General features: G+C 72.0%; 104 protein-coding genes, 2 tRNA genes and 3 pseudogenes (2 of these 109 only partly in view). 62 read left to right on the top strand and 47 right to left on the bottom strand.

Annotated elements, in window-relative coordinates; all coding sequences use genetic code 11:
• Positions 1-130: the 3' portion of a GIY-YIG nuclease family protein gene (locus tag ACGFZL_RS03785; protein ID WP_393688941.1), read on the top strand. Its footprint begins 719 nt before the window's first position; the window shows 130 of its 849 coding nt (coding positions 720-849); its start codon lies off the left edge, out of view; its stop codon occupies positions 128-130.
• 158 nt (positions 131-288) lie between these two features.
• Here the strand turns inward: ACGFZL_RS03785 and ACGFZL_RS03780 are convergent, their stop codons facing one another.
• Entirely contained in the window at positions 289-1,461 is a 1,173-nt protein-coding gene (locus ACGFZL_RS03780) for a serine hydrolase domain-containing protein (RefSeq protein WP_393689584.1), read from the bottom strand.
• A 254-nt stretch (positions 1,462-1,715) separates the two neighbouring features.
• On the opposite strand from ACGFZL_RS03780, the gene ACGFZL_RS03775 reads away from it, so the two are divergent.
• The gene (locus tag ACGFZL_RS03775; protein ID WP_393688939.1) at positions 1,716-2,279 is read left to right on the top strand and encodes an HD domain-containing protein; all 564 of its coding nucleotides are present in this window, start codon (positions 1,716-1,718) and stop codon (positions 2,277-2,279) included.
• Here ACGFZL_RS03775 and ACGFZL_RS03770 read toward each other — a convergent pair.
• The gene (locus tag ACGFZL_RS03770) at positions 2,267-2,734 is read right to left on the bottom strand and encodes an NUDIX hydrolase (protein WP_142199944.1); all 468 of its coding nucleotides are present in this window, start codon (positions 2,732-2,734) and stop codon (positions 2,267-2,269) included. The two genes, ACGFZL_RS03775 and ACGFZL_RS03770, sit on opposite strands and share 13 nt — an antisense overlap.
• Positions 2,721-3,494 (bottom strand): helix-turn-helix domain-containing protein, encoded by a 774-nt coding sequence (locus ACGFZL_RS03765; RefSeq protein WP_393688937.1) that lies wholly within the window; start codon positions 3,492-3,494, stop codon positions 2,721-2,723. Before ACGFZL_RS03765 ends, ACGFZL_RS03770 begins: the two co-directional genes overlap by 14 nt.
• A gap of 98 nt (positions 3,495-3,592) precedes the next feature.
• Between ACGFZL_RS03765 and ACGFZL_RS03760 the strand changes: the two genes are divergently transcribed.
• The 6 genes from ACGFZL_RS03760 to ACGFZL_RS03735 all read left to right on the top strand — a co-directional run bounded on the left by ACGFZL_RS03760 (position 3,593) and on the right by ACGFZL_RS03735 (position 8,647).
• A complete protein-coding gene (locus ACGFZL_RS03760; protein WP_393688935.1) occupies positions 3,593-4,318 on the top strand; it encodes an HAD family hydrolase in 726 nt (241 codons plus the stop codon).
• 72 nt (positions 4,319-4,390) lie between these two features.
• Complete coding sequence (locus ACGFZL_RS03755; protein ID WP_393688933.1) at positions 4,391-5,293, top strand: radical SAM protein; 903 nt, start codon at positions 4,391-4,393, stop codon at positions 5,291-5,293.
• 61 nt (positions 5,294-5,354) lie between these two features.
• Positions 5,355-5,927, top strand: coding sequence for a hypothetical protein (locus tag ACGFZL_RS03750; RefSeq protein ID WP_393688931.1), 573 nt, complete (start codon positions 5,355-5,357; stop codon positions 5,925-5,927).
• Positions 5,845-6,507, top strand: coding sequence for a class I SAM-dependent methyltransferase (locus ACGFZL_RS03745; protein WP_393688929.1), 663 nt, complete (start codon positions 5,845-5,847; stop codon positions 6,505-6,507). Before ACGFZL_RS03750 ends, ACGFZL_RS03745 begins: the two co-directional genes overlap by 83 nt.
• A 12-nt stretch (positions 6,508-6,519) precedes the next feature.
• Positions 6,520-7,107 carry a class IV adenylate cyclase gene (locus tag ACGFZL_RS03740; RefSeq protein ID WP_393688927.1) on the top strand — a complete coding sequence of 196 codons (588 nt, stop codon included), beginning with the start codon at positions 6,520-6,522 and terminating at the stop codon, positions 7,105-7,107.
• A 586-nt stretch (positions 7,108-7,693) separates the two neighbouring features.
• Entirely contained in the window at positions 7,694-8,647 is a 954-nt protein-coding gene (locus ACGFZL_RS03735) for an FAD-dependent oxidoreductase (RefSeq protein ID WP_393688925.1), read from the top strand.
• Between the two features lie 48 nt (positions 8,648-8,695).
• Here the strand turns inward: ACGFZL_RS03735 and ACGFZL_RS03730 are convergent, their stop codons facing one another.
• A complete protein-coding gene (locus ACGFZL_RS03730; protein ID WP_393688923.1) occupies positions 8,696-9,400 on the bottom strand; it encodes a nucleotidyltransferase domain-containing protein in 705 nt (234 codons plus the stop codon).
• Positions 9,401-9,585: 185 nt separating this feature from the next.
• On the opposite strand from ACGFZL_RS03730, the pseudogene ACGFZL_RS03725 reads away from it, so the two are divergent.
• Positions 9,586-9,940: pseudogene (locus ACGFZL_RS03725) on the top strand (DUF317 domain-containing protein).
• A 165-nt stretch (positions 9,941-10,105) separates the two neighbouring features.
• Positions 10,106-10,927 (top strand): DUF317 domain-containing protein, encoded by an 822-nt coding sequence (locus ACGFZL_RS03720; protein WP_393688921.1) that lies wholly within the window; start codon positions 10,106-10,108, stop codon positions 10,925-10,927.
• Positions 10,928-11,017: 90 nt separating this feature from the next.
• Here ACGFZL_RS03720 and ACGFZL_RS03715 read toward each other — a convergent pair whose 3' ends face one another.
• From ACGFZL_RS03715 to ACGFZL_RS03690, 6 genes are all read right to left on the bottom strand, one after another.
• A complete protein-coding gene (locus ACGFZL_RS03715; RefSeq protein WP_393688919.1) occupies positions 11,018-11,407 on the bottom strand; it encodes a hypothetical protein in 390 nt (129 codons plus the stop codon).
• A gap of 214 nt (positions 11,408-11,621) precedes the next feature.
• On the bottom strand, positions 11,622-13,358 hold the full coding sequence (locus tag ACGFZL_RS03710) for a relaxase/mobilization nuclease domain-containing protein (RefSeq protein ID WP_393688917.1): 1,737 nt from the start codon (positions 13,356-13,358) through the stop codon (positions 11,622-11,624).
• Positions 13,355-13,834 (bottom strand): plasmid mobilization protein, encoded by a 480-nt coding sequence (locus tag ACGFZL_RS03705; protein WP_393688915.1) that lies wholly within the window; start codon positions 13,832-13,834, stop codon positions 13,355-13,357. Before ACGFZL_RS03705 ends, ACGFZL_RS03710 begins: the two co-directional genes overlap by 4 nt.
• Positions 13,835-14,017: 183 nt before the next feature.
• Positions 14,018-15,274: a hypothetical protein gene (locus ACGFZL_RS03700; RefSeq protein WP_393688913.1), complete on the bottom strand. Its 1,257-nt coding sequence runs from the start codon at positions 15,272-15,274 to the stop codon at positions 14,018-14,020.
• Between the two features lie 231 nt (positions 15,275-15,505).
• Entirely contained in the window at positions 15,506-16,207 is a 702-nt protein-coding gene (locus tag ACGFZL_RS03695) for an ATP-binding protein (RefSeq protein ID WP_393689582.1), read from the bottom strand.
• A complete protein-coding gene (locus ACGFZL_RS03690) occupies positions 16,204-17,136 on the bottom strand; it encodes a hypothetical protein (RefSeq protein WP_393688911.1) in 933 nt (310 codons plus the stop codon). The genes ACGFZL_RS03695 and ACGFZL_RS03690 overlap by 4 nt, the downstream gene beginning before the upstream one ends.
• A 510-nt stretch (positions 17,137-17,646) precedes the next feature.
• Here ACGFZL_RS03690 and ACGFZL_RS03685 point away from each other — a divergent pair.
• From ACGFZL_RS03685 to ACGFZL_RS03675, 3 genes are all read left to right on the top strand, one after another.
• Positions 17,647-17,904 (top strand): helix-turn-helix domain-containing protein, encoded by a 258-nt coding sequence (locus tag ACGFZL_RS03685; protein WP_393688909.1) that lies wholly within the window; start codon positions 17,647-17,649, stop codon positions 17,902-17,904.
• A gap of 72 nt (positions 17,905-17,976) precedes the next feature.
• The gene (locus ACGFZL_RS03680) at positions 17,977-18,333 is read left to right on the top strand and encodes a helix-turn-helix domain-containing protein (protein ID WP_393688907.1); all 357 of its coding nucleotides are present in this window, start codon (positions 17,977-17,979) and stop codon (positions 18,331-18,333) included.
• A gap of 51 nt (positions 18,334-18,384) precedes the next feature.
• Positions 18,385-19,899, top strand: a complete 1,515-nt coding sequence (locus tag ACGFZL_RS03675; protein WP_393688905.1) for a LacI family DNA-binding transcriptional regulator — start codon at positions 18,385-18,387, stop codon at positions 19,897-19,899.
• Between the two features lie 102 nt (positions 19,900-20,001).
• On the opposite strand, the gene ACGFZL_RS03670 is transcribed toward ACGFZL_RS03675, so the two are convergent.
• The 5 genes from ACGFZL_RS03670 to ACGFZL_RS03650 form a co-directional block, all read right to left on the bottom strand.
• Positions 20,002-22,068 carry a hypothetical protein gene (locus tag ACGFZL_RS03670; RefSeq protein ID WP_393688903.1) on the bottom strand — a complete coding sequence of 689 codons (2,067 nt, stop codon included), beginning with the start codon at positions 22,066-22,068 and terminating at the stop codon, positions 20,002-20,004.
• Positions 22,069-22,169: 101 nt separating this feature from the next.
• A complete protein-coding gene (locus tag ACGFZL_RS03665) occupies positions 22,170-22,643 on the bottom strand; it encodes a WhiB family transcriptional regulator (RefSeq protein WP_393688901.1) in 474 nt (157 codons plus the stop codon).
• A gap of 712 nt (positions 22,644-23,355) precedes the next feature.
• Positions 23,356-23,429: transfer RNA gene (locus ACGFZL_RS03660), tRNA-Pro, on the bottom strand.
• 33 nt (positions 23,430-23,462) lie between these two features.
• Complete coding sequence (locus tag ACGFZL_RS03655; protein ID WP_393688899.1) at positions 23,463-24,212, bottom strand: Pr6Pr family membrane protein; 750 nt, start codon at positions 24,210-24,212, stop codon at positions 23,463-23,465.
• Between the two features lie 70 nt (positions 24,213-24,282).
• The gene (locus ACGFZL_RS03650) at positions 24,283-25,221 is read right to left on the bottom strand and encodes a metallophosphoesterase (RefSeq protein ID WP_393688897.1); all 939 of its coding nucleotides are present in this window, start codon (positions 25,219-25,221) and stop codon (positions 24,283-24,285) included.
• Positions 25,222-25,307: 86 nt separating this feature from the next.
• On the opposite strand from ACGFZL_RS03650, the gene ACGFZL_RS03645 reads away from it, so the two are divergent.
• Positions 25,308-25,772, top strand: coding sequence for a GatB/YqeY domain-containing protein (locus tag ACGFZL_RS03645; RefSeq protein WP_393688895.1), 465 nt, complete (start codon positions 25,308-25,310; stop codon positions 25,770-25,772).
• A 168-nt stretch (positions 25,773-25,940) separates the two neighbouring features.
• On the opposite strand, the gene ACGFZL_RS03640 is transcribed toward ACGFZL_RS03645, so the two are convergent.
• On the bottom strand, positions 25,941-28,262 hold the full coding sequence (locus tag ACGFZL_RS03640; protein WP_393688893.1) for a transglycosylase domain-containing protein: 2,322 nt from the start codon (positions 28,260-28,262) through the stop codon (positions 25,941-25,943).
• 412 nt (positions 28,263-28,674) lie between these two features.
• Here ACGFZL_RS03640 and wblA point away from each other — a divergent pair, with 412 nt between their 5' ends.
• Entirely contained in the window at positions 28,675-29,010 is a 336-nt protein-coding gene (gene wblA, locus ACGFZL_RS03635; RefSeq protein ID WP_355174732.1) for a transcriptional regulator WblA, read from the top strand.
• A 21-nt stretch (positions 29,011-29,031) separates the two neighbouring features.
• Here the strand turns inward: wblA and ACGFZL_RS03630 are convergent, their stop codons facing one another.
• Both ACGFZL_RS03630 and ACGFZL_RS03625 read right to left on the bottom strand, forming a co-directional pair.
• Positions 29,032-30,432 carry an ArsA family ATPase gene (locus tag ACGFZL_RS03630; protein WP_393688890.1) on the bottom strand — a complete coding sequence of 467 codons (1,401 nt, stop codon included), beginning with the start codon at positions 30,430-30,432 and terminating at the stop codon, positions 29,032-29,034.
• Positions 30,429-31,406 carry an ArsA family ATPase gene (locus ACGFZL_RS03625; protein ID WP_393688888.1) on the bottom strand — a complete coding sequence of 326 codons (978 nt, stop codon included), beginning with the start codon at positions 31,404-31,406 and terminating at the stop codon, positions 30,429-30,431. Before ACGFZL_RS03625 ends, ACGFZL_RS03630 begins: the two co-directional genes overlap by 4 nt.
• A gap of 141 nt (positions 31,407-31,547) precedes the next feature.
• Here ACGFZL_RS03625 and ACGFZL_RS03620 point away from each other — a divergent pair, with 141 nt between their 5' ends.
• The 4 genes from ACGFZL_RS03620 to ACGFZL_RS03605 all read left to right on the top strand — a co-directional run bounded on the left by ACGFZL_RS03620 (position 31,548) and on the right by ACGFZL_RS03605 (position 34,039).
• Positions 31,548-31,709 carry a DUF4177 domain-containing protein gene (locus ACGFZL_RS03620; protein ID WP_003975360.1) on the top strand — a complete coding sequence of 54 codons (162 nt, stop codon included), beginning with the start codon at positions 31,548-31,550 and terminating at the stop codon, positions 31,707-31,709.
• Positions 31,706-32,182, top strand: coding sequence for a RidA family protein (locus ACGFZL_RS03615; RefSeq protein ID WP_355174726.1), 477 nt, complete (start codon positions 31,706-31,708; stop codon positions 32,180-32,182). Before ACGFZL_RS03620 ends, ACGFZL_RS03615 begins: the two co-directional genes overlap by 4 nt.
• A gap of 130 nt (positions 32,183-32,312) precedes the next feature.
• A complete protein-coding gene (locus tag ACGFZL_RS03610; protein ID WP_393688886.1) occupies positions 32,313-33,212 on the top strand; it encodes an NUDIX hydrolase in 900 nt (299 codons plus the stop codon).
• Entirely contained in the window at positions 33,209-34,039 is an 831-nt protein-coding gene (locus ACGFZL_RS03605; protein ID WP_393688884.1) for an MBL fold metallo-hydrolase, read from the top strand. Before ACGFZL_RS03610 ends, ACGFZL_RS03605 begins: the two co-directional genes overlap by 4 nt.
• Positions 34,040-34,092: 53 nt before the next feature.
• Here ACGFZL_RS03605 and ACGFZL_RS03600 read toward each other — a convergent pair whose 3' ends face one another.
• A complete protein-coding gene (locus ACGFZL_RS03600) occupies positions 34,093-34,767 on the bottom strand; it encodes a Crp/Fnr family transcriptional regulator (protein ID WP_355174720.1) in 675 nt (224 codons plus the stop codon).
• Between the two features lie 378 nt (positions 34,768-35,145).
• Between ACGFZL_RS03600 and nth the strand changes: the two genes are divergently transcribed.
• Genes nth through ACGFZL_RS03585 form a run of 3 tightly spaced genes read left to right on the top strand, consistent with a single transcriptional unit; the run spans position 35,146 to position 38,148 of the window.
• Entirely contained in the window at positions 35,146-36,171 is a 1,026-nt protein-coding gene (gene nth / locus ACGFZL_RS03595; protein WP_393688881.1) for an endonuclease III, read from the top strand.
• A 53-nt stretch (positions 36,172-36,224) separates the two neighbouring features.
• Positions 36,225-36,935 carry an NUDIX hydrolase gene (locus ACGFZL_RS03590; protein ID WP_393688879.1) on the top strand — a complete coding sequence of 237 codons (711 nt, stop codon included), beginning with the start codon at positions 36,225-36,227 and terminating at the stop codon, positions 36,933-36,935.
• 13 nt (positions 36,936-36,948) lie between these two features.
• Entirely contained in the window at positions 36,949-38,148 is a 1,200-nt protein-coding gene (locus tag ACGFZL_RS03585) for a MarP family serine protease (protein ID WP_393688877.1), read from the top strand.
• Positions 38,149-38,164: 16 nt separating this feature from the next.
• Here the strand turns inward: ACGFZL_RS03585 and ACGFZL_RS03580 are convergent, their stop codons facing one another.
• From ACGFZL_RS03580 to ACGFZL_RS03555, 6 genes are all read right to left on the bottom strand, one after another.
• The gene (locus ACGFZL_RS03580; protein WP_393688875.1) at positions 38,165-38,365 is read right to left on the bottom strand and encodes a hypothetical protein; all 201 of its coding nucleotides are present in this window, start codon (positions 38,363-38,365) and stop codon (positions 38,165-38,167) included.
• Positions 38,366-38,459: 94 nt separating this feature from the next.
• Complete coding sequence (locus tag ACGFZL_RS03575) at positions 38,460-39,437, bottom strand: alpha/beta hydrolase (RefSeq protein WP_355174710.1); 978 nt, start codon at positions 39,435-39,437, stop codon at positions 38,460-38,462.
• Positions 39,434-39,922: a phage holin family protein gene (locus ACGFZL_RS03570; protein ID WP_393688872.1), complete on the bottom strand. Its 489-nt coding sequence runs from the start codon at positions 39,920-39,922 to the stop codon at positions 39,434-39,436. Before ACGFZL_RS03570 ends, ACGFZL_RS03575 begins: the two co-directional genes overlap by 4 nt.
• Before the next feature lie 158 nt (positions 39,923-40,080).
• Positions 40,081-41,514: a Na+/H+ antiporter NhaA gene (nhaA, locus tag ACGFZL_RS03565; RefSeq protein ID WP_393688870.1), complete on the bottom strand. Its 1,434-nt coding sequence runs from the start codon at positions 41,512-41,514 to the stop codon at positions 40,081-40,083.
• 201 nt (positions 41,515-41,715) lie between these two features.
• Positions 41,716-43,671, bottom strand: coding sequence for an acetate--CoA ligase (acs, locus tag ACGFZL_RS03560; protein ID WP_393688868.1), 1,956 nt, complete (start codon positions 43,669-43,671; stop codon positions 41,716-41,718).
• A 234-nt stretch (positions 43,672-43,905) separates the two neighbouring features.
• Positions 43,906-46,404, bottom strand: coding sequence for a SulP family inorganic anion transporter (locus tag ACGFZL_RS03555; protein ID WP_393688866.1), 2,499 nt, complete (start codon positions 46,402-46,404; stop codon positions 43,906-43,908).
• 261 nt (positions 46,405-46,665) lie between these two features.
• Between ACGFZL_RS03555 and ACGFZL_RS03550 the strand changes: the two genes are divergently transcribed.
• Positions 46,666-47,949, top strand: coding sequence for a hypothetical protein (locus tag ACGFZL_RS03550; RefSeq protein ID WP_393688864.1), 1,284 nt, complete (start codon positions 46,666-46,668; stop codon positions 47,947-47,949).
• Between the two features lie 60 nt (positions 47,950-48,009).
• Here ACGFZL_RS03550 and ACGFZL_RS03545 read toward each other — a convergent pair whose 3' ends face one another.
• A complete protein-coding gene (locus ACGFZL_RS03545) occupies positions 48,010-48,990 on the bottom strand; it encodes an ATP-binding protein (RefSeq protein ID WP_393688862.1) in 981 nt (326 codons plus the stop codon).
• Positions 48,991-49,101: 111 nt separating this feature from the next.
• On the opposite strand from ACGFZL_RS03545, the gene ACGFZL_RS03540 reads away from it, so the two are divergent.
• Positions 49,102-49,926, top strand: a complete 825-nt coding sequence (locus tag ACGFZL_RS03540; RefSeq protein ID WP_393688860.1) for an oxidoreductase — start codon at positions 49,102-49,104, stop codon at positions 49,924-49,926.
• A 366-nt stretch (positions 49,927-50,292) separates the two neighbouring features.
• On the opposite strand, the gene ACGFZL_RS03535 is transcribed toward ACGFZL_RS03540, so the two are convergent.
• Positions 50,293-51,117: an HAD family hydrolase gene (locus ACGFZL_RS03535; protein WP_393688858.1), complete on the bottom strand. Its 825-nt coding sequence runs from the start codon at positions 51,115-51,117 to the stop codon at positions 50,293-50,295.
• Positions 51,118-51,693: 576 nt separating this feature from the next.
• Here ACGFZL_RS03535 and ssd point away from each other — a divergent pair.
• From ssd to ACGFZL_RS03500, 7 genes and pseudogenes are all read left to right on the top strand, one after another.
• On the top strand, positions 51,694-52,821 hold the full coding sequence (gene ssd, locus ACGFZL_RS03530; protein WP_393688856.1) for a septum site-determining protein Ssd: 1,128 nt from the start codon (positions 51,694-51,696) through the stop codon (positions 52,819-52,821).
• A 266-nt stretch (positions 52,822-53,087) separates the two neighbouring features.
• Positions 53,088-54,482, top strand: coding sequence for a TadA family conjugal transfer-associated ATPase (locus ACGFZL_RS03525; protein WP_393688854.1), 1,395 nt, complete (start codon positions 53,088-53,090; stop codon positions 54,480-54,482).
• Complete coding sequence (locus ACGFZL_RS03520) at positions 54,479-55,360, top strand: type II secretion system F family protein (protein WP_393688852.1); 882 nt, start codon at positions 54,479-54,481, stop codon at positions 55,358-55,360. Before ACGFZL_RS03525 ends, ACGFZL_RS03520 begins: the two co-directional genes overlap by 4 nt.
• Positions 55,357-56,154: a type II secretion system F family protein gene (locus ACGFZL_RS03515; RefSeq protein WP_393688850.1), complete on the top strand. Its 798-nt coding sequence runs from the start codon at positions 55,357-55,359 to the stop codon at positions 56,152-56,154. The genes ACGFZL_RS03520 and ACGFZL_RS03515 overlap by 4 nt, the downstream gene beginning before the upstream one ends.
• Positions 56,155-56,339: 185 nt before the next feature.
• Positions 56,340-56,573 (top strand): DUF4244 domain-containing protein, encoded by a 234-nt coding sequence (locus ACGFZL_RS03510; RefSeq protein ID WP_393688848.1) that lies wholly within the window; start codon positions 56,340-56,342, stop codon positions 56,571-56,573.
• Positions 56,560-56,961, top strand: a complete 402-nt coding sequence (locus ACGFZL_RS03505; protein ID WP_393688846.1) for a TadE family type IV pilus minor pilin — start codon at positions 56,560-56,562, stop codon at positions 56,959-56,961. The genes ACGFZL_RS03510 and ACGFZL_RS03505 overlap by 14 nt, the downstream gene beginning before the upstream one ends.
• Positions 56,958-57,338 (top strand): annotated as a pseudogene (locus tag ACGFZL_RS03500) (Rv3654c family TadE-like protein); the annotation flags it as partial. The gene ACGFZL_RS03505 and the pseudogene ACGFZL_RS03500, both read left to right, overlap by 4 nt.
• 131 nt (positions 57,339-57,469) lie before the next feature.
• On the opposite strand, the gene ACGFZL_RS03495 reads toward ACGFZL_RS03500, so the two are convergent.
• On the bottom strand, positions 57,470-59,992 hold the full coding sequence (locus ACGFZL_RS03495) for a DEAD/DEAH box helicase (RefSeq protein WP_393688844.1): 2,523 nt from the start codon (positions 59,990-59,992) through the stop codon (positions 57,470-57,472).
• A gap of 84 nt (positions 59,993-60,076) precedes the next feature.
• On the opposite strand from ACGFZL_RS03495, the gene bldG reads away from it, so the two are divergent.
• From bldG to ACGFZL_RS03440, 11 genes are all read left to right on the top strand, one after another.
• Complete coding sequence (gene bldG, locus ACGFZL_RS03490) at positions 60,077-60,418, top strand: anti-sigma factor antagonist BldG (protein WP_003975386.1); 342 nt, start codon at positions 60,077-60,079, stop codon at positions 60,416-60,418.
• Between the two features lie 96 nt (positions 60,419-60,514).
• Complete coding sequence (locus ACGFZL_RS03485; protein ID WP_355174678.1) at positions 60,515-60,946, top strand: ATP-binding protein; 432 nt, start codon at positions 60,515-60,517, stop codon at positions 60,944-60,946.
• A gap of 266 nt (positions 60,947-61,212) precedes the next feature.
• On the top strand, positions 61,213-63,621 hold the full coding sequence (locus ACGFZL_RS03480; protein WP_393688841.1) for a sodium-translocating pyrophosphatase: 2,409 nt from the start codon (positions 61,213-61,215) through the stop codon (positions 63,619-63,621).
• Between the two features lie 217 nt (positions 63,622-63,838).
• A complete protein-coding gene (locus ACGFZL_RS03475) occupies positions 63,839-64,435 on the top strand; it encodes a small secreted protein (RefSeq protein ID WP_393688839.1) in 597 nt (198 codons plus the stop codon).
• A gap of 71 nt (positions 64,436-64,506) precedes the next feature.
• Entirely contained in the window at positions 64,507-66,024 is a 1,518-nt protein-coding gene (locus ACGFZL_RS03470) for a methyltransferase (RefSeq protein ID WP_393688837.1), read from the top strand.
• A 124-nt stretch (positions 66,025-66,148) separates the two neighbouring features.
• Positions 66,149-66,346 carry a hypothetical protein gene (locus ACGFZL_RS03465; RefSeq protein WP_393688835.1) on the top strand — a complete coding sequence of 66 codons (198 nt, stop codon included), beginning with the start codon at positions 66,149-66,151 and terminating at the stop codon, positions 66,344-66,346.
• Positions 66,347-66,602: 256 nt separating this feature from the next.
• Positions 66,603-69,470, top strand: coding sequence for a type I DNA topoisomerase (gene topA, locus ACGFZL_RS03460; RefSeq protein ID WP_355174668.1), 2,868 nt, complete (start codon positions 66,603-66,605; stop codon positions 69,468-69,470).
• 145 nt (positions 69,471-69,615) lie between these two features.
• On the top strand, positions 69,616-73,074 hold the full coding sequence (tmk, locus tag ACGFZL_RS03455; protein ID WP_393688832.1) for a dTMP kinase: 3,459 nt from the start codon (positions 69,616-69,618) through the stop codon (positions 73,072-73,074).
• A 137-nt stretch (positions 73,075-73,211) separates the two neighbouring features.
• Positions 73,212-74,417, top strand: a complete 1,206-nt coding sequence (locus tag ACGFZL_RS03450; RefSeq protein WP_393688830.1) for a DNA polymerase III subunit delta' — start codon at positions 73,212-73,214, stop codon at positions 74,415-74,417.
• 139 nt (positions 74,418-74,556) lie between these two features.
• Positions 74,557-76,161: an alpha/beta hydrolase gene (locus ACGFZL_RS03445; protein WP_393688828.1), complete on the top strand. Its 1,605-nt coding sequence runs from the start codon at positions 74,557-74,559 to the stop codon at positions 76,159-76,161.
• Between the two features lie 109 nt (positions 76,162-76,270).
• Positions 76,271-76,347, top strand: a tRNA-Thr gene (locus ACGFZL_RS03440).
• Positions 76,348-77,092: 745 nt separating this feature from the next.
• Here the strand turns inward: ACGFZL_RS03440 and ACGFZL_RS03435 are convergent.
• From ACGFZL_RS03435 to ACGFZL_RS03425, 3 genes are read right to left on the bottom strand one after another with little or no spacing between them, the layout of a single operon-like run.
• Positions 77,093-77,311 carry a hypothetical protein gene (locus tag ACGFZL_RS03435; protein WP_393688826.1) on the bottom strand — a complete coding sequence of 73 codons (219 nt, stop codon included), beginning with the start codon at positions 77,309-77,311 and terminating at the stop codon, positions 77,093-77,095.
• The gene (locus ACGFZL_RS03430) at positions 77,308-77,901 is read right to left on the bottom strand and encodes a hypothetical protein (protein WP_393688824.1); all 594 of its coding nucleotides are present in this window, start codon (positions 77,899-77,901) and stop codon (positions 77,308-77,310) included. The genes ACGFZL_RS03435 and ACGFZL_RS03430 overlap by 4 nt, the downstream gene beginning before the upstream one ends.
• The gene (locus ACGFZL_RS03425) at positions 77,898-78,356 is read right to left on the bottom strand and encodes a hypothetical protein (RefSeq protein WP_393688822.1); all 459 of its coding nucleotides are present in this window, start codon (positions 78,354-78,356) and stop codon (positions 77,898-77,900) included. The genes ACGFZL_RS03430 and ACGFZL_RS03425 overlap by 4 nt, the downstream gene beginning before the upstream one ends.
• A 606-nt stretch (positions 78,357-78,962) precedes the next feature.
• On the opposite strand from ACGFZL_RS03425, the gene ACGFZL_RS03420 reads away from it, so the two are divergent.
• From ACGFZL_RS03420 to ACGFZL_RS03410, 3 genes are all read left to right on the top strand, one after another.
• The gene (locus ACGFZL_RS03420) at positions 78,963-79,286 is read left to right on the top strand and encodes a hypothetical protein (protein ID WP_393688820.1); all 324 of its coding nucleotides are present in this window, start codon (positions 78,963-78,965) and stop codon (positions 79,284-79,286) included.
• 11 nt (positions 79,287-79,297) lie between these two features.
• On the top strand, positions 79,298-79,954 hold the full coding sequence (locus ACGFZL_RS03415; protein WP_393688818.1) for a nucleotidyl transferase AbiEii/AbiGii toxin family protein: 657 nt from the start codon (positions 79,298-79,300) through the stop codon (positions 79,952-79,954).
• 556 nt (positions 79,955-80,510) lie between these two features.
• Positions 80,511-80,684 (top strand): hypothetical protein, encoded by a 174-nt coding sequence (locus ACGFZL_RS03410; RefSeq protein ID WP_393688816.1) that lies wholly within the window; start codon positions 80,511-80,513, stop codon positions 80,682-80,684.
• A gap of 242 nt (positions 80,685-80,926) precedes the next feature.
• Here the strand turns inward: ACGFZL_RS03410 and ACGFZL_RS03405 are convergent, their stop codons facing one another.
• Positions 80,927-82,099 (bottom strand): epoxide hydrolase family protein, encoded by a 1,173-nt coding sequence (locus ACGFZL_RS03405; protein ID WP_393688814.1) that lies wholly within the window; start codon positions 82,097-82,099, stop codon positions 80,927-80,929.
• Positions 82,100-82,181: 82 nt separating this feature from the next.
• Between ACGFZL_RS03405 and ACGFZL_RS03400 the strand changes: the two genes are divergently transcribed.
• Positions 82,182-82,757 carry a CGNR zinc finger domain-containing protein gene (locus tag ACGFZL_RS03400; RefSeq protein ID WP_393688812.1) on the top strand — a complete coding sequence of 192 codons (576 nt, stop codon included), beginning with the start codon at positions 82,182-82,184 and terminating at the stop codon, positions 82,755-82,757.
• Positions 82,758-83,059: 302 nt separating this feature from the next.
• Here the strand turns inward: ACGFZL_RS03400 and ACGFZL_RS03395 are convergent, their stop codons facing one another.
• The 4 genes and pseudogenes from ACGFZL_RS03395 to ACGFZL_RS03380 all read right to left on the bottom strand — a co-directional run bounded on the left by ACGFZL_RS03395 (position 83,060) and on the right by ACGFZL_RS03380 (position 87,202).
• Entirely contained in the window at positions 83,060-83,644 is a 585-nt protein-coding gene (locus tag ACGFZL_RS03395) for a hypothetical protein (RefSeq protein WP_393688809.1), read from the bottom strand.
• 195 nt (positions 83,645-83,839) lie between these two features.
• Positions 83,840-85,528: a bifunctional 3'-5' exonuclease/DNA polymerase gene (locus ACGFZL_RS03390; protein WP_393688807.1), complete on the bottom strand. Its 1,689-nt coding sequence runs from the start codon at positions 85,526-85,528 to the stop codon at positions 83,840-83,842.
• Between the two features lie 247 nt (positions 85,529-85,775).
• Positions 85,776-86,522, bottom strand: a pseudogene (locus tag ACGFZL_RS03385) (Clp protease N-terminal domain-containing protein); the annotation flags it as partial.
• Positions 86,523-86,572: 50 nt separating this feature from the next.
• The gene (locus ACGFZL_RS03380) at positions 86,573-87,202 is read right to left on the bottom strand and encodes a LysE family translocator (protein WP_393688805.1); all 630 of its coding nucleotides are present in this window, start codon (positions 87,200-87,202) and stop codon (positions 86,573-86,575) included.
• A gap of 86 nt (positions 87,203-87,288) precedes the next feature.
• On the opposite strand from ACGFZL_RS03380, the gene ACGFZL_RS03375 reads away from it, so the two are divergent.
• A complete protein-coding gene (locus tag ACGFZL_RS03375) occupies positions 87,289-88,455 on the top strand; it encodes a DUF2786 domain-containing protein (RefSeq protein WP_393688803.1) in 1,167 nt (388 codons plus the stop codon).
• 81 nt (positions 88,456-88,536) lie between these two features.
• Here the strand turns inward: ACGFZL_RS03375 and ACGFZL_RS03370 are convergent, their stop codons facing one another.
• Positions 88,537-89,079, bottom strand: coding sequence for a DUF4232 domain-containing protein (locus tag ACGFZL_RS03370; protein WP_393688801.1), 543 nt, complete (start codon positions 89,077-89,079; stop codon positions 88,537-88,539).
• A gap of 67 nt (positions 89,080-89,146) precedes the next feature.
• The gene (locus ACGFZL_RS03365; RefSeq protein ID WP_393688799.1) at positions 89,147-89,698 is read right to left on the bottom strand and encodes a hypothetical protein; all 552 of its coding nucleotides are present in this window, start codon (positions 89,696-89,698) and stop codon (positions 89,147-89,149) included.
• A 412-nt stretch (positions 89,699-90,110) separates the two neighbouring features.
• Here ACGFZL_RS03365 and ACGFZL_RS03360 point away from each other — a divergent pair, with 412 nt between their 5' ends.
• Positions 90,111-90,329 carry a DUF397 domain-containing protein gene (locus tag ACGFZL_RS03360; protein ID WP_355174861.1) on the top strand — a complete coding sequence of 73 codons (219 nt, stop codon included), beginning with the start codon at positions 90,111-90,113 and terminating at the stop codon, positions 90,327-90,329.
• 99 nt (positions 90,330-90,428) lie between these two features.
• On the opposite strand, the gene ACGFZL_RS03355 is transcribed toward ACGFZL_RS03360, so the two are convergent.
• A complete protein-coding gene (locus tag ACGFZL_RS03355; RefSeq protein WP_393688797.1) occupies positions 90,429-90,971 on the bottom strand; it encodes an ATP-binding protein in 543 nt (180 codons plus the stop codon).
• A 366-nt stretch (positions 90,972-91,337) separates the two neighbouring features.
• Here ACGFZL_RS03355 and ACGFZL_RS03350 point away from each other — a divergent pair, with 366 nt between their 5' ends.
• The 6 genes from ACGFZL_RS03350 to ACGFZL_RS03325 all read left to right on the top strand — a co-directional run bounded on the left by ACGFZL_RS03350 (position 91,338) and on the right by ACGFZL_RS03325 (position 96,821).
• The gene (locus ACGFZL_RS03350; RefSeq protein WP_393689580.1) at positions 91,338-92,162 is read left to right on the top strand and encodes a helix-turn-helix domain-containing protein; all 825 of its coding nucleotides are present in this window, start codon (positions 91,338-91,340) and stop codon (positions 92,160-92,162) included.
• A gap of 86 nt (positions 92,163-92,248) precedes the next feature.
• Entirely contained in the window at positions 92,249-93,709 is a 1,461-nt protein-coding gene (locus ACGFZL_RS03345) for an aldehyde dehydrogenase family protein (protein WP_393688795.1), read from the top strand.
• A 105-nt stretch (positions 93,710-93,814) separates the two neighbouring features.
• Positions 93,815-94,354 carry a DinB family protein gene (locus tag ACGFZL_RS03340; RefSeq protein WP_393688793.1) on the top strand — a complete coding sequence of 180 codons (540 nt, stop codon included), beginning with the start codon at positions 93,815-93,817 and terminating at the stop codon, positions 94,352-94,354.
• Between the two features lie 24 nt (positions 94,355-94,378).
• Complete coding sequence (locus ACGFZL_RS03335) at positions 94,379-95,020, top strand: PadR family transcriptional regulator (protein ID WP_393688791.1); 642 nt, start codon at positions 94,379-94,381, stop codon at positions 95,018-95,020.
• 80 nt (positions 95,021-95,100) lie between these two features.
• Complete coding sequence (locus ACGFZL_RS03330) at positions 95,101-96,042, top strand: ATP-binding cassette domain-containing protein (RefSeq protein ID WP_393689577.1); 942 nt, start codon at positions 95,101-95,103, stop codon at positions 96,040-96,042.
• Entirely contained in the window at positions 96,039-96,821 is a 783-nt protein-coding gene (locus tag ACGFZL_RS03325) for an ABC transporter permease (protein WP_393688789.1), read from the top strand. The genes ACGFZL_RS03330 and ACGFZL_RS03325 overlap by 4 nt, the downstream gene beginning before the upstream one ends.
• 19 nt (positions 96,822-96,840) lie before the next feature.
• Here ACGFZL_RS03325 and ACGFZL_RS03320 read toward each other — a convergent pair whose 3' ends face one another.
• Entirely contained in the window at positions 96,841-98,262 is a 1,422-nt protein-coding gene (locus ACGFZL_RS03320; protein WP_393688787.1) for a glutamate decarboxylase, read from the bottom strand.
• A 102-nt stretch (positions 98,263-98,364) separates the two neighbouring features.
• Here ACGFZL_RS03320 and ACGFZL_RS03315 point away from each other — a divergent pair, with 102 nt between their 5' ends.
• Positions 98,365-99,120 carry a MerR family transcriptional regulator gene (locus tag ACGFZL_RS03315; RefSeq protein ID WP_393688785.1) on the top strand — a complete coding sequence of 252 codons (756 nt, stop codon included), beginning with the start codon at positions 98,365-98,367 and terminating at the stop codon, positions 99,118-99,120.
• 4 nt (positions 99,121-99,124) lie between these two features.
• Here ACGFZL_RS03315 and ACGFZL_RS03310 read toward each other — a convergent pair whose 3' ends face one another.
• A complete protein-coding gene (locus tag ACGFZL_RS03310; RefSeq protein ID WP_355176104.1) occupies positions 99,125-99,490 on the bottom strand; it encodes a YbjQ family protein in 366 nt (121 codons plus the stop codon).
• Between the two features lie 101 nt (positions 99,491-99,591).
• Between ACGFZL_RS03310 and ACGFZL_RS03305 the strand changes: the two genes are divergently transcribed.
• Positions 99,592-100,365, top strand: coding sequence for a DedA family protein (locus tag ACGFZL_RS03305; protein WP_393688783.1), 774 nt, complete (start codon positions 99,592-99,594; stop codon positions 100,363-100,365).
• A 54-nt stretch (positions 100,366-100,419) separates the two neighbouring features.
• Here the strand turns inward: ACGFZL_RS03305 and ACGFZL_RS03300 are convergent, their stop codons facing one another.
• Positions 100,420-102,144: a threonine/serine exporter family protein gene (locus tag ACGFZL_RS03300; RefSeq protein ID WP_393688781.1), complete on the bottom strand. Its 1,725-nt coding sequence runs from the start codon at positions 102,142-102,144 to the stop codon at positions 100,420-100,422.
• Positions 102,145-102,256: 112 nt separating this feature from the next.
• The gene (locus ACGFZL_RS03295; protein ID WP_355176164.1) at positions 102,257-102,748 is read right to left on the bottom strand and encodes an inorganic diphosphatase; all 492 of its coding nucleotides are present in this window, start codon (positions 102,746-102,748) and stop codon (positions 102,257-102,259) included.
• Between the two features lie 79 nt (positions 102,749-102,827).
• Between ACGFZL_RS03295 and dacB the strand changes: the two genes are divergently transcribed.
• From dacB to folE, 6 genes are all read left to right on the top strand, one after another.
• A complete protein-coding gene (dacB, locus tag ACGFZL_RS03290; RefSeq protein WP_393688779.1) occupies positions 102,828-104,348 on the top strand; it encodes a D-alanyl-D-alanine carboxypeptidase/D-alanyl-D-alanine-endopeptidase in 1,521 nt (506 codons plus the stop codon).
• 173 nt (positions 104,349-104,521) lie between these two features.
• Positions 104,522-105,652: a zinc-dependent metalloprotease gene (locus tag ACGFZL_RS03285; protein ID WP_393688777.1), complete on the top strand. Its 1,131-nt coding sequence runs from the start codon at positions 104,522-104,524 to the stop codon at positions 105,650-105,652.
• A 154-nt stretch (positions 105,653-105,806) separates the two neighbouring features.
• Complete coding sequence (gene tilS, locus ACGFZL_RS03280; RefSeq protein WP_393688775.1) at positions 105,807-106,865, top strand: tRNA lysidine(34) synthetase TilS; 1,059 nt, start codon at positions 105,807-105,809, stop codon at positions 106,863-106,865.
• Positions 106,866-106,901: 36 nt separating this feature from the next.
• The gene (hpt, locus tag ACGFZL_RS03275; protein WP_355176109.1) at positions 106,902-107,462 is read left to right on the top strand and encodes a hypoxanthine phosphoribosyltransferase; all 561 of its coding nucleotides are present in this window, start codon (positions 106,902-106,904) and stop codon (positions 107,460-107,462) included.
• 183 nt (positions 107,463-107,645) lie between these two features.
• Entirely contained in the window at positions 107,646-109,679 is a 2,034-nt protein-coding gene (gene ftsH / locus ACGFZL_RS03270) for an ATP-dependent zinc metalloprotease FtsH (RefSeq protein WP_355176166.1), read from the top strand.
• Between the two features lie 99 nt (positions 109,680-109,778).
• Positions 109,779-110,384: a GTP cyclohydrolase I FolE gene (folE, locus tag ACGFZL_RS03265; protein WP_393688772.1), complete on the top strand. Its 606-nt coding sequence runs from the start codon at positions 109,779-109,781 to the stop codon at positions 110,382-110,384.
• Positions 110,385-110,396: 12 nt separating this feature from the next.
• Here the strand turns inward: folE and ACGFZL_RS03260 are convergent, their stop codons facing one another.
• From ACGFZL_RS03260 to ACGFZL_RS03245, 4 genes are all read right to left on the bottom strand, one after another.
• The gene (locus ACGFZL_RS03260; protein ID WP_355176111.1) at positions 110,397-110,885 is read right to left on the bottom strand and encodes a DUF3180 domain-containing protein; all 489 of its coding nucleotides are present in this window, start codon (positions 110,883-110,885) and stop codon (positions 110,397-110,399) included.
• A gap of 45 nt (positions 110,886-110,930) precedes the next feature.
• On the bottom strand, positions 110,931-111,542 hold the full coding sequence (folK, locus tag ACGFZL_RS03255; RefSeq protein WP_355176112.1) for a 2-amino-4-hydroxy-6-hydroxymethyldihydropteridine diphosphokinase: 612 nt from the start codon (positions 111,540-111,542) through the stop codon (positions 110,931-110,933).
• On the bottom strand, positions 111,539-111,898 hold the full coding sequence (folB, locus tag ACGFZL_RS03250; RefSeq protein WP_393688769.1) for a dihydroneopterin aldolase: 360 nt from the start codon (positions 111,896-111,898) through the stop codon (positions 111,539-111,541). The genes folK and folB overlap by 4 nt, the downstream gene beginning before the upstream one ends.
• A gap of 268 nt (positions 111,899-112,166) precedes the next feature.
• Positions 112,167-112,202, bottom strand: the 3' portion of a protein-coding gene (locus tag ACGFZL_RS03245; protein WP_393688767.1) for a nuclear transport factor 2 family protein. The gene runs 471 nt beyond the window's last position; 36 of the gene's 507 nt are visible here — the last part of the coding sequence; its start codon lies beyond the right edge, outside the window; the stop codon is at positions 112,167-112,169.

The following is a 112,202-nucleotide window of genomic DNA, read 5'->3' as shown; positions in this document are numbered from 1 at the left end:
AAACCCCACCGAGTACGCGAGCGCCTCGCGGTACTACCGGGGCGGAGAGGTAGTCCACGGAGTTCCGCGCTTCGCTAGCGAAGACGAGGGGACGGGGGACGACGGTTCGTCCACCCCGACCGGATCCTGAACGTGCCTGCGCAAGTTTCGCAGGCGCCGTTCTCGATGGCATCACGTCCGCTCCAGGAGGCGTCTACCTCGGCTGGGTAGCGGCGGTTGGTGGCGTAGCGGCCACGACCCTGCCTCAGGCGCTCTTGCTCGCCAGCGGATCCATCCCAAATCTTGCACTTACCCGAGCGACCTTCGCATCGCGTCGACCAGATATGCCGCACGGACGTCGCCAGTACCCCCGATGACGTTGTTCATCGCATACCCGAAGGCGACACCGTGCTCCGGATCGGCGAAGGCGAGCGACCCTCCTCGACCCGTGTGGCCGAATGAGCTTGACCCCAACATCGGGTTGCTCCCGGTGGGCAGCATGTACCCGGCGCTGAAGCGGCTGGGGATCAGCATGACCTGATCTTTCCCGCCGGCCTGCTCCTCGGCCGCCGACGCCAGGACGGCCGAGGAGAACAGGCGCACGCCGTCCACCTCACCGATCAGCGCGGCGTACATGCGGGCAAGCGCGCGGGCCGTACCGATGCCGTTGGAGGCCGGGAGCTCCGCGGCCTGTACCTCCGGTGAGTCGAAGTCGATCGCGGCTGGGTCGGTGACCGCGTAGGCCCGGTTGCTGAATGAGTTCGGGTCCCGCCAGGCGGCGACCTGTTCGTGGAGTTCTTCGGGGACCGACTCGGCGGGCACGGTGGTGAGGTCGACGTCTGGCCGCTGGTACGCCATGCGGCTGACTCGGTCGCGTTCGCCGGTGGGCAGGCCGATGAAGAAGTCCAAGCCCAGTGGAGCCGCGATCTCGTCGGCGAAGAAGCGTCCCGGCGAGCGGCCGGATACTCGTCGGATCACCTCGCCGACCAGCCAGCCCCAGGTCCGGCCGTGGTAGCCGTGCGCCGTACCCGGAGTCCAAAGGGGGCGTTGAGCGGCCAGTGCCTCCGCCATCGGGTGCCAGGCCAGCGCCTCCTTCAACGGCACCGGGTGATCGAGCGCGACGAGGCCGGCCCGGTGGGACAGGAGCCAGCGCACGGGGATGTCCGCCTTGCCGTTCGCGGCGAACTCCGGCCAGTACTTCGCGACGGGTGCGTCCAGGTCGAGCGCGCCGCGCTTGACCAGCATGTGCACGGCGGTGGCGGTCGTCCCCTTGGTCGCCGAATAGACCAGTTGCAGTGTGTCCCGCGTCCAGGGACGGCCGGTTTCGGCGTCGGCCACGCCTCCCCACAAGTCCACCACCGGGTGGCCGTTCCTGTACACGCACACCGCCGCGCCGAGGTCGCCGTGCCGGGTGAAGTTCTCCGCGAACGCCGCCCGTACCGTCTCGAATCCGGGTGCCACCTCGCCGCTGATCGTGGTCATGCTGGCCATCTTGGCAGTGTTGTGCTGCCCTTCTCCGGCCTCGGAGATGTGCGCACGCCCCCTTGCGTCAAGTCGCGAAGCGCGGCGGGCGTCGTCGGCGGCGCGGGTGCTCCGCAGCGCACCGATGCAGTAACCCTGTCCTGCGGAGAGCGAGTCGGCGTAGACCACCATCACGTCCGTGTAAACCCGTTCGTCGCTGGGCGTTGCGGCCCAGAAGGGAATGGGAGACGAGCCTGACGGGCATGAAGTCGCCAATGGACGAGGTAACGCTGGATTGGGCAGGGCGCATCGCGGAGGTGGAGCTCCGTGAGTTGCTGCCTCGACGATGGCTGCACAGCCAGGGAGTAGCTGGCAGAGCGGAGGAACTAGGGTGCCTCCTGCGTACGGACGCTGAACTGCTGACCGCGGCCGCCATTCTGCACGATGTGGGATACGCGCCTCGCTTGGCCCTCTCAGAGTTCCATCCGCTCGACGGAGCACGCTTCCTTCGGGACGAACACGGAGCCGATGAGCGGCTGACCCGCCTGGTGGCGAACCATTCGTTCGCGCTTCTGGAAGCCGAGGAACGCGGGTTGAGAGAAGTGCTGGCTACGGAGTTTCCTCTGCCGGACGATCCGCTGCTTGTTGACGCCCTCGTGTACTGCGACATGAAGACGACGCCCGACGGTGGCCGGACGACCGCGCGAGAGCGGGTTACGGAGATCGTCGGCCGCTACGGCGCGGACAGCGTGGTCGGTCGGTTCATCCGGCGGGCGGCGCCGGAGATCTTCTCCTCTGTCGAGAGGATCGAGGCCGCTCTGGCGGCTCAGCCGAGGTAGGGATAGGTGCCGGCGAGGTAGTCGCCGATTTGCTGGCGCATGCTCGGGTGGATGTCGTACTGGTCCAGGTCTGCGGGCTGGACGAAGCGGACGCCGTCGGCCTCGTCGTTGATTGTGGGCTCGCCGCCGACAGGGCGGCCGATGTAGGTGTTCTCGTACTGCTGGCGGATCTCGCCGTCGGTGTAGGCGACGATGTGGTTCGGGTTGGTGTAGACGCCGAGGAAGCCGGTGATCTCCGCGATGATGCCGGTCTCCTCCAGGCACTCGCGGACGGCGCACTGGGCCGCGGTCTCGCCGATGTCCTGGGCTCCGCCGGGGAGTGCCCACTGTCCGGTGTCGCGGCGGCGTTGGAGGAGGATGGCGCCGGTCTCGTCGGCGACGAGCAGGTTGCTGGCCGGGATGAGGGTGTTCGCTTTCGGCGCGGCCGGGTCGTTGTAGTACTCAGTCCTGCCCATGGTCGGCGGTCCTCTCCTGGTCGGGTGCCCACGGCCGTGCGGCGGCCCAGACGGCGTCGAAGCTCTGAGCGTAGTTGTCGAACCACCCCATGCCTTGGGCTCTCCTGAGGTGGAGGAGCGGGTTGGCGCTGGCCGGCTGCCCCCAGATGTGGGGATTGACGAGGAGGTCGTCGTCGTAGCGGAACATGGACGTGTAGAGCGTGGTGTCATGCAGACCCACCGCGCACCCGGCCTCGCCCAGCAGGGGGCGGTAGTACGTCAGCGAGGCGCGGATCTTGGCGGCGAGTGTGTCGCCGATTCCCTCTTCGCGGCCCCGGACGGCGACCGCCTGCCCGTCGGGGTCACCGAAGCACAGGCGAACCCGAACGCCCTCGGCGGCGCGTTCGGAGAGCATCTTGGCGACGTGCGGGTTGGACTGGGCGAAGAACGTGCCCGAGAAGACGAGGACGCTGATCTCCTGCCGGGCCTCCCGCAGCAGCGAGAGCCATACGTCCCGCGGCACGCTGGCTCGGTTCTGGTAGGCGCCGACCAGTTCGGTGCCTAATCCGTCGCGGGGTGGACCGGGCCGCTTGGAGGGCGTCGGCCAGAGGAAGGTCTCCTCGACGCGCAGATGACCGGCCACGCGAAAGCGATGCCGCGCGTGAGGAACCCGTCCTCCCAGCCACCGGCTCACTGTCTTGGGGTCGACCTCGCAGATCTCCGCGAGCGCATCGGGTGAGACCCCTCGTTGGGCGAGCACGGTATGCAGTCGGTCGTTCACAGAAACCATGCAAGCGGTGCAACGCGTGATCGCGCAAGGACGTTGTGGGACGTTGTCGCAGAATCATAGTGTCACCGGCTGCTGCTTACGCTGGCGTCATGGAGCTCATCGTCCTGTGGGACATCGACCACACCCTCATCGAGAACGCGGGGGTGAGTAAGGAGATCTACGCCGCCGCCTTCTCGGCGCTTTCGGGGCGCGAGCCGACGGGGCCGGCACGCACCGAGGGGCGTACGGACCGACTGATCATGCGCGACATGTTCGTTCGGGATGGGCTGCCCGTACCCGACTGGCCCGGCATTGAGGCCGCCCTCGAACGGGCAGGGAGTGAGCGCCGGGACGCTCTGCGGTCGCGCGGATGGGCCTTGCCAGGAGCCCATGAAGCATTGAAGGCCGCCTCGGCACGGAGCGGCTGGGTCTCCTCTGTCCTGACCGGCAACATCGCAGCCAACGCCCGTGTGAAGCTCTCAGCGTTCGGCCTCGACTCCTTGCTGGACCTGCCGGTGGGCGCCTACGGAGCGGACGCCGATCTCCGTTCCGATCTGGTCGCGGTCGCCCGCGAGCGAGTGCAGCGGCTTCATGGCGTCCGGGTCGACACGCCCATCGTCCTGGTCGGGGACACCCCTCGTGATGTGGAGGCTGCCCTGGCCACGGGGTGCGGGGTCATCGCCGTCGCCTCCGGTCTGCACGATCGCGCGGAACTCGCAGCGGCCGGCGCCCCAGAGGTCCTTCCGGACCTGGCAGACGCCAAGCGCCTTCTACGCGTCCTGGAGTCGCTCGCAGGTGACGGAAAACGTCCCAGGACGTCCTCGGGCCGTCCCTGAACGCGGTGACGAGGTCCCCGGGTAGACAGCCACGATCGGGTTCCCGAAAGGCAGCCAGCCGAAGGAGCCCAAGTGATCAGGGAAGTCACCGGGATCTGGAAGATCCGGATGCTGTACCTGCAGCTGCTCTACCGCTGCAACTTCACGTGCCTGCACTGCTTCCACGGCAAGCGTCTTCAGTACGCGGACGCCTTCACCGCCGACGAAGCCAGTCGCCTCCTCACCCTGATGCGAGACGAGTACGGCACGGAGGAAGTCACCCTGCTCGGCGGGGAGCCATTCGTTCACCGGGACCTCCCGCAGGTCGTTCGCCACGCCAAGGAAGAACTGGGCCAGCGCGTGGAGATCTGCACCAACGGGTACCGGATCGAGCGACGCCTGACGGAGATCGCGCCGCACCTGGACCTCCTCAGGGTGTCCCTGGAGGGCGTCGGATCGACCAACGACGGCATCCGCAGGCACGGCAGTTACCAGAGCGCCCTCAACGCACTGAGCCTGGCACGGGACCTCGGAGTGCCGACCGGTGCGACCATGACCGTGACCTCACGGAACATCGGTGAGGTACTCCCCCTCGCCAGCATCCTGGCCGGGATCGGGGTCCGGCAACTCAAGCTCCACCACCTGCGGCCCGTCGGTAACGCCGCCGACCACCCCGAACTGCTGATCACCAGCCCGGCCGCCTACGGTCGGCTCCGCGACGAGCTCTCGGCGGCCGACCTGCCCCTGGAGGTGATCGTCGACGAGGACCTCTCCGAGAACGGCGCCCCGCAGCTCTGCGCCCCGACGGGCGGACCCCGCGAGATCGAGCGGATTGAGGCCGACCCGCGTGGTGCTCTGACCATGTCCTGCAAGGCCGTGGGCAAGGACTCTCACGCCTTCTGGTACGAGAAGAGCGCCGGCCGCATCGTCCACCAGCCTTCGGCCAGCGACGAGCTCACGCTCGCGGTGCCGGACGTGGTGTACGCCCGTGCCTGACCAACCGCGATTCGAGAGCCTGGAGGGCTTACGGGGCACCGGGAAGTCGACCATCGCCCCGATGCTCGCCGCCGCCCGGCAAGCCGTCCTCGTCCCCACCGTGCCCGCCCTGTACCAGCCCCTCAGGGCGGCCGTGGACCAGCGGACCAACGTCGACGCGCGGATGTGCCTCTACCTCTCCGCGCTGTTCACCGCGGCCGAGGAAGTCCAGAGCCACCTCGACGCCGGCGTCCCCGTGGTCGTCGAGAGCTACTTCGCCCGGTGTCTCGCCACCCACCAGGCCATGGGGGCTCGGCTCGGCGTCACGCTGCCGCGTCGGCTCCCGACACCCGTCACGTACTACCTCGTCTGCGGTGACGACGAACGCCGCCGTCGTCTGGCCGCCCGGGACAAGCCAGCGACGCAGTGGGACGCACTGATCGAAACCGTCCCGGACCAGGTGACCGACGCCTACGCCTCGTTCCCAATGCGTCGCGTCGACACCACGGGGCGCAGCCCCGAAGAGGTCCTCCATGTGATCACAGAAACCGACAGGCAAGGAGCGAACTCCCATGCAGACCCAGAGCCTGTGGGAGCACACCCTCACCTTCTTCCCCCAGTTCCTCGGCACACTGCGCGAGCGAGTCGCCCCTGACGCCACCGTCGCGGTCGTCGGCGCGAGCGACGGCAAATTCGTCCTGCCGCTGGCCGCCGCCGGCTACCACGTGGTCGCCATCGAACGCGACGCGCTCGCCCTGCACGGAGGCGAGGTACGCCTTCCGGGTGACAGCGAGGCCCACGCGATGGGCCTGATCGACCGGCTGAAGCTCGAAGAACTCCATTCCCGTGTCCACGTGGTCGAGGACGACTTCCTCGAGGGCAAGCCCCTGGGCGTGCAGTGCGAGGCGATCTGGACGAGCTGCTCGTGGCACTACAGTGCCAACCACCACCGCCCGCTCGCCGAGTTCGTCGACCGCATGCAACGCCTGGTCCGTCCGGGCGGTGTGTTCGGTGCGGAGTTCATGATGCCCGTCGAAAGACGCCACCACATGACCGAGCACTACACCTCCCCCGAGCGCCTGCTCCCTCACTTCATCGGTGACTGGGAAATCCTGCTCACCCTGCGCACGAACGAGTTCACGGAACGAGCGCACGTCGGCCAGCCGAACGACCACACCCACCGCATGGGCCTGTTCATGGCAGCCCGAACGTCCCCCTTCACCGACGACTTCTGAGAGAAGGACCCCATGGATCACGAGTACGAGGCGAAGTTCCTGGCCGTCGACACCACTGACCTCCAGACCAAACTGACCGCCCTCGGAGCCATCCAGGCGTTCCCCCGCACCCTCCTCACCCGCAAGATCTTCGAGAACGACTCCCTCGACGGCGGGGCCTGGGTCCGCCTTCGGGACGAAGGCACCCGATCGACCCTCACGCTCAAGCAGGTCACCGACGCCACCACGATCGACGGCACCAAGGAGATCGAGACCGAGGTGTCCGACCTGCACGCCATGGCCGACATCCTGCGGCGGGTCGGCCTCACCGAGGTGCGCTACCAGGAGAACTACCGCGAGGAGTGGCGCCTGGGCGAGGTCGCCTTCGACTTCGACACCTGGCCCGACCTCCCCACCTTCCTGGAGATCGAGGGGCCCGACGAGGCATCGGTCCGGCAGGCCGCCGCGCTGCTGAACCTCGACTACTCCGAAGCCCGCTTCGGCAGCGTCGACGAGATCTACAAGAGCGAGGCCGGCCGCGACATCCTCGCCGAGCCCACCCTCCTGTTCTCCGACGCCGAGAAGCAGAAGGACGCTTCCTCCGCTGTCCGCAGCCACTGACCAAGGGGGGGGGCGGACACGCCATGCTCACGGAAGCCGCATTACTGCACAGGGTGATCCCGGGGATCGCCGAGTTTGCACGCGGCGGACTACCCGCACCGGCAGCCACCGATGACGGCAACGAGTGGGGCGACGGATCGTGCTGGCTCTACTGCGGGCAGCGGTGGACTCGCGTCCTGTGGATCGGTCCCGCGAGCGTCGCCGGAGCCCAGGCGCCCATGTACGCCTGCGGGCCCTGCATCCGAGCACTCCAGGAGCGGGTCTGGCAGTCTCTCCTCAGCCGGGACGAACCAACTCGTCGCGCTCGGCCGAGCGATGCCACCTCCCCCGCGTCGGCCTCAGCACGGCGGGCCGGCAGACATCGGGGCCGACGAGGATTCCTCCGCCGCGGTTAAGCCCCCGCCCTGGTCACGGAAGTGCCTACCGTCCCCCGCAGTATGAGTCCCGTGACCAGGGCGGGCCTGCGAGGTACTACATCCCGCTTGGAAGGTCCTCACGATGCCCCGTGGTCAATCCCGCGGCGCATGTGTTGGAGGACAACCTCGCCCACGCACCGCCGTCACGCGCAGGCCGTTACGGTCGTCTCATGACAGCAGGGGAGCGCGTTGTCGTTGTCGGGGCTGGGGTGGCTGGGCTCACCACAGCCGTGGTTCTCGCCGAGGCCGGGGCTGCGCTGCACGTGATCGCCGAGCAGGTGCCGGGGACCACGTCGCTGGCTGCCGGGGCGATGTGGGGGCCTTACCTGGTTGAGCCGAAGGAAAAGGTCGATCAGTGGGGACAACGGTCCTTGGAGATCTTCCGGGAGCTGGCCCAGGGTCCGGCGACGGGCGTCCGGCTCATCAGTGGCATCGAGGCATCCCGCACGACCGAAGCCGCGCCGGACTGGGCCACCACTTTGCCAGGTTTCCGACCGTGCGAGCGGGCCGAACTTCCGGCCGGGTTCATGGCGGGCTACCGGTTCACTGTGCCACTGATCGACATGCCCACCTACCTCGACTATCTCCTGTGCCGGCTCCGCGATGCCGGCGGTGTGGTCCAGCAGCGACGGCTGGCCTTGCTCTCGGACGCCGGTCCGGCTTCGGCGATCGTCAACTGCGTGGGCCTCGGGGCGCGCGACCTGGTTCCGGACCCTGACCTCCGGCCCATCCGCGGCCAGCACGTCGTCGTCACCAACCCCGGGCTGACCGAGTTCTTCTCCGAGGACACCGGCCTCTCCCCGGACCTCCTGTGCTTCTACCCTCACGGCGACACCGTCGTCCTGGGCGGCACAGCGATCGACGGCGAAGGCGATCTGGCCCCCGACGACAAGGCGGCGGCCGGCATCCTCGCCCGCTGTGTCGAGGTCGAGCCCCGCCTCGCCGAGGCCCGTGTCCTGGAGCACCGGGTCGGCGCTCGACCGACCCGCGCCACGGTCCGTGTGGAGGAAGATGTGGGGGCGGACGGCACCGTGGTCGTGCACAACTACGGCCACGGAGGCGCCGGCGTCACGCTGTCGTGGGGGTGCGCCGAGGAGGCTCGGGCGTTGCTCTCCGTCAAGTGATCTGCACGTGGAAGAACAGACGTTGCGACGTCCGCAGCGCGGGATCGCTCAGGGCGCCCCGACACGCTTGTAGCCGACCCACAACCGGCCACCGGTCTGCCCGAGCACCTCGTCCACGACGGCCACGAGTGTCTCGACTCTCCCGTCCAGTACCTCCTGTAGGCCGTGGTGGAGGCGTGCGCTGAGCCCTGGCGCAGTCGTCTTAAGACGGCGTGCCAGCCACTTCCCACCGCCACCCCACGAACCGCCAACGGCCAGTGCCAGCTCGCCGGTGCGTCGGACCAGTTCGGTCGCGATGAAGAGATGTTCGCTCGAGTTGTCGCTTCCTGCGAGGTCGTCCAGCAGGTCGGTGATCGCGTAGCGGCGGTCGTCGATCTCTTCCGACGACACCGGTGGTGGTCCGGCGGCGGTCAGCCTCCGGGCCTGCGCGGCGAGGCGGGCCCCGAGTCCGTCGGTGTCGAAGAGCAGCAGCCCGTCGGCACACATCCACAGCAGCGGTGACCGGCGCTTGCGCAGCTCCCGTGCGACGTAGGCGTGCCACGTCGCCTCGGTGTGCACGAACATCTCCACTGGCCAGCCGGTGTACTGGAGGCTTGCCCGGTAGGGGGCTGGGGCTCCGTGGAGCAGGACCACGACGTCGAGGTCCGACGTGGCCGTTCGGCGGCCCGTCACAACGCTGCCGCCCAGGAACGCGGCGCGCGCTTCGGGGTGCTGTTCATCTACGACGGCGCGTGCGGCCTCGATCGCATCCATGCGGCAACTATCAGCACTGCTCCCACCGGGCGCACGCCGTTTTCCGCGGCTGGACAGCGAGATCTCGCGCTCTGCGTGTCAGTTCGCCGGGGGCAGACAGCAAAGATCCACGAATGACTGGTCAGCGCCGCAAGGGCATGTGAACCTGGACGACATACTCGCAAAAACGCCAGGTCAAAGAGGTTATTGCCGTTACTGCGGCACCCCAGGGTCCCGGATTCTCCACCCGAGGCCCTGCGGCTGCGTGAGTGGCTGCTCGGCCCGGGCCAGGCCACGCTCGTGATGGATCAGTTCTCCACCGACGACTTCCACCTGGTCGTGGACGACCGCGCGGACGTGCACATCAATTCGAAGGATGGGCGCTTCTACCTTGGATGGTTTCCGCTCGGGCGTCCTGGTACCGACGGCGAGGGGTGGAAGATCGCCGTCACCGGTACGGCCAAGGTGCGCGGCTACCAGATGTCCTTCGACACCGAGACGCCAGCGGACGTCGTCGCTGCGGCAGTCGCGTGCGTGCTGGAGACCTCCCAGCGGGTGTGACAGCCAGAGGCTCGAGTCGGCGCCCTGGGGAAACCTGTCGTCTGCCTGGTGAGGGCGAGACGGGGTAGCCCCGCATCTGCCACCCGAGGTCGCCGGAAGGCCAGTCCGGCACCTCCATCCAGTTGCACGCACCGCTGGCGGCATCAAGCCCCAGCCCCCAGCCCCTTGGAGGCGCACCTGCATCCCGATTTCCCGATCGATCCACCCGCTCCGGCCTGCGTCCCGTCCGTGTACTGGGTCGGTCCCCGGCACCTGGCCGGTGACGATGGCCGCCTCTACGACACCGTCGCTGACACGCTCGCCAGCCTGGGCTGGGCGAGCCTGATGCTCGTCCGCGGGTGCCGGGAGCCGGATGAGGCGCCGGAGGACCGTCAGGTCCTGCGCAGCACCGTCCTGCACATCAGCCCCGACTCCCTGCGATGGGCACAGTGGGTCCTGCCGGACGAGCCGTTCCACCTGGGGAACCTGCCGATCGCCTGGCAAGTGTCCGCCCGTACGGACCTGCGCAGCCCGCTCGCCCAGTGGTCGGCCTACTTCACCCCCGACGTCCCAGGAGAGATCCTCGCTGGCTTCCTTACCGCGTTCGACGCTCGCGATGAGCCTGCTCTGCCGTGCGGTGGCCCCGAGCTGGTCCTCGACGCGGTAACGGCACACGGCTGGCTGCGCGACGTCGACCAGCCCGGCGTGGGAGCGGTGGATCCGACGTTCGCCTCCCACATCCACCTGGGTGAGGTGCCGCCCCTCATCCAGGATGGCGACCCGCTCGCGCTGGTGGCCGAGGCTGGCGAGGCGGCCCTGGCGGGGTGGCAGGCGTGGGCCGAGCCGGTGTTCGGTGCGGGCTATCTATGGGCGGCTTCGTTCAGCAGCAGCGTGCCGCACGACCTCGTCGCCTCGTTCGCCGACTCCCTCAGTTCCAGTGCGCCGGTGCTGCGCCGGGTGCTGCCGGAGAGTACACGCGATCGGCTCCTGCGCGCCCCGGCCTGCTGAGGGCCCGTCCAACGCACACGAATCCGGGCCTCCCGTCGGGGGCCCGGCTTCGGGTACCCGCAGAGCGGGCCGTCGTGGGTGTGCGGCCGGTCAGCTTCCTTCGTACAGGGCGCGGAATTCGAGGGTGTCTTCCGCGGTGGCGATCTCGGCCAGGTGTTCGAACCTCGCGTAGTCCTCGTCGGTCATGATGGCAACGGCGTCGCTGACCACGGATCCCTCGGGGAGCTTGGCGAAGTACTTCATGAGCAGGTCGACGAAGGCGTCCTTTATTTCGTCGAGTTCACGCTGCCATTCGTCTTCGAGCTCTATCTGCGCAATCGCGGCGGCCTTTTCTTCCGGGGTGAAGGTGATCAGCAGGTCGCGTTCGGCGAGGGTGAACGGGCGTCCGTCGCGGTGGTACGGGCGCTGCCGGGTGCCGGGGTGGTTGAGGTCCAACGTGGTGAGCAGGAGGACGACTTCGGGGCGAACGGAGGAGTGCATGGGTGGTTCCTTGTGTGGTGTCGTGCGAGAAGCAGGGTGCTCGCGGAAGGGTGGTTGCTGAGCGTGGGCCGGTGGCGGGGGTTCCGCGCGCTCGACTGCGGTGGGGACGGAGGTGCCAACCGAGGTTGTGGGGCCTCTGGGCACCGATGGTCCGGAGGATCGCCGGTTTGGCCAACCGGCGATCGTCGGCTATATTTCGCCCGGTTTTCGCTGGTCAGCGCCGTCGGCTGGGGTCGTTCACGGTGCTGGTGGCCGGTTGCGTGACGGGCGCGAGGGGTGCGCTGCGCCGAGTGCCCATCGTGGCCGTTCCGTCGGGGCTTGCGGGTAGGGCCAGCAGGTGTGCACTGCGGCGCAGGCGCCACACCAGGACATCACTGATGGAGTCGGCGGTGTCGAGGTCACGTCGTTGTGCGGCGTCGGCCAGCAGAACGGCCGGGTCGTGGCCGGCCTTCCGGACGTCGTCGAGGGTGGCGGCCAAGGCGGCCCAGCCGGCCTCAGCGCGGATCTGCTCGGCCAGCTCCGGCAGCAGTTGCTGGAGCAGGGCGGCGTGCCGTTGCCGAACACGCGGCGTTAGACGCTGGCCTCGCTGCCGCAGGACGTCCATCGGCTGGGCTGCTGCGGATCCGTAGGCGGCCCGAAGGTGTTCGGCTGCCTGCTGAGCTGCGGCGGCCTGCTGCGCGTGCTCCTTCTTCGCGTGCCAGTTCGCCGCGGCGATGGCGAGGAAGAAGGCCATGTCGATGAGCATGGCGGTGGTGGCGCCGTCTTCCCCGCGACCCAGGGTTGGTCCGCTGTGGACGAGGTCGCGGGCGGCCTGGCGCAGGGCGCGGTCGTGCCCGCGTACGGCCCTCACGTGGGAGCGGCTGGCCCGCTCGAACACGAAGGCCGCCTCGCGCAGCTCCTTGCGGGTGTGGGCGGCGGAGGTCTTGGCCAGTGCGTCCAGGACCTCACCCGCCGCTGCGATCTGGGCCGCTGCCGCGCCGTCATCACCGCGATCGATGATCAGGAGGGCCTGCCAGGTGGCTGCGGTGGCCCGGCGCCGCGCGAACGCGGGACCTGTCACGTCCGGCATGACCGGCTGTTCCCGCTCGGAGCCGTCCGCCGAGGCCACAGCCTCCACGGGCAGGGCCCAGCGTTCGCGGATGCGGGGCAGGGACAGATCTGGTGCGAGCGTGGAGCCCGCGTAGAACACCGGCTCCTTCTCACCGGTGCGGTCATCGGGCAGTGCGACCTTGTAGCCGAGCAGGTCACCGGAGGGCGCGACGCGCTTACGAATCAGAAGACCGGCGACGGCCAGCCGGTCGAAGAACTCCTCCTCGCTGCCGGCGCCGGCGACCGCGCGCCGTACGGTCTCCCGCAGCTCCTCCCGCGCGGGGCGCTCCCGTCCCGTGCGTTCGGCCGCGTGCCGCTCCGCGCTGGTGGCCCGCTTGGCGGCGGTGCCGTCCCCGGGCGCGACCTGGTGCAGGCCGAGTTCCTTTTCGATCAGGCGGCACTCGGCCTGGGCGCGTTTGCCCGAGCGGTGGTGGTCGGGGCGGCGGCCGTCCTCGCGGACGAGGGTGGCGATGATGTGGATGTGGTCGTCGGCGTGCCGGACGGCTGCCCAGCGGCAGCCGGCGCCGTCGCCGGGGTCGATACCGGTGGCGGCGACCATGCGGCGGGCGATGTCGCCCCACTGCTCGTCGGACAGAATCGGGTCGTCGGGCGCGGCGCGCACCGAGCAGTGCCAGACGTGCTTGTCGGGACGTTGGCCCTCGTCGAGCAGCGACAGGGGCTGGTCGAGGAGGTGCTGGAGGTCTTTCTTCGTGACCGAGGGGTCGCGGCCGGGGTCGGGGGCCATGCCGTCGAAGGAAGCGACCAGGTGCGGGTCGATGTGCTCCTCGTGGGTGCCCTTGCCGTACAGGTAGTGCAGGAGCCCCAGGGTGTTGCTGCCTTGCTGATGGATCCGGGGGATCAAGCCGCTTCGTCCTCCTGCCCGTTGGCGACCCTGTCGGCTGCCCGCTGGACGGCCTGCGCGGCACACTGCAGGTCGGCGAGGGCAGCGGCGAAGTGCGGTACGTCGGCATCAGAGTTGAGTGCCTTGGCGATCTGGTTGACGTTGCTGCCCGCCCAGCCGAGCTGACGGCGCACACCGAACAGGGCCGTCAGGATGTCCCGCTCGGTGGCGATGGCCGCCGCGGTGCGGGACTGGTCGCGGGCTGCGGCCAGGGCGGAGTGGGCCAGGAACCCGGCCACGCTCATGCCGACGTGGTCGGCGCCGGACTGGATGATGGCGAGTTCCTGGTCGTTGAGGCGGACGCTGTGCGCGGGGCGCTGCTTCTTGTCACGCTGACGCGACTTCCCCTTCCTGGCCCTGCCCTTGCCTGGCTGCGGTCCACCCTCGGTCGTACCCTTCCCGTCCGGCGCCCCCTGGTGCCGGACGGGACCCGCCACCCCCGGGGCGGGATCGGGTTCGGGCGCTCCCCCTGCGGGGGAGTGTCCGGACCTCCAACTTGCTCCGCCTGCGGCAGGGGTGGACGGCAGGGATTCCTCGGGGGCCATGGGGTCTTCGTGGAGCTGAGTCTGCATGGGGCCTTTCGGGTCGGGGTGTGGTGGGGAGTGCTGGTGCTGCGGGGATCAGCGGGGTGGATGGCCGGCTGCGGCTTTGAGCTGGTCCTTGAACTCGCGGACGACTCGTCCGACGCCGTCGCTGGAGACGGTGTAGCCGGCGGCGCGCAGGGCGTCCTCGACTCGGTCGCGGCCGACGCTGCCAGTCTCCTGGTAGATGCGGCGAGCGTGCTTGAGGATGACCTCGTCGGAGGCACGGGCTTTGGCGGCGTCGCGCTTCTTCCGGGCAGCCGGTTTCCGCTCGTGCCTGCCCGAGTTGTTGCCCGTGAGCGCCCGGCTGTCTTCAGTTTCTGCCCGTGCGGGCAGCCCGGGCTCCGGGCGGGCAGGCTGCGGGCGGGCAGCCGGAGGGACCGTGTCGTCACCTGGATCTGACGGGTGCGGGCGGGCAGGTTCCTCTGCTCGCGGCAGTTGTGCCGTGCGGCCGGAGCGCGGGTTACTGTGCCCGGAGGCCGGTACCTCCCAGCGCGGCGGCAGCGTGATGGAAGCGAGGCCGAGGGACTGCTTGCGGGTGGCGAGCTTGTGCAGCAGCAGCTTGTCCTGGAGCGGGTCGCCGTCGACATCGGCCCGCTCCAGGGCCTCGTGCAGGCGTTCTGCGAGGCGTCGTTGCCGCCGCTTGCTCCGCTGGCGGTCGGTCATCGATTCGGCGCGCAGGATGAGGGCGACGGCTTCGCTCAGCGCGCGGTCGCGGATGAGGCGGGCGGCATCGGCGTCCTGGTCGGCGATGCCGAGCCTGGCCAGGAGGCGTTCGCGTGCCTGGCGGACGAGGACGGCGGCCAGACCGCGTGAGGCGGCGTCGGGGGTGCGGTGGCGCAGCTCGATGCCCATGGCCAGGTGCCACAGCATCGCGGCCATGACCGGGCCGACGAAGGCTCGCACGGTGCCGCCGACCAGCCCGGACTCGGCGTAGGCGGGCAGGATCTGAACTGCGGTGGTGACCCAGGTGAGGGTGCCGGGCAGGCCGGGTGCCTGCTTCGGGCCGTTGAGGTTCTGCCGGGCCATCAGGGCAGTGGCGAACAGGGCCAGCTCTGCGGCGGCGAACATCGCGACGCGCTCGGCGGTGCCGCCCATGTCGAGGTAGTCGGCGGCGAACCGCCAGCTGGTGTCGGCGCTGTAGGCAGTGCAGCCGAGCGCGGCCACGGCCGCGACCGGCACCGCGGCGGTTCCACGCCAGCGGCTGGTGTGATGCCGCCGACGGCGCTGCTGGCGGAGAAGCCACCCGGCGAGGAGGCCGAGCAGCACGGGCGGTATGAGGAGCGCTGCGGTCATCACCGGGGAGGTGGCCCAGTCAGGGAGGAGCGTCGTGCCGCTGATTCGTATGGCGAGGAGGACGGGGCTGTGAGGAGGCAGGAGAGGGCTCCAAGGCGTCGAGGATTGAGGGCGAAGGGCGAATCGACGGAGCGCTGAGCAACGGCCTACGCGCGTGGCTGGCGCGGCAGGGCTCGTGTGGGCGCGGGAGATGCGGCGGGGCCGGCCAGGAGAGGGCGCTGAGGCTGCCGGTCAGGCTGCGGGCGCTGTGCGGCGTCGTCGGTCGGGGCCGTCGAGGATGACGCGCTCTGTCATCTCGGCGAGGCGAGAGGCGACGCGGTCACCGAGGGTGACGCGCAGATGCTCCATCGGAAGGTTGGTGGTGATGAGGGTGGGGAGCATGTGCTCGTACCGGTGATTGATGAGCCGGTAGGTCAGCTCCTCGGTCCATTCGCTGGTCTTGGCCGCGCCGAGGTCGTCCAGGAACAGCAGCGGGCAGCGCGCCAGAGTCTGCAGGTCACGTTCGGCGTCGTGGCCGGCTCGGGGGCGCAGGCGCGCGTGGAAGTCGGCGGTGGTGGTCGCTTCCCAGCGCAGACGGACCCCTCGGGCGAGCAGGGTGCGGATGGCGCCGTACGCCTGGTGGGTCTTGCCGGTGCCCGTGGGGCCGGCGATCAGCAGCGACGGGCCTTCGGCGATGCCCGGCCCGCCGGGGCCGGGGCGTCCGGCGTGGGCGATCGCGTCGGCCCAGGCGGTGACCTTCGGGTGGTCGGCCAGGGCTCGGCGGTAGCGAGCGGGGATCCTGGCGTCGGCGAGTTCCAGAGCGGTGACGGGCTCGGCGTGCCCGTCCTCGACTGCGGTGGTGGCGAGGTCGATGCCGCGACTGGCAAGGATGCCGTTGAGCCGGTCGGCGAGCGGGCCGACCCGGTGGGGCTCGCGGGTGAGGGTGGCGGTCAGAGGTCACCTCCGTAGGCGGCTTCGACCTCGGCGGGGTTTGTCCACGCCCTGTGGACAACCGGCACGGTGGGGGTCGCGTTCATGGCCTCGTGCACGAGGCTCGGTAGAGTGCTGGGGTGCAGGCCCTTGGCGCGGTGCCGTTCTAGGCCAGCCCGGATGTGGGCGGGGGTGATGTCCTCGCCGAGCAGCTTGCGCACCTCGCGAGCGAGATGGCCCAGGACGTCCTTGGGCGGACGGTGTGTGCAAGCGGCGGCGTACTCGGCGATGAGCTCGTTGGCCGAGACGGGGTGGGGTGCGGGGGCGCTCGCGCCCCCCGAAGGGGTATTTCCTAGATCCATGATCCTAGGTCCTAGATCCGGACGCTGAGGTGTCACCGCTCCCTCACTGAGTCCTCCCCGCTGCCTCACGGAGGATTCACTGAAGTCGCTCTGACCTGCTGCTTCGTCATCGGTGACCGGATTCACCGCAGGCTCGCGTATTCGCCCGGAGCCCTCACGGAGGGCTCCGTGAGGCTGGGGTGCGGGCTCCGTGACGCCGGTCCCCGCAGCCGGCGCGCCGACGCCGGGTGCGGTGCGAGCCGGCGTTTCGTGGTGCGGGCAGGCTGGAAGGCGGCTTGCGCTGGGGCGGTTGATCTTCTGATGCTGCCGCCAGGTGACGATGTGCAGGTAGCGCTTGTCGCCCGGGCCCTTGTAGCGGCATATCAGCCTGGCGTCGGCGAGCTGGGCGAGGTCCTGCTCGACAGCGCCAGGAGTGTGTTCCGGGCGCAGTACCCACAGCTGCCCGGCGATGATCGCGGCGTGGTCGCGGTGCCGGCCCTGGTCGTCAGCCTGGGTGAGCAGGCCGAAGAAGGTGCGCTCGGCGGTCAGAGAGACGGCGGCCAGGGACTCGGAGACGAAGGCTTCCGGCTTGATGGTGCGGATTCGTGCCAAGAGGGGCGGTCCTCACTCGGTGGCCGGTGGGCTGGGTGCCCACGGTTCACCGTCGGTAGGGGGCGTGTCGGGCGTGAAGGGACGTGGAATCTCTGGCCGTTGACGCGGCAGCGTTGATGGCCGCTCGCGCTTTCCGAGGTGTCGTCAACATAGCCACACCCGCAGCGCGCAAGTCCAGCCCTATCTGGCGCAATCTCTCACGGCAGAAATGCCGCTGGAAATCGAGTCGGCGAGGGCGGTGCGAAAACGGTAGGGCACGATCGGCGGTTGACCAAATAGTTGCCCTGCGTCCCGAGCCAGAAGCATCACATCGGCAAGCCGTTGACGTCCCGCGAGTGGCGAAGCTACAACACAACACCCCACGTCAGAGAGGTTCACGAAGGCTGGGACGTGTTCGAGATCCGGCCTTGCGCAGCACCCCGACCGCCTCGCTCACCGATTGAGCGCGGCGCAACATAGCCGACGATCGGCGGTTAACCAAACCGCCGAATGCACGCTACAACTGGAGCTATGGCAGCACGATCTCTGGAAATAGGACCCGCAGGATTGAGGATGGCTCGCACCATCGAAAACCTCCGCATCGAACGCGGCCTTGGGCAGCGCCAACTCGCGGCACGCTGTGCCGCCTTGGGTCGCCCTATGTCCAACATGATGCTGTCCCGCATCGAACTCGCCAAGCGGCGATGCGATATCGACGATCTCGTCGCCATCGCCGCAGCCCTGCAGGTGTCACCCGCCGCCCTCTTCCAGGGGCCGGGCGCCGCCTGAGCCGTCCACGCAGCCCCTCCCCGACCTCCCGACTAGGAGCCGCCCCCCTTGCACCGATCCACGCCCGCGCCCGTGCTCCACAGGCCGTCTGACGCCCATCCGCCCCGCCTCTACCGCCCCGAGGAGATCGCCGACACCCTCGGATGCTCGGCCTGGTGGGTCAAGGACCGCGCGCGACGGCGCTTGATACCGCACACCCGGGTTGGCCGCGCCTACCGCTTCACCGCCGAGCACCTCGCCGAGACCATCCGCCTCTACGAGCAGCGGCCGGCCCAGCCCGCGCAGACACCCGCACGGGCGACCGAGTCGCTCTCCGAGCCCGGTACGCAGACCGGCTCCGCGGAACCTCGCCGCCCTGTCGTTGCGCCGACGACCCGCCTACGGGCCCGCCCGCCGCGTCGACAGCAGCAGTACGGCACTGTCGCGTGACCCGATCCAATCTGCCGTAGCCGAGGAAGAGGAAGAGGGGGACAGCGGAACTTGGGTTTCGCGGAGAAGCGCGGAAACTACTGGCGCGGCCGGTACAAGGTCGCGCCCGGCAAGCACAACACGGTCGTCGAGAACAACGGCAAGGCGATCAGGTTCGCCACCAAGGGCGAGGCCCAACGGGCAGCAGCGGAGGCCGAGAACAAATACCGACGCGGCGAATGGCGCGACCCGACCCTCGGCCAGGAGACCTTCGGCGAGTACGCGAACCGCTGGTACGAGGCCCAGGACCTGGCTGCCTCCACCATGCAGAACTACAAGCGCCACATCGAGGAGCACCTCCTCCCCGAGTTCGAGGACAAAGCGCTCGCCGGCATCCTGCGCACGGACATCGACCTGTGGGAGAAGAAGGAGAAGGCCCTCTACGCCGCCTCCAGCGTCAAGACCTGGCGCTCAACGCTCCACCTGATCTTCGAGGACGCGATCGACCAGGGCCTGATCACGTCCAACCCGGCCGCCCGGCGGCGCGGACGGGGCAAACGCGCCGGCCGCTCCCGAGACCGTGGCCCCGAGAAGGTGGTCACCGACGCGCTCGGCATCCTGCTGACCGCCGAGCGCGCCGCCCTGCTCTCCGGCCGCGACGACGAGTTCGTCGCCGTGGTCCTCAAGGGGTACACCGGCATGCGCTGGGGCGAGATCGTTGGCCTGGAGACCGCGTTCGTCCGCCCTGGAGCCGTCCGGGTCGAGTGGCAGCTGTACGAACTCGACACGGGGGAGCTGGTGCGCTGCCCGCCCAAGGACGACAGCTACCGCACCATCGGCTCGATGGACTGGCTGTCCGCGCTGGTCGCCAACCACGTCGCCCGCACGAAGCCCAAGCCGTGCCCCTGTCACGGCAAGACCTACGTCTTCCGAGGACAGGGCGCGGCCCGTACCGGGGGCCACCAGGGCGCGAAGCTCATCGACGTCGCCCGCCGTGCCGGCGTTTCGACCGGCACGGTGTCCAACGTGCTCAACCACCCAGAACGCGTCACCGAGGCCACGCGAGCGAAGGTCGAGCAGGCCATCGCGGATCTCCGGTTCGTGCGGGGCGGCGTCGTGCCGGAGCATGCCGCCCACTGGCGCAGGAACGGTTTCGCAACCTGGCTGTTCACGCCGGCGGTCTCTGGCTGGTACCCGAAGAAGGCACCACAGGAGCCACGGCCGGTGCCCCTACTCGGCGAGCCGTGGCCCGGTGTCCCGGCACGGGGTCGGGGTGCCAGCGAACGGGCCGACGCCTGCTGGCTCCCGATAGCCAAGGGACTCACGCCCCACGGCCTCCGCCACACCCACCGGACGACGATGGAGGACCTGGGAACCGAAAAGGTGCTCATGGACGAACGCATGGGCCACATCGACGGCTCGGTCTCGGCGCGCTACGCCCACGTCACCCCAGGCATGCGCAAGCGCCTCATGCTGGGGCTGACCCAGCAGTGGGAGGAAGCACTTGACGCCCGTTTGGCTTTGAGTCACCGATCACCAGTGCGTGCCCTCGACGCGCTACTGCGGGCACGCCTCACGGTTGGTTAGGCACAGACCACGTTGAGTGACCCTGGGTGCGACGCGCCCCGCATCCGATGAGGGGGCTAATAACGGAGGGAGCCCCCGAGGAGGGCTCCCTCCGTTATTGCACTATCCGTTTGGGCGGGTCATTTGGCGCTCGGCGACTCGTGCCCAATAGCTGATCTGCGAGTGGACGTTCATAAGGTGGTTCAGGAGCTCGTTCGGCTTCGCCCATCCTTCCTTGTCGAGGAGCGGTCCTCCCTGGGCTTCCTCCACGTTGGCGAGCTCATCAACGTCGAGGTTGATCTGCTCGATGTACTGCCCGATTTGGCTCTTCAGCCGCGTAGCCTTCATCCGAGGTGTCTCGTTGGGAGGTGTCACCGGCCGCGGCAGGGTCGTACCCGTGGCGTAGGCCTCGTATCGCAGCCATTCGTCCTCGATCGGCATGGGCTTGCCTGCCGGGTCCTCGTGCCAGCTTCCGTATTCATCGCGGACGCCGCGCTGGAAGGCCCCGTTTTCCGTGACACGTCGTGGTTGCGTTCCAGCCCGCCCATCGGTGATCGCTTGGGCCAGCAATCGCAAACCCTGCTCGTCGCGGAGCATCGCTTCCAGGATTTGCTGCGGGCCGCGCTTGTCGGCCCCGGTGTTGCCCATGGCTTCACGTCGCAGACCGCCCCAGGCGGTGAGGTGGTATTGGGCTATGGCCGCCAGTTCCAGCCGGTTGACCCACCGGGTGGGGTCGGCATGAGAGCTGGCGGGGTCAGCGCGCAGTTCCTCCAGAGCTGCCTTAAGGAGTTTCTCTGGCGACCGACCGGTGACCTTCCATTCTGCGGTCGCGTATCGCGTCATCCGAGCACAACGTAGGTATGCGGCGCGCATCCGCTCCGCCCGCTGGCGCTCGGCGTCCTTGGCATCCAGGGTAGTGGCGATGCTCCGGGTGGGCCGGAGAGCCAACTCCGCGATCACGTCCGTTCGTCGGCCGGGACTGACGCTCTTCTTGGCGGTGACGTCGCGGATCCCACGTTCGACGAGGTCCCGATGTTGCTCGCGAAGCAGGGCTGCGAGCACAAAGGCCGCCTGCTCGTCTCGCTCGATGGGGAGCCCCTCGTCCTCGGCTTGCTCTGGGGTGAGAAGACCTGCGAGGTAGTCGTGGACGGGATCGTCGAGTACGTCGGCGCTGCGGAGTACGTCCAGGACCGCTTCGGCCATGGCTTCGAGTTTGCCCGTTTGGCTCCACGGCCGCGGAGGATCGACGTGCAGCATGCCGACGAAGGCGTTGACGGCGCGCGCGTAGTCGTAGCCCCCCCTGGTGGGAGAGAAGCGAAGAAATACGCGGGCTGGAGTAATCAGTGCGTTGCGCTGTCGTATCAGCCGCCGACGGGCGGCGGGACGCAACGCATCAGGATCGGCCTCGCTGATTGAGCCGATGAAGCGTCGGTAGTCGTCGCGGTCCGTGGGGAAGTGGTAGTGCGTCTGTGGGTCGGTGAGCCCCAAGACGTAGTGGGCGTTGGTGATGCGGCTGGAGCCGTCCGCTGTTCCCAGGAGGGGCATGGAGGGTTCGCCGTCGCGGTGCCGCAGCTCGAAGAAGACAACGTTCACCGGCATGGCGATGCCGCGCGCGGCGATGGACTCGCGCAGGTTGTTGTTCGCCAGGATGAACTCACGCGCCCGCTCCGTCTCGTCCTGCACGTGGCTGACGTCCTCGCCCTCGATCCAGAGCGTGGTGGTCTCACCGGACGGGGAACGGGGGCCGGTCAGTGGTCCCGCGTGCCCCTCGGCGCCAGCCGCCGGGTACACCCGCCGTTCCATCGTGCGGTTGTTGGTGGGCAGCGGTACCAGGCCGGGTACGTAGAGGTCGAGGTCGATCGCCTCGATGACGCCTCCGGCGATGTTGACGCGAGTCGGACGCCTCAGCAACGACCTGAGCTCACTGGGGTCGACAGCGGCGTGGGCCAGAGCGGTGGCGAACTCGGGAGGCAGTCCGGCCTCCGTGCCCGCCTTGGCGGCGCGGATTACCGCTCCCATCTTCGGCAACGTCGGCAGGTCACTGTCGCCGAACCGCGACCAGATTGTCGCGCTTTCCTGGTCCGTGTCCTCGTCTGTATCGAGCTCGTCGTCCACGGCGTCGGACTCCTCCACCTCCTCGGTCATCTCCTCGTACTCGGTGGCGTCCTGATCTGTCACGTCGTCCTCCATGAGTGGGGTGATCGGCAAAGGGGCACGGGGTAGCGCAGGAAAAGAGGGGCCGGCCTGCGTGAATGCCGCCGACGGAGCGGTTCCGCCGGCGGCCGGTCGTCTCAGGCAGTGGGGGGCAGGTGCGAGCGCTTGCCGAGCTCGTGCAGATCGCTGCGAATCGACCGCTCGGCGTGCCCGAGCAGCCGTGCGATGATCGCCGTCGGCACATTCAGGGCGTACAGCTCAGCCACCCGTCGGCGCCGTTTGGCGATCTCGCCGGTCTTCCGCCACTTCTTACGCCGCTCCTCGGCGGTCTCCCCGGCCAGGAATACGTGCTCGTCCCGACTGTCCTGGGCGTAACGGCGGCAGCTGTCCAGCAGCGGGCACGTACGGCACGTGGCCCGGGCCTGCGGGATGTCCCGCTCCGGCACGGTCGGCTCCCCGTCGAAGGCCGCCTGCTGCTCCCTCATGGTGGGGAACCGCTTCGGATCCCACGTGCTGCACGCGGCCTCGCCCAAGGGCGGGCCGAAGGGCTCCATAGCCCAGAACAGGGCGTCGGGCGAAAGTACGTTCTCGATCTCGTCGTGGGGCTCCACGGCGCTCCTCCTCAGACCACGGGTCGCGTGGTGTGTGAGGACGAGGGGGTCACGCCCACGTTCCCTTGATCGTCGCTTGGCGCCGTTCGAGTCTCTGGACGTGCGAGACGATCAGTACTGGGCGATTCCCAAGTCCCTTCGTGTGCCTGCGCCGTTCGGCGCTCGCACGGCCTGCGGAGTGACCCCCGAAGCAAAGCCACTACCAGTGTGGCACTCGACTCCGCCGAAACGGCAGAAATGGATGGGGTGTTCGGGAAGCACCTGGTGAACTCGCTTATATGGGGGCTGTGTTCCGATCGGGGCGCGGGAGGAGCGAGTAAGCCTCTCATTCGGGGCCCTGGCGACTCCTAGCGCGTGGTGGCATGTGCTCCGGCAACAGCTACAGGTCCGGCCACACCGTCATCTCGACCGCCGGGCCGCGCGAGGGTGACGGTGGCGTCCGAGGCATCGTGCTCGGCGCGGGTTCAGGGGGCACGTCGTCCGGGATGTGCGAAATCGTGAAGTGTTCGGCTCGCGGTGCTTCCGGCCGTGCACGGGATATCCCAGTTTGCCGGATCAGCTGCCGCGCCTCGTCCCCGAGTCGTGGCGGCATCCGTGCCACGGGGAGCCGTGTCCTGAGCTCGGCTCCCAAATGGCTCCCCAAAGGGCCCCCGGAACCACTCAGGGGCCTGACCCGCTCTGCGGATCAGGCCCCTGACCTGGTACTTCACTGTCGGGGTGGCGGGATTTGAACCCACGACCTCTTCGTCCCGAACGAAGCGCGCTACCAAGCTGCGCCACACCCCGATCGTCGCTGCTCGCGCGGCGACGTCGTTTACTTTAGCCCACCGGGGGCTGGAGGCGAAATCCGGTTAGGTGGGGGTCGGGGCGGGTGTGGTCGAGGGCTACCAGGAGGGTCGAGAGGGCGTGGAGGGCGAGGCCGAGGAGGAGGGCGTTGCCGAGGACGGCCTTCAGGCCGTGCTGGTCGACGTCGAGGAAGGGGTAGAGGTAGCGGTCCTGCGTGCCGGGGATGAGGAGCTCGCCGCGGGCCAGGGTGAAGGCCAGGTAGGCCAGGGGGTAGAGGAGCCACGGGGCGGTCTGGCGCAGGTGGAGGTGGCCCGGGGTGGTGAGGAGGAGCCAGTCCAGGGCCGCCGCGATCGGGGTTGCCGTGCAGAGCAGGTGGGTCGCGGCCGTGTGCCAGGCCGAGCCGGGCGGGCCGGCGGGGTCGGTCAGGAGCAGGTGGTGGACCAGCGCGGCGGCGCCCACGTAGAGCAGGGCCGCGCCGGTCAGCCCGGCCGGCAGGGGGCGCCGGGCGGTCCAGGCGCGGCGGGACGAGGCCAGCAGGACAACGGCCAGGAGCACGTTGCTCTGGATCGCGAAGTGGCCGAGGGCCCGCAGCGGCGGGCCGGTGAGCAGCTCGATCGTCACGCCCGTCACGGCCGCGAGCGCGATCACCGCCCGGAAGCCGGCGGCCAGCGGACGGCGCACCGGCGTGACGACGGCCGCGGCCGGGACCGGGGAGGGCAGCAGCGCGGGCGGGCCCGGGAGCGCGGGGAGGTCCGGGATGTCCCGGGGTATCGGGGCTGTCATGGCCTTACGGTAGGCAGGCCGGACATATCGGGCGCGGTGAGTGAGCCGGCCGAGTGAGGCGCGCCGGGCGTCAGCCCGCCCGCTGCTCCCGCTCCACCAGCGTCAGCAGCGTCGCCTCCGGCGGGCAGGCGAAGCGGACCGGCGTGTAGCGGCTCGCGCCGCAGCCCGCCGAGACGTGGAGGTAGGCGGTGCGGTCGTCGGCCGTGTGGGTGGAGAGGCCCTTCACGCGGTCCGTGTCCAGGTCGCAGTTGGTGACCAGCGCGCCGTAGAAGGGGATGCACAGCTGGCCGCCGTGGGTGTGGCCGGCGAGGACCAGCGGGTAGCCGTCCGCCGCGTACGCGTCCAGCACGCGCAGGTACGGCGCGTGGACGACGCCCATCGAGAAGTCGGCGCCGTCCGACGGGCCGCCCGCCACCTCCGCGTACCGGTCCCGCTTGATGTGCGGGTCGTCGAGGCCGGTCAGCTCCACGGACACGCCCTCGACCTTCAGCGTGCCGCGCGTGTTCGTCAGGTTGTGCCAGCCGGCCGCGTCGAAGCCGTCGCGCAGGTCCTCCCACGGGTTGTGCACGACGCCGGTGGCCGGCGGGTTGCCGTTCAGGCCGTGCCGGCCCTGGACCTTCTCGAGCAGGTAGCGGGCGGGGTTGCGCAGCTTGGGGCCGTAGTAGTCGTTGGAGCCGAAGACGTACGCGCCCGGGAACTCCATCAGCGGGCCGAGCGCGTCCAGGACCTCCGGGACGCCCTCCGGGTCGGAGAGGTTGTCGCCCGTGTTGACCACGAAGTCGGGGCGCAGGCCGGCCAGCGAGCGCAGCCAGCGCTGCTTCGCCCGCTGCCCGCCGACCATGTGGATGTCGGAGACCTGGAGCACGCGCATCGGCCGCATGCCGGGGGGCAGGGCGGGGACCGTCACCCGCCGCAGGCGGAAGGAGCGGGGCTCGACGCCCGCCGCGTAGACCAGCCCGGCGGCGCCGAACGCCGCCACTCCCAGGGGAACTCCGTATCGCGCGCGCATGCGTCCATCGTCTCAGAACGGCGTCCCGGAAGAACGCGGGGGAAATGCGGGGGCGTCCGTTCGGTCGTTGCTGCGACAATCGGTCCATGACCACGCTCAAGTCGAAGCTTCAGGACGACCTCAACGCCGCGATCAAGGAGCGCGACGAGCTGCGCTCCTCGACGCTCCGGCTCACGCTCTCCGCGATCACCAAGGAAGAGGTCGCGGGGAAGGAGAAGCGCCAGCTCTCCGACGACGAGGTGCAGCAGGTGATCACCCGCGAGGCGAAGAAGCGCCGCGAGGCCGCCGACGCGTTCGCCCAGGGCGGCCGGCCCGAGCAGGCCGAGCGGGAGAAGGCCGAGGGCGAGGTGCTCGCCGCGTACCTGCCGCAGCAGCTGTCCGACGAGGAGCTGGACGCGGTCGTCGCGCAGGCCGTGGGCGAGGCGAAGGCGGCCGGCGCCGAGGGGCCGCGCGCCATGGGGGCCGTCATGAAGATCGTGAACCCGAAGGTGGCCGGGCGGGCCGAGGGCGGCCGGGTCGCGGCCGCGGTGAAGAAGCACCTCGCCGGTTAGTACCGAGGTCGGGATCCACGCCGGAGAAGGATCCACGTCCGAGCAGGATCCACGCCAGAGCAGGGTCCACGCCAGAGGCCGATGATCCCTCCCGGATACGGGAAATGTCATCGGCCTCTGTCTCGCCTGCCGCAGGCCCTCCGTCTCGCCCGCCGCGACCCGCCGCCGTCAGGGCCCGTTCGTCCCGCCGTTGTCCTGGCCCCGGAAGAAGCCGCCGTCGTCGCCGCCGTTGCCCGTGCCGCCGTCGATGAAGCCGCCGCCGATGAGCCCGCCGCCGTCGCCGTTGCCGCCGCCGCCCCCGTCCCCGTCGTCGTCGCCGTTGCCGCCGTCGTCACGGCCGCCCGCGCCACCGGCACCGCCCGCTCCGCCGGTACCGGCGTCCCCGTCGCCCTGGCCCTTGTCGCGCTCGGGCGCGTCCGGGATGTCGACGACGTTGAAGTCGGGCGCGGGCTTGCCCTCCAGCGCGCCGGACATCATGTCGCGCCAGATCGGACCGGGCACCGCGCCACCGAAGACCTTGTCGTACGGGACGCCGCCGATGGTGATGTCGACCATGTGGCGCTTGTGCTTGGGGTCGCCGACCCACACCGCCCCGGCCAGGTTCGGCGTGTAGCCCACGAACCAGGCGGCGAGGCGCTCGTCCGTCGTACCGGTCTTGCCCGCGCTGGCCCGGCTCTCGAGGCCGGCCTCACTGCCGGTGCCGTCCTCCACCACGCCCTTGAGCAGGGTGTTCACCGTGTCGGCGGTGGTCTCGGACATGGCCCGCGAGCAGGTGGACTTGGGCACCTGGAGGGACTTCTTCTGCTGTCCCACCCGCTGGGTGATCGACTCGATCGCGACCGGCGTGCAGTACATGCCGCGCGACGCGAAGGTCGCGTAGGCGTTCGCCATGGTCAGCGGGGACATCTCGGTGACACCGAGGGCCATGGAGGGCTTGTGCTCCAACTGCTGGCCGTTGGCCCGCTCGACGCCCATCTTCTTGGCCATCTGCGTCACCGGGCACAGGCCGATGTCGCTGATCAGCTGCACGTAGTAGGTGTTGACCGACTTCGCGGTCGCCTCCTTCATGCCGTACGGGCCGTGCTCCGTCTTGTTCTCGTTGGTGAGGTGGGTCGGCTTCCGCGTGTCGTCCACCCAGTTCTTGCCGCCGCAGTCGGCGACCGGGCTCGGGTAGTCCATCTCGTACGGCGAGGAGTACTGCTTCGTCGCCGGCGTGCCGCCCTCGATCGCCGCGGCGGCCACGATCGGCTTGAACGTCGAGCCGGGCTGGTACCCCACGCCGCCGCCCATGGCCTGGTCGACGGAGAGGTTGAGCGTCGTCTCGCCCTTCTTGACGTCGATGCCGTACGGGCGTGACTGGCCCATCGCGCGGATCCGGCCGGTGCCGGGCTCCACGATGGTCGCCGCGGTGGCCACGTCGTCGCCGGTGTTGACGTGCTGCCTGATCGACTCCTGCACCGACTTCTGCGCCTGCGGGTCCAGGGTGGTGCGGATGGTCAGGCCGCCCTGGTTCCAGATCCGGGACCGGTCCTCCTTGGACTTGCCGAAGACCGGGTCGCTCAGGAACACCGCGCGGACGTAGTCGCAGAAGAAGCCGGCGTCCTTGACTGCGGTGATGCAGCCGTTCTTGGGCCGGCTGACCTTCAGGCCGAGCGGTGCGGCCTGCGCCTTGTCGGCCTCCTCCTGGGAGACGTCGCCGACCTCCGCCATGCGCTGGAGCACGACGTTGCGCCGCTTGGTGGCCTCGGCCTCGTCGTTGACCGGGTCGTAGCGGCTGGGCGACTGGACGATGCCGGCGAGCAGCGCGGACTCGGCGAGGGTGAGGTCCTTCGCGTGCTTGGAGAAGTAGCGCTGGGAGGCCGCCTCGACGCCGTAGGCCTGCTGGCCGAAGAAGGTGATGTTGAGGTAGTTCTCCAGGATCCGCTTCTTGCCCAGCTCCTCCTCGACCTGGATCGCGTACTTCAGCTCGCGGATCTTGCGGCCGATGGTCTGCTGGGTGGCCTGCGCGACCTTCGTCGGGTCGTCGCCGGCCTCCTCCACGAAGACGTTCTTGACGTACTGCTGGGTCAGCGTGGACGCGCCCTGCGCGACCCCGCCGCTGCGCGCGTTGCTGTTGACCGCGCGCAGCACGCCCTTGAGGTCGACCGCGCCGTGCTCGTAGAAGCGGGAGTCCTCGATCGCGACGATCGCCTTCTGCATGTACGGCGACATGTCCTTGAGCGCGACCACCGTGCGGTCGCGGGAGTAGACGGTGGCGATGGTGCCGCCGTCGGCGTCCAGGATGGCGGTGCGCTGGCTCAGCGGCGGCGTCTTCAGGTTGGCGGGGAGTTCGTCGAAACTCTCCACCGACCCCTTGGCGGCGAGGCCGAGCGCGCCGACGGCGGGCAGGGCGATGCCCGCCAGGACGGCTCCGGCCAGCACGCTGACACCGAGGAACTTGGCGGCCTGCTGCGTGGGTGACAGGCCGCCGCCCGAGCGCTTCTTTGGCATGGGCCGAAGCCTAATCCGTCCCGGCCGGGGTTCCCCAGGAGCGGGGGTGCTTCGGAGCGTTCGCCGCCCGGCGGCTCGAGGCTTCGGGGGCGTTCGCCGGACAGCGGGGCAGGCGTTGGCCTAAGCTGCACGGGACTGTCACAGCGCCGTATGTGCCCGAATCGGGCGTACGTGACGCCCGGCGCCCCGTGTGACGCACCGAAGACGACCCTTTGCCGGGATCGTCACGCATGTCGCCCGCTCACTCCCCCGGGTGATCTGCCGCTTACCCATAGTCCGTTCGGGCCATTCAAGATTGGGCCCGCTGGGGGTGTTGCGCTGTGCCCACCTTCCGTAACGTCCTCAACTGGCGGCGGTGAATATGCCGCTGCCGCCGTGGGGGAGCCTCGATTCGGGAGAGGACGGCGCCGGTATGGGCTGGGTTACCGACTGGAGTGCGCAGGCCGCCTGCCGCACTACCGATCCGGACGAACTGTTCGTGCAGGGTGCGGCGCAGAACCGGGCCAAGGCGGTGTGCACCGGATGCCCGGTGCGGACCGAGTGCCTGGCCGACGCGCTGGACAACCGCGTCGAGTTCGGCGTCTGGGGGGGCATGACGGAGCGGGAGCGCCGCGCACTGCTGCGCAGGCGGCCCACCGTGACCTCCTGGCGCCGGCTCCTGGAGACGGCGCGCACGGAGTACGAGCGGGGCAGCGGCATCGGCCCCCTCGACGAGGAGGTCTACGAGGACTTCGCGGCCGTCGGCTGACCGGCGCCGCGACCGGCCCTCTCAGGCGCCGGCCTCTGCCTCCGCGTCCGCCTCCTCGATCCCCGTCTCGGGCAGCTCCGGGCGGGCCGTGGCCAGCCGCGCCCCGATGTCCCGCAGCCCCGCGAGGTCGTGCACGTCGCCGGGGAGCGCGGCCACCTCGGTGACGGCCACCTCGGGATGGCGCGCGGTGAAGCGGTCGCGCGTGCGCTGCTCCCGGGCGAGCAGGTGCATCCGCTCCGCGTGCAGCCGCAGCAGGCCCGCGGTGAGCCGGTCGACGGGTTCCGTCGTGTCTGTGGAGTCCGTGGAGTCCGTGAAGACTGCGGAGTCCGAGTCGTCTGAGTCGCCTGGGTCGTCCGAAGTTGAACTGTCGCGTGTTGAACTACCGTGCGTATCGGGAGAGTTACCAGAGCCAGCTTTCCCGTCGCCCTGATCCACAATGCCGCGGTCCTCAAGATTTTCCGCGGCGGCCAGCGCCCGCTGCGCCGACAGCCCGTCGGCGTCGCTGCCGTGGACCCGGTTGAGGACCAGGCCGGCCAGCGGCATGCGCTCGGCGGCCAGCCGCTGCACGAAGTACGCCGCCTCGCGCAGCGCGTCCCGCTCGGGGGCCGCGACCACCAGGAACGCGGTGCCGGGCGCCTGGAGCAGCTTGTACGTGGCGTCCGCGCGGGTGCGGAAGCCGCCGAACATGGAGTCCATCGCGGCCACGAAGGTCTGCACGTCCTTCAGGAAAGGACCGCCGAGCACCTTGCCCAGGACGCCGGTCATCATCGACATCCCGACGTTCAGGAACTTCATCCCCGCCCGGCCGCCGACCTTCGCCGGGGCCAGCAGGACCCGGATCAGCTTGCCGTCCAGGAACGAGCCGAGCCGCTTGGGCGCGTCCAGGAAGTCGAGCGCGGAGCGGGACGGCGGGGTGTCCACGACGATGAGGTCCCACTCGTCCTTCGCCCGGAGCTGCCCCAGCTTCTCCATCGCCATGTACTCCTGCGTGCCCGCGAAGCCCGCCGAGAGCGACTGGTAGAAGGGGTTGCCCAGGATCGCCGCCGCCCGGTCGGGATCCGCGTGCGCCTCGACGATCTCGTCGAAGGTGCGCTTCATGTCCAGCATCATCGCGTGCAGCTCGCCGCCCGCCGCGTCGTCCACGCCCTTCACCCGGCGCGGGGTGTTGTCGAGCGAGTCGATGCCCATGGACTGGGCGAGCCGCCGGGCCGGGTCGATGGTGAGGACGACCACCTTGCGGCCCCGCTCGGCCGCGCGTAGGCCGAGCGCCGCCGCGGTGGTGGTCTTGCCGACCCCGCCCGAACCGCAGCACACCACGATGCGCGTCGCCGGGTCCTCCAGGAGCGGGTCGACGTCGAGCACGCGCGCGGGGGAGAGGCGACGGGCGCCGCCCTCCGTGCTCCCGGCCGGGTCCGGACTCATGCGATCCCCTGCTTCCGCAGCTCGGTGGCCAGCTCGTACAGTCCCGCCAGGTCCATGCCCTCGGCGAACAGCGGCAGTTCGTGCAGCGGCAGGCCCAGGTCGGTCAGGACCCCGCGCTGCTCCTCCTCCAGCGCGTACCGCTCGGCGTACTCCCCGGCCTGCGCGAGCAGCGGGTCCACCAGCCGCTCCGCGTGCCCGCCGCGCCGCGCCCCGCCGAGCCCGGCGCCGGACAGCGACCGGGCGACCGCCGCGCGCGGGGTGTCGCGCAGCAGCTCCAGGTCGGTGTCGTCCAGGACGCCCGGGCGGACCATGTTGACGAAGATCCGGCCGACCGGGAGCCCGGCGGAGCGCAGCTCGGCGATGCCGTCGGCAGTCTCCTGGACCGGCATCTCCTCGAGCAGCGACACCAGGTGGACGGCGGTCTCGCGGGACTTCAGGACCCGCATCACCGCCTGCGCCTGATTGTGTATCGGGCCGATCTTCGCCAGCCCCGCCACCTCGTCGTTCACATTGAGGAAGCGGGTGATGCGGCCGGTCGGGGGCGCGTCCATCACCACGTGGTCGTAGACGAACCGGCCCTGGCGGTCCTTGCGGCGCACCGCCTCGCACGCCTTGCCGGTCAGCAGGACGTCCCGCACCCCGGGCGCGATGGTGGTCGCGAAGTCGATGGCGCCGAGCTTCTTCAGGGCCCGGCCGGCGCTGCCGAGCTTGTAGAACATCTGGAGATAGTCCAGAAGCGCCTGTTCGGCGTCGATGGCGAGGGCGTACACCTCCCCGCCCCCGGGAGCGACGGCGATCTTCCGCTCCTCATAAGGCAGCGCTTCGGTCTCGAAGAGCTGCGCGATGCCCTGCCGGCCCTCGACCTCGACGAGAAGCGCGCGCTTCCCCTCGCCGGCCAAGGCCAGCGCGAGGGCCGCGGCCACCGTGGTCTTGCCGGTACCGCCCTTGCCGCTGACGACCTGGAGCCTGCTCACGTATTCGAGCGTAACCAGTCCGCCCGCCGCGCGGGTGCCAGGCTGTGGACAACGCGGCCGGAAGGATGCCGCGCGGGGTGCGGCGGGCGCGGTCCGGTCGGCCGTCCGGGGGAGCCGGGAGCAGCGGCTAGAGTCGGCCGCATGACCAAGTGGGAATACGCAACCGTGCCGCTGCTCGTCCATGCCACGAAGCAGATCCTGGACACCTGGGGCGAGGACGGCTGGGAGCTCGTCCAGGTCGTGCCCGGGCCGAACAACCCCGAGCAGCTGGTGGCCTACCTGAAGCGCGAGAAGCAGGCGTGAGCGCGGGGACCGTCGAGGCGAAGCTCGCCGAGCTGGGCCTGACCCTCCCGGAGGTCGTCCCGCCGCTGGCCGCCTACCAGCCGGCCGTGCGGTCCGGCGCGTACGTCTACACCGCGGGCCAGCTGCCGATGGTGCAGGGCAAGCTCCCGGTCACCGGCAAGGTGGGCGGCGAGGTGACGCCCGAGGAGGCCAAGGACCTGGCGCGGATCTGCGCGCTGAACGCCCTGGCCGCCGTGAAGTCCGTCGCCGGCGACCTCGACCGTGTCGCGCGCGTGGTGAAGGTCGTCGGCTTCGTCGCCTCCGCGGCCGACTTCACCGGCCAGCCGGCCGTGCTGAACGGCGCGAGCGAGCTGCTCGGCGAGGTGCTCGGCGACAAGGGCGTGCACGCGCGCAGCGCGGTCGGCGTGGCGGTGCTGCCGCTGGACGCGCCGGTGGAGGTCGAGATCCAGGTGGAGCTGGTCGCCGACGCGTAGCGCTCCGCGGGGCGGGGACCGGGGCGGGGTCGTGGGTCCGGGGTCCTGGTGCGGGCCCCGGTGCTGCCGTCGGCCACCCCGGCGCCGCCGGCCACTCGAACATCCTGACGTCACCGGATAGCCTCCGGCCATGGCGAATGGTCGGGCGAATGGTCAGTGGTACCCACCGGAGTGGCCGGACCGCATCCGCGCGCTGGCGGCCGGCACCCTCACCCCGGTCGCCCCGAGGCGCGCGGCCACCGTCATGCTCCTGAAGGACACCGCCGCGGGCCCGGCCGTCCACATGCTGCGCCGCCGCACCTCCATGGCCTTCGCCGGCGGCGCGTACGCCTACCCGGGCGGCGGCGTCGACCCGCGCGACGACGCCCGCGACATCGGCTGGGCGGGCCCCGCGCGCGCGTGGTGGGCGCGGCGCCTCGGCGTCGACGAGAGCGGCGCCCAGGCGATCGTCTGCGCGGCCGTACGGGAGACGTACGAGGAGGCGGGCGTCCTGCTCGCCGGGCCGACCGCCCACTCGGTCGTCGGTGACACGACCGGCGCCGACTGGGAGGCCGACCGCGTGGCCCTGGTCGCCCGTGAGCTGTCCTTCGCGGAGTTCCTGGACCGCAGGGGGCTCGTCCTGCGCTCCGACCTGCTGGGCGCGTGGGCGCGCTGGATCACCCCCGCCTTCGAGGCCCGGCGCTACGACACCTGGTTCTTCGTGGCCGCCCTCCCCGAGGGGCAGCGCACCCGGAACGCCTCCACGGAGGCCGACCGCACGGTGTGGATCACGCCGGGCGAGGCGGCCGCCGGCTACGACCGGGGCGAGCTGCTGATGATGCCGCCGACCATCGCCACCCTGCGCGGGCTGACGGCCTGCGCCACGGCGGCCGACGCCCTCGCCGGCGCCGCCGACCGCGACCTCACCCCCGTACTGGCCGAGGCGCGGCTGGCGGACGGGGAGGTCGTGCTGTCGTGGCCGGGGCACGAGGAGTTCACGAAGCGGGTGCCGGGGGCGCCCTCCGGGTCGGCCTCGGGAGGCTCCGTATGAGTGACGCCGCAGCCCTGCCCGGCCAGCCCCGTGGTGGCGTCCTCTCGGGGCGGGCCACCCCGCGCGCGGTGAACGTCCTCGCGCCCAACCCGTCCGCGATGACCCTGGACGGCACCAACACCTGGATCCTCGCCGAGCCCGGGTCCGGGCTCGCCGTCGTGGTCGACCCGGGCCCGCTGGACGAGGCGCATCTGCGGAACGTCGTGGACACGGCGGAGCGGTCGGGGCTGCGCGTCGCCCTGACCCTGCTGACGCACGGTCACCCGGACCACGCCGAGGGCGCCGCCCGCTTCGCCGAGCTGACGCGGACCATGGTGCGGGCCCTGGACCCGGCGCTGATGCTCGGCGACGAGGGGCTGGCGGCCGGGGACGTCATCGAGACGGGGGGCCTGGAGCTGCGGGTCGTCCCCACCCCGGGGCACACGGCCGACTCCCTGAGCTTCCACCTGCCCGCCGACCGGGCCGTCCTGACCGGCGACACGATCCTGGGCCGCGGGACGACCGTCGTCGCCCACCCGGACGGCCGACTCGGCGACTACCTGGACTCCCTGCGCCGCCTGAGGTCGCTCACGACCGACGACGGCGTGCACACCGTCCTCCCGGGGCACGGCCCCGTCCTGGAGGACGCCCAGGGCGCCGTCGAGTTCTACCTCGCCCACCGGGCCCACCGGCTCGCGCAGGTCGAGACGGCCGTCGAGGACGGCCACCGCACGCCGGGCGAGGTCGTCGCGCGCGTGTACGCGGATGTCGACCGCTCGCTGTGGCCGGCGGCGGAACTGTCGGTGCGGGCGCAGCTGGAGTACCTGGGCGAGCACGGGCTCATCTAGGCCCGAGCCCCGGTGGGGAACCGGGGTCGGCGCGAGCGCTTGGCCAACCGGGGTCAGCGCGAGCGCTTGGCCAGCCGCTCCACGTCGAGCAGGATCACCGCGCGCGCCTCCAGGCGCAGCCAGCCGCGCTGGGCGAAGTCCGCCAGCGCCTTGTTGACCGTCTCGCGGGACGCGCCGACCAGCTGGGCCAGCTCCTCCTGCGTCAGGTCGTGCACCACGTGGATGCCCTCCTCGGACTGCACGCCGAAGCGGCGCGAGAGGTCGAGCAGGGCCCGGGCGACACGGCCGGGGACGTCCGAGAAGACCAGGTCCGACATGGCGTCGTTGGTCTTGCGCAGGCGGCGCGCGACGGCGCGCAGCAGGGCGGTGGCGACCTCGGGGCGGACGTTCAGCCAGGGCTGGAGGTCGCCGTGGCCGAGACCGAGCATCTTGACCTCGGTCAGCGCGGTGGCGGTCGCCGTGCGCGGGCCCGGGTCGAACAGCGACAGCTCGCCGATCAGCTCACCGGGGCCGACGACGGCCAGCATGTTCTCCCGGCCGTCGGGGGAGGTGCGGTGCAGCTTGACCTTGCCTTCGGTGACCACGTAGAGGCGGTCTCCGGGGTCGCCCTCGTGGAACAGCGAGTCGCCGCGAGCGAGGGTCGCCTCGCTCATGGAGGCGCGAAGCTCCGCGGATTGCTCGTCGTCGAGCGCCGCGAAGAGCGGGTTGCGCCGCAGAACGTCGTCCACGAGTTCTCTCCTTGTCGACCTGCTCAGGGGACCATGATCCCCGCTTGCCAGGGGACCGAGGTGCCCATTTTGCCGGACAGTCCAAACAGTGTGATCTGTCACAAGGATGCCGTACTGGTGTCCCGGGGTACGCGGCAGGGGTCCAATTGGGCGCCGATCTTCCGGGTCCGGGGCGGATGTCGGTACCGGGTCGTAGGCTGGCGCGGTGTCCAAATCGCCGGTGAGAGCCGGGCGAGAGCACCGGCTGAGGGAGCTGTGCGGGTGGTTGTACGTCGCGATTCCGCTGTGGGCGAACAGGCGCCCGATGGCGGTAAGGAGTCGGCGAAAACGACGAAGGGGGCGGCGCCTGGGGGGAGGGTGACGGCGAAGAAGGGTGCCGTGAAGAAGACGGCGGCTGCGAAGAAGACGGCGTCGGCTACGAAGAAGGCGACATCGGCCGCCAAGAAGGCCGCGCCGGCGGAGAAGTCGGCGCCCGCCAAGAAGGCGCTCGCAAAGAAAACGCCGGCCAAGAAGGCCGCCGTGGCCAAGCGCGGTGCCCCCGCCAAGAAGGCGCCCGTCGCCCCCAAGAAGGCCACCGCCGCCGTCAAGGGCGTCGCCCCGGCGAAGGCCGTCGCCGCGGGCACGCCGGGCGGCGAGTCGCACACCGCCCTGGTCCGCCGCGCCCGCCGCATCGACCGCGAGCTGGCCGAGGTCTACCCGTACGCGCACCCCGAGCTGGACTTCGAGAACCCCTTCCAGCTGCTCGTCGCCACGGTGCTCTCCGCCCAGACCACCGACCTGCGCGTCAACCAGACGACGCCCGCCCTCTTCGCCGCGTACCCCACCCCCGAGGACCTGGCCGCCGCCAACCCGGAGCGGGTGGAGGAGATCCTGCGCCCGTGCGGGTTCTTCCGGGCCAAGACGAGGTCGGTGATAGGGCTGTCCAAGGCCCTGACGGAGGACTTCGGCGGCGAGGTCCCCGGCCGCCTCGAAGACCTCGTCAAGCTGCCCGGTGTGGGCCGCAAGACGGCCTTCGTCGTGATGGGGAACGCGTTCGGCCGCCCCGGCATCACCGTGGACACCCACTTCCAGCGCCTCGTCCGGCGCTGGCAGTGGACCGACCAGACCGACCCGGACAAGATCGAGGCCGCCGTCGGGACCCTGTTTCCCAAGAGCGACTGGACCGACCTCTCCCACCACGTCATCTGGCACGGCCGCCGCATCTGCCACGCCCGCAAGCCCGCCTGCGGCGCCTGCCCCATCGCCCCGCTCTGCCCGGCGTACGGCGAGGGCGAGACGGATCCGGAGAAGGCGAGGAAGCTGCTCAAGTACGAGAAGGCCGGGCTGCCCGGCCAGCGGCTCAGGCCCCCGCAGGCGTACCTGGACGCGGGCGGGATCCCGGCGCCGCCGCTGGGGGCGGGGTGACGGAACGATCTCGGGGGCCCCGGGCGTTGGACGGGGAAGAACGGGGGGCGGCGATGACGCGGACGAGCGACAGGCGGGGCGGAATGCTCAGCAGGGAGGGCCTGCCCGGCTGGCTCGACCCGGTGGCGCGGGTCGTGGACACCGTGCTGCCCACCGAGCTGAGCCGCTTCCTGCCCCCGGAGGACGGCGCGGGCCGCCAGTCGGCCGTCCTGATCCTGTTCGGAGACGGACGAGGCGAGCGTCAGGAGCAGGGCGCCGGCCCCGAGCTGCTCCTCATGGAGCGCGCCGGCACCCTCCGCTCGCACGCCGGCCAACCCTCCTTCCCGGGCGGCGCCCTCGATCCGGAGGACGGCGATCCGCTCGGCGACGGGCCGCTGCGTGCCGCGCTGCGCGAGGCCGAGGAGGAGACCGGCCTCGATCCGGCCGGCGTGCAGCTCTTCGGCGTCCTGCCGAGGCTCTACATCCCGGTCAGCCACTTCGTCGTCACGCCCGTGCTCGGCTGGTGGCGCGAGCCCAGCCCGGTCGGCGCCGTCGATCCCCGGGAGACCGCCCGGGTCTTCACCGTGCCCGTGGCGGATCTCACGGACCCGGCCAACCGGGCCACCGCCGTGCACCCCAGCGGCTTCCGCGGTCCGGCATTCCTGGTCGAATCGGCCCTCGTGTGGGGCTTCACGGCCGGCGTGATCGACCGGTTGCTGCACTTCGCGGGCTGGGAGCGCCCCTGGGACAGGGAGAAGCAGGTCCCGCTGGACTGGCGCTCATGACAAGGTGGGCGGCGTGAACGTGCTGGACATCCTGCTGCTGCTCGCCGCCGTGTGGTTCGCGGTCGTCGGCTATCGCCAGGGCTTCGTCGTCGGGATCCTGTCGGTGACGGGCTTCCTGGGCGGCGGCCTGGTCGCCGTCTATCTGCTGCCGGTCGCCTGGGATGCCCTGACGGACGACGCGGAGGTGAGCACCACCGCGGCCGTCGTCGCGGTCGTCGTCGTCATCGTCTGCGCCTCCGTGGGCCAGGCCCTGACGACGCATCTGGGCAACAAGCTGCGCCGGTACATCACCTGGTCCCCGGCCCGCGCCCTGGACGCCACCGGCGGCGCCCTGGTCAACGTGGTCGCCATGCTCCTGGTCGCCTGGCTGATCGGCTCCGCCCTCGCGGGCACCACCCTGCCGACGCTCGGCAAGGAGGTGCGCAGCTCCAAGGTGCTGCTCGGCGTCTCCCGGGCGCTGCCCGCACAGGCCGACACCTGGTTCGCGGACTTCTCCTCCGTCCTCGCGCAGAACGGCTTCCCGCAGGTCTTCAGCCCGTTCGACAACGAGCCGATCACCGACGTCCGCCCGCCCGACCCGGCGCTGGCGAACAGCGCCGTGGCGACCCGCGCCAAGCGGTCCATCGTCAAGGTCACCGGCACCGCCACCGGCTGCGGCAAGGTCCTGGAGGGCACCGGCTTCGTCTTCGCCGACCGGCGCGTCATGACCAACGCCCATGTCGTGGGCGGCGTCGACGAGCCCGTGGTGCAGATCGGCGGCGAGGGCCGCAAGCACGACGCGACCGTCGTCCTCTACGACTGGAAGCGCGACATCGCCGTACTCGACGTCCCCGACCTGACCGCACCGGTGCTGCGCTTCACCGACGAGGACGCGCGCAGCGGCGACAACGCGATCGTGGCCGGCTTCCCGGAGAACGGGGCGTACGACGTCCGCGCCGCGCGCGTACGCGGGCGCATCACGGCCAACGGCCCGGACATCTACCACCGCTCGACCGTCCGCCGCGACGTCTACTCCCTGTACGCGACGGTCCGTCAGGGCAACTCCGGAGGACCGCTGCTGACCCCCGGTGGGAAGGTCTACGGAGTGGTCTTCGCCAAGTCCCTGGACGACGCCGAGACCGGGTACGCGCTCACCGCCGACGAGATCCGCCAGGACATCGACCGGGGGCGGACGGCGTCCCAGCAGGTGGACAGCGACAGCTGCGCGCTCTAGGCAGGCGCGCGGGGCCTCAGGCGCTCTCGGCGGCGCCGGCGCGCGTATGGCGCAGGCGCACGGAGACCCAGCGGGCGCGGCGGCGCAGGATATGGGAGATGCCCACCCGTATGTCGGCGCCCGCCAGCTGCGGGGTGCCGCCTCGTCGGTGGGTGCTCGCGCCGCTCAGGGAGCGGCCGTCGCGTGCTACGTCACTGTAGTCGTGCGTCCAGCCCATACCGGGACGTCTGCCCCCGCCCCAAGGTCCATAACCCCTCCGGCGGCGCCCAATTGGCCTATGCGCCGGGCAAGTGGCCGTTCCTCTCCGGTCCTCACCGGTCGGGTTCTGGATCCTTCAGCCAATTGACCAGTTCGGTGGAGAACGCGACCGGATCCTCCTCGTGCGGGAAGTGCCCGAGACCGTCGAACAGCCGCCAGCGGTACGGCGCTTCGACGTACTCCCCGGACCCGGCCGTGCTCCGCGTGCGCAGCACCGGGTCGAGCGAGCCGTGCAGATGCAGGGTCGGCACGCGCACCGGCCGCTTCATGCGGCGGTAGAACTGCAGGCCGTCGGGGCGGGCCAGGGACCGCACCAGCCAGCGGTACGGCTCGACGGAGCAGTGCGCCGTGGACGGGATGCACATGGCGCGCCGGTACGCCGTCACCGCGTCCTCGTCGGGCACGTGCGGCCCCGACCAGTCGCGGATCAGCCGGCCCACCAGGGCGCCGTCGTCGGCGGTCAGCTGCCGCTCGGGGATCCAGGGGCGCTGGAAGCCCCAGATGTAGGAGCCGGCCCGGGTCTGCCGGACGTCGCCGAGCATCGCGGAGCGCCAGCGGCGGGGGTGCGGCATCGAGGACACCGCGAGGCGGCGCACCAGCTTGGGCCGCATCGCCGCCGCCGTCCAGGCCAGGTAGCCGCCGAGGTCGTGGCCGACCAGCGCCGCGTCCGGCTCGCCGAGCGAGCGGATCACGCCGGTGATGTCGAGCGCGAGGCCCGCGGGGTCGTAGCCGCGCGGGGTGCGGTCGCTGCCGCCGACGCCGCGCAGGTCCATGGCGACGGCCCGGAACCCGGCGTCGGCCAGCGCCACCAGCTGGTGCCGCCAGGTCCACCAGAACTGCGGGAAGCCGTGCAGCAGCAGCACCAGCGGCCCGTCGCCGAGCTCGGCGATGTGGAAGCGCGCGCCGTTGGCGGCGACGTCCCGGTGGGTCACCCCGTGGCCGCCGGGCACGTCGAGGCGGACGACCGAGGCGGGCTGCGCCGGGGAGGACGGCTGCGCCGAGGAGGACGGTGCCGACGGGGGCTGTGTCATGAGGACGAGCGTGCCACAGCCTCGATGGCCTCGGGGGACCGGTCCGCGGCCAGCTCCGGGCGCGGGTGCGGCTTGGCGTTCTGCAGTACGCCCGCCGACTGCTTGACCGAGGCGGCGACCTTCTGCGGACCGCGGCCCTTCTTGGCCTTCTTCGCGAAGACGACGCCGATCAGCGCGAGGAGCCCGGCCAGGAGGACGTTGGCGGCGAAGGACAGCAGGAAGCAGACGCCGAGGTTCCAGCCGCTCCAGGTGCGGATGCCGTAGGCCAGCGCGAAGTTCAGCATCGGCAGCGAGAACACCAGGATCGCGCCCGCGAGCGAGAACGCGCCGCCGCTGATCGCCCCCTTCTTCACGTCCTGCCGCAGCTGCGCCTTGGCCAGCGCGATCTCGTCGTGCACCAGCGCCGACAATTCGGTGGTCGCCGAGGCGAACAGCTGGCCGATGCTGCGTTCGGTGCCGACCGGGCTGGCGTCGGGTGCGCTCATCGGGGTCTCTCCCTCTCCTGCTGGCTGATGTGCGGACGGGTCGTCGCCCGGCTCCGGTCGCTGTCGTCTTCTGCCCGACCGCTGTCTGACCGCTGCCCGACCACTGCCTGACCGCGAACGGTCCCGTCCGGTCCCGTCTTTTGTACCGTCTCGTCAGATCATGCCGGACCGTCGCCCTCCTCGCCTGCCCCGCCCGTCACTTCGGCACGCCGCGACACCTCCTGTTCCCCGGCGATCCTGCGGTGCTCGGCGGCCTTGGCGTCGTAGATCGCCGCCATGCGCAGGTGGTACGCCGGGTCGTCCTGCTCGTAGACGTCCGGCACGCCGCTGAGATCGTCGTCGCGCTCCTCGTCCTCGTACATCCGGCGGTACCGCGCGTTGCGCGCCCTCAGCAGGACGGACGCCAGCAGCGCCGCGACGACCGACCCGGTCAGTACGGCGGCCTTGACCTCGTCGGTGAGCGCGGCGTCGCCCTCGAAGGCCAGCTCGCCGATGAGCAGGGAGACGGTGAAGCCGATGCCGGCCAGCGCCGCCACCGCGAAGACGTCCGCCCAGGCGAGGTCCTCGCTGAGGGAGGCGCGGGTGAAGCGGGCGGCGAGCCAGGTGCCGCCGAAGACGCCCAGCGTCTTGCCCACCACCAGGCCGAGCACGACGCCCAGCGTCTCCGGCCGGCCGAACACGTCGGCGAGCGCACCGCCCGACACCGACACACCCGCGCTGAACAGGGCGAACAGCGGCACCGCCAGCCCCGCCGACAGCGGCCGCACCAGGTGCTCCACGCGCTCACCGGGGGAGTGGTCCTCACCCTCGCGGGTGTGGCAGCGCAGCATCAGGCCCATCGCCACACCGGCGACGGTGGCGTGCACGCCGCTGTTGTACATCAGCGCCCACACGACCAGGGCGAGCGGCACGTACACGTACCAGCCGCGCACGCCCCTGCGCAGCAGCGCCCAGAACACCACGAGTCCGGCGACGGCGCCGCCCAGGGCCGCGAAGTCGATCGTGTCGGTGAAGAACACCGCGATGATCAGGATGGCCATCAGGTCGTCCACGACCGCGAGCGTCAGCAGGAAGGCGCGCAGCGCGCTCGGCAGGGAAGTGCCGACGACCGCGAGCACGCCGAGCGCGAAGGCGATGTCCGTCGCGGTGGGCACCGCCCAGCCGGCCGCGGAACCGCCGCCCGTCGCACTGGTGAGCGTGTACACCAGAGCCGGTACGGCCATACCGCACAGGGCCGCGGCGACCGGCAGCGCGGCTGCCCGCGGGTCCTTGAGGTCCCCGGCCACCAGCTCCCGCTTGAGTTCGATGCCGGCCACGAAGAAGAACACCGCGAGCAGTCCGTCGGCGGCCCAGTGCGCCACGGAGAGGTGGAGGCCCAGCGCCTCCGGGCCGAAGTGGAAACCGCCGACGCTGCCGTAGCTGTCGTGCAGGGCGGGGATGTTCGACCAGATCAGCGCGGCGATCGCGGCCACGAGGAGGAGGACACCGCCGACGGTCTCGGTGCGCAGCGCGTCGGCTACGTACGTCCGCTCGGGGAGGGACAGCCGGCCCAGGAGCTTGCGCGGGGTGAGGGGGGTGCGGGGCGCGGTCACGGGAGACCTCCGGTCCAGGGCAGCACGGAACGTGTGCCGACCAGACTTCCCGGCTCACCATGAGGTTCTTGTCGCTTCTCTTACGCGCCTCCCACTCTACCCAGCGCCCACTGGGCCCGGCGCGCGCGAAGGGGCCCGGCACGGGCGCGGCGGTGCCGCCCGTGCCGGGCCCCGGTCGGGCCGCTCGGGACCGGTGCGGTGTCAGTCCTCGCTCGGCGCCGCCGGGAGCTTGGTCTGGATGAGGTCCATGACGGTGGAGTCGGTCAGCGTGGTGACGTCCCCCAGCTCGCGGTTCTCCGCCACGTCGCGCAGCAGCCGCCGCATGATCTTGCCCGACCGGGTCTTCGGCAGCTCCGCCACCGGCAGCACCCGCTTGGGCTTGGCGATCGGGCCGAGCGACGCGCCGACGTGGTTGCGCAGCTCCGCGACCAGGTCCTCGGTCTCCGCCGCCGTACCGCGCAGGATCACGAAGGCCACGATGGCCTGCCCGGTCGTCTCGTCCGCCGCCCCGACCACAGCCGCCTCGGCGACCGCCGGGTGCGAGACGAGCGCCGACTCGACCTCGGTGGTGGAGATGTTGTGCCCCGAGACGAGCATGACGTCGTCCACCCGGCCGAGCAGCCAGATGTCCCCGTCGTCGTCCTTCTTGGCGCCGTCGCCGGCGAAGTACTTGCCCTCGAAGCGGGACCAGTACGTGTCGATGAAGCGCTGGTCGTCGCCCCAGATGGTGCGCAGCATCGACGGCCACGGCTCGGTGAGGACCAGGTAGCCGCCCCCGCCGTTCGGCACCTCGTTCGCCTCGTCGTCCACCACCGTCGCCGAGATGCCCGGCAGCGGGCGCTGCGCGGAGCCCGGCTTGGCCTCGGTGACGCCCGGCAGCGGGGAGATCATCATGGCGCCGGTCTCGGTCTGCCACCAGGTGTCGACGACCGGGGTGCGGTCGCCGCCGATGTTCTTGCGGTACCAGACCCACGCCTCGGGGTTGATCGGCTCACCGACCGACCCGAGGACGCGCAGGCTGGACAGGTCGAACTTGGCGGGGATGTCGTCGCCCCACTTCATGAACGTCCGGATCGCGGTGGGCGCGGTGTAGAGGATCGTCACCCCGTACTTCTGCACGATCTCCCAGAACCGCCCCTGGTGCGGGGTGTCCGGGGTGCCCTCGTACATCACCTGCGTCGCGCCGTTGGCCAGCGGTCCGTAGACGATGTACGAGTGCCCGGTGACCCAGCCGACGTCCGCCGTGCACCAGTAGACGTCGGTCTCCGGCTTGAGGTCGAACACCGCGTGGTGCGTGTACGCCGCCTGCGTCAGATAGCCGCCGGAGGTGTGCAGGATGCCCTTGGGCTTACCCGTCGTCCCCGAGGTGTAGAGGATGAACAGCGGGTGCTCGGCGTCGAACGCCTCCGGCGTGTGCTCCGCCGACTGCCCCCCCACCGTCTCGTGCCACCAGGTGTCGCGCGAGTCGTTCCACGCCACGTCCTGCCCGGTGCGGCGCACCACGAGCACGTGCTCGACGATGCCCGCGCGGTCGGCCGCCTCGTCCACGGCCGGCTTCAGCGCCGAGGGCTTGCCGCGCCGGTAGCCGCCGTCGGAGGTGATGACGACGCGGGCGTCGGCGTCCTGGATCCGGGTCGCGAGTGCGTCCGCGGAGAAGCCGCCGAAGACCACCGAGTGGGCCGCGCCGATCCGGGCGCAGGCCAGCATCGCGATCGCCGTCTCGGGGATCATCGGCATGTAGACGGCGACGCGGTCGCCCTTGCGCACGCCCAGTTCCAGCAGGGCGTTGGCGGCCTTGGAGACCTCGTCCTTCAGCTCGGCGTAGGTGATCGCGCGGCTGTCGCCCGGCTCGCCCTCGAAGTGGATGGCGACCCGGTCGCCGAGTCCGGCCTCCACATGACGGTCCACGCAGTTGTACGCCACGTTGAGCGAGCCGTCCTTGAACCACTTCGCGAACGGCGGGTTCGTCCAGTCGAGCGTCTCGGTCGGCTCCACGGCCCAGGTCAGCCGGCGGGCCTGCTCGGCCCAGAAGCCGAGCCTGTCAGCCTTGGCCTGCTCGTACGCCTCCGCCGTGACATTGGCGCCCGCGGCCAGGTCGGCGGGCGGCGCGAACCGTCGCTCCTCCTTGAGGAGGTTGGCCAGGCTCTCGTTGCTCACGACATCTCCCTTTCTCGGGGTGTCCGTTGTGTCCCAGGCCACAGCTCATCAGACACGGGAGGCCGGTGACAAGGGCCGACGGCAGATTGGTTTAGACCTGTCCATCGTCACCGCCGGCTCACTCGAAAGCCCGGCCGACCGCTCGACGCGGCCCGGTCCACTCCTACCCACGGACACCGGCCGGGCGGGGTTCACGACCTGTTGCACCGCTCACACCGCCCGGCCCCCGAGGACTCACCGGGCCGGCTGCGTCTCCGCGACCAGCTCGAACACCCCGTCCTGCCCCTCCTCACCCGTCTCCGCCAGGAGATACGCCTGCGCCTCGCCCACGTGGAAGTACATGCCGTGCAGCTCCAGGTCCCCGGCGCGCAGCGCCCGGCCCACCGCTTCGTGCGCCCGCAGGTGCGCCAGCTGCTGGACCACGTTGGCCAGGCAGAGCCGCTCCAGCGGATCGGCGGACGGCCGCCCGGCCAGCCGGACCGCGGCTGTCCCCCCGTCGCCGGAGTCCTCCGGCGCGGCGAGCATCCGGTCCATGCTCGGCCGGCCGTGCCGCAGCCACCGTCTGAGCGGCGTCTGCGCACCCCCGGACTCGGCACCGAGCAGCGCCTGCATCGCGCCGCAGCCCGAATGGCCGCACACGGTGATGGACCGCACCTTCAGCACGTCCACCGCGTACTCGATCGCCGCGGCCACCGAGTCGTCGCCGCTCTCCTCGCCCGGCAGGGGCACGAGGTTGCCCACATTGCGCACCACGAACAGGTCTCCGGGTCCGCTGGAGGTGATCATCGAGGTGACCAGCCGCGAGTCGGCGCAGGTCAGGAAGAGCTGCGAGGGCTGTTGCCCCTCGCGCGCCAGCCGGGCCAGCTCGCCCCGGACGAGGGGTGCGGTGTTGCGCTGGAAGGCGCTGATGCCGCGCGCGAGGTCTCTGCCGCTGGAGCCCACCGGGCCGCCGGGGGCGCCTGCGTCTGCGCCCCCGACTGTGCCGGGATCCGTGCCGTTCGGCCGGGGCGGGCCGTCGGGTTCGGCTGGTGCGTGCGGTAGGTGCGGTGCCTGCGGTGCGTGTGCCGTGCCCTGGCCCGGCCCGAGTCGGTCGGGTGAGGGTGCCGGTTGCGGGGGCTCGCACTGGTGGTTGCGCCAAGGGGTCCAGGGCCGGCAGCGACAGCCGTCCGCGTCGGCGGGCTCGGAGATCCGGGTGCCTGGCCGGCGGCCGGTGATCTCGACCTTGCCGCCCTGCACGCTGTGCGTCCGCTGCCAGTCGTGCAGCATCTCGTAGGCCGCGTGGTCCATGAACGAGCCGTCCAACTCCACGACCGTGTCCGCTCCGTGGGGCACCTGGTGCAGGACCCGGCTGAGCCGCGGCACGGCGAGGAACGTCAACTGGCCTCGTACGTGCACATGGTGGACTCCTCCCGTCTCGTCGTGGGTGATGCGGGTGCGGGTGAGGCGGTGCAGGGCGACGCCGACGGCCACGGCGATGCCCAGGGCGACGCCCTCCAGGACACCGAGGAGGACCACGCCGCAGGTGGTGACCGCGTAGACCAGGACCTCGCGGTGGCGGGTCACCGTGCGGATGTGGTTCAGCGACACCATCTGGATGCCGACGGCCATGACCAGGGCGGCGAGCGAGGCGAGCGGGATGAGCTGCAGCGCCGGGACCAGGGCCAGTGCGGCGATCACTACGAGAACGCCGTGCAGCACCGTGGAGTTCCGGCTGACGGCGCCCGCCGCCACGTTCGCCGAACTGCGCACGGCCACACCGGCGACGGGCAGTCCGCCGAGGGCTCCGGAGACGACGTTGGCGGCGCCCTGGCCGAGCAGCTCGCGGTCGAGGTCGGAGCGCTTGACCGGGCCGGTCGGCACCGGCCGGGCCGTGACGAGCTTGTCGACGGCCACCGCCCCGAGCAGGGACTGCACGCTGCACACGAGCGTGGTGGTGAGCACGGCGGCGAGGATGCCGAGCACCGGACCCTCCGGCAACGCGGCCAGGGAGTGGCTGCTCCAGGAGGGCAGGTCGACCTTGGGCAGTCTGAGACCGGTGAGGGCCGCGACCGCGGTGGCCCCGGCGACGGCCACCAGGGCGGCCGGCACCTTGCGGAGCAGTCTGCCGGTCTTGCCGGGCAGGCGGGGCCAGAGCAGCAGGAGGGCGAGGGTGAGCACGCTGACGGCGACATCGGCCGGGTGCAGATGGGCCAACTGGGCGGGCAGTGCGCGCAGGTTGGCGGGGACGGAGCTCTGCGGTGTGCCACCGAGGACGATGTGCAGCTGGGCGACGGCGATGGTGACGCCGATGCCGGCGAGCATGCCGTGCACGATGGCGGGACTGACCGCGAGGGCGGACCGGGCCACGCGCAGGCAGCCGAGGCCGAGTTGGGCGAGACCGGCGAGCACGGTGATGGCGCAGGTGGTGCGCCATCCGTAGCGCTGGATGAGGTCGGCGGTGACCACCGTCAGTCCGGCGGCGGGCCCGCTGACCTGGAGGGGACAGCCGCCGAGCCGGCCGGCGACGATCCCGCCCACCGCGGCGGCGACGAGGCCGGCCTGGAGCGGGGCGCCGGTGGCCAGGGCGATGCCCAGGGACAGGGGCAGGGCGATCAGGAAGACCGCGATGGAGGCCGACACATCGGCGCCGGCGATGCGGGGGCGGCGGCGGGTCGGGCCCGGCGGCGGGCTGTGGGGTGGGTGGGTGTGCTCTGCCCGGGACGAATCGGCATGGGCGGGGACGCAGGAGGTCATGGTGTTTCCCGTCGCTCGAAGTCACGCTCGGTAAATAGACGGTAATGCAAAGTAAAGGACCGGCATAGACTTCTCGCGCAAATGCCCTAATGAATCGCTCTACGGGGTGAATCAGGTATTTCATCGGCTTGTCGTACTAATTCCTTCTTTCCTTCGTGTCACCTTGACGGCGCTGGCGGGTCTTCCCTGCTCAGCACCGGAATGGCACCGCATTCGCCCTCGTCGGCGTGGGCCCGGAAGAAGGAAGAAGGTGGGCGGAACATGGCCGCCACCCACAGGATCGCCAAGCGCACCGCGATCGCCGCGGTCTGCGCCGCATCGCTCGCCGGTTGCGCGCTCGGACAGAGCGGAACCCGGTCCGGGGCGGGCACGCCCGGTTCGGCGCCGGAGAAGGGAAAGGCGGCCCCCGCGCCCAAGACCGCCGTCCGGCTGATCGGCGACGGCTCGACCGCGTACACCGGGGCGCAGCCGCACCTGCCCCGGCCCGAGAGGCTCAAGCCCGGTCAGAAGCCGCCGCAGTTCGTCGTCTTCTCCTGGGACGGCGCCGGCGAGGACAGCCAGAAGCTGTTCTCCCACTTCCGCGAGGTGTCCAAGGCCAACAACGCGACCATGACCTACTTCCTGAGCGGGGTGTACCTGCTGCCGGAGGAGAAGCAGGACCTCTACCGGCCGCCGCAGCACTCCCCGGGCCGCTCCGAGATCGGCTTCAACGACGAGCAGGGCATCGCCGACACCGTGAAGCAGGTGCGGCTGGCCTGGCAGGAGGGCAACGAGATCGGCACCCACTTCAACGGCCACTTCTGCGGTCCCGACGGCGGCGTCGGACAGTGGTCGGTCGAGGAGTGGAAGGACGAGATCAGCCAGGCCAAGCAGTTCGTGAAGACCTGGAAGACCAACACCGGCGCGAAGAACGCGGCGCCGCTGCCCTTCGACTACGACAAGGAGCTGATCGGCGGCCGCACCCCGTGTCTGGAGGGCCAGAAGAACTTCACCAAGGCCGCCTCCCAGCTCGGCTTCCGCTATGACAGCAGCGGGGTGAACAACCAGGTCTGGCCGCAGAAGAAGCAGGGCCTGTGGGACCTGTCGATGCAGCTCGTGCCCTTCCCCGGACACTCCTTCGAGCAGCTCACCATGGACTACAACTTCATGGTCAACCAGTCGGGCACCAGCACCCAGGGCGACCCGGACAAGCGCGAGTACTGGGGCGACCAGATGCGCGACGGCCTGCTCCAGGGCTTCCAGCGGGCCTACGACGGCAACCGGGCGCCACTGGTCATCGGCAACCACTTCGAGTCCTGGAACGGCGGCACCTACATGCGGGCCGTGGAGGAGGTCGTCGAGGACGTCTGCACCAAGCAGGACGTGCGCTGTGTCTCCTTCCGGCAGCTTGCGGACTGGCTGGACGCGCAGGACCCGAAGACCCTGAAGAAGCTGCGCTCCCTGGAGGTCGGTGAGGCGCCGAAGAAGGGGTGGGCGTCCTATCTCTCGGCCGACCCCGCGCCGGCCCCCAAGGGTGTGCCCGGAGCGCCGGCCGCACGGCAGTAACCGTCTCGGGCCGTCCCGCCGGGGAACCGGCGGGACCGGCCTGACGTCGCCCAGGCGTTCTCACGCCGGGGCGACGGCCTCTTCGCCCAGGACGAAGCCGGGGTCGACCTGCGCCGCCAGGTCGACCCCGGTGCGCTCGTTGCCCCAGCTCCGCGCGTTCTTCAGGTGGAAGTGCACCATCTGCCGCGTGTAGCGCTCCCGGTCCCGGTGGGCGTATGCCGCGTCGGCGGTCGTGTGCAGCGTGCGCAGCGCACCGCGGTCTGCCTCGCCCAGCAGTTCGAACCGGGCGGGACGGCCCTTCTCCATGGCGCGCACCCAGTCCGAGTGCCCGACGGTCGTCAGCAGGTCGTCACCGACCTGCTCACGCAGGAAGTCCACGTCGTCAGGCCCCTGCACCTTGTTGCCGACGACGCGCAGGGCGACATCGAAGTCGGCGGCGTACTCCTTGTACTGGCGGTAGACGGAGACCCCCTTCCGGGTCGGTTCGGCGACGAGGAACGTGATGTCGAAGCGGGTGAACATGCCGGAGGCGAAGGAGTCGGAGCCTGCGGTCATGTCGGTGACCACGTACTCGTCCGGCCCGTCGACCAGGTGGTTCAGGCACAGCTCCACCGCCCCGGTCTTGGAGTGGTAGCAGGCCACGCCCAGGTCGGCGTCCGTGAAGGGCCCGGTGACCATCAAACGGACGGCGCCGCCGTCGAGTTCCACCTGCCGGGCGCAGGCGTCGTAGACGGGGTTGTCCTCCCGGACCCGCAGCAGGCGGGAGCCGTCACCGGGCGGGGTCGTCTTGATCATCGTGTCGGCGGACGCGATGCGCGGGTTGGTGCCGCGCAGGTACTCCTTGATCAGCGGCAGGTGCTCGCCCATCGCGGGCAGGGCGGCCGCCGCCGCCTCGTCGAGGCCGAGTGCCGCACCGAGGTGCTGGTTGATGTCCGCGTCGATCGCGACCACCGGCGCACCGGCGGCGGCGAGATGCCGGACGAACAGAGAGGACAGGGTGGTCTTTCCGCTGCCGCCCTTCCCCACGAAAGCAATTTTCATGTTCACCAAGCGTAGTGCCGGGGTGGCGTTGCGTTCCGGCGAAGTAGCCGGACGCGTGAAGAAGACCACTCCTTCGTGGGGTCCGGTGTCCGGGTGCGTAGTGTCGTACTCATGAGTACGACAGGCGCGACCGCCGATCCGCTCGCGGCCCTGGGCGCGCTGCCCGGCGTGGCCGAGTCCGTGGAGTCCGTACGCAAGGCCGTGGACCGGGTCTACGGCCACCGGATCATGCGGCGGCGCAGCACCGAGATCACCTCCGAGGCGGCCCTGCGCGGCGCACGCGGTTCCGCCGCGCTGTCCTCGGCGGACTGGGCCCTGGAAGAGGTGCGCCGGCGGACCGACTTCCGCGGGGACGCCGAGGCGCGCACCGTCGGCGCGGCGCTGCGGCTCACCGCGGAGGCCGGCCAGCTGTTGAGCATCTGGCGCCAGTCGCCGCTGCGGGTGCTGGCCCGGCTGCACCTGGTGGCGGCGGCCGAGCAGGACGAGCGGGTGGGGCGACCGCGCCGGGCGGGCGAGCCGGTGGACGAGCCCCTGATCGAGCTGCCGCTGCCGGATGCCGCCGAGGCGCACGGCCGGCTGGACGGCCTCGCCGAGCTGGTGATCGCGGGTGGCTCCGCCCCGGCGCTGGTGACGGCCGCGGTCGTCCACGGCGAGCTGCTGGCCCTGCGCCCCTTCACCTCCTGCAACGGGCTGGTCGCGCGCGCGGCCGAGCGCATCGTCCTCATCAACAGCGGTCTAGACCCCAAGTCCGTCTGCCCGGCCGAGGTCGGCCACGCCGAACTCGGGCGCGCACAGTACCTGGCAGCGCTCGAAGGCTACGTTTCCGGAACTCCGGAGGGCATGGCCGCCTGGATCGCCCACTGCGGCCGGGCCGTCGAGCTGGGCGCGCGCGAGTCGACCGCGGTGTGCGAGGCGCTGCAGCGCGGGGCGGCATGACAAATGCGGCGGTACGGAGATCCGTACCGCCGCTGGCATGAGCACCGGGGTACCAAGCGTCCTCGAGATATGCCCATCAGGTCGGGAACTTCGCCCGTGGCCTGGTGCGGCTGGCCCGTAATCGACGGGTCGACGTCGCGTGGGTGCCCGGTGTTCATGCTCGGTCCGTGGGGCCAAATGCGGTTGTAAGGTGATCCTTTCGGACGTCCTTGGTCTCGCGGGCCGTTGATTCCTTTGTACTCCTGCCCCGGAACAAGCGGAACCCCTGCCTGCACTTCTTTACTTGCAGCTTCAACCGCGACGTGCGGCCTTGACCGCGATGCGTGGCCTTGACCGCGACGTGCAGCTTCAGTCGCGACGTGCAGCTCAGTCGCGCCGTCGGCTCGCGTACCAGACCAGTCCCGCGGTCGCCGCCGCGGCGCCGATCGCGGCGGCGGCGACCAGCGCCGGACGCGGCGGGACGGAGAGGCCGGGGATCCGCTGCTTGAGCCGCACGGGCCGGTGGAAGTCGAGAATCGGCCACGCGCGTGCGAGCGCCTCGCGGCGCAGCGCGCGGTCCGGGTTCACAGCGTGCGGATGCCCGACGGCCTCCAGCATCGGCAGGTCGGTCGCCGAGTCGCTGTAGGCGTGGCAGCGGGGGAGGTCGTAGCCCTCCGACTCGGCCAGCTCCCGGATCGCGTCGGCTTTGGTGGGGCCGTACGCGTAGTACTCCACCTCCCCGGTGAAGCAGCCGTCGTCACCCACGACCATGCGCGTCGCCACCACCCGGTCGGCGCCGAGCAGTTCGCCGATCGGCTCGACCACCTCGGCTCCGGAGGTGGAGACGATCACGACGTCGCGGCCCGCGGTGTGGTGCTCCTCGATCAGCGAGGCGGCCTCGTCGTAGATGATCGGGTCGACCAGGTCGTGCAGGGTCTCGGCGACGAGTTCCTTCACCAGCTGCACGTTCCAGCCGCGGCACAGCGCGGACAGGTACTCGCGCATGCGCTCCATCTGGTCGTGGTCGGCGCCGCCGGCCAGGAAGACGAACTGGGCGTACGCGGTGCGCAGCACGGCCCTGCGGTTGATCAGCCCGCCTTGATAGAACGACTTGCTGAAGGTGAGCGTGCTCGACTTGGCGATGACCGTCTTGTCCAGGTCGAAGAAGGCCGCGGTGCGGGGCAAGGAGTGGTTTTCCACGTCCCTGAGCATAGGCGCAGCCCATTCGGCGTAAGGTGGGGCGCGTGGGTTTGCCTGAGAGGGCTCTCGGGTACACCATGGAAGTCACGGATCGTTCGCGACCGTGCTAACCCGGCCCGACTCCTCCCCCCCCGAGTCGGCCGTGGAGACGACCCCCGCTCTCCCCCCCGGCGGGGGTCGTCGCATGTCCGGATGGGTTTTTCGCCCCTGTCGCAGACGCTGATGCCGCGTTCGTGCGCCGGTCCCGATGTGTTTGTCATGTACGCGTCTCCTTACTCAGGGTAGCGCGGGCGCTGCCTTGGGGGAGCTGCCGCGGATCGGCGAACGGCCTCGTCCACCTTCTTCCGTGACTCACCGAATTGAGTGATGACGTTATTCACAACCGGCGACTTGTCGTCGGCTGGACGTCGAGTTGTCCACAGTTTTCCACCAAGATCCACAAGTTTCTCCGGATCGCTGCACTGTGATTCCCACGCGCTCCGGCCGCACCGAGTTCGACGGCCGGTTCCGTTCGTCGGAAGCGTCCGCACAAGGGCCGGCGAGAGCGCGTGAGCGATCAAGCGACTGCGATGAAGGGGGACGTCTGTCATGAGCGGCACCGTCACACACGATCCACCGCCCGCCGCTGGAGGAGAACGGCGCGGCGGTCCACTGATCCTCACCGAGGACGCCGATCTCCTCGACGACCTCCTGCGGCTGTGCGCCGCCGCCGGCGCCACGCCGGAGGTGCACCACTCGGTGCCCGCGGCACCCCTCGCCGCCGGACAGCAGGGGAGCTGGGAAGCCGCGCCGCTCGTCCTGGTCGGCGACGACGCCGCCCACCGGGTACGCGGTGCCGCGCGGCGGCGAGGAGTGGTCCTCGTCGGCCGCGACCAGGACGACTCGGGCGTCTGGCGGCGGGCCGTCGAGATCGGCGCCGACCACGTCCTGATGCTTCCGGACGGCGAGCAGTGGCTGGTCGACCGCATCGCGGACGTCGCCGAGGGAGCCGGCCGGCCCGCCCTGACCGTCGGCGTCATGGGAGGCCGGGGCGGCGCCGGAGCGTCCACCCTGGCCTGCGCCCTGGCCGTCACCTCCGCTCGCGAAGGGCTGCGCAGCCTGCTCGTGGACGCCGATCCGCTCGGTGGCGGCCTGGACGTGCTGCTCGGTGGTGAGGGAGCCGACGGTCTGAGGTGGCCGGCGTTCGCGGCCTCGCGCGGGCGGGTCGGCAGCGGTGCCCTGGAGGAGTCGCTGCCCGAGCTGCACTCGCTGCGGGTCCTGAGCTGGGACCGGGGGGACTGCGTCGCGGTGCCTCCCCAGGCGGTACGGGCGGTGCTCGCCGCGGCCCGGCGCCGGGGCGGCACGGTCGTCGTCGACCTGCCACGCCGGATCGACGACGGGGTGGCCGAGGTGCTCGCCCAGCTCGACGTCGGGCTGCTCGTCGTCCCCGCCGAGCTGCGCGCAGTCGCCGCGGCGGGCCGGGTCGCCGCCGCGGTCGGCATGGTCCTGCGCGATCTGCGCGTCGCGGTACGGGGGCCATACGCCTCGGGACTGGACGACCGCGAGGTGGCCCGGCTGCTCGGCCTGCCCCTCGCGGGAGAGGTGCCCGTCGAGTCCGGGCTGCTCCGGGCGACGGAGAGCAGACGGCCACCGGGCGCGGCCCCGCGGGGACCGCTGGCGCGCTTCTGCCGTGAGTTCTGGGAGCGGGCGCTGGTGGAGGCGGACGGGGGTGTGTGACGGCGGGTTTCGGGCGGGCGGCGGACGAGTGGCGGAGTGGCGTGAACGGCCTGCGTGATGCGGGTGCGTGCGGGGTCGGCGTGAGCGGCGGGCGTGACGCGGGTGCCACGTGGTGCGTGTCGCGTGAACCGTCCGAGTGATCTGGATGGCGTGAGTCGTAGGGAGGTTGGTGGTCCGTGATGGGTGAGACATGGGTCCGTGGGCCGGGGGTTTCTCCGGTCGCCGAGTCGGTCGGAGCAACGGGGGAGCGGTCGGACGAGACGCTCATGCGGGCGGGGCCGGCGGAGCCCCGGCGAGACCTGGTGGGGGCGGCACCGCCGAGGGCGGAACGAGTGGTCGCGCGGATGCCTTCCGGGCGGTCCGCGAGGGCACCGGCCACCGGGGAAGTCCGTCCGGGGGCTGCCTCATGGGCCGGGCGGCGTAGGGCTCCGGTCGTCGGGGCGCGGACCGGGCAGGCCGGCGGACCGGATGCGGAGGCACCGCCCGGACTGCTCGACGGCGTCCGGCGGTGGCTGGCCGAGAGCGGGGCGGAGCCGACGCCGGCTCGGGTGGCGCAGGCGCTGCGCGAGCAGGGGCGGGTGCTCGGGGACGCCGAGATCCTCGGCACCGCCGAGCGGCTGCGCTCCGAACTGGTCGGCAGCGGGCCGCTCGAGCACCTGCTCGCCGACCCCGCGGTGACCGACGTCCTGGTCTCGGCCCCGGACCGGGTGTGGGTCGATCGCGGCGGCGGCCTGGAGCTGACGCCGGTCTCCTTCCCGGACGCCGGCGCGGTGCGGAGGCTCGCCCAGCGTCTCGCCACCGTGGCCGGACGCCGGCTGGACGACGCCCGACCCTGGGTGGACGCCCGGCTGCCGGACGGCACCCGCCTGCACGCGGTCCTGCCACCCGTCGCCGTCGGCTGTACGTGCCTGTCACTGCGGGTGGGGCGGCCACGGGCGTTCACGCTGGACGAGCTGGTCGCGGCCGGCACCGTGCCGCCGGGCGGCGACCGGGTGTTGCGGGCGCTGCTCGAGGCCCGGCTCTCGTTCCTCGTCAGCGGGGGCACGGGCACCGGCAAGACGACGCTGCTGAGCGCATTGCTCGGCCTCGTGGGGCCCGGTGAGCGCATCGTCCTCGCCGAGGACTCGGCGGAACTACGGCCGGACCACCCCCACGTCGTCCGCATGGAGACCAGACCCGCCAACCAGGAGGGAGCCGGCCTGGTCACCCTGGAGGACCTGGTCCGCCAGACGCTGCGCATGCGGCCGGACCGGCTGGTCGTCGGAGAGGTCCGCGGCGCCGAGGTGGTCCACCTCCTGGCCGCCCTGAACACGGGCCACGAGGGCGGCTGCGGAACGGTGCACGCCAACGCCGCCGCCGACGTCCCCGCCCGCCTCGAGGCGCTGGGCACCGCGGCCGGACTGGACCGGGCGGCCCTGCACAGCCAGTTGGCGGCGGCGTTGTCCGTGGTCCTGCACCTGGTCCGTGATCCGAGCGGACGGCGCCGGATCGCCGAGGTGCACGTACTCGAACGGGAGCCGACGGGGCTGGTGCGGACGGTGCCCGCCCTGCGCTGGGGCGCGGAGGCGTTCGAGGCCGAGCGCGGCTGGCAGCGCCTGCGGGAACTGCTGCGCGGGGGCGGAAGTGACGTGCGGGCGGCCGGACGGGAGCGGGCGGGATGAGCGGCTCGTACGGGTTCTCGACGGGTGCCGCCCTGGCCACCGTGGCCGCGCTGGGGGCGGCGGCGTGGGCGGCGAGCGGGTGGCAGTCGGGTGTCCGGCGCGCACGGTCGCTGTTCGCCGGTGGTGGTGCCCCGGAGACCGGGCCACCGGCAGTGCGTCGCATCCGGGACGGACTTCGGCGTCTGCGCTCGGGGCCGCGGGCGGAGTGGTGGTCCCTGGCCGCGGGTTTGCTGCTCGCCGTGCTGGGCGCCTCGGTGCTGCCGGCCGTCGCGGGGGCGGCCGGGGTGCCGGTGCTGCGACGGGTGCGGCTGGCGCGTCGAGACCGGCGGAACCGGGATGCCCGCCAGGACGCGGTGATCGCCCTGTGCGGGGCGCTCGCCGGTGAGGTGCGGGCGGGCCGGCAGCCGGGTGAAGCGCTGCTGTACGCGGCGCGGGACTCCGCCGGACTCGGCGAGGCGCGGACCGGGGTGCTGGCCGCCGCCCGATTCGGCGGCGACGTGCCCGGTGCCCTCGCCGTGGCGGCGCGGCAGCCCGGAGCCGACGGACTGCGGGGTCTGGCGGCGTGCTGGCGGGTGGCCGTCGACCAGGGCGCCGGACTCGCGGCCGGCCTGGACCGGCTGGAGGGGGCGCTGCGCGCCGAGCGGGACGGGCGGGGCGACCTGCGCGCCCAGCTCGCCGGCGCGCGAGCCACCGCCGTGATGCTCGCCGGTCTCCCGGCCCTGGGCCTCCTGCTCGGGGTCGCCCTCGGCGCCGACCCGCTGCACGTGCTGCTGCACACCGGTGCGGGACTCGGCTGCCTGCTGGCAGGGGGCGTGCTGGAGGGGCTGGGGCTGTGGTGGGTGGCGCGGATCGTCCGGGGAGCGGAGGCGGAGACGTGAACGGAGAAGTTGTCCACAGGCTGGGTGCGGTGCTGGGGGCGGCGCTCTGCGTCGGCTGGCCGGTGTACCGGTGGGGGACCGTCAGGCAGGGGCGGGCGGTGCGCAGACGGCTCGGCAGTCTGCTGGCCCGCGACCCGGTCCGCGCCGCCGGGCGACATGTCGGGATGCCGGCCTCGGCACGCGGCTGGCCGGCGGCGATGGGCGTGGTCGGTCTCGGGTGGGTCCTGGTCGGCGGGGTCGCCGGTGTCGTGCTGGGACTGTTCGCCGCGGCGGGGCTGTGGCTCTGGCGGGCCCGGCGGCCGGGTGCCGGCTCGGCCGCCGCCCTGGTCGATGCCGAGGAGTCGGCGCGTCAGCTTCCTCTCGCGGCCGACCTGCTGGCGGCGTGCATCGCCGCCGGGGCCGGCCCGGTGGTCGCGGCCCAGGCCGTGGGCGAGGCCCTCGGCGGTCCGCTGGGCGAGGTCCTGGCGCGCGGCGCCGCGGAAGTACGGCTCGGCGGTGAACCGGCGGCTGCGTGGCGCGGGGTGGCGGCGGTCCCGGGCGCCGTACCGCTCGCCCGGCTGCTGGAGCGGGCCGACGTGTCGGGGCTGCCCGCTGCGGATCCCGTCGCCCGGCTGGCCGCCCAGGCCCGCGCCGACTGGGGGCGCGCCATGACGGCCCGGGCCCGCAACGCGGCTGTGCTGGTCACCGCGCCGGTGGGGCTGTGCTTCCTGCCCGCCTTCATCGCGGTGGGTGTGCTGCCCGTGGTGCTCGGGCTCGCCGGCGGAGTGCTGGGCGGGGACGGAGGTGGCGGCTGAGGCGGAGACCGCCGAGACCGGCCGTACAACACCGGCCGTACAAGACCGGCCGTGCGAGACCGGCCGTGCGAGACCGGCCGTACGAGACCGGCCGTACGAGACCGACGACAAGAGATCGACGAGACGACACGCGATCGGCGGCATGAGGTCGCCGACGCACGACGAACGAACCTATGGAGGTCGTGATGTATCAGGCGGTTCGGGCACGGCTGCGTGCCCTGGTGTGCAGGTGCGGGTCCGGAATGCGGCACGAACGGTGGGCCCGGGCCAGGGACGCCGGGATGGTCACCTCCGAGTACGCGATGGGCATCGTCGCGGCGGTGGCCTTCGCGGTGGTCCTCTACAAGGTGGTCACCAGCGGAGCGGTCAGCGCGGAGCTCCAGGGCATCGTGAAGAAGGCCCTCAATGCGCGGATGTGAGCGGCCGGCGGGTCGAGGCCGCCGGTCCGACGCCGGCTTCGTGACGGCGGAGACGGCCGTGGTGCTGCCGGTGCTGGTGGCGTTCGCGATGGCGCTGGTGTGGGGGCTGCTGGTCGTGGCCGCCCAGATCCAGTGCGTGGACGCCGCCCGGACCGGTGCCCGCGCCGCGGCCCGCCAGGACGCGGACGGTGCGGTCGTCCGGGTGGCTCGCGAGGTGGCGCCGCGTGGTGCCCGGGTCTCGGTCAGCCGTGAGGCGGATCTGGTCCGGGTGGCCGTGGTGGCCAAACCGCCGGCGCTGGGCCTGCTGCCGTTCGAGGTGCGGGAGGAGGCCGTGGCGTCGATGGAGTCGGCGGTCACGGTGGACGGTGCCGGAGGGGAGGGGCCATGACGGGCCGTTCGACCGCCTCGGTCCGGTGGGCGGGCGGTGCGGGCCGCGACCGCGGCTCCGCCACCGTCTGGAGCGTGGGCGCCGTCGCGGTGCTGTGCCTGGTGTTCGGCGTGGTGCTGGCCCTCGGCCAGGCCGTCGTGGCACGGCACCGCGCGGCGGGCGGCGCCGACCTCGCGGCGCTCGCGGCGGCGGATCACTGGGCCCGGGGCGGCACGGCGGCCTGCGCGCGGGCCGGCCGGATCGCGCGGGCGCAGGGCACCCGGCTCGTGCGGTGCGTGCTGACCGGGCAGATCTCCGACGTGACGGTGGCCGCGGGCCCGGCCGGGCTGACGGCCGAGGCCCGGGCCAGGGCGGGCCCGCCGGGTGCGCCGGAGGGGTCGGGAGCGCAGACCCCGCCGAGGGCCGCGACGGTGCCGATGCGGGCAGCGATGGCCGCCCTGTCGCCGGCTCCGTCCCCGGACCCTTCCAGCGGCCGAATCCTCGCCGACAGCCGGCCTCCTCCTTGCCGCTACCGTCCCTCCGCCCCCTCGCCCACCGCCCCACGATCACCGGTCATCGCTCCCTCGGCCGCTCCCTCGGCCGCCTCCGCGGCCCCCCGCAGCAGCACCGTGAGCAGACGTACCGCCCCCCGCTTGTGCAGCGGATCGTTGCCGTTGCCGCACTTGGGGGACTGGATGCAGGAGGGGCAGCCGGCGTCGCACTCGCAGGAGGCAATGGCCTCGCGGGTGGCGGTGAGCCAGTCGCGGGCGGTGCGGAAGGCGCGCTCGGCGAAGCCCGCCCCGCCGGGGTGGCCGTCGTAGACGAAGACCGTCGGCAGCAGGGTGTCCGGGTGGAGCGGCACGGACACGCCGCCGATGTCCCAGCGGTCGCAGGTGGCGAAGAGGGGCAGCATGCCGATCGACGCGTGCTCGGCGGCGTGCAGGGCCCCGCCGAGGATCTCCGGGCCGATCCGGGCGGCGTCCAGCTGGTCCTCGGTGACCGTCCACCAGACCGCGCGGGTGCGCAGCGTACGAGGAGGGAGGTCGAGCTTGGTCTCGCCCAGGACCTCGCCGGTGATGAGCCGGCGGCGCAGGAAGGAGACGACCTGGTTGGTGACCTCGACGGAGCCGTAGCAGAGGCGGCCGTCGCCCCACGGGATCTCGATGTCGGTGTCCAGGACGGAGACGGAGGTGGTGTCGCGGGCGACCGTGGAGTAGGACGGCGTGGCCTGCTGGACGAGGGCGACGGAATCCTCCAGGTCGAGGGAGCGCACGAGGTAGGTGCGGCCCTGGTGCAGGTGCACGGCGCCCTCGTGCACCTGGGTGTGGGCGGCGCCCGCGTCGACCGTGCCCAGGAGCCGGCCCGTTCCCGTCTCCACGACCTGCACCGGCCGGCCGCCCTCGCCGCGGATGTCGGTGAGGTCGGCGGCCCGTTCCCGGCGCGTCCAGTGCCAGGCGCGGGTGCGGCGGCGCAGCAGGCGGGCGTCCTCCAGCTGGGGGAGCAGCTCCGCGCAGGCGGGGCCGAAGAGCGCGAGGTCCTCGTCGGTGAGGGGCAGCTCCGCGGCGGCGGCACACAGGTGGGGCGCGAGGACGTACGGGTTGTCCGGGTCGAGGACCGTGGACTCCACGGGCTGGTCGAACAGCGCTTCGGGGTGGTGGACGAGGAAGGTGTCCAGGGGGTCGTCGCGGGCGACCAGTACCGCGAGGGCGCCCTGCCCGGACCGGCCCGCCCGGCCGGCCTGCTGCCACAGGGAGGCGCGCGTACCCGGGTAGCCGGCGATCACCACGGCGTCCAGGCCAGAGATGTCGAGGCCGAGTTCGAGGGCGTTGGTGGCGGCGAGGCCGAGGAGTTCGCCGGAGTGCAGGGCACGTTCCAGGGCGCGGCGCTCCTCGGGGAGGTAGCCGCCGCGGTAGGCGGCGACCCGGCCGGCCAGGGAGCGGTCGACCTCGGCGAGGCGCTCCTGGGCGATCACGGAGATCAGCTCGGCGCCGCGCCGGGAGCGGACGAAGGTGATGGAGCGCATGCCCTGCACCGTGAGGTCGGTGAGCAGGTCGGCGGCCTCGGCGGTGGCCGTGCGGCGGACCGGCGCCCCCTTCTCGCCGGTCAGCTCGGTCAGCGGCGGCTCCCAGAGGGCGAACACCAGCTCGCCGCGGGGCGAGGCGTCGTCGGCGACCTCCACCACCGGCAGGCCGGTGAGCCGCCCGGCCGCGGCCGAGGGCTCGGCGGCGGTGGCGGAGGCGAGCAGGAACACCGGCGACGCGCCGTAGCGGGCGCAGAGCCGGCGCAGCCGCCGCAGCACCTGCGCGACGTGCGAGCCGAAGACGCCGCGGTAGGTGTGGCACTCGTCGATGACGACGTACTTGAGCGACTTGAGGAAGGAGGACCAGCGGGGGTGGGACGGCAGGATGCCGCGGTGCAGCATGTCGGGGTTGGTGAGGACGTAGCCGGCGTACTGGCGGATCCACTCGCGTTCCTCGAACGGCGTGTCGCCGTCGTACACCGCGGCGCGCACGGCCGTGCCCAGCGGCTCGGCCAGCTCCCGCACCGCGCGGCACTGGTCGGCGGCCAGGGCCTTGGTCGGGGCCAGGTAGAGGGCGGTGGCACCCCGGCCGTTGGGGGCCTCGGCGCCGTCCAGGAGCGCGGAGAGGACCGGCACCAGATAGGCCAGGGACTTGCCGGAGGCGGTGCCGGTGGCGACGACCACCGAGTCGCCGTCGAGGGCGTGTTCGACGGCGCGCGCCTGATGGGCCCACGGACGGTCGGCGCCGGCGGCCCGCACCGCCGCGACGACCTCCGGCCGAATCCGGTCCGGCCAGGCGGCATGCGTCCCGGCACGCGGGGGCAAGTGCTCCGTATGGGTGATGCGCGCAGACCTGCTGGGTCCCGCGGCGAGCCGGTCCAGGACCGTGCCCGGTTCCGGCCGGGACACGGGGCCTGCCGGGGGTCGTTCGGATCGGTGATTCTTCGCCATCGGGACCGAGTGTGTCACTGGCGTGACGGACAATGGGACCAAGGCGTCGTGCACGCCTGCCGGTAAGTGATTGAATGCCATCGCGGCTGGCGAACCGTCCCGGGGACGACAAGCCGAATGTCCCCCCGAGGGGCGACCGCTCGATAGCAAGGTGCTGGAGGATCCGTGGACCTGTCCCTGTCGACCCGTACCGTCGGCGATCGTACGGTCGTCGAGGTCGGTGGCGAAATTGACGTATACACCGCGCCCAAGCTGCGTGAGCAGCTGGTCGAGCTGGTGAACGACGGGAGTTTTCACCTCGTCGTCGACATGGAGGGCGTGGACTTCCTCGACTCCACCGGGCTCGGCGTGCTGGTGGGCGGATTGAAGCGGGTGCGGGCCCATGAGGGTTCGCTGCGCCTCGTCTGCAACCAGGAGCGCATTCTCAAGATCTTCCGTATCACCGGCCTCACCAAGGTGTTCCCCATCCACACCTCGGTCGAGGAAGCGGTGGCGGCGACCGACTGACCGCAGTAGTCACCAGCAGTGGAGCAAGCGGGAACCGGGCGCGCGTGGTCGGCGGCCCGGTGCCCGACCGCACGCCCGTAGGTCCCAGGGGGATGCATGGCCACCGTCGAACTCCGCTTCAGCGCGCAGCCGGAGCATGTCCGCACCGCGCGTCTGGTGGCGGCCGCGGTGGCCCGCAGAGCCGGAGTGGACGAGGCCGTCCTCGACGAGGTCAGGCTCGCCGTGGGCGAGGCGTGCAGCCGGGCCGTGGGTCTGCATCAGCACATCGGCAGCACCGCGCCGGTCGCGGTGGCGCTGATCGAGGAGGAGAAGCAGTTCTCCATCGAGGTCGCTGACGAGGCGCCGCACGTCGCTGCGGGGGCCGGTGCGCCCGGTGCCGGGGCGGACGACGCCGAGATCGAGGAAGACGAGATGGGCCTCGCGGTCATCAGCGGCCTCGTCGACGACGTGGAGGTCACCGCCGGCGAGGACGGTGGCCGGATCCGCATGACGTGGCCGACCACCCCCGCCGTTCTGCCGACGGTCTGACGCCCCGCCCGCACCACCTCTGAAGGGCCCTGCCACCCGTAGGGCCCTTCTTCGTGTGCGGAAGTGGACAGCCGCCCCTAAAGTGTCCAGTGCCGGAACTTCTGTGAATTCATTCACGATCAGCATAACGGCCGAGAGGGATTACCTTAGTGCCGGTACTTCCGGTTGACAAGAGAATTCTATTTGTCGTGCACTGTTTTGATCGGGTTCCGGTACCTACAATCCCGTCCACATCTTGAGCTCAGCCCAAGCGTCAAGGAGGACGAATGGCGGAGCTTTCCACCCCTCATCAGTTGGGCGAACCCTCCAGCCTCGCGGCTGCGGTGCTGACCGACGGGAACCGCGCGCTGGTCGCGGTGATCGCGGTCGTCGCGCTGGCCGCGCTGGTGCTCGCGGGAATCCTGGTGCGCCAGGTGCTCGCGGCGGGCGAGGGAACCGACAGCATGAAGAAGATCGCGGCGGCCGTCCAGGAGGGCGCGAACGCCTATCTGGCCCGGCAGCTGCGCACGCTCGGCGTATTCGCCGTCGTCGTGTTCTTTCTGCTCATGCTGCTGCCCGCCGACGACTGGAGTCAGCGTGCCGGACGATCGATCTTCTTTCTGATCGGCGCGGCCTTCTCGGCGGCCACCGGCTATATCGGCATGTGGCTCGCCGTGCGCAGCAATGTGCGCGTCGCGGCGGCGGCGCGGGAGGCGACACCGGCCCCGGGTGAGCCGGAAAAGGATCTCACCCTCGTCTCGCACAAGGCGACGAAGATCGCTTTCCGCACGGGCGGCGTGGTCGGCATGTTCACGGTGGGCCTCGGCCTCCTCGGTGCCTGCTGCGTGGTGCTGGTCTACGCGGCCGACGCGCCCAAGGTGCTGGAGGGCTTCGGCCTGGGCGCGGCGCTGATCGCGATGTTCATGCGGGTCGGCGGCGGCATCTTCACCAAGGCCGCCGACGTCGGCGCCGACCTGGTCGGCAAGGTCGAACAGGGCATCCCGGAGGACGACCCGCGCAACGCCGCGACCATCGCGGACAACGTGGGGGACAACGTCGGCGACTGCGCGGGCATGGCGGCCGACCTCTTCGAGTCGTACGCCGTGACGCTGGTGGCCGCGCTGATCCTCGGCAAGGTCGCCTTCGGCGACTCCGGGCTCGCGTTCCCGCTGCTCGTCCCGGCCATCGGCGTGCTCACCGCCATGGTCGGCATCTTCGCGGTGGCCCCGCGGCGCACCGACCGCAGCGGCATGAGCGCGATCAACCGGGGCTTCTTCATCTCCGCGGTGATCTCGCTGGTCCTGGTGGCGGTGGCCGTCTACGTCTACCTGCCCGGCAGCTACGCCGACCTCGATGGCGTCGGCGACCAGGCCATCGCCGCCAAGGACGGCGACCCGCGGATCCTGGCGCTGGTCGCGGTGGCCATCGGCATCGTGCTCGCCGCCCTGATCCAGCAGCTCACCGGCTACTTCACCGAGACCACCCGGCGCCCGGTGAGGGACGTCGGCAAGACCTCGCTCACCGGCCCCGCCACCGTCGTCCTGGCCGGCGTCTCCCTCGGCCTGGAGTCCGCCGTCTACACCGCCCTGCTGATCGGCCTCGGCGTCTACGGGGCGTTCCTGCTCGGCGGCACCTCCATCATGCTGGCGCTGTTCGCGGTGGCGCTGGCCGGCACCGGCCTGCTCACCACGGTCGGCGTCATCGTCGCCATGGACACCTTCGGCCCGGTCTCCGACAACGCCCAGGGCATCGCCGAGATGTCCGGGGACGTGGAGGGCGCCGGCGCCCAGGTGCTCACCGACCTCGACGCGGTCGGCAACACCACCAAGGCCATCACCAAGGGCATCGCCATCGCCACGGCCGTCCTCGCGGCGTCGGCGCTCTTCGGGTCGTACCGGGACGCCATCACCACCGGTGCCCGGGACGTCGGGGAGCGGCTCAGCGGGGACGGCGCGCCGATGAGCCTCATGATGGACATCTCCCAGCCCAACAACCTCGTCGGCCTCATCGCCGGCGCGGCGGTCGTCTTCCTCTTCTCCGGGCTGGCGATCAACGCGGTGTCGCGGTCGGCGGGCTCGGTGGTCTACGAGGTGCGGCGGCAGTTCCGGGAGAAGCCCGGGATCATGACGTACGCCGAGCAGCCGGAGTACGGCAAGGTCGTCGACATCTGCACCCGGGACGCCCTGCGCGAACTCGCCACGCCAGGACTGCTCGCGGTGATGGCGCCCATCTTCATCGGGTTCACGCTCGGCGTGGGCGCGCTCGGCGCGTTCCTCGCCGGCGCGATCGGCGCGGGCACCCTGATGGCGGTGTTCCTCGCCAACTCCGGCGGCGCCTGGGACAACGCCAAGAAGCTGGTGGAGGACGGCCACCACGGCGGCAAGGGCAGCGAGGCGCACGCCGCGACCGTCATCGGCGACACGGTCGGCGACCCCTTCAAGGACACCGCCGGGCCGGCCATCAACCCGCTGCTGAAGGTCATGAACCTGGTGGCGCTGCTCATCGCCCCGGCCGTGATCAAGTTCTCCTACGGCGACGACAAGAACATCGGCGTCAGGATCCTGATCGCGGTCCTGGCGTTCGCCGTCATCGCCGTCGCGGTGTACGTCTCCAAGCGGCGCCGGATCACCATGGGCGACGACGAGGACGACGCGGGGCGCGCGCCCGAGTCCGCCGACCCGGCGGTGGTGTCCTGACCTCTGGCGTACCTCTTATGCGCTCGTCGGGTTTCAAACCTCGGGCGGGCGGCGCGTGTTGACGCGCCGCCCGCCCGTGCCCCGTCGCGGGCGGCGCGCACCGTGAGCCTTCTCTCGCGTGGTGCAAATGGCTGCAAGTAGGTCAAATAACGGTCTTAACGGATGGTCCTCCTGCGAAGGTTCCCCCTCCGGCGTGTAAGTTCCGGGGCCGAGAGCCATGGAAGGGACCAAACCGGTGAACAAGAAGCTCGCGGCCGCGGTGTCCGGCGGTGCGGTACTGGTACTGGCGACCGCGCTCACGGGGTGCGGCGGCGACGACGGCAACGACAAGCTGGACGCCTGGGCCAAGCAGGTCTGCGACGGCGTGCAGCCGCAGGCGAAGAAGATCGAGGCCGCCAACTCCGCGATCCAGAAGCAGACCTCGGACAACAGCACGCCGCAGGAGGTCAAGGAGACCGACGCCAAGGCGTTCCAGGACATGTCCGACGCCTACAAGGCGATGGCCACCACCGTCCAGAAGGCGGGCGCGCCCAACGTGGACGACGGGGAGAAGAAGCAGAAGGACGCGGTGGCCGAGCTGAACGGCCTCTCCGCCTCCTACGCCTCCCTCCAGAAGCAGATGGCGGCTCTGAACACCAAGGATCAGGGGAAGTTCGCCGACGGCCTCAAGGACATCGCCACCCAGCTGAACAAGCTCAGCAAGAGCGGCAACGACGCGCTCAGGACCCTGGAGCAGGGCGACGTCGGCAAGGCGATGGGCCAGCAGGAGAGCTGCAAGTCGGCCTCCGTGACCCCGTCGGCGGCGGCCGGCTGACACCGCGGTGGCCGAGCGGGGCTCCGGTACCGACCGGGGCGCATCGGCGGACGGCGGGCCACAATGGGGGCGTGAGTAACGCCGCCCTCTCCCCCCTGCCCTCCGCCGACCGCCCCGACGCAGCCGCGCGGCTGCGGGACGCCCTGCTCGCGGCGTCCTTCACCGCCGACGGCCTCCTGGAGCTGCTCGGCGCCCCCGCCTACGCGGCCCTCTCCCGCAGCGAGACCGTGCCCGCGCTGCGCGCCACCAGAGGCGACACGCCGCTGGAGCTGTTGGTACGGCTCTTCCTCCTCCAGCAACCCGTCCGCCACGCACGCGTGGCGCACGTTCTGCCCGTCGACGCGTGCCTGGAGAGCGGGTGGCTGGTCGCCGTCGGAGACGACGAGCTGACGGCCACCGTGGACGTCCGGCCGTACGGCGGGTCCGACGGCGAGGACTGGTACATCGTGTCCGACCTCGGCTGCGCGGTCGGCGGCGCCGGCGGCATCGGCAACCGCGCCGAGGGCGTCGTCCTGGGCGTCGGCGGCGCCTCCACGACGCTGGCCGGCCTCACCGTCCGCACCCCCGTCGCCGCCGCCCTCGACCTCGGCACCGGCTCCGGCATCCAGGCCCTGCACGCCGCGGCGCACGCCACGCGCGTGACGGCGACCGACGTCAACCCGCGCGCGCTGCACATCACCGCGCTCACGCTCGCCCTGTCCGGCGTCCAGGCGGCCGACCTGCGCGAGGGCTCCCTCTACGGGCCGGTCCGCGAGGAGGAGACGTACGACCTGATCGTCTCCAACCCGCCCTTCGTGATCTCGCCCGGCGCCCGGCTCACCTACCGGGACGGCGGGATGGGCGGGGACGATCTGTGCCGGTCGCTCGTTCAGGAGACGGGAGCCCGCCTGACGGAGGGCGGGTTCGCGCACTTCCTGGCCAACTGGCAGCACGTGGAGGGAGAGGGGTGGACCGACCGGCTGCGCGCCTGGGTGCCGCGCGGCTGCGACGCGTGGATCGTGCAGCGCGAGGTGCAGGACATCGCGCAGTACGCCGAGCTGTGGCTGCGGGACGCCGGCGACCACCGGGGTGACCCGGCCACGTACCAGGCGCGGTACGACGCCTGGCTGGAGGAGTTCGAGGCGCGCAAGGTGAAGGGGGTGGGCTTCGGGTGGATCACGCTGCGGAAGACCTCCGCCGCCACGCCCTCGATCACCGTCGAGGAGTGGCCGCACCCGGTCGAGCAGCCGCTCGGCGAGACCGTGCGCGCGCACTTTGACCGCGTCGACTACCTGCGCGACCACGACGACGCGGCCCTCCTCGGCGCGCACTTCCTGCTGGCCGCCGAGGTCGTCCAGGAGCAGGTCGGGCTGCCCGGCGCCGAGGACCCGGAGCACGTGGTGCTGCGGCAGAACCGCGGCATGCGCCGGGCCACCCGGGTCGACACGGTCGGCGCCGGCTTCGCGGGCGTCTGCGACGGCCAGATGAGCGCGGGCCGCATCCTGGACGCCATCGCCCAGCTGCTCGGCGAGGACCCGGTCGCCCTGCGCGACCGCACCCCGGCGCAGATCCGGCTCCTGGTGGAGCAGGGCTTCCTGGAACCGGCGTAGCCCTCCCGTCCGGGGGCGGTGCGTCCGCGCCCCGTTCACCCGGGGTTCGCCCTCCGGCCGCCCGTGCGTGTCAGCCTCCGGAGGCTGGGCATGCAGGCGGGGCGTACGGAGGGGGACGGGGAGCATGGAGAGCGGGCCGGCGGTCTTCGCGGGAATGACGTTCGTCCTGTTCGGGACCGGTCTGCTGACCTGGACCGCGGCCTGCGTGCGGCACGGCAGACCGGTGGCGTACGGGGTCGGGCCGGTCGCGTCGGCGGCGATAGCCGGCGCCTTCGCGGTGGCCGCGCTGGCCGCCGGCACCTGGTGTCTGACCCAGGTCTGACCCAGGTCCGACCCAGGTCCGAGGCGCCGTTCGAGGGGCCGATTCCGGACGCGTACGTGGAGGAGGCTGGGCGGTCCGGGCGGCAGGAACCGGGTTCGTCGGGTTACCGTTCGAGTGGCCGTTGCGGGCTTTTCCCGTTTGACACGGGGGCGGGAGGTACCGTCACACTCCGCAGCGTCACCACCCGAACAGTACGACCCGACCCCGGGGCGACCCCCCGGGGCAGGCCCAGCGTCGACCGGAGAGAAGAGCGAAGTTGTCCCCGACCAGCGACACCGCCAGCGAGATGGCGAGCGGCGGCCGCCGACTCGTCATCGTCGAGTCGCCTGCCAAGGCGAAGACGATCAAGGGCTACCTCGGGCCCGGTTACGTCGTCGAGGCGAGCGTCGGGCACATCCGCGACCTTCCCAACGGCGCCGCGGAGGTGCCGGACAAGTACACCGGCGAGGTCCGCCGCCTCGGTGTGGACGTCGACCATGACTTCGCGCCCGTCTATGTGGTCAACGCCGACAAGAAGGCCCAGGTCAAGAAGCTCAAGGATCTCCTGAAGGACTCCGACGAGCTCTTCCTCGCCACCGATGAGGACCGCGAGGGCGAGGCCATCGCCTGGCACCTGCAGGAAGTTCTCAAGCCCAAGATCCCGGTCAAGCGCATGGTGTTCCACGAGATCACCAAGGACGCCATCCGGGCCGCCGTGGCCAACCCGCGCCAGCTCAACCAGAAGCTGGTCGACGCCCAGGAGACCCGCCGCATCCTCGACCGCCTCTACGGCTACGAGGTCTCGCCGGTCCTGTGGAAGAAGGTCATGCCGCGGCTGTCCGCCGGCCGCGTCCAGTCCGTCGCCACCCGCCTCGTCGTCGAGCGGGAACGCGAGCGCATCGCCTTCCGCTCCGCCGAGTACTGGGACCTGACCGGCACCTTCGCCACCGGCCGCGCCGGCGACGCCTCCGACCCGTCCTCCCTGGTGGCCCGCCTCCAGACGGTCGACGGCCGGCGTGTCGCCCAGGGCCGCGACTTCGACTCCGTCGGGCAGTTGAAGAGCGCGAACACCCTGCACCTGGACGAGGCGAACGCCCGCGCGCTCGCCGCCGCCCTGGCGGACACGCGGTTCGCGGTCCGCTCCGTCGAGTCCAAGCCGTACCGCCGCTCGCCGTACGCCCCGTTCCGTACGACGACGCTCCAGCAGGAGGCCTCGCGCAAGCTGGGCTTCGGCGCCAAGTCGACGATGCAGGTCGCCCAGAAGCTGTACGAGAACGGCTACATCACCTACATGCGTACGGACTCCACGACCCTGAGCGACACGGCGGTCCGCGCCGCCCGCGCCCAGGTGACGCAGCTGTACGGCGCCGACTACCTGCCCCCGCAGCCGCGCACCTACGCCGGCAAGGTCAAGAACGCGCAGGAGGCGCACGAGGCGATCCGCCCCTCCGGCGACCGCTTCCGCACGCCCGCCGAGACGGGCCTGACCGGCGACCAGTTCAAGCTGTACGAGCTGATCTGGAAGCGCACCGTCGCCTCCCAGATGAAGGACGCGACCGGCAACAGCGTCACCGTCAAGATCGGCGGCACCGCCACCGACGGCCGGGACGTCGAGTTCAGCGCCTCCGGCAAGACGATCACCTTCCACGGCTTCCTCAAGGCCTACGTCGAGGGCGCCGACGACCCGAACGCCGAGCTGGACGACCGCGAGCGCCGGCTGCCGCAGGTCGCCGAGGGCGACCGGCTCACCGCCGAGGAGATCTCGGTCGACGGCCACGCCACCAAGCCCCCGGCCCGCTACACCGAGGCGTCGCTGGTCAAGGAGCTGGAGGAGCGCGAGATCGGCCGCCCGTCGACGTACGCGTCGATCATCGGCACCATCCTGGACCGCGGCTACGTCTTCAAGAAGGGCACGGCCCTGGTGCCGTCCTTCCTCTCCTTCGCCGTCGTCAACCTCCTGGAGAAGCACTTCGGCCGCTTGGTCGACTACGACTTCACCGCCAAGATGGAGGACGACCTCGACGCCATCGCGCGCGGCGAGGCCCAGGCGGTGCCGTGGCTGCGCCGCTTCTACTTCGGCGAGACCGGGGCCGACAGCGGCCTGGCCCCGGGCGGCGAAGGCGCCACCACCGGCGGCGCCGCCGACGCCGGCAACGGCGACGGGGACCACCTGGGCGGCCTCAAGGAGCTGGTCACCGACCTCGGCGCGATCGACGCGCGCGAGGTGTCGTCCTTCCCGGTCGGCAACGACATCGTGCTCCGCGTCGGGCGCTACGGCCCGTACATCGAGCGCGGCGAGAAGGACGCCGAGAACCACCAGCGCGCCGACATCCCGGACGACCTGGCTCCCGACGAGCTGTCCGTCGAGATGGCCGAGGAACTGCTGGCCAAGCCGAGCGGCGACTTCGAGCTGGGCACCGACCCGGCCACCGGCCACACCATCGTCGCCAAGGACGGCCGCTACGGCCCGTACGTCACCGAGGTGCTCCCCGAGGGCACCCCGAAGACCGGCAAGAACGCCGTGAAGCCGCGGACGGCCTCGCTGTTCAAGTCGATGGCCCTGGACACGGTGACCCTGGACGACGCCCTCAAGCTCATGTCGCTGCCGCGTGTCGTCGGCGCCGACGCGGAGGGCGTGGAGATCACCGCGCAGAACGGCCGGTACGGCCCGTATCTGAAGAAGGGCACCGATTCGCGCTCGCTCCAGGCCGAGGAGCAGCTCTTCTCGATCACGCTGGAGGAGGCGCTGGCGATCTACGCCCAGCCCAAGCAGCGGGGCCGGGCGGCCGCCAAGCCGCCGCTGAAGGAGCTGGGCACCGACCCGGTCAGCGAGAAGCCGGTCGTGGTCAAGGACGGCCGCTTCGGCCCGTACGTCACCGACGGCGAGACCAACGCGACCCTGCGCTCCGGCGACAGCGTCGAGGAGATCACGCCGGAGCGCGGCTACGAGCTGCTCGCCGAGAAGCGGGCGAAGGGGCCCGCCAAGAAGACGGCGAAGAAGGCGCCCGCGAAGAAGTCGACCGCCAAGAAGGCGCCGGCGAAGAAGACGACGGCCGCGAAGAAGACGACGGCCGCGAAGAAGACCGCGGCCACCAAGACGACGGCGGCCAAGAAGGCCGCCGCGTCGAAGTCCTCGGAGGACTGACCCGTCGGGGAGGACTGACCCTCCGCGGCGGACCGACCCGCGCGTTCTTCGCGAAACGCACGCCTCGGCGCCGGAATGGTGCCGGGGCGTGCAAACGTTCGGCGGGGCGCCCCGGGCTGTCGGTGCCGACCGATAGGCTGAACGCATGACGCGAGCCGAGCAGCCAACGGCCCCTCACCCCACCTCGGATGACGCCCTCGTCGCGGACTCCCGCGAGCGCGCCGTCCGCTCCCTGCTGCGCCGTCCGCAGTTGCGGCGGCTGTGGAGCGCACAGCTGGTGGGAGGTGTCGGCGACACGCTCGCCCTGCTTGTGCTGGTCCTGCTCGTCGTGCAGGCCGCCATCGGGGCGGGCTCCTTCGGCGGCGGCTACCGGGGCGTGGCGTTCGCGGTGGCGATCGTCTTCGGCGTGCGCATCCTGGCGACGCTGCTCTTCGGTGCCGTGCTGCTCGGGCCGCTCACCTCGCTCACCTCGCCGGAGGGGCCGCTGGACCGCCGCTGGACCATGGTCGGCGCCGACGGCCTGCGGGCCGCGCTGCTGATCGTGGCCCCGCTGTGGATCGACTGGACCCCGGACGACGCGCCGGCCGTCCTCCTGGTGACCGTCTTCCTCAGCGGCGTCGCCGAGCGTTTCTGGACGGTGTGCCGCGAGAGCGCCGCCCCCGCCCTGCTGCCCCCGCCGCCGCCCGAGGGCGCGGCGATACGGCCGCTGCCGGACCACATGGACGCGCTGCGCCGCCTCGCCCTGCGCACGAGCTTCGTCGCCGTGCCGCTGGCCGGTGCCGTGCTCGTCGTCGCGAGTCTGCTGAACAACCTGCTGGGTGCCGGGATCGACTGGTTCGACCAGCACCAGGCGGCGCTCGGCTCGTACGTGGCGGCCGGGCTGTTCGCCGCGTCCCTGTCGGTCGTCACCTTCCTGGAGCTGCCCGGCGGGCGCACGCCACGCGCGCGTTCGCCGCTGGAGGGGCTGCGCCGCCCGAAGAACGCCGCAGGGCCTGACCGGGGCCGCACCGGCGCCGTCCGGCTGCTGGTGGCCGCCTGCGCGGCGGTCGCCGGCGCGATCTCCGCCGCGGTGGCCGTGGCGGTGCTGCACGCCAAGGACCTGGGCGGCGGCCCGGTGCTCTACGGGCTGATGGTGGCCGCGCTGACCGGCGGAGTCGTCGTCGGCATCCGCACCGCCCCCGCCCTGCTGCCCTCGCTCTCCCGCCGCCGGCTGCTCGCCCTGGCCATCGCCTTCGCCGGCGTGGCCCTGCTCGCGGTCGGCCTGGTGCCCGACGCCACCACCGTGCTGCTGATCCTCGCCCTGGCAGGCACCGCCGCGGGCGTCGCCGCCAACACCGGGCACGCGCTGCTCGACCAGGAGACCGAGGAGCAGCGCCGCGCCCGCACCACCGAGCACCTGCACGCCGTGGTCCGGGTCTGCGTGGCCCTCGGCGCGGTCGTCGCGCCCCTGCTGGCCGCGGCGATCGGACCGCACCGCCTGGAGAACGGCAAGTTCCTCTTCGCGCACGGCGGCGCCGCCTTCCTGCTGATGCTGGCCGGCGCCCTGCTGCTGCCGGTGGCCGCGCTGGTCCTCGCCAAGGTCGACGACCGCTCCGGCGTCCCGCTCCGCCACGACCTGCGCGACGCGCTGCTCGGCGGCGACGACCCCGTGCCCGCGCCCGCGGCGAACGGCTTCTTCATCGCCCTGGAGGGCGGCGACGGCGCCGGGAAGTCCACCCAGGCCGAGGCGCTGGCCGAGTGGATCCGGGCCAAGGGCCACGAGGTGGTGCTCACCCGCGAGCCCGGCGCCACGCCGGTCGGCAAGCGGCTGCGCTCGATCCTGCTCGATGTCTCCAGCGCCGGCCTCTCGCACCGCGCGGAGGCGCTGCTGTACGCCGCGGACCGCGCGGAGCACGTCGACACCGTCGTCCGGCCCGCCCTGGAACGGGGCGCCGTGGTCGTCTCCGACCGCTACACCGACTCCTCGGTGGCCTACCAGGGCGCCGGGCGCGACCTGTCGCCCACCGAGATCGCCCGCATCAACCGCTGGGCGACCAACGGCCTGGTCCCGCACCTGACCGTGCTCCTGGACGTGTCCCCGGAGGCCGCGCGCGAGCGGTTCACCGAGGCGCCGGACCGCCTGGAATCCGAGCCGGCCGAGTTCCACGCGCGCGTGCGCACCGGCTTCCTCACCCTGGCCGCCGCCGACCCCGGCCGCTACCTGGTGGTGGACGCCGGCCAGGAGCCCGAGGCCGTCGGCAGCGTCGTACGCCACCGGCTCGACCAGGTGCTGCCGCTCTCCCAGGCCGAGATCGAGGCCCGCGAGGAGGCGCGCCGCAAGGCCGAGGAGGAGGCCCGCCGCAAGGCGGAGGAGGAGGCCGCGCGCAAGGCCGAGGAGGAGCGCCTGGAGCGCGAGCGCCAGGAGCAGCTGGAGCGGCTGCGCGCCGAGGAGGAGGAGCGCAAGCGGCGCGAGCTGGAGGAGGCCCAGCGCCGCGAGGCCGAACGGCAGGCGGAGGAGGCCCGGCAGCGCGCCGAGGAGGCCCACCGCAAGGCCGAGGAGGAGCGGGCCCGGCTGCTGGCCGAGGAGAAGGCCCGCGCCGAGGCGGAGGCCCGGCGCCAGGAGGAGCAGGCGCGGCTGCGCAAGCGGGCCGAGGAGGAGCGCCGCGAGCGCGCCGAGGCCGAGGAGCGGCGCCTGGAGAAGCAGCGCAAGGCCGAGGAGGCCCTGCTGCGCGCCGAGGCGGCACGCCGGGCGGCGGAGCAGGCGGCGGCTGCCGCGGCGGCGGCCCCCGAGCCGGAGACCCCGCCGACCGCGCCTCCCACGGACGCGGTGACCGTGCCGACGCCGGTGGTCGCGCCGGGTGACGGGCCGGGCGACACGCCGGAGGGTGCGGCGGACGACACGGCCGTACTGCGGCCGGTGCGGGACGAACGGGCCGGCACCGGCACCCCTGGGGGCCGCACCGCCGAGCCAGAGCCGTCGGAGTCCGAGGTGACGGCCGAGCTGCCCATCCCTCCGATGCCGCCGAACGCGTCCGAGGAGACGGCGGTCCTGCCGGCCGTACCGCCGCCGGGGGCCGCGGACGAGACGACGGTGCTGCCGCCGGCGACGGGGGGCGCGGCGGACGAGACGGCCGTGCTGCCGCGGGTACGGGACGAGGGAGCGCGGAGCGAGGACGTGCGGGACGCGCGCGTGCGGGACGATCGCGCCCAGGACGCACGCGTGCGGGACGATCGCGCCCAGGACGCACGCGTGCGGGACGATCGCGCCCGGAAGGAGCAGGCGCGGGGCGAGACCCCCGCCGACCGGCTGCCGCGGGGCTACTTCCGTGACGAGGACGCGGCCCCAGCCGCCGCCCCCGCGCCGGAGCCGGAGCCGGAGGACCGCACGCGGGACACGCGGGAGCTGCCCCGGATCGACCCGGGCCAGGCACCGCCCTCCCGCAGGCGCCGTTCCGACTGGGCCGAGGAGACGCCGCTGGACGACCTCCCGTCGCTGGCGGACGAGCTGCTCGGACCGCACGGCGGCGCCGACGAGGACGACCGGGACCGGCGTGGCCGGGGTGACCGGGGGCAGGGCGACGGCAGCGGTGGCGGTCGCTCGTGGCGGGGCCGCGGCCGGCGCTGACCTGCTGCTCGGACGCCGTTGTCGGTGCCGCATCGCACAATGGGGTGCGGCACCGCCGGACCCGGAGGCGGAGCGGGCGCGTGAGCGCGGACGCGGTGGCGCGTGAGCGTGGATGTGACGGAAGGACGGCGTGACCCATGACCGTGTGGGACGACCTCGTCGGGCAGGAGAAGGTGAGCGACCAGCTCGCCGCCGCGGCCCGTGACGCCGACGCCTTCGTCACCGCCGCGGCGACCGACGGACCGCTGCCCGAGGCGTCGAAGATGACGCACGCGTGGCTGTTCACCGGCCCCCCCGGCGCCGGCGTCAACCAGACGGCGCGGGCCTTCGCCGCCGCGCTCCAGTGCGTGAGCCCCGACCGCGCGCTCGGCGGCGCCCCCGGCTGCGGCTTCTGCGACGGCTGCCACACGGCCCTGGTCGGCACGCACGCCGACGTCAGCACGGTCGCCGCGGTCGGCACCCAGATCCTCGCGGACGACATGCGGGACACGGTCCGCAAGTCGTTCACCTCGCCGGCGAACGGCCGCTGGCAGGTCATCCTCGTCGAGGACGCCGAGCGGCTGAACGAGCGGTCGGCGAACGCCGTGCTCAAGGCCGTCGAGGAGCCTGCCCCGCGCACGGTGTGGCTGCTGTGCGCCCCCTCCGTCGAGGACGTCCTGCCCACGATCCGCTCCCGCTGCCGCCACCTCACCCTGCGCACGCCGTCGGTCGAGGCCGTCGCCGACCTGCTGGTGCGCCGCGAGGGCGTCGAGCCGGAGGCCGCCGCCGCGGCGGCCCGGGCCACGCAGGGACACGTCGACCGGGCCCGGCGCCTGGCCACCGACCCGGCCGCGCGGGAGCGCCGCACCACGGTGCTGCGGCTGCCGCTGCGGGTCGAGGATGTGGGCGGGGCGCTCAGGGCCGCCCAGGAGCTGGTCGACGCGGCGGCGGCGGACGCCAAGCAGCTCGCCGAGGAGATGGATGCCAAGGAGACCGAGGAGCTGAAGGCGGCGCTCGGTGCGGCGCAGGGCGGCCGGCTGCCGCGCGGCACGGCGGGGGTGATCAACGACCTGGAGAAGATGCAGAAGCGCCGCCGCACCCGCACGCAGCTCGACAGCCTCCACCTCGCGCTGACCGACCTCACCTCCTTCTACCGCGACGTCCTCGCCCTCCAGCTCGGCTCCCGCGTGGCCATCGCCAACGCCGACGCCGGGGACGCGTTGGAGCGCGTCGCCCGGAGCGGTCCCCCGGAGTCCACGCTGCGCCGCATCGAGGCGATCTCCGCGTGCCGGGACGCGCTGGACGGCAACGTGGCGCCGCTGCTGGCGGTGGAGGCGATGACGATGGCGCTGCGGGCGGGCTGAACCGGGCGGCCCGACGCAGGAGCGGGCCGCGACGGACCGGGGCGGGCCGGGGCGGACCAGGCCTGGGCGGGTAACTCGTACGAGGCACCCGTTATCCACAGGAAGCACACGCACCACTGCGGAGAGTTACGGTGGCGGTATGCACACACGGCGCACGCCCACCCACCGCAGGAACCGCCCCCGCACCCGAGCGGCGGCGACCTTGCTCACCGCCGCGCTCCTCGGCACGGCCTGCTCGGCGGCCGGAGGCGCGTCCACGTCCGCGGGTGCGGAGCCCGGAGCCGCGCAGGCCACCCTCGCGGCGCTGCCGACGGCGACACCGGCCGCCCTGGCGCCGTACTACGGCCAGCGGCTGCGCTGGCGCGACTGCGGTGCACCCGGTTTCCAGTGCGCCACCATGAAGGCCCCCCTCGACTACGCGAAACCGGACACCGGCGACATCCGCCTCGCCGTGGCCCGCAAGAAGGCCACGGGCCCGGGCAAGCGCATCGGATCGCTCCTGGTCAATCCGGGCGGCCCGGGCGGCTCGGCGGTCGGCTACCTCCAGCAGTACGCGGGCATCGGCTACCCGGCCGAGGTGCGCGCCCGGTACGACATGGTGGCGGTCGATCCCCGGGGCGTGGCCCGCAGCGAGCCCGTAGAGTGCCTCGACGGCCGCGAAATGGACGCGTACACACAGACGGACACCACGCCCGACGACGCGGGCGAGCAGGACGAGCTGGTCGGTGCCTACAAGAAGTTCGCCGAGGGCTGCGGCGCGAACGCGCCCAAGCTGCTGCGCCACGTCTCGACGGTAGAGGCGGCCCGGGACATGGACGTCCTGCGCGCGATCCTGGGGGACTCCCGCCTGAACTACGTCGGGGCCTCCTACGGCACATTCCTCGGCGCCACCTACGCCGGGCTGTTCCCGAAGCGGGCGGGCCGCCTCGTCCTCGACGGCGCGATGGACCCGGCGCTGCCGGCCCGGCGGCTGAACCTGGAGCAGACGGCGGGCTTCGAGACGGCCTTCCAGTCCTTCGCGAAGGACTGCGCACGCCGCACCGACTGTCCCCTGGGCGCCAAGGGCACGCCCCCGGCCACGATCGGCAAGAACCTCAAGTCCTTCTTCACCCGCCTCGACTCCCGCCCCGTCCCCACCGGCGACGCCGACGGCCGCAAGCTCACCGAGTCCCTGGCCACCACGGGCGTGATCGCGGCGATGTACGACGAGGGCGCCTGGCAGCAACTGCGCGAGTCCCTCGCCTCGGCGATGAAGGAGAAGGACGGCGCGGGCCTGCTCATCCTCTCCGACAGCTACTACGAGCGCGAGGCCGACGGCGGCTACAGCAACCTCATGTCCGCCAACGCGGCCGTGAACTGCCTCGACCTCCCCGCCGCCTTCTCCACCCCCGACGAGGTCCGCGAGGCACTGCCCTCCTTCGAGAAGGCGTCCCCCGTCTTCGGCGAGGGCCTGGCCTGGTCCTCCCTGAACTGCACGTACTGGCCGGTGGCCCCCACCGGCGAACCCCACCGCATCGAGGCCGCCGGCGCCGCCCCGGTCGTGGTCGTCGGCACCACCCGCGACCCGGCCACCCCCTACCCCTGGGCCAAGGCCCTGGCCGCCCAGCTCTCCTCCGGCCACCTCCTCACCTACGACGGCGACGGCCATACGGCCTACGGCCGCGGCAGCGCCTGCATCGACACCGCGATCAACACGTACCTCCTCCGCGGCACCCCACCGAAGAACGGCAAACGCTGCGCCTGACCTGCCCCTCCCGCCCCGCACCCGTCCCCTCTGGGGCGGGTGCGGAGCACCCTGCGAAACTGTGTAGACTTACCGACGTTGCTGATCGCACCATAGGTGCGCACGGCGCGCCGCCTTAGCTCAGATGGCCAGAGCAACGCACTCGTAATGCGTAGGTCTCGGGTTCGAATCCCGAAGGCGGCTCCATGGTGAACCCCAGGTCAAGCCTTTGACTTGGGGTTTCTTGGTTTTCGTTGACCTTGGAATCTGGGCAGATCGGACACTGTCTACCTGTGCGTCGCAATGCGTAGGTCGAAGTTTTCCTTTCTGTGACGAGAGTAACGATGCAACGCTCTGAACTGGCCTTTTATCAGCCTTCAGAGGGCGGACGAGGATTGCGCACAGGGTCCCGGTGGACAACCGGTGGACAGTCGTGCTTGACACTCCATCAGGAGACTCTTGCTGCGCCTGATCGGCGGGTGAATTGCGACCGTCTCCTCCCGGTGGTGGACAGGCGCCGTCGAAACTGTCCGGTCCGGACAGAACTCACAACTGGCTCGGGGTACTCGGCTGGCCTGGCACCTGGCGAGCTGGTGCCATCGGATTGCAGCTCGTGTTCGCCGACCAGGACGGCGGCACACGCGCTCGGCCACCTCGCATGCCTCATAGGCCACTCAACCTCAGCTCCGACGGCGGGGGCTGATCGCCGCGGTTCCCTGCGTGGTCAGCCGCGCAGGAAATACAGAACGGTCATGATTACGACGCCCAGCCGGGCGAGGTGGGCGTCGGTGAAGCCGCTGGCCACAGCGCCGGCCAGTATGCCGGTGAGGAGCGGCGGAGCGCTCGGCGTGTCCGAGGCGATCAGGCCCGGTGGACGATCTCGGCCGGGGTGAGGCCGGACGGCCGGGGGCACCCACGAGTGCGCCCCGGGTGCTCGGGTGGGTGGCCGCGCTCACGCGGTGGCCTCGCGGGTGTGCGCGTGGCCTTCGATGAGATCGGCGATCTCGCAGACACGAGCCTTCGGGTCGGGGGCCTCGGCGACCAACTCGACGAGCAGGTCATGGAAGGCGTCCCAGTCGGGGGTGCCGAGCCCGGCCGCGGTGCCTGCGGCCTGGTCGGCGCGCAGCTGCTTGATGATGTTGGCGGCGTCGGCGCTCAAGACGGTCGTCATGCCGGAACCTCCGCCTGCTCGGACTCGACCTGATTGAGGACGCGGGTGAGCGTCTCCCATACAAGACCCGGGTCTCCGGTCTCCAGGATCATCCCGGCCGCCGTGTCGAGGGCCCGATCGAGGGCGTCGCCGGCCTTCAGCTTCTCGGCGGCGATCCTTCGCAGGTTGCGCACGACTTCCTGGCGGGCCGCCTCATGTGCGGCGGGCAGCCGGTCGGCGGCATCCGCGAGATCCCAGCCAGCGGGGATCAAGTACGAGGCGGGGTCGTGCTCGTTGGCCACGACCCTGGGGACGGTGGCATGGGATCCCAGCTCGACGTTCAGGCGGAGCCGGGACGCTTCCCGAAACAGCGCGGTGATGTCCGGGCCCATCCCGTCGAGGATCACCTCGGTGACGGCGTAGCCGTGCTCGCGGAGCGCGAGTCGGGCGAGCCAGACGGCCGTGCCCGGGTTGGTGAGGTGCCGGTCGTAGATGACGGTGGCGGTGCCTTCATCGGGGAGGAAGTCGCGGAGTTCGGCGGCCTTGCCGGGGGAGGAGACGGGGCTGCGGCGGACCGTGAGCGTGAGGTCGCGGAGGATGTCGGCGGTCACGTGGTTGCCTCCTGGTGGGTGAGGAGGGCACGGGCGGCGTGGAGGCAGAAGGCGGGGTCTTGGCCGACGGGGACGACGAGGATGCGGCGGCCGACGATGAGCTGCAGGTAGTAAGCGTGGAATTTGCCGCGGAGGGCCTCGGCGAGAGAGGACGTGTCCCACTCCACGACCTGGATGTCGTGTTGGGTGGTGAACGCCTTGAACGCGGCGACGGGGTCGGGGGCATGGTTGGCGATCATGTCGACGAAGCCGTGGAGTTCCTGCCCGGAGAGTTCAGGGTTCGAGGAGTCGACTATGACTGTTTCGATCGCGTCCAACGCCTGGTTGACGTCCTTCGGGTCGACGCCCTGCTCGACACGGGCCGGCATCTTGGCATCGGGGTCGAGCGCTTCGGGCTGCGGGGTCAGCGAGGTGAGGTGCTTGGCGGCGCCGACGCTTGTTGCTGTAGTGGACACGGACTTGCTCCTTGGTTCCGAAGGTCAGGATCGAGGCCTCGCGACCGGTGATGTCAGTACCGGCCGGGTCTCTCTTCGGTGATAAGGGTTCTGTCGAACGCCCGTCTAGAAGGCTGTCCCGTTTAGGGAGTTGGGGCCTGAAAACCACGCTTCTCGCGGTAAGCTGCGTGTAGAATCTGCGGTTTCTGCACCGTGCGCCTCGTCCGCCACCACCACATCCCGCTGCCCCCGGTCAGCTGGGACTTGAGTGGCTCCCAGCGCGCGGTGGCGATCGAGGCGAGCACCACCGGCCGCTCCGCGTTCGTCTCCTCCCAGCCCTGGCACCGGGCGATCACCGTCGGCAGACCGAACTCGCGCCCTAGTTCCTTGCGTCACTGCTCCACCAACCCGGCCGGGGTGACGGTGAGCGTGTCGGCGATACTCAGTTGTCCTCACTCAGGGAGTGACAGGAAGAGGGCAGGCGAGCACTTTCCGTCACGCGCGCGAGTCGGCCTGCCGAACGCGAGGGACGTGAGCCGGCTCGGTGGTCCTGCATGCTGCCCAGGACCGGGCGCGAGACGTCACAGCTACCGGCGGACAATGCGCGGGCAGGGGCATACTGGATGCATGGAGGCACGGGTGCGGTATGCGGAGATCCGGCCCTACACGGTTCCGGAGACCTTGGAGGAACTGACTGGTCCGGTAGCGGGAGTGGTGGTTCTGCCGACCGCACTGGACTGGACGCCCAAGCGCGTCTACGACCTGTCGGACGACGTCGACCTGCGGATGCTCTACGAGACGGTCCTCCGTGAGGCCATGCATGTGGAAGAGCTACGGCAGTTCCTGGACGCGGTGCTCCTCTCGACCGTGTGGCAGAGGCTGTGGCTTCCGCCGCGCGCACGGTTGGCGTGGGAAGAGCGATTCCCGCAGTTGGCCCGCAGGGCTGCGTAGTATTCGCCCGCATGGATCCGTTTCATGCCCGACTCGCCCGTATCGGTCTTGAAGCCGCCGAGAGATACGGCTTCGTCCTGGCCGGCGGGTACGCGGTTCAGGCGCACGGGTTCCTGGAACGGCTGTCGGACGACGTCGACCTCTTCACGGACATCGCCGACCCCGTCGCCTTCTCCGAAGCTGTCGAGGCGGTGGTTGCGGCCTACCGGGCGGCCGACCTGACCGTCGAGGTGGAGAAGTCCGCCGAGGTGTTCGCCCGGTTTGCGGTTGCCGACGAACAGGGGCACAGGGCGAAGGTGGAACTCGGGTGCGACTGGCGGGCTCGGCCGCCTGCGGTGTTGGAGATCGGTCCGGTACTGCACCCCGATGACGCGGTTGCCAACAAGGTGACCACGCTGTTCGGACGGGCCGCGCCACGGGATTACCTCGACGTGAATGCCGCGCTCGCCTCCGGGCGGTACTCCAGTGGGCGGCTGCTGCAGTTGGCGTCGGAGCACGACGCCGGGTTCGATCCGAGCTACTTCGCCCTAGCGCTGCGGGCAGTCGACCGCTGGCCGGACCGGGAGTACGAGGCCTACGGCGTCGACGGCGGCCAAGTGGAGGATATGCGCCGACGGTTGCGCGCCTGGGCTGCCGAGATCCTTGACGAACGGCTCGACGACAATTGACCCGGCCAGTTGTGTCGACCCCGGGCATCCACAGGCGTGGGCGATCTCGCCGCCCGCGGCGCCTCTGGCACCGGAACTGGAGGTGGCGGTGACCGGACCTCAGCGACGGGGCGCTTGTGTATGTTCTACAGCGACATCTGTTCGCATCTCCGCCTGATCGACGCGTCGTCGGGAGCCCGGCTCCGGTCTCCCTGCTGGGCCGGCGACAACCTCCGTCGGTGGACAGCCGGTGGACAGACGCCTTCGGACAGTGGATCACGGGATAGCGCAGGTCAACCTGTCGCACCTCCTCTGATCAGGCAGAACGTCACTCGGCAGCACAACCAGGCACCATGCAGCATGAACACTCTCGGTCTCGTAATGCGTAGGTCTCGGGTCCGAATCCCGAAGGCGGCTCCGTCAAACGCAGGCGGGCATTGGGCCGGCGGCTCGGCGGAAAGGCACTGCCCCGATGGCTCGGCCCCGCTCACGGCGTAATGCGGCCTGGACGGCTCTCATCGGTTTCTGAGGTCGCCGGGGACAGGGCGGTGATCGATCGACGTCTGTGTGAACCGCCTTGGCGCTCGCCGTTCGGCGCTGGATAGGGGCGCACCACTACACCTCTCCGTCCGTCCTGCCCGGCATGCTCGGCGGCATCTCGCTGGCCCTCGCTCGGGGGGTGGGGACGGACGAGTTCCTCATCAGCCTGGGGGCCGGCCTCGATGAGCTGGCCGCGTGCACGTGCCGGTAGGGCAGCCGGGTCGGCCCTCTTCCCAGCTGCGGGAGCGGTCTTCCCGACGATGCCCGAGGCCAGTACTTCGGGGAGCATGGCGAGCGCCTGCCCGGGCTGGTGTTCACCGCCGGGAGGCCGTGCGGGCCGGTGGTCTCCCCGGGGTCCTTTTGGCTCCGGCCTGATCGGCTGCCGCGCGTGGGAAGGCCTGTCGGTGGTCGGCGGATCCGTGTGCCCCGGGGCGCGAATGGCTCGCGGTGAGGTCAGGTGGCTGCGGTCAGTACCGCTGTGAGGCCCTCTTGCAGGTCTTTGATGAAGTGGGTGGGGGCCTCCAGGGAGGGGAAGTGGCCTCCGGAGTCGGGGGAGTTCCAGCGGACGAGTCGGCGGTAGCGCTGCTCTGCCCAGGGGCGTGGGCACTTCTCGATGTCGCGGGGGTACATCGTGATCGCCGACGGGACGTCGACCCGGAGTTCGGGGTCGAGGGAGTTGTGGCTCTCGTAGTAGATGCGGGCTGCTGAGGCGCCGGTGCGTGTCAGCCAGTACAGGGTGACGTCGTCGAGGATGCGGTCCCTGGAGATCGTCTCGAAGGGGCTGTCCTCGGTGTCCGACCACTCGGCGAACTTGTCGAGGATCCAGGCGAGGAGGCCGACCGGTGAGTCCACGAGGGAGTAGCCGATGGTCTGCGGTCGGGTGGCCTGCTGTTTGGCGTATGCGGCGCGGTGGTGCCAGAAGTTGTGGGTTTCCTCGGCCCACCTGCGCTCGGTCGTCGTCAGGCCGTCCGTCGTCAGGCCGGGCGGGCCCTCGGCGAACGTCGTATGGATGCCCAGGACGTGCTCCGGGAACCTGCCGCCGAGGACCGTGGTGATGTTGCCGCCCCAGTCGCCGCCGTGGGCCGCGAAGCGGTCGTAGCCGAGCCGTGCCATGAGTTCTACCCAGGCGGCCGCGATCTTCTCCGTTCCCCATCCGGTGGTGGCCGGCTTGTCGCTGTAGCCGAAGCCGGGGAGGGACGGGGCCACGATGTGGAAGGCCGGTGCTTCGGGGGCTTCTGGGTCTGCCAATTCGTCCACGACGTCGATGAACTCCGCGATGCTGCCCGGCCAGCCGTGCGTCATGAGCAGGGGAGTGGCGTCCGCGCGCGGGGATCGGCGGTGCAGGAAGTGGATGCCCAGGTCGTCGATGGTCGTGCGGAACTGGCCGACGCGGTTGAGGTCTTCCTCGAACGACCGCCAGTTGTACGTGGTGCGCCAGTAGTCCACGACGTCGGTGAGGTCGGCGAGCGGCACGCCCTGGTCCCAGCGGCGGGGGCCGGGGCGGGAGGGGTGGACCGTCTCGGGTTCCGGTAGGCGTGCCGCGGTCAGGCGGGCGCGCAGATCGGCCAGGTCGGCGTCGGTTGCGCGGGATGCGAAGGCTTGTACGTCGGCGGCTGGGCGGGGCATGAGACCTCCTGGCCATGGGTGAACCGGCTAAGACGGTTCTAGCAGGGCTTGTGGGTGTGCTGCAACCGGCTAAGGTGGTTCCATGCGTAGTGAGTTCCCTGACTTCCGCCTCGGCAAGGTGCTGGCGACCAGCTTCACGGGGACTCTGTCGGAGCGGCACGGTGATCCCGTGGAGCGCGTCCCCACGCCGCAGCGGCTCGTGGACTGGCTGGCGGTGAGTGGCCTCGCCGTGGCGTCGTGCACCCCTGCTCAGCTCGAACTCGCCCGGGAGCTGCGGGAGTCGATCCACGCCGCCGCCACAGCCGCCGCCACAGGGGACGTACTTCCCGCCTCCGCTGTCCGCGTCATCAACGACCGCAGCGTCCGAAGCCGGGCCGCGGCCGTCCTGACGCCCGAGGGTGAGCGGCGCTGGCAGCTCGGCTCGGGCTCCTCCGTGGAGGACGCCCTCGGCGTGATCGCCGCCGACGCGGTCGACATCATCGCGGGTGAGCGGGACGGGAGGCTGGCCCTGTGCGCGTCGCCGACCTGCCGAGCCGCCTTCTTCGACACCAGCCAGAGTCGTACGCGCAGGTGGTGCGACATGAACACGTGCGGCAACCGGCAGAAGAAAGCGCGCTTCCAGGCGGGCCGGCGCGGGGTTTCCGGCTCGGCGGAGTGATCGTCACCTCCTGCGGGAGTGGAGGATGCCTCGTCGCCGTGCGGTGAGTGTGGTCGCCGGCCACGTGGTTTGCCCGTGTCGTGCGCGATGGCTGAGGCGTCGCGCGGGGCGTCGGAGGCTGGCTCGGAGGGGAGCACGTCGCGCGCGGCCCAGCAATGGTGAGGGGCGGTCGCCCATCCGCAGTCTCCGCCGTGTGCGTCGGACGTCGGCCGGCGGACGGGGGCGGTGCGGTGTGGTCGGGATCGGCCATGGCTGGGTGCCGGTACGCCCGCTTCGGCGGTACGAGCGGACGCCGCGTGTGGTCAGGGGCTCGGTTGTTCCGCGGCGTCTTCGGCGCGCAACGCCCGGGAAGCGGCGGCCAGTCGGCGTTCCTGGCGGCGCAGTGTGAGCGGGGTCAGGAGGAAGAGCGTGCTGAGGACGAGGAACAGGGCGGCCAGGGCGTACGAGCCGTCGAGGGCGCGGAACACCGCCGTCGAGAGCCACAGGACGATCAGGGCGAGGCGCAGCCATGTCCAACCGCTCGCGCGCTGCTGCTCCAGCGTCCGGCGCTGGCGCGCGAGGATCTCGAGCACCGCCGGGCGGACGGCCGGGTCGGTGGGCGGCGTCCCGCGGCGCACCTCCCGCCCGAGCCTTATCCACCGGTCGGCGTCCAGGCCGAAGCCGCGGGCTCGGCGGCTCTCCAGACGCCACACCACGGCGAACGCGCCCCATCCCGAGGCCGCCGCGATCACGCCGATGACGAGGCCGTCGCGCAGCCAGTCCCGCGCGCCCCCGAGCAGGGCGCCGACCGCGAACCCCGTCGCCATCGAGATCGCGGACAGTGAGGCCAGGTACCCGAGGAGTTGGAGACGGTCCGACCTCGCGGCGCGACGCTGGTTCCCCGACATGCTCTGCCCCCTCTGGCCCGCCCCGCCCGCCCCTTGCTCCCGTCTACCCGACCGGCTGGCCTCCTATCGCAGGCCGAGAGGGGGAGGTGTGGTTCATGCCGGAGGGGATCGGCTCGGCCGGCCTGCCTCGCCCCCGCGTACACGGCCGGCCGCGCATGCGGTGCTCACACGCCCCGCCGCCCGACATCCCGCCCCTCACTTCGCGTCGGCATAGCACTCCACCACCGCCGTCGTGAACGGGAACCGCACCGGCGTCTCGCCGAACGTCAGCCGGCCCGCCAGGTCGGCGGCCTCGCGGATCGCCGCGACGACCGTGTCGGCCTCCTGCTCGGGACAGTGCACGATCACCTCGTCGTGCTGGAAGAAGACCAACTCGGCGGCGAGGCCGGCGAGGCGCTGGCGGAGCGCGGCGAGCAGCAGCAGGGCCCAGTCGGCGGCGCTGCCCTGGACGACGAAGTTGCGCGCGAAGCGACCGCGGGCCCGCGCGTCGCCCGAGGCGTGGCCCGGCGTCCACTCCCGCGGGCCGGCGTCCGGGTCACCGCCCTGGGGCAGCCCGGCCTCCTCCGCCGCGTCGTCGGACGGGTCCGCGGCCGGCGGGCAGGTGCGGCCCAGCCAGGTGCGGACGAGGCGGCCCTCCTCGCCGGCCCGGGCCGCGTCGTCGACGTAGGCGACCGCCCGCGGGAAGCGGCGGCGCAGCGCGGCGAGGTTCTTGAGGCCGTCGCCCTTGGTCTGCCCGTACATCGCGCCGAGCACCGCGAGCTTGGCCCGGTCGCGGTCGCCGGCGAAGGCCCGCTCGGACACCGCCTGGTAGAGGTCGGCCGACCGGCCCGCCACCTCCATCAGCGCCGGGTCGCGGGAGATGGCCGCGAGGACGCGGGGCTCCATCTGGTCGGCGTCGGCGACCACCAGGCGCCAGCCGGGGTCGGCGACGCAGGCCCGCCGGATCACCTTCGGGATCTGGAGCGCGCCCCCGCCGTTGGTCACCCAGCGCCCGGAGACCGCGCCGCCGATCAGGAAGCCGGGACGGAAGCGGCCGTCGCGCACCCAGTCCTGCAGCCAGGACCAGCCGTGCGCGACCCAGATCCGGTACAGCCGCTTGTACTCCAGGAGCGGCTTCACCGCCGGGTGGTCGACCGACCGCAGCTCCCAGCGCCGGGTCGAGGCCACCTTCACGCCGGCCTGCGCGAACGCCTTGAGGACGTCGGCGGGCAGGTCGGGTCTGACCCGGCGGCCGAAGGCGGCGGACACCTCGTCGGCCAGCTCGGCGAGCCGGCGGGGCTCGCCGCCGCCCGCGTACCGCTCGCCCAGCAGGTCGCGCAGCACCTCGCGGTGCATGTCGGCCCGCCAGGGCAGCCCGGCGCGGTTCATCTCGGCGGCCACCAGGGTGCCGGCGGACTCGGCCGCGGTCAGCAGCCGCATCCGGTCCGGGTGCGCGGCGCGCTCGTGGCGCCGCTGCTGCTCGGCGTAGACCGCGAGCAGGTCGGCAAGGGGGAGGTGGACGGTGGGCGGCTCGAAGAGCGAGGACTGGGCGCCCCGCTCGGCGAAGCGCGGCGGCGGATCGGGCGGGACGGGGGTGCCGCGCAGGCGGGCGAGGGCCGCGGCGGCGGAACGCGGCTCGCCGTACCGCCCCTCGTGGCCGAGGAGGAGGGTCTCGGCCACCTCGATGTCGTAGCACCGCTCCACCCGGACCCCGGCGGCGGCGAGGCGGGGGTGGAGGTCGGCGGTGGACCGCCAGACCCACCGGGTGGCCTCCGGCCGGTCGCCTACGGCCTCGGCGGGACCGGCCTCCCGCCGCACCGGCCCGGCGGGCAGCCCGTCAGGACCGAGGGGAGCGACCTCCACGCCACCGCCCTCGGCCGGGGCGAGTGCCCACCTTTCGGCCATACGGCGAGTCTCGCACCGGGGTCTGACATCGGCCTCGCGACGGGACGCGGTCCGACCTCGACGCTCAGCCCTGCCCCGACTCCCGCCCGGATTCCTGTCCCGGCTCCCGCCCGGACTCCTGCCGCAGCTCCCGCCCCCGCCCCTGCCCCGGCTCGGGCCCCTGCCCGGACTCCTCGCCGGCGCCCGGCGCCGGGGTCGCCTCCGCCGTCGGCCCGGCGCCCGGCGCCGGGGTCGCCCCCGCCGTCGGCCCGGCGCCCGGTGCCGGCTCCGCCCCCGCCGGCGTCACGAACTTCGCCAGTGCCTCCGCGAGCCACCGCTCGACCGCGTCCTTGGTGACGCCGAGGCCGCTGAGCACGCCCGCGCCGTGTTCGTGCTCCAGGAGGGCGAGCAGGATGTGCTCCGTGCCGACGTAGTTGTGGCCGAGGCGCAGGGCCTCGCGGAAGGTCAGTTCCAGGACCTTCTTGGCGGCGGGGCCGTACGGGATCAGCCCCGGGACGTCCGCGGCGGCCGGAGGCAGCACCCGGGTGGCCGCCTCGCGGACCGCGTCGAGGGGCACGCCCTGGGCGGTGATCGCGTGCGCGGCGAAGGCGTCGCGTTCGGTGAGCAGGCCGAGCAGCAGGTGCTCGGGCAGCCCCTCGGTGGCACCGGCGGCCACCGCCGCGTCGTGCGCGGCGCTCACGGCCTGGCGCGCGCGGGGCGTGTAGCGGCTGAAGCCGGCGCTCGCGTCGAGGCCGGCCGACTCCTTCGGCACGAAGCGCTTCTGGGCGGCCTGCCGGGTGACGCCCATGCTCCGGCCGATGTCCGACCAGGACGCGCCGGAGCGCCGGGCCTGGTCCACGAAGTGGCCGATGAGGTGGTCGGCGACCTCGCCGAGGTGCTCCCCGGCGATGACCGCGTCCTGGAGCTGCTCCAGGGGCTCGGGGTGGACCGTCTTGATCGCGTCGATGAGTTCGTCGAGGCGCACGGTCGACGCGATGCCCGGATTCATCGTCATGTGTCAACCGTAGGTTGCCTCGCCGGGGAGTGTCAACCGGTGGTTGACGGTCACTTCGGCGACGCCACCACCAGCCGCACCGCGAGGCCCGTGAACACCGTCCCGGAGGCGATGTTCATCCAGCGGTTCACCCGCTTGCTGCGCCGCAGCAGGCCGGCCAGCCGCCCCGAGACCAGGCCGATCAGCCCGTCGGTCAGGAAGCCCAGCACCACCAGCGTGCCGCCGAGCACGAGCAGTTGGCCGGGGACGTGGCCGAGGGAGGGGTCCACGAACTGGGGCAGGAAGGCCACGTTGAAGAGGATCACCTTCGGGTTGAGCAGGTTGGTGATCGCGCCCTGCCAGAAGGCGCGCCGCATTCCCGGGCCCCGGGGCGCCCCCTCCTCGGCCGGCGTCGAGCGGTCCCGGAACGCCTTCACCGCCAGGTACAGCAGGTAGGCCGCGCCCGCCCAGCGCAGCACGTGGTAGAGCGTCGGCAGGGCCGTGAACAGCGCCGACAGGCCGAGCGCCGCGGCCACCGCGTGCACCAGCATGGCGCTCGCCACGCCGAGGGCGGCCATCACGCCGGCCGTGGGACCGCCGCGCCCGCCCATCGCCACGATGAACATCATGTCCGGGCCGGGGGTGACGCACAGCGCGAAGCCGGCCAGCAGGAACGCCGTGTAGAGAGTCGGATCCACCATGCCTCCATCGTGTGCGGCCGGGCGGCGGCGCCTCGACCGGTTTTCGCGGGATGAGACGCCGCGGGCCCACGTGGCACCATCGCCGGGTGAGTACGCCCAGCACCGTCGACCGCGCCTTCGCCGCCGCCCTCTACGACACCGCCGACACCGCCCTCGACACCGCCGCCTCGCTGCTCGCCGCCGACCCCGCGGCCGACACGGAACTGGCGCGGCGGGGCGAGGAGTTCGTCGCGGCGGCCTGGCGGCGCGAATGGCAGCCCGCCGACCTGGTGCGGATCGTGCGGCGCGAGCTGGGGGACGTGCACGTGCGGCTTGCCGCCGGCCTGATCCGGGCGCAGGCTGCGCGGGACCGGCCGCGCGGCCCCCGCTGGGCCGCGCAACTGGCCGACCTGCCCGGCGCACCGCACCAGGCCGCCCGTACCGACCGCTTCTCGCACGCCACCGCCCTCCTGGAGCTGTACCGCCTCCTGTTGCGCCTGCCCGCCCTGGAGCCCTTGGAACAACAGGGGAAGACCGTCGAGGCGAGGCCCGAGTCCCGGGCCCTCGCCCGGATCCGCGCGCTGCTCGCCAAGGCGGAGGCGACCGGCTATCCCGAGGAGGCGGAGGCGCTCAGCGCGAAGGCGCAGGAGCTGATGGCCCGGCACAGCGTCGACGAGGCGCTGCTCGCCGCCCACGCGCCCGCGCCCGACGCGCCCGGCGCCCGCCGGATCGGCGTCGAGGCGCCGTACGAGCAGACCAAGGCGGTGCTGCTCGACGCGGTGGCCGACGCCAACCACTGCCGGGCCGTGTGGAGCGAGGCGTTCGGCTTCTCCACCGTGGTCGGGTTCGAGGCGGACCTGGAGGCGGTGGAGCTGCTGTACACCTCGCTCCTGGTGCAGGCCGAGGCGGCGATGACCAAGGCGGAGGCCGCGCAGCGGTCGGGCGGGCGGAAACGGACCAAGACCTTCCGCCAGTCCTTCCTCGCCGCCTACGCGCACCGGGCCGGCACCCGCCTGCGCGCGGTGGCCGAGCGGACCACCGCCGAGCGCGCCGCCGCAGGGGCTGAAGGTACCGAGGGGACCACGGGCGACGGCGCGGCCGAGCTGCTGCCCGTCCTCGCCTCCCGCCAAGTGGCCGTCACCGAGCGCCTGGAGGCGATGTTCCCGCGCACCACGACCACCCGGCTGCGCGGCGTGGACGACGAGGCGGGCTGGACGGAGGGCACCCGCGCGGCCGAACGCGCCCAGGTCGGCCGCCTCCGCCCGCTGCCCTGACCGGCCTCCTCGGACCGGACCGGCTTCCCCGGACCGGACCGGCCTCCCCGGACCGTTCCGGCTTCCCCGGACCGGATCGGCTCAGTCGCCCGCCTGCTGGAACGCCCCCACCGTCGCGTCCGGCTTCCCGGCCTTGAGCGCGACCTCGCCGTACGACCACGGGACGTCACGGGTCTCGGCGGCGCCCGGCAGGGCGAAGCGGGCGGTCCGCACGGCGAGGCCCGCGGGGGAGCCGCCGGCCTCGCCGCGTACGTAGGTGAGGGTGAAGGACGCCTCGCCGCCCTCGGCGAGGGTCAGCTTCTGCGCCGCGGCCGCCTGGTCCTTCGGGACCTCGGCCGTGGTGCCGTCGGCGGCGAGGGTGACGGCGGGGAAGCCGTCCAGCGTGCACGGCCCGCCGGAGCGGGCGAGGCTCACGGTGACGGTGCCGGTGTCCCCGGCGGCGGGCGCCGGGCTCGCGTCGACGCGCACGTCGACGTCGCCGAGCCCGCAGGCGGCGACCCCGCCCCGGCCGCCGTCGCCGCCGCGGTCGGCGCCGTCGTCGGCGCCCCCGCCGTCGTCGCAGGCGGTCAGCAGGAGCGCCGAGGCGAGGGTGACGGCGGCGGTGAGGGTGTGCGTGGTGCGCATCGGCGGTCTTCCTGTGGAGGCGAGCGGAGCGTCCCCGGGGAACCGGGGACGGCACAGGGTCTCAGACTCAGGAGGCCGGACCCGCCGTCGGCAGCCCCGGCGGCAGCGAGCCGCCCTCCGACCGGGTGTACGTCTCCTCGCCGGGGCCGCCCCGCCAGCTGACCTTCAGGGTGTTCTCGCCGACCGACTCGACCGTCCCGTCGGCCCGGTCGTCGCTGCCGTCGGTGCACTTGAGGCGGATCGCGTCGCCGCTCGCCGTGCCGCTGCACACCGACCCGCCGGTGGCGAAGAGCGCGGCCTTGTCGCCGGTCACCACCAGGGCGACGGCGTGGCCGCCGCTGGTGGTCAGCCAGCTGCCCGCCAACTCCCCGCCGCCGGCGGGCGTCCCGCTCGTACCGCCGCTTGCGGACGCGCTCGCCGAGGGCCCGGAACCGCCCGGCCCCGACGAGGCGGCCCCCGGGCTCCCCGAGGCGCCCGCGTCCCCCGAATCACCGTCGTCCGTGCACCCGGTGAGCGTCAGGACGCCCGCCACCCCGGCCGCCACGGCCAGCCCCCACCGGGCCCGGGCGCCCCGCCCGGCCCTCCGGACCGCCGTGCTCCCCGCAGTCGTCTGTGCCATCGCAAGCTCCCCACTCGTCACCGGACGGCCGGGTCGGCCGAAGACGACCGCAAGCTACCAGCCCGCCCCCGCGCCCCCGGCGAGCCCGGGTCCCGCACCGCATGCCGGGCCGAACCCCGGGCACCGGTAGGGAACGTCTTCCCGTGCCCGTGCGTCCATGAGGGCAGGGGCACGAGGGCAAGGGCTTTCGGCGGACAGGCGTCCGGCACCGCTGTAACCGTGGGACCACTGCCCGTGCACGTGCATTTGCTCATGCACCCGCACGTGAACGAGGTTATGATCCGGGACAGTTGACCACTGCATCAATGGCCACATCAGCCAGTGCACCACCGGGGAGCGACCTGTGGACCACGACGCGTACGAGGTTGTAGACGTGTACGACGTTGTAGACGCGTCCGGCGTGTACAACGGCATGGCCGCCACGCAACTGACCGACGTGGCCTGGCAGAAGAGCCGGCACAGCAACTCCCAGGGTTCCTGCGTGGAGTTCGCCCGGCTGCCCGACGGCGGGGTCGCGATGCGCAACTCCCGCTTCCCCGACGGCCCCGCGCTCGTCTACACGCGGGCCGAGATCGAGGCCATGCTCCTCGGCGTCAAGGACGGGGAGTTCGACCACCTGGTCGCCGGCTGAGCCGGGCGCGTACGAAACCCGACCCGCACGCGACCCGCCCCGCACGCGACCCGACCCGCACGCGCGGAGAACCGCGGCGCGCGAAGGCGCCGCGGTCCGTCACTCGGCCGGTGGCCGCGGCAGCCGGAACAGCGCCCAGACCACCTTGCCGTCCAGCGCCCCGGCCAGCGGGTGCCAGCCCCAGCCGTCGGCGAAGGAGTCGACGAGGAACAGGCCGCGCCCGGACTCCGCCGAGAAGTCGTCGCTCGGGCGGGCCACCGGGCTGTCGTGACTGGAGTCGCGCACCGCGCACACCAGCCGCTCGGTCCAGCGCATCAGATGCAGCCGCACCAGACCCTGCTCCACGACGAGCGACCGCGCCCCCGGTGCCGAGGACGAGGAAGGGGTCGGGGTCGGGGCCGCGGACGGGACGCCGTGCCGCAGGGCGTTGGTGACGAGTTCGGAGACCACCAGGCACACGTCGTCGAGTCGCTCGCCCAACTCCCAGCCGTCGAGGGTGCGTCGGGTGAACCGCCGGGCCTCGCGCACCGCCTCGAAGCGGGCGGGCAGGGCGCAGGAGGCGGCGTTCGACACGGCCGCGGGGTCGAGTGGGGGAAGGCCCTGCCGTAACGGCTCGAGCATGGTCGATCCATTCGTCCCCATGCGAGGCACTCCCGGTGATTCGCGGTGGTAGCGATGCGGCGCGGTGGTGCGGGACCATGGTTTCGGATGCGTACCGCAGATGCAAGGGCAGATGCACGTGCACGTGACCGGAATACGCCTGCCCGTACCGCTTGTTGGGCAATTTTCGCGTCATCTTCTCCCCCGCTTCACCTGCGCATCCCGTCCGCTTCCGGCCGTTCGGGCCCGCTTCGCCGAGTGATCCCGACCACTTCCGTCGGCTGAATTCCGTTTGCGTAACCGGACGAGTACTGCTCGGAGTGATTTAGTGGCAGACTTCGGCCCCTGAACACGTTGGGGAGGCTGGCGGACGTGAGCGCGGGAGAGCCCGGATCGGTGGTGCGGCGCATGCTGCTCGGATCACAACTCAGGCGACTGCGTGAGACTCGGGGGATCACGCGGGAGGCCGCGGGCTACTCGATCCGCGCCTCGGAGTCCAAGATCAGCCGGATGGAGCTGGGCCGGGTGAGCTTCAAGACCAGGGACGTCGAGGACCTGCTGACGCTGTACGGCGTCACCGACGAACAGGAGCGCAACTCGCTGCTCGCGCTGGCGAAGGAGGCCAACGTCGCGGGCTGGTGGCACAGTTACACCGACGTGCTGCCCAACTGGTTCCCCACCTATGTGGGCCTGGAGGGCGCCGCCTCGGTGATCCGGGTCTACGAGGTGCAGTTCGTGCACGGCCTGCTGCAGACCGAGGAGTACGCCCGCGCGGTCGTCCGGCGCGGCATGAAGGACGCCGGCGAGGCCGACGTGGAGCGCCGGGTGGCGCTGCGCCTTGAGCGGCAGAAGCATCTCGTCGCGGAGAACGCCCCCGCCTTCCACATCGTCCTGGACGAGGCCGCGCTGCGCCGGCCGTACGGCGACGGGCAGGTGATGCGCGGGCAGCTCCAGCACCTCATCGACATGTCGGAGCGCCCCAACGTCACCCTCCAGGTGATGCCGTTCGGCTTCGGCGGGCACGCCGGCGAGAGTGGCGCGTTCACGATCCTCGGCTTCCCCGACTCCGACCTGTCCGACGTGGTCTACATGGAGCAGCTCACCAGCGCCCTGTACCTGGACAAGCCGGAGGACGTCGCCCAGTACGAGGCGGCGCTCGGGGAGCTGCGCCGGGACAGCCCGGGGCCCGAGGAGAGCCGGGACGTGATCCGGGGCCTGCTGCAACTCGGCTGATCCGTCAGGAGAGTTGGCGAACCGGCACACCAGTACGATGACGCGTGATCAGGGGAGTTCCCGAGACCAGGGATCGAGGCGTTCGCATGTCGTCGTACTTCACGGAACTGGCGCGGCAGTACATCGACGGCGAGTGGCGGGCGGGCACCGGCTCCTGGGACCTCATCGACTTCGACCCGTACGACAACGAGAAGCTGGCCTCGATCACCATAGCCACCGCCGACGAGGTCGACCTGGCCTACCGCGCGGCGGCCCGCGCCCAGCCCGCGTGGGCGGCGGCCGGCCCGTACGCGCGCCGGGCCGTGTTCGAGCGGGCGCTGCGCCTCGTCGAGGAGCGTGAGCCGGAGATCGCCGAGGCGCTCGTCACCGAGCTGGGCAGCACCCGGCCGACGGCCGCCTTCGAGGTGCGCCTCGCCAAGGAGGCCCTGCGCGAGGCGGCGCACCTGGCGCTGAGCCCCCGGGCGACCGTCCTGCCCTCGCCGGTCGCCGGCAAGGAGAACCGCCTCTACCGGGAGCCGGTCGGCGTGGTGGGCGTCGTCAGCCCCTTCAACTTCCCCTTCTTCCTCGCCCTGAAGTCGCTCGCCCCGGCCCTCGCGCTCGGCAACGGCGTCGTCCTCAAGCCGCACGAGGACACCCCGGTGACCGGCGGCACGCTGATCGCCCGGATCCTGGAGGAGGCCGGGCTGCCCGGCGGCGTGCTCAACGTGGTGGTCACCGACGTCGCGGAGATCGGTGACGCGTTCCTGGCGCACCCGGTCCCCGAGGTCATCTCCTTCACCGGCTCCGACCAGGTCGGCCGGCACGTCGCCATGGTCTGCGCCGCCCACTTCAAGCGCTGCGTCCTCGCGCTGAGCGGCAACAGCGCCCTGGTGGTCCTCGACGACGCCGACGTGGACTACGCGGTCGACGCGGCGGTCTTCAGCCGGTACGTCCACCAGGGCCAGGTCTGCATGGCCGCGGGCCGCGTGCTGGTGGACCGCTCGCTCGCCGAGGAGTTCACGGCGAAGTTCGCGGCCCGGGTCGGCGCGCTCGGGGTCGGCGACCCGCGCGAGGCGTCGACGGTGATCGGGCCGCTGATCAACTCCTCGCTCGCCGACGACGTCGCCGGCGTCGTCGAGCAGGCCCTCGCCGAGGGCGCGACCGCCCTGGTGCGCGGCACCGTCCGGGACAACCTGGTCGGCCCGTCGGTGCTCACCGGCCTGCCCGCCGACTCCGCGCTGCTGCGCCGGGAGGTCTTCGGGCCCGTCGCCTTCGTCGTCGCCTTCGACGGCGAGGACGAGGCCGTCCGCCTCGTCGACGACACCCCCTACGGCCTCAGCGGCGCCGTGCACACCGCCGACGTCGAGCGCGGGGTGCGCTTCGCGCGGCGCGTGGCGACCGGCATGTTCCATGTGAACGACGGCACCGTGCACGACGAGCTGATCGTCCCCTTCGGCGGCGAGAAGCACTCCGGCGCGGGCCGCCTGAACGGCGAGGCGAGCCTGGACGCCTTCACCCGGCAGAAGTGGGTCTCGGTGCAGCACGGCCGGAGCACGTTCCCCTTCTGAACAGCCCCATCTAGGAAGCGAACTGACCTCGATACCTCCTAGCGTGGCCGGTACCGGACGGAGGAGGATCCCCTTCCCCCGCCGCATCCCGGAAGGCGGCCGGTCATGGTCACTCACGTACGAGCCGAGACGCAGGGCGACGAGCGCGGCGCGCTGCTCTCTTTCCTGGCCGAGGAGCGCGGCGGCCTACGCCGTGCCGCCCTCGGCCTGACCGACGAGCAGGTCACCGACCGCCCGACCGCCAGTGAGCTGTCCCTGGCCGGGCTGGTCAAGCACGTCGCCGAGACCGAGCAGGGCTGGCTGGCCCGCGCCCGGCAGGTGCCGCCCGCCGTCGAGCGGGACCGGTCGAACTGGCACGAGTGCTTCCGCCTGGTCGGCGACGAGACGCTCGCCGCGCAGCTGGCCCGCTACGAGGAGGTGGCCGCCGAGACCGAGGCGTTCGTCCGCTCCGTGCCGAGCCTGGACGACGTCTTCCCGGTGCCCTCGGCTCCCTGGTTCCCGCCCGAGGGCCGGGTGTCGGTGCGCTGGATGTGCCTGCACCTGATCCGCGAGACGGCCCGGCACGCCGGCCACGCCGACATCATCCGGGAGTCGCTGGACGGGAAGTCGGCGTGGGACCTGGTGGCCCTGGAACAGGCCGGGTGACGGCCGAGCCATAACCTGGGCCGTATGTCAACGATCCGTCTCCTCGTCCTTGGCGCGGTCCGCCAGCACGGGCGGGCCCACGGCTACCAGGTGCGCAACGACCTGGAGTACTGGGGCGCGCACGAGTGGTCCAACGCCAAGCCGGGCTCGATCTACCACGCGCTGAAGCAGCTGGCGAAGCAGGGCCTGCTGCACGCGCACGAGACCGCGCCGTCCACGGCGGGCGGGCCGCCGCGCACGGAGTACGAGATCACCGACCGCGGCGGGGAGGAGTTCTTCCGGCTGCTGCGCGAGGCGCTGGTCGCCTACGACCAGAAGACGGACATCCAGTCCGCCGCCGTCGGCTTCCTGGTCGAGCTGGAGCGGGCGGAGGCCCTGGAGCTGCTCCGGGAGCGGATCCGGCGGATCGGCGCGTGGCGGGCGGCGGTCACCGAGCACTACGTCCCGGAGGACGGCCCCGGCCGGCTGGGCCACATCGGCGAGATCATGAACCTCTGGGTCCACACGGCCGACTCCGACGCCGCGTGGACCCAGGGGCTGATCGCCCGCCTCGAGGCGGGCGCCTACACCTTCGCCGGCGAGGGCGAGACGTTCGTCGGCGTGCTGGCCGAGGGGCAGGAGAACCCGTACGCGACGGGGGAGCGGCATCCGGGGGACGACCGCTAATCAAGTTTGACCAGAAAGTGAGCGGGCAGTAGCCTCGCGCCAGTAGTCAAGATTGATTAGTGAGCAAGGGGGAATGCTCCATGGCCGACGCGGCGATCACCGTCGAAGGGGTGCGCAAGAGGTACGGCACCAAGCACGCGCTGGACGGACTCGACCTCACGGTCGCGCCCGGCACGGTGCACGGCGTCCTGGGCCCGAACGGCGCCGGCAAGACGACGCTGGTCCGCGTCCTGTCGACCCTGCTGCGGCCCGACGCGGGGCGGGTCGAGGTGGCCGGGCACGATGTCTTGGCCGAGGCGTACGCCGTGCGGCTGCGCATCGGGCTGCTCGGCCAGCACGCGGCGCTCGACGAGGAACTGGGCGGTCGGCAGAACCTGGAGCTGTTCGGCCGCCTCCACCACCTGGGCGCCCGGCGGGCACGCGCGCGTGCCGGCGAACTCCTGGCCCGCTTCGACCTCGCCGACACCGGACGCAAACCGGTCGGCGCCTACAGCGGCGGCATGCGGCGCCGCCTGGACCTCGCCGCGTCCCTGATCACCGAGCCCGAGGTGCTCTTCCTGGACGAGCCGACCACCGGCCTCGACCCGCGCGGCCGGGCCGAGGTGTGGGACTCGGTCCGCTCCCTGGTCGGCGGCGGCACGACGGTCCTGCTCACCACCCAGTACCTGGAGGAGGCCGACCAGCTCGCCGACCGCATCTCGGTCGTCGACGCCGGCCGGGTCGTCGCCGACGGCACGGCGGACGAGCTGAAGGCCGCCACCGGCGGCGACCGCGTCGACGTCGTGCTGCGCGACGGCGGCCAACTGGGCGCCGCCGTCGCCCTGCTGCCGCTCACCGGCGTCCGCGTCGACGTCGACCGCAGGCTGCTCAGCGCCCCGGTCACCGACCGGATGGCGGCGCTGTCCGGCGTCGTACGGGCGCTGGCGGAGTCCGGCATCGAGGCCGAGGACGTGACGCTGCGCCGCCCCACCCTGGACGAGGTGTTCCTGCGCCTCACCGACCGCACGAAGGAGGCCGTATGAGCACCGGCGCCCCGCACCCCGCCGCGTACGCCCTGACCGACTCCTGGACGATGACCCGCCGCGAGCTGGCCCGCTGGGCGCGCCGGCCGGTCACCGTCGTCGTCGGCCTGCTCTTCCCGGTGATGCTGCTGCTGATGTTCGGCTACCTGGTCGGCGGCGGCCGGGGCGTCACCGGCGCGTACGTCGACTACCTCGTCCCCGGGATGCTGGCCCTGACCATGGCCTTCGGCCTGGAGGGCACCATGATCGCGGTCACCCAGGACCTCACCAAGGGCGTCGTCGACCGCTTCCGCTCCCTGCCGATGGCGAACGGCGCGGTCCTGGTCGGCCGCTCCGCCGCCGACATGCTCCAGTCGGCGGTCGGCCTCGCGGTGCTGATCGGCGTCGGCCACGCGCTCGGCTGGCGGGCGCACGGCGGGCCCGGCGCGTTCCTGGGCGCGGTGGGCCTGCTCCTGCTCTTCCGCTTCGCCATGCTGTGGATCGGCATCCACCTCTCCCTGGTGGCGGGCAAGCCGGAGCTGGTGCAGGCGGTGCAGATCCTCGTCTGGCCGGTCGGCTTCCTCTCCAACGCCTTCGCCACCCCGGACGCCATGCCCGGCTGGCTGGGCACGGCCGTCGAGTGGAACCCGCTGTCGCAGACGGCGACGGCCGTGCGGGACCTGTTCGGCGGCCCCGGCGGCGAGGCGGGGCACGTGTGGGCGGCGGTGACCTGGCCGCTGGGCCTGCTGGCGGTGTTCGCGCCGCTCGCGGTGCGGAGGTTCGCCCGCCTTGACCGGTGATCCCCCGCCGCCGGCCGGGTCAGTGGTGGAAGCCGGTCGCCGCCTCCCTGTCCCGGGTCACCGGGCCCGGCTGGCGGCGCAGCTCCGGCAGCAGCCGCGTCAGGTCGGCCACGAAGAGGTCGGCCAGGTCGTGGGTGAAGCCGTTGCGGCACACCACCCGCAGCACGGACAGGTCCTCGCGGTGCGGCGGGAAGGTGTACGCGGGCACCAGCCAGCCCGCCTCCCGCAGCCGCCGCGACACGTCGAAGACGTCGAAGGCTGTCACGTCCGGGGCGGTGGTGAAGGCGAACACCGGCAGCTCGTCGCCCCGGGTCAGCAGCCGGAAGTCGCCCAGCGCCTCCACCCGCTCGGCGAGTCCGCGCGCCACGTCCCGCGCGTTCTGCTGCACCGCCCGGTAGCCCTCCCGGCCGAGCCGCAGGAAGGTGTAGTACTGCGCCGCCACCTGCGCGCCCGGCCGGGAGAAGTTCAGCGCGAAGGTCGGCATGTCGCCGCCCAGGTAGTTCACCCGGAAGACCAGCTCCTCCGGCAGTGCCTCGCCGTCCCGCCACAGCGCCCAGCCGACGCCCGGGTAGACCAGGCCGTACTTGTGCCCCGAGGTGTTGATCGACGCCACCCGCGGCAGCCGGAAGTCCCACACCAGGTCCTCGTCGAGGAACGGCGCGACCATGGCCCCCGACGCCCCGTCCACATGCACCGGGATGTCGAGTCCGGTGCGCTCCTGGAGGGCGTCCAGGGCGGCGCACAGCTCGGCGACCGGCTCGTAGGAGCCGTCGAAGGTGGAGCCGAGGATGCCGACCACGCCGATGGTGTTCTCGTCGCACAGCCCGGCGGCGGCCTCGGGGTCGAGATGGAAGCGGTCGCCCTCCATCGGCACCTGCCGGGCCTCGACCTCCCAGAAGTCGCAGAACTTCTCCCAGCACACCTGCACGTTGACGCCCATGACCAGGTTCGGCCGCGCGGAGCCCGGGTATCGGTCGGCGTTGCGCCGTGTCCAGCGCCGCTTGAGTGCCATCCCGGCGAGCATGCACGCCTCGCTCGACCCGGTCGTGGAGCAGCCGACGGCCGCCGCCGGGTCGGGCGCGTGCCACAGGTGGGCGAGCATCGCCACGCAACGCCGCTCCAGCTCGGCGGTGCGCGGGTACTCGTCCTTGTCGATCATGTTCTTGTCGCGGCACTCGCTCATCAGCACCCCGGCCTGCGGCTCCATCCAGGTGGTGACGAAGGTGGCCAGGTTCAGCCGGGCGTTGCCGTCCAGCATCAGCTCGTCGTGCACCAGCTGGTACGCCGTCGACGGCGGCAGTGGCCCGTCCGGCAGCCGGTGCGTCGGCGGCGCCTCGGTCATCCCGCCCACCGGGTCGGCCTCGCCGTAGAAGGGATTGACCCCGCGCCCGCGCCGACGCCCCTCATCCTGTGACGGGTGTTGCCCGTGATGCAGTGGCATGCCTCCGACGGTAGGCCGCCGCCACCGGACCCGCACGCGGACGGGCTTGCACCTCACGCGGCGTGAGGGGGCAGCGTGGGCGGCGTCAGGAAAGGAGCGGAGATGACCTACTCCGTGGGACAGGTCGCCGGATTCGCCGGCGTCACGGTGCGCACCCTGCACCACTACGACGCCATCGGCCTGCTCGCCCCCGGCGGGCGCAGCCACGCGGGGCACCGGCGCTACAGCGACGCCGACCTCGACCGGCTCCAGCAGATCCTGTTCCACCGCGAGCTGGGCTTCCCGCTCGACGAGGTCGCCGTCCTCCTCGACGACCCGGACGCGGACCCGCGCGCGCACCTGCGCCGGCAGCACGAGGTGCTGACCGCCCGGATCGAGCAGCTGAGGGCGATGGCGGCGGCCGTCGAACACGCCATGGAGGCACGCAGGATGGGCATCGAACTCACCCCCGAGGAGCGCTTCGAGGTCTTCGGGGACAAGGACCCCGAGCGGTACGCCGAGGAGGCGGAGGCCCGCTGGGGCGGCACGGAGCGGTACGCCGAGTCCCGGCGCCGCGTCGCGACGTACACCAAGGAGGACTGGCGGCGCATCAACGCCGAGGTGGCCGACTGGGGCGAGCGCTACGCCGCCCTGATGGCCGCCGGTGAGCCCCCGGCCGGACCGGCCGCGAGGGCCCTGGCGGAGGAGCACCGGCAGCACATCACCCGCTGGTACTACGACTGCGACCGCACGACGCACACCGCCCTGGCCGACATGTACGTCGCCGACGAGCGCTTCAGGGCGTTCTACGACGGCATGCGCCCCGGCCTCGCCGAGCACCTCAGGGAGGCGATCCTGGCGAACGCCGCCGGGGCCTGAAGACTCATTCCCGGGCGACGACCACCGCCGTCCCGTAGGCGCACACCTCGGTGCCGACGTCCGCCGCCTCGGCCACGTCGAAGCGGAACGCCAGCACGGCGTTGGCACCCCGCGCGCGTGCCTGCTCCACCAGCCGCTCCATCGCCTCGTTGCGGGTCTCCGCCAGCGTCTTGGTCAGCCCGCGCAGCTCCCCGCCGACCAGCGACTTCAGTCCGGCGCCGATCTGGCTCCCCAGGTGCCGGGAGCGCACGGTGAGGCCGAACACCTCGCCGATCACCTGCTGCACGCGGTACCCGGGTACGTCGTTCGTGGTCACGACCAGCACATCGGTCTCGGCGCTCTGCCCGCCGCCGTATTCTTCGAGGCCCATGCCGTCCGGGTGCCCCGTCGGGAACCGGCTACCCGGAGGCCGCGTTGATACGTTGGGGCTGCCAGCCCCCGCCCGCCCCCCATGTGCAGGAGCCCCATCCCGTGACCACGCTTGCGCTCGGCCCCGAGTGGCTGAGCCCGGACTACCTGATCGAGACGTTCAGCCTGCCCGGCATCCTGCTGATCGTCTTCGCCGAGTCCGGTCTCTTCGCCTTCCTGCCCGGCGACTCGCTGCTGTTCACGGCCGGCCTCTTCGTGGCCCAGGGCCAGTACATCAGCCAGCCGCTGTGGCTGGTCTGCGCCCTGATCGTGGGCTCGGCGATCCTGGGCGACCAGGTGGGGTACATGATCGGCAAGTTCTTCGGGCCCCGGCTCTTCAGCCGCCCCAACTCCAGGATCTTCAAACAGGAGAACCTGGAGAAGGCCCACGAGTTCATGGAGAAGTTCGGCCCCAAGGCCATCGTCCTGGCCCGCTTCGTCCCCATCGTGCGCACCTTCGCCCCCATCGTGGCGGGCGCCGGCCGGATGAAGTACCGCACCTTCCTCACGTACAACATCATCGGCGGCGCGGCCTGGGGCACCGGCGTCACCCTCGCGGGCTACTGGCTGGGCCAGATCGAGATCATCCACAAGAACGTCGAGGCCATCCTGGTCCTGATCGTCCTGGTCTCGGTGATCCCGATCGCGATCGAGTACCTGAGGGAACGGAAGAAGAAGAAGCGAGCGGCAGCGGCCAGGCCGCGCCCCCGCCCGTACCAGCCCCCGGTGGACCAGCCCACGACCCAGCTCCGCCGCATCGACCCGTACCGGGACCAGTACAGCCAGGACCAGTACAGCCAGGACCAGTACAACCAGGACTACTACAACCGGGGCTAGGGTCAGTGCCCTAGGGGTGCGGCCGGCCACGATGCACCCGTACCCGGCAGCGCCTCAGAACCCCCGCGTCCGCTTGGCCGCACGGCGCCCCGCGGCATTCGCCCCACCCGGCATCCGCAGGAACAACCGCGAGATCTCCCCACCCAGGTTCACCCCGATCGCGATGGCCATGGCCAGGGCGACCGCGGTCGACAACGACACCAGCCCCTTGTCGACCTCGCTCTGCGCGATGGCGAGCAGCCCGAAGTACGTCGCCGAACCGGGCAGCAACGGCCCGATCGCCGCCGTCGTGTACGGCAACGCCGACACGAACCGGTACCGGGACATCAGCTGCCCGAACAGCCCGACCAACCCCGCCGCGGCCGCCGTGGAGGCCACCGGCGAGATGTTGCCGGCGTAGTGCATCGCGCCGAAGACGCACCACGCGATCCCCCCGTTCACCGTCACCGCCCACACCGTGTGCCGCTCCTGCTGGAGCAGCACCGCGAAGGCCAGCGACAGCAGCATCGAGGCGAAGATCTGCACGACCGGCTGGTCACCCGTGCCCAGCGCCGCGTCGGGATTCAGCTCGGCGCCCAGCTGCACCCCGAAGTACAGCACCAGCAGCACCCCGGCCACGATGCTGACGAAGAAGTACATGACCTCGAGCAGCCGCGCCGACGCGGTGATGTAGAACCCGGTCAGCCCGTCCTGCACCCCCGCCACCAGGGCCCGCCCCGGCAGCAGCGCGAACAGCCCACCGGTGATGACGGCGGACGCGGCGACCTCGACGTGCGTCAGGGTGAGCGCGATCCCGATCGCGGCCGGCGGCATCGCGGCCACCGCGAACTGGTAGAACTCCGGGAGCCCGCGCCCCGCGCACAGCCAGGCCAGCCGGTCGCCGAGCATCGCGCCGACCATGGCCGCGAAGAACACGACGACGTCACCGCCGACGAGCAGCGAGGCCGCGCCGGCGAGCAGGCCGCTGGCCGTGGTCAGCACCCAGCCGGGGTACGGGTGGCGGTTGCGGCGGATCTCCGCGAGGCGCCGGTACGCCTCCTCCATGGACAGGGACGTCTCCGGGTCGCTGAGGTCGTCCACCAGGTGGAAGACCGCCGCGAGCCGCGTGTAGTCGGTGCCCCGGCGCCGTACCGTGCGCGACGCGGTGACCGGGTCCTCGACCAGCGACGGCTGGTGCGAGATGGACAGCAGCGTGAAGGTGACGTTCGGCTCGCAGCGGTCCAGGCCGTAGGAGCGGCACACGGCGAACATCGCCGCCTCCACGTCCTCCGCGCCCTCACCGCCGGCGAGCAGCAGCTCCCCGATGCGCAGGGTCAGGTCGAGGACGCGCGGGACGGCCGGGCCGGTCTCGTCGTCCTGGCGCTGGGGCGTCTCGGGGGCAGGACGCTCGGCCACCGGCATGCGCAGCATCGCCCGCATCCGGTCCTGCCAGGGGACGTCCTTCGTCAGGCTGACCACCGGGAAGCCGGACGCCGGGGTGAAGGCGGCCGGGGTCCAGGCGTTGTACGTGCTCGGCGCGGTGAACGCCGACCCCTCGGTCTCGGCGGCCGGCGCCGGCGGGGCCTCGTAGCCCTCCGGCAGGGCGAACTCCGAGGTCGTCTCGGCCTCGCTGACGACCGGTCTCCGCGCGGCGAGCCCCGCCGGGATCTCGAACTCCGAGGTCACCGACGACTCGCTCTCGGCGTGGGTCGTCGGTGCCGACGTGGTCACACCGCCCGGCGGCCGGAAGGCACTGCGGGCCTCGTCCGACTGCGGCTTGCGGTCCTCCGCCTCCGTCACGTGCGTAGCGCTCCCTGGTACAGACACACCCTCCTGTGTCCTTCAGTATGCGTACTCAAACGTGAACGGGCCGCACGCCCCGGCGTACGGCCCGTTCAGAAGAAGTGGCTGCTCAGTGGCTGCCGGACTCCTTGAAGCGCTTGTACGAGCGCTCGATCTCGACCTCCGCGTCCACGCGGCCCACCCAGTTGGCGCCCTCGACGGACTTGCCGGGCTCCAGGTCCTTGTAGACCTCGAAGAAGTGCTGGATCTCCAGGCGGTCGAACTCCGACACGTGGTGGATGTCACGCAGGTGCTCCACGCGCGGGTCGGTGGACGGCACGCACAGCAGCTTGTCGTCGCCGCCGGCCTCGTCCGTCATGCGGAACATGCCGATCGCGCGGCAGCGGATCAGGCAGCCGGGGAAGGTCGGCTCGTCCAGGATGACCAGCGCGTCCAGCGGGTCGCCGTCCTCGCCGAGGGTGTTCTCGACGAAGCCGTAGTCGGTCGGGTAGGCGGTCGAGGTGAAGAGCCGACGGTCCAGGCGGATCCGACCCGACTCGTGGTCCACCTCGTACTTGTTCCGCGAACCCTTCGGGATCTCGATCGTGACGTCGAACTCCACCGGACGCTCCTCCATGATCAGCACATAGTTCTGGTGGTTAAGTGTCCCTCACGCAGGTCCGTGATCGCGAAAGGGGCTGGTGACCGTGCCGGAGCTGAGGCCGTGGCGGGCCGCGGGCGCCGCCCTGCGTCCACGACTGACCCGCGCCGCGCGGGCGGCGCGGTCGCGGACCTGGCGGTACACCGCCGGCGCCGTCACCGCGGGCCTCGCGCTCGCCGCCGGTGTGGCGACCGCCGCGGGACCCTGGGACTCCACGGGTCAGCGTACGGCGGAGCGGCAGCGGGCCGTCACCGCCGGACGCACGGGTGGCGCAGATCACGGCCGCGGTGCCGCCGGCCCCGGCGCGGCCCGGGCGGACGGTCCCCGGCCCGCGCCCAGCGCCGCCGCCGTCCTGGCCGGCCTCACCGGCACGGCCGTACGCGCCCAGGCGGCCCCCGGCGGCAAGGCCCTCGCCGGCGTGCTCGGGCCGCTCCTGGACGACCCCGCGCTCGGCGAGCGGCGCGGCGCGGCCGTGGTCGACCTCACCGACGGCAGGCGGCTGTACGGCCGCGACGCCGACCTGGCCCTCACGCCGGCCTCCACCACGAAGATCGCCACCGCCGTGGCCGCGCTCGGCGCCCTCGGCCCCGACCACCGCCTGACCACCCGCACCGCCCTGGAGCCCGGCACCGGCGAGGTCGTCCTGGTCGGCGGCGGCGACCCCACGCTGACCGCCCGCGCGGACCGCCGCGGCCCGGCCTCCCTGCGCGTCCTCGCCGACCGCACCGCCGCGGCCCTGAAGAAGCGCGGCAAGAAGTCGGTCACGCTCTCCTACGACACGACCCTGTACGCCGGCCCGCCGAACCACCCGATCGGGGTCAACGAGAACCTCGCGCCCGTCACCGCCCTGATGGCCGACGAGGCCCGCACCGACGCCTCGACCAGCGGCCCCGCGCCCCGCGCCGCCGATCCGGCGGCCGAGGCCGCCCGCGCCTTCGCCCGGCTGCTCGGCGAACGGGGCGTCAAGGCGTCCGCGCCGGGCCCGTCCAAGGCGTCCAAGGGCGCGGACGCCCTCGCCGCCGTCTCCTCGCCCCCGCTCTCGGAGCTGGTCGAGCGGATGCTGACCAACAGCGACAACGACCTCGCGGAGGCCCTGGCCCGGCACACCGCCCTGGCCGGCGGGAAGCGGGCCGACTTCACCGGCGGCTCGGCCGCGATCGCCGCCCGCCTGAAGAAGCTCGGCCTGCCGCTGGCCGGCGCCCGCTTCCGGGACGGCAGCGGCCTGGACCGCGCCGACCGGATGAGCGCGAGCCTGCTCACCGCGCTCCTCGCGAAGGCCGCCGACCCGGACCGCCCGGACCTCCGCCCGGTCCTCACCGGCCTCCCCGTCGCCGGCTTCACCGGCACCCTGACCAGCCGCTACACCGACGGCGCGGCCGGCCTGGTGCGCGCCAAGACCGGCACCCTGACCGGCGTCAACACCCTCGCCGGCACGGTCGTCGACACCGACGGCCACGCCCTGGCCTTCGCCTTCCTGACCTCGGGCACGACGGACCCGACCACGACCCAGACGTCCCTGGACCACGCGGCGACGACGCTGGCGGAGTGCGGCTGCCGTTGAGCCCCGGGCACGACCCGCACCCGCCGACGGCGAGACCGCCCCACAGGGGCCACCCGCGCCCGACCACGAAAGCGTCACGGGTGGTGCGGGTGGGAACACAAAGGAGGCCGAAGCCGAAGGCGAGGCCTACTTCGACCACCCCCCAGCGGCAGCGCTCCCGTACCGTTGACCGCATGACGAGCATCGGCGCATCCTCCGGCATGGTCGACTGGAATCTCGCGGTGGCGACCGCGACGCGGCTCGTGCGCCCGGGGCCAGAGGTCAGCCGGGACGAGGCCCGGGCCGTGGTCGCGGAGCTCCGCCGGCACGCGAAGGCGTCCGAGGAGCACGTACGCGGCTTCACCCGGATGGCGACCGACGCGGAGCACGACACCCCCGTCCTCGTCGTGGACCGCCCCGGCTGGGTACGGGCCAACGTCGCCGGGTTCCGGGAGATCCTGCGCCCGCTCCTGGAGAAGATGGAGCAGCGGCGCGGGAGCGGCACCGGCGGCGCGCTGATGGGCGCCGTCGGCGGCAAGGTCACCGGCGTCGAGCTGGGCATGCTGCTGTCGTTCCTGTCCTCCCGCGTCCTCGGCCAGTACGAGACCTTCGCCCCGGCCACCCGCGAGCTGCCCGCCGGCGCGAACGGCGGCGGCCGGCTGCTCCTGGTCGCCCCGAACATCGTGCACGTCGAGCGCGAACTCGACGTCGACCCGCACGACTTCCGGCTCTGGGTGTGCCTGCACGAGGAGACCCACCGCACCCAGTTCACCGCCGTGCCCTGGCTCCGCGACCACCTGGAGGGCGAGATCCAGGCGTTCCTCGCGGAGACCGACGTCGATCCGATGACCATCCTGGAGCGGGTGCGCGAGGCCGCGCAGAGCCTGGCCGGCGGGCGGCCCGAGGGCGAGGAGGAGGACGGCGGCCGTTCCCTGGTCGAGCTGGTGCAGACCCCGGCGCAGCGCGAGGTCCTCGGCCGGCTCACCGCGGTGATGTCCCTCCTGGAGGGCCACGCCGACTTCGTGATGGACGGCGTCGGCCCCTCCGTCGTGCCGAGCGTCGGCGAGATCCGGGAGAAGTTCCAGCAGCGCCGCGCCAAGGGCGCATCCCGGCTCGACCTGGCGCTGCGCAAGCTGCTCGGCCTGGACGCCAAGCTCCGGCAGTACCGCGACGGCGAGCGCTTCGTGCGCGCCGTCGTGGACGAGATCGGCGTCGACGGCTTCAACAAGGTGTGGACCTCGCCCAACACCCTGCCCACCAAGGCGGAGATCGCCGCCCCGGCGGACTGGGTCGCGCGCGTGCACCGCACCACCCCGGAGGCGTGAGCCCCGCGCCCCGCCAATCACCCGTCCGAGGGACCGTGGGCCCTCTGCGGGCGTGCGATGCTCGGGGGTGCGTCCCGGTTCTGTCACCATCTACACACTCTGTGTGACCGAATTCGCGGGCTCACCCCCGAAAACTCCATGAAGGGCACCGGACATGGGTCCCCATCCTGCGGTCGCGGCGATACGCCTGGCGGTCCGCCGCGTCCTCCACGACATCCTCACCGAACTCCCCGCCGGGCCTGTCGGGCTCGCCGACCCCGCCGACCCCGTCGGCCCCGCCGCCTCAGGCGACCGGCGACAGCCGCTCGTGCTCGTCGCCTGCTCCGGTGGCGCCGACTCCATGGCGCTCGCCTCGGCCCTCGCCTTCGAGGCCCCCCGACTCGGCGTCCGCGCCGGCGGCGTGACCGTCGACCACGGCCTGCAGACCGGCTCCGACCTGCGCGCCGAAGAGGTCGTCGTGCGCCTGCGCGATCTCGGCCTCGACCCCGTCGAGTCCACCGCCGTCACCGTCGGCCGCGAGGGCGGCCCGGAAGCCGCCGCCCGCGCCGCCCGCTACGCCGCGCTCGACGCCGCCGCCGCCCGGCACGGCGCCGCCGCCGTCCTGCTCGGCCACACCCGCGACGACCAGGCCGAGACCGTCCTGCTCGGCCTCGCCCGCGGCTCCGGCATCCGCTCCCTGTCCGGGATGGCCGCGGTCTCGGGGACCGGCGGCCGCTACCGGCGCCCCTTCCTCCAGGTCGACCGGCAGACCGCGCGCAGGGCCTGCATGGCCCAGTCCCTGCCCGTCTGGGACGACCCGCACAACACCGACCCGGCCTACACCCGCTCCCGGCTGCGCCACGAGGGCCTGCCCGCCCTGGAGAAGGCCCTCGGCAAGGGCGTCGTCGAGGCCCTCGCCCGCACCGCCCAGCTCTCCCGGGACGACGCGGACGCCCTGGACACCTGGGCCCGCCAGGCCGAGACGGGCGTACGGGACGACACCGGCCGCCTGGAGTGCGCCAAGCTGCACGCCCTGCCGCCCGCCGTGCGCCGCCGGATCCTGCGCCGCGCCGCCATCGAGGCCGGCGCCCCGGCGGGCGCGCTGTTCGCCCGGCACATCGAGGAGGTCGACCGCCTCATCACCGGCTGGCGCGGCCAGGGGGCCATCAATCTGCCGGGCAAGGTCGTCGCCCAGCGGCAGGGTGGCAGACTGGTGATTCGGCAAGGCCGATGATTCGGCGAGGCTGAGGCCGAATCCGAACCGAAAGTGATGCGGGTGGACGCGAACGACATGGGTGCCGACCTCGAGAAGGTGCTCATCACCAAGGAAGAGATCGACGCGAAGCTGGTGGAGCTGGCCGCGAAGATCGACGCGGAGTACGCGGGCAAGGACCTGCTCATCGTCGGCGTCCTCAAGGGCGCGGTGATGGTCATGGCCGACCTGGCCCGGGCGCTGTCCACCCCCGTCACCATGGACTGGATGGCGGTGTCCTCCTACGGCGCGGGCACCCAGTCCTCCGGTGTGGTGCGGATCCTCAAGGACCTCGACACCGACATCAAGGGCAAGCACGTCCTGATCGTCGAGGACATCATCGACTCCGGGCTGACCCTGTCCTGGCTGATCTCCAACCTCGGCTCGCGCGAGCCCGCCTCCCTCAAGGTGTGCACGCTGCTGCGCAAGCCCGACGCCGCGAAGGTCGCCATCGACGTGGAGTGGGCCGGCTTCGACATCCCGAACGAGTTCGTCGTCGGCTACGGCCTCGACTACGCCGAGAAGTACCGCAACCTGCCCTTCGTCGGCACGCTCGCCCCGCACGTCTACGGCGGCTGACGCCCGGGCGGCGCAAATCGCACCACGGCCGGGAACCCCACGGGGCTCCGCGCCGTTGGAGCATGCAGACGTAAACGCCAGCGGCCCGTGCGCCTTCCCGCCACCAAGCTGGGGTACCGTCAGAAGAACTGTCTTATCAAACTCACTATGGCAGGAGGGACGGGGCGGCACCGCTCCGTGTGGATGGACGTGAAGCGATACTTCCGTGGGCCGGTCATGTGGATCGTGCTGGCCGTCCTTGCCGTGGTCGTGTTGATGCAGGTCGTCGGGTCCGGCGGCGGCTACAAGACGGTGGACACCGGCCAGGTCGTCCAGGCGATCAACGACAACAAGGTCGAGTCGGCCAAGATCACCACCGGTGACGAGCAGAACATCAAGGTCCAGCTCAAGGACGGGGTGAAGGTCAAGGGCAGCTCGAAGATCCAGGCGAGCTACATCGGTGACCAGGGCGTCACCCTGGCCAGCACCCTGCAGAACAAGTACCAGGACAAGCAGATCCCCGACGGCTACACCGTCTCGCCGACGAAGCAGAACGCCTTCGTCGGGATCCTGCTCTCCCTGCTCCCGTTCGTCCTGATCGTGGTCGTCTTCCTGTTCCTGATGAATCAGATGCAGGGCGGCGGCTCCCGGGTCATGAACTTCGGCAAGTCCAAGGCCAAGCTCATCACCAAGGACACCCCCAAGACGACGTTCTCGGACGTCGCCGGCTCGGACGAGGCCGTCGAGGAGCTCCACGAGATCAAGGAGTTCCTCCAGGAGCCGGCCAAGTTCCAGGCCGTCGGCGCCAAGATCCCCAAGGGCGTGCTGCTCTACGGCCCGCCCGGCACCGGCAAGACCCTGCTCGCGCGCGCCGTCGCGGGCGAGGCGGGCGTGCCGTTCTACTCGATCTCCGGCTCGGACTTCGTGGAGATGTTCGTCGGCGTCGGCGCCTCCCGGGTGCGCGACCTCTTCGAGCAGGCCAAGGCCAACGCGCCGGCCATCGTCTTCGTCGACGAGATCGACGCGGTCGGCCGCCACCGCGGCGCCGGCCTCGGCGGCGGTCATGACGAGCGCGAGCAGACGCTGAACCAGCTCCTGGTGGAGATGGACGGCTTCGACGTCAAGGGCGGTGTGATCCTCATCGCCGCGACGAACCGGCCCGACATCCTCGACCCGGCGCTGCTGCGCCCCGGCCGCTTCGACCGGCAGATCGCCGTCGACCGCCCGGACATGCAGGGCCGTCTGGAGATCCTCAAGGTCCACCAGAAGGGCAAGCCGGTCGCCCCGGACGTCGACCTGTCGGCCGTCGCCCGCCGCACCCCCGGCATGACCGGCGCCGACCTGGCCAACGTGCTCAACGAGGCCGCGCTCCTGACCGCGCGCAGCGACCAGAAGCTGATCGACAACCGGATGCTGGACGAGGCGATCGACCGGGTGGTCGCGGGCCCGCAGAAGCGGACCCGGATCATGTCGGACAAGGAGAAGAAGATCACCGCGTACCACGAGGGCGGACACGCCCTGGTCGCGGCGGCCTCACCCAACTCCGACCCGGTGCACAAGATCACCATCCTCTCCAGAGGCCGCGCCCTCGGCTACACGATGGTGCTGCCGGACGAGGACAAGTACTCCACCACGCGCAACGAGATGCTCGACCAGCTCGCCTACATGCTGGGCGGCCGGGCGGCCGAGGAACTGGTCTTCCACGACCCGACCACCGGCGCCGCCAACGACATCGAGAAGGCCACGGGCCTGGCCCGCGCGATGGTCACGCAGTACGGCATGACCGAGCGGCTCGGCGCCATCAAGTTCGGCGGCGACAACAGCGAGCCCTTCCTCGGGCGTGAGATGGCTCACCAGCGCGACTACTCGGAAGAGGTCGCCGCGCTGGTCGACGAGGAGGTCAAGCAGCTCATCGAGACGGCGCACAACGAGGCGTGGGAGATCCTGGTCGAGAACCGGGACATCCTGGACAACCTCGTCCTCGCGCTGCTCGAGAAGGAGACGCTGGGCAAGGAGGAGATCGCCGAGGTCTTCGCCCAGATCCACCGGCGTCCCGCGCGGCCGGCCTGGACCGGCTCCTCCCGCCGCACGCCGTCCACCCGTCCGCCGGTCCTCTCCCCCCGGGAGCTGGCCCTGACGAACGGTGCGAACGGCACGACGGCGGCGATCTCCACTGCCAAGTCCACCACCCCGGACCCGGCCCCCGAGCCGGCTCCGGAGGACCGCCCGGAGAGCTGACCGCCCGGCCCCCGGCCGGAATGAACGCCGCGTCCCCCGAGGTTCTAGCCTGGGGGGACGCGGCGTTTTCCGCATCCATGACCAGGAACGAGGCAGCACATGACCGACCCCGTGACGCTGGCGGGCGACGGCCCCGTCGGCGAGTTCGACGAGAAGCGCGCGGAGAACGCGGTCCGCGAACTCCTCATCGCGGTCGGCGAGGACCCGGACCGCGAGGGCCTGCGCGAGACGCCGGCACGGGTGGCGCGGGCGTACCGGGAGATATTCGCCGGGCTGTGGCAGGAGCCCGAGGACGTGCTGACCACCACCTTCGACCTCGGCCATGACGAGATGGTGCTGGTGAAGGACATCGAGGTGTTCTCCACCTGTGAGCACCACCTGGTGCCGTTCCGGGGCGTGGCGCACGTCGGGTACATCCCGTCCGTCAACGGCAAGATCACCGGGCTGTCCAAGCTGGCCCGCCTGGTGGACGTCTACGCCCGCCGGCCGCAGGTGCAGGAGCGGCTCACCACGCAGGTCGCGGACTCGCTGATGGAGATCCTGGAGCCGCGCGGCGTGATCGTCGTCGTGGAGTGCGAGCACATGTGCATGTCGATGCGGGGCATCCGCAAGCCCGGCGCGAAGACCATCACCTCGGCGGTGCGCGGGCAGCTGCGGGACGTCGCCACCCGCAACGAGGCGATGAGCCTGATCATGGCGCGCTGAGCGCGCCGGTCCTCACGCCGCCGGCGCCGTGCCGGGGTGGTCCTGGTCGTCGTCGTCCGGGAGTTTGCAGACGCGTTCCATGAAGAGGGCCGCCGCTATCACCGCGAGGCCGGCCAGGACCGAGAAGCCGGCGTAGATCGCCTGGTCGCGGCGGGCCGGGATGTCCAGGTACCCCAGGAGGAAGACGCCCGTGCCGCCGTACATCCCGGCGACCAGGGCGGCGACCAGGGCGCTGGCCTGGCCGAAGACGACCGCGCGGGCCGCCATCATCGGGTCGACGCCCTTGGCCTCCGGGTCCCGGTCGCGCTGGGCCTTGAGGCGGGCGCGCAGGGAGAGGGCGGTGGCCAGCAGGACCACGGCGATCAGGGCGAGGACGACCGGGGCGGCCAGGGGGACGCTGGGCAGGGTGCCGACCGAGTTCCACAGCCGGGCCACCGCCCAGGACAGGACGCCGGCCACGACCAACACGCCGGCCAGCACCCTGATGCGCAGCTCTTTCACGGTGTCCTCTCGTCGCCGATCTTCACATCGTGTCGACCTTAACGACTACTCGGGCAGGTGGAGTTCCAGGTCGGTGCGGGGCGCGACGCCCTGCCGGCCGACGGCCGCGAGCAGTTCGGCGACCGGGCCCCGGCCGGCCAGCCGCGCCTCGGGGTCCACGTCGTGCCAGGGGGCGAGGACGAAGGCGCGCTCGTGGGCGCGGGGGTGGGGGAGGGTGAGCCCGGGGTCGTCGGAGACGACGTCCGCGTAGGCGACGATGTCGACGTCCAGGGTGCGCGGGCCCCAGTGCTCGTCGCGGACCCGGTGGAAGGCCTCCTCGACCGCGTGCGCCCGCTCCAGGAGGGAGGACGGGGGCAGGGTGGTCTTCAGCAGCACGACCGCGTTGAAGTACGCGGGCTGGCTGTCGGGGTCGACGCCCCACGGCTCGGTCTCGTAGACCGGCGAGACGCCCTTCACGCGGACGCCCGGGGTGTCCTCCAGGGCGTCGATGGCGCCCTGAAGGGTCTCCAGGCGGTTGCCGAGGTTGGCGCCGAGGGCGACCACGGCGCGTTTGGGGTTGGAGAGCGTGGAGTCGGCGGCGTCGACCCGCTCGGTGACGGAGTCGGGCACCGGCTGGACGGTCGGGTCCACCGGACCACGGCTGAAGGGGGTGCTCATACACGGCTCCGGATGATGGTCACGGTCACGTCGTCGAAGGGGACGGTGATCGGCGCTTCCGGCTTGTGGACGCAGACCTCGACCTCCTGGACCCCTTCGTGCTGCAGACAGACCTGGGCGATGCGTTCGGCGAGCGTCTCCACGAGGTCGACGGGCTCGCCCTCGACGGCGGCGACGACCTGCTCGGCCACGATGCCGTAGTGCACGGTCTTCGCCAGGTCGTCGTCGGCCGCGGCCGGCCGGGTGTCCAGGCCCAGGACGACGTCCACGAGGAAGGTCTGGCCCTCCTCGCGCTCCTTGGGGAACACACCGTGGTGCCCGCGGGCCCTCAGGCCGCGCAGCGCGACACGATCCACGCGAATCACTCCTGCCGTCGTCGTTCTCGGCCGGCGCCCCCGCGTGCGGGCGGTGCGCCGGCCAGACCCCGAATCTACCCGCGAGGTCCGAAAGCACCGGGCCACGGGGTGTGCGGGCCGGGTCGGGGCGCGGTCGCGCGCTCCGCGCGCCCCACGCGTTTCGCCTGGCGGCCCCGAGGATCTCGGGCCGGGGGCGGGGTGGGGGAGCGGTTCCGTGATGTCCGCCACGTCCGGCCTGGTCACGACCCCTTCGGGTGGTTTGTCCGGCTCAGGGTGCGCTCTCCTCGCCGTCCTCCTCCTCGCC

Source organism: Streptomyces sp. NPDC048182 (genome assembly GCF_043202555.1).
In the GTDB taxonomy this organism is placed as follows: domain Bacteria; phylum Actinomycetota; class Actinomycetes; order Streptomycetales; family Streptomycetaceae; genus Streptomyces.
This window is presented reverse-complemented; position numbering and strand designations above follow the sequence as displayed.

Excerpts from the sequence above, each read along its gene's own strand:
- ACGFZL_RS03640 (WP_393688893.1), bottom strand. The coding sequence starts at position 28,262 with ATGCCAAAGAAGCGCTCGGGCGGCGGCCTGTCACCCACGCAGCAGGCC.
- ACGFZL_RS03520 (WP_393688852.1), top strand. The coding sequence starts at position 54,479 with ATGAGCGGCTCGTACGGGTTCTCGACGGGTGCCGCCCTGGCCACCGTG.
- ACGFZL_RS03325 (WP_393688789.1), top strand. The coding sequence starts at position 96,039 with ATGAGCACCGGCGCCCCGCACCCCGCCGCGTACGCCCTGACCGACTCC.
- tmk (WP_393688832.1), top strand. The coding sequence starts at position 69,616 with ATGACGCGAGCCGAGCAGCCAACGGCCCCTCACCCCACCTCGGATGAC.
- ACGFZL_RS03350 (WP_393689580.1), top strand. The coding sequence starts at position 91,338 with ATGCTGCTCGGATCACAACTCAGGCGACTGCGTGAGACTCGGGGGATC.
- ACGFZL_RS03715 (WP_393688919.1), bottom strand. The coding sequence starts at position 11,407 with ATGCACTCCTCCGTTCGCCCCGAAGTCGTCCTCCTGCTCACCACGTTG.
- hpt (WP_355176109.1), top strand. The coding sequence starts at position 106,902 with ATGCGGGTGGACGCGAACGACATGGGTGCCGACCTCGAGAAGGTGCTC.
- ACGFZL_RS03670 (WP_393688903.1), bottom strand. The coding sequence starts at position 22,068 with ATGGAGGACGACGTGACAGATCAGGACGCCACCGAGTACGAGGAGATG.
- ACGFZL_RS03740 (WP_393688927.1), top strand. The coding sequence starts at position 6,520 with ATGGATCACGAGTACGAGGCGAAGTTCCTGGCCGTCGACACCACTGAC.
- ACGFZL_RS03445 (WP_393688828.1), top strand. The coding sequence starts at position 74,557 with ATGCACACACGGCGCACGCCCACCCACCGCAGGAACCGCCCCCGCACC.
- ACGFZL_RS03505 (WP_393688846.1), top strand. The coding sequence starts at position 56,560 with ATGCGCGGATGTGAGCGGCCGGCGGGTCGAGGCCGCCGGTCCGACGCC.
- ACGFZL_RS03330 (WP_393689577.1), top strand. The coding sequence starts at position 95,101 with ATGGCCGACGCGGCGATCACCGTCGAAGGGGTGCGCAAGAGGTACGGC.
- ACGFZL_RS03555 (WP_393688866.1), bottom strand. The coding sequence starts at position 46,404 with ATGACCTCCTGCGTCCCCGCCCATGCCGATTCGTCCCGGGCAGAGCAC.
- ACGFZL_RS03590 (WP_393688879.1), top strand. The coding sequence starts at position 36,225 with ATGACGCGGACGAGCGACAGGCGGGGCGGAATGCTCAGCAGGGAGGGC.
- ACGFZL_RS03525 (WP_393688854.1), top strand. The coding sequence starts at position 53,088 with ATGCGGGCGGGGCCGGCGGAGCCCCGGCGAGACCTGGTGGGGGCGGCA.
- ACGFZL_RS03360 (WP_355174861.1), top strand. The coding sequence starts at position 90,111 with ATGGCCGCCACGCAACTGACCGACGTGGCCTGGCAGAAGAGCCGGCAC.
- ACGFZL_RS03580 (WP_393688875.1), bottom strand. The coding sequence starts at position 38,365 with ATGGGCTGGACGCACGACTACAGTGACGTAGCACGCGACGGCCGCTCC.
- ACGFZL_RS03370 (WP_393688801.1), bottom strand. The coding sequence starts at position 89,079 with ATGCGCACCACGCACACCCTCACCGCCGCCGTCACCCTCGCCTCGGCG.
- ACGFZL_RS03605 (WP_393688884.1), top strand. The coding sequence starts at position 33,209 with ATGAGTGACGCCGCAGCCCTGCCCGGCCAGCCCCGTGGTGGCGTCCTC.
- ACGFZL_RS03315 (WP_393688785.1), top strand. The coding sequence starts at position 98,365 with ATGACCTACTCCGTGGGACAGGTCGCCGGATTCGCCGGCGTCACGGTG.
- ACGFZL_RS03320 (WP_393688787.1), bottom strand. The coding sequence starts at position 98,262 with ATGCCACTGCATCACGGGCAACACCCGTCACAGGATGAGGGGCGTCGG.
- ACGFZL_RS03495 (WP_393688844.1), bottom strand. The coding sequence starts at position 59,992 with ATGGCATTCAATCACTTACCGGCAGGCGTGCACGACGCCTTGGTCCCA.
- ACGFZL_RS03345 (WP_393688795.1), top strand. The coding sequence starts at position 92,249 with ATGTCGTCGTACTTCACGGAACTGGCGCGGCAGTACATCGACGGCGAG.
- ACGFZL_RS03535 (WP_393688858.1), bottom strand. The coding sequence starts at position 51,117 with ATGCTCAGGGACGTGGAAAACCACTCCTTGCCCCGCACCGCGGCCTTC.
- ACGFZL_RS03780 (WP_393689584.1), bottom strand. The coding sequence starts at position 1,461 with ATGACCACGATCAGCGGCGAGGTGGCACCCGGATTCGAGACGGTACGG.
- ACGFZL_RS03510 (WP_393688848.1), top strand. The coding sequence starts at position 56,340 with ATGTATCAGGCGGTTCGGGCACGGCTGCGTGCCCTGGTGTGCAGGTGC.
- ACGFZL_RS03700 (WP_393688913.1), bottom strand. The coding sequence starts at position 15,274 with ATGACCGCAGCGCTCCTCATACCGCCCGTGCTGCTCGGCCTCCTCGCC.
- ACGFZL_RS03545 (WP_393688862.1), bottom strand. The coding sequence starts at position 48,990 with ATGAAAATTGCTTTCGTGGGGAAGGGCGGCAGCGGAAAGACCACCCTG.
- ACGFZL_RS03770 (WP_142199944.1), bottom strand. The coding sequence starts at position 2,734 with ATGGGCAGGACTGAGTACTACAACGACCCGGCCGCGCCGAAAGCGAAC.
- ACGFZL_RS03485 (WP_355174678.1), top strand. The coding sequence starts at position 60,515 with ATGGCCACCGTCGAACTCCGCTTCAGCGCGCAGCCGGAGCATGTCCGC.
- ssd (WP_393688856.1), top strand. The coding sequence starts at position 51,694 with ATGAGCGGCACCGTCACACACGATCCACCGCCCGCCGCTGGAGGAGAA.
- ACGFZL_RS03745 (WP_393688929.1), top strand. The coding sequence starts at position 5,845 with ATGCAGACCCAGAGCCTGTGGGAGCACACCCTCACCTTCTTCCCCCAG.
- ACGFZL_RS03775 (WP_393688939.1), top strand. The coding sequence starts at position 1,716 with ATGGACGAGGTAACGCTGGATTGGGCAGGGCGCATCGCGGAGGTGGAG.
- ACGFZL_RS03655 (WP_393688899.1), bottom strand. The coding sequence starts at position 24,212 with ATGACAGCCCCGATACCCCGGGACATCCCGGACCTCCCCGCGCTCCCG.
- ACGFZL_RS03750 (WP_393688931.1), top strand. The coding sequence starts at position 5,355 with ATGCTCGCCGCCGCCCGGCAAGCCGTCCTCGTCCCCACCGTGCCCGCC.
- ACGFZL_RS03575 (WP_355174710.1), bottom strand. The coding sequence starts at position 39,437 with ATGACACAGCCCCCGTCGGCACCGTCCTCCTCGGCGCAGCCGTCCTCC.
- tilS (WP_393688775.1), top strand. The coding sequence starts at position 105,807 with ATGGGTCCCCATCCTGCGGTCGCGGCGATACGCCTGGCGGTCCGCCGC.
- ACGFZL_RS03420 (WP_393688820.1), top strand. The coding sequence starts at position 78,963 with ATGGAGGCACGGGTGCGGTATGCGGAGATCCGGCCCTACACGGTTCCG.
- ACGFZL_RS03730 (WP_393688923.1), bottom strand. The coding sequence starts at position 9,400 with ATGGATGCGATCGAGGCCGCACGCGCCGTCGTAGATGAACAGCACCCC.
- ACGFZL_RS03760 (WP_393688935.1), top strand. The coding sequence starts at position 3,593 with ATGGAGCTCATCGTCCTGTGGGACATCGACCACACCCTCATCGAGAAC.
- ACGFZL_RS03620 (WP_003975360.1), top strand. The coding sequence starts at position 31,548 with ATGACCAAGTGGGAATACGCAACCGTGCCGCTGCTCGTCCATGCCACG.
- ACGFZL_RS03570 (WP_393688872.1), bottom strand. The coding sequence starts at position 39,922 with ATGAGCGCACCCGACGCCAGCCCGGTCGGCACCGAACGCAGCATCGGC.
- ACGFZL_RS03480 (WP_393688841.1), top strand. The coding sequence starts at position 61,213 with ATGGCGGAGCTTTCCACCCCTCATCAGTTGGGCGAACCCTCCAGCCTC.
- folE (WP_393688772.1), top strand. The coding sequence starts at position 109,779 with ATGACCGACCCCGTGACGCTGGCGGGCGACGGCCCCGTCGGCGAGTTC.
- ACGFZL_RS03645 (WP_393688895.1), top strand. The coding sequence starts at position 25,308 with ATGACCACGCTCAAGTCGAAGCTTCAGGACGACCTCAACGCCGCGATC.
- folK (WP_355176112.1), bottom strand. The coding sequence starts at position 111,542 with ATGAGCACCCCCTTCAGCCGTGGTCCGGTGGACCCGACCGTCCAGCCG.
- ftsH (WP_355176166.1), top strand. The coding sequence starts at position 107,646 with ATGGACGTGAAGCGATACTTCCGTGGGCCGGTCATGTGGATCGTGCTG.
- ACGFZL_RS03450 (WP_393688830.1), top strand. The coding sequence starts at position 73,212 with ATGACCGTGTGGGACGACCTCGTCGGGCAGGAGAAGGTGAGCGACCAG.
- ACGFZL_RS03395 (WP_393688809.1), bottom strand. The coding sequence starts at position 83,644 with ATGTCGGGGAACCAGCGTCGCGCCGCGAGGTCGGACCGTCTCCAACTC.
- ACGFZL_RS03310 (WP_355176104.1), bottom strand. The coding sequence starts at position 99,490 with ATGGGCCTCGAAGAATACGGCGGCGGGCAGAGCGCCGAGACCGATGTG.
- ACGFZL_RS03365 (WP_393688799.1), bottom strand. The coding sequence starts at position 89,698 with ATGGCACAGACGACTGCGGGGAGCACGGCGGTCCGGAGGGCCGGGCGG.
- ACGFZL_RS03685 (WP_393688909.1), top strand. The coding sequence starts at position 17,647 with ATGGCAGCACGATCTCTGGAAATAGGACCCGCAGGATTGAGGATGGCT.
- ACGFZL_RS03380 (WP_393688805.1), bottom strand. The coding sequence starts at position 87,202 with ATGGTGGATCCGACTCTCTACACGGCGTTCCTGCTGGCCGGCTTCGCG.
- ACGFZL_RS03435 (WP_393688826.1), bottom strand. The coding sequence starts at position 77,311 with ATGACGACCGTCTTGAGCGCCGACGCCGCCAACATCATCAAGCAGCTG.
- ACGFZL_RS03400 (WP_393688812.1), top strand. The coding sequence starts at position 82,182 with ATGCGTAGTGAGTTCCCTGACTTCCGCCTCGGCAAGGTGCTGGCGACC.
- ACGFZL_RS03415 (WP_393688818.1), top strand. The coding sequence starts at position 79,298 with ATGGATCCGTTTCATGCCCGACTCGCCCGTATCGGTCTTGAAGCCGCC.
- ACGFZL_RS03285 (WP_393688777.1), top strand. The coding sequence starts at position 104,522 with ATGACGAGCATCGGCGCATCCTCCGGCATGGTCGACTGGAATCTCGCG.
- ACGFZL_RS03540 (WP_393688860.1), top strand. The coding sequence starts at position 49,102 with ATGAGTACGACAGGCGCGACCGCCGATCCGCTCGCGGCCCTGGGCGCG.
- ACGFZL_RS03355 (WP_393688797.1), bottom strand. The coding sequence starts at position 90,971 with ATGGGGACGAATGGATCGACCATGCTCGAGCCGTTACGGCAGGGCCTT.
- ACGFZL_RS03335 (WP_393688791.1), top strand. The coding sequence starts at position 94,379 with ATGTCAACGATCCGTCTCCTCGTCCTTGGCGCGGTCCGCCAGCACGGG.
- ACGFZL_RS03550 (WP_393688864.1), top strand. The coding sequence starts at position 46,666 with ATGGCCGCCACCCACAGGATCGCCAAGCGCACCGCGATCGCCGCGGTC.
- ACGFZL_RS03390 (WP_393688807.1), bottom strand. The coding sequence starts at position 85,528 with ATGGCCGAAAGGTGGGCACTCGCCCCGGCCGAGGGCGGTGGCGTGGAG.
- ACGFZL_RS03630 (WP_393688890.1), bottom strand. The coding sequence starts at position 30,432 with ATGAGTCCGGACCCGGCCGGGAGCACGGAGGGCGGCGCCCGTCGCCTC.
- ACGFZL_RS03405 (WP_393688814.1), bottom strand. The coding sequence starts at position 82,099 with ATGCCCCGCCCAGCCGCCGACGTACAAGCCTTCGCATCCCGCGCAACC.
- ACGFZL_RS03465 (WP_393688835.1), top strand. The coding sequence starts at position 66,149 with ATGGAGAGCGGGCCGGCGGTCTTCGCGGGAATGACGTTCGTCCTGTTC.
- ACGFZL_RS03340 (WP_393688793.1), top strand. The coding sequence starts at position 93,815 with ATGGTCACTCACGTACGAGCCGAGACGCAGGGCGACGAGCGCGGCGCG.
- ACGFZL_RS03735 (WP_393688925.1), top strand. The coding sequence starts at position 7,694 with ATGACAGCAGGGGAGCGCGTTGTCGTTGTCGGGGCTGGGGTGGCTGGG.
- wblA (WP_355174732.1), top strand. The coding sequence starts at position 28,675 with ATGGGCTGGGTTACCGACTGGAGTGCGCAGGCCGCCTGCCGCACTACC.
- ACGFZL_RS03475 (WP_393688839.1), top strand. The coding sequence starts at position 63,839 with ATGGAAGGGACCAAACCGGTGAACAAGAAGCTCGCGGCCGCGGTGTCC.
- ACGFZL_RS03610 (WP_393688886.1), top strand. The coding sequence starts at position 32,313 with ATGGCGAATGGTCGGGCGAATGGTCAGTGGTACCCACCGGAGTGGCCG.
- ACGFZL_RS03650 (WP_393688897.1), bottom strand. The coding sequence starts at position 25,221 with ATGCGCGCGCGATACGGAGTTCCCCTGGGAGTGGCGGCGTTCGGCGCC.